100 protein-coding genes and 3 pseudogenes are annotated in these 113,262 nt (G+C 64.6%); 53 read left to right on the plus strand and 50 right to left on the minus strand.

Annotation, left to right across the window (positions count from 1 at the left end; genetic code table 11):
* From ACIQCM_RS09825 to ACIQCM_RS09835, 3 genes and pseudogenes are all read left to right on the plus strand, one after another.
* A pseudogene (locus ACIQCM_RS09825) lies at positions 1 to 526 on the plus strand (hypothetical protein); the annotation flags it as partial.
* A 253-nt stretch (positions 527 to 779) separates the two neighbouring features.
* A complete protein-coding gene (locus tag ACIQCM_RS09830) occupies positions 780 to 1,970 on the plus strand; it encodes a serine/threonine-protein kinase (protein WP_400605733.1) in 1,191 nt (396 codons plus the stop codon).
* Positions 1,967 to 2,419: an FIMAH domain-containing protein gene (locus tag ACIQCM_RS09835; protein ID WP_400605731.1), complete on the plus strand. Its 453-nt coding sequence runs from the start codon at positions 1,967 to 1,969 to the stop codon at positions 2,417 to 2,419. Before ACIQCM_RS09830 ends, ACIQCM_RS09835 begins: the two co-directional genes overlap by 4 nt.
* Here ACIQCM_RS09835 and ACIQCM_RS09840 read toward each other — a convergent pair.
* Complete coding sequence (locus ACIQCM_RS09840; protein WP_400605729.1) at positions 2,416 to 3,405, minus strand: LysR family transcriptional regulator; 990 nt, start codon at positions 3,403 to 3,405, stop codon at positions 2,416 to 2,418. The two genes, ACIQCM_RS09835 and ACIQCM_RS09840, sit on opposite strands and share 4 nt — an antisense overlap.
* A gap of 83 nt (positions 3,406 to 3,488) precedes the next feature.
* On the opposite strand from ACIQCM_RS09840, the gene ACIQCM_RS09845 reads away from it, so the two are divergent.
* A complete protein-coding gene (locus ACIQCM_RS09845) occupies positions 3,489 to 4,436 on the plus strand; it encodes an EamA family transporter (RefSeq protein WP_400605727.1) in 948 nt (315 codons plus the stop codon).
* 75 nt (positions 4,437 to 4,511) lie between these two features.
* Here the strand turns inward: ACIQCM_RS09845 and ACIQCM_RS09850 are convergent, their stop codons facing one another.
* A complete protein-coding gene (locus ACIQCM_RS09850; protein ID WP_400605725.1) occupies positions 4,512 to 6,731 on the minus strand; it encodes an NADP-dependent isocitrate dehydrogenase in 2,220 nt (739 codons plus the stop codon).
* Between the two features lie 240 nt (positions 6,732 to 6,971).
* Here ACIQCM_RS09850 and ACIQCM_RS09855 point away from each other — a divergent pair, with 240 nt between their 5' ends.
* Complete coding sequence (locus ACIQCM_RS09855) at positions 6,972 to 7,940, plus strand: trypsin-like serine peptidase (protein WP_400605723.1); 969 nt, start codon at positions 6,972 to 6,974, stop codon at positions 7,938 to 7,940.
* 268 nt (positions 7,941 to 8,208) lie between these two features.
* On the opposite strand, the gene purH is transcribed toward ACIQCM_RS09855, so the two are convergent.
* Positions 8,209 to 9,894, minus strand: coding sequence for a bifunctional phosphoribosylaminoimidazolecarboxamide formyltransferase/IMP cyclohydrolase (gene purH, locus ACIQCM_RS09860; RefSeq protein WP_400605722.1), 1,686 nt, complete (start codon positions 9,892 to 9,894; stop codon positions 8,209 to 8,211).
* Between the two features lie 141 nt (positions 9,895 to 10,035).
* Between purH and ACIQCM_RS09865 the strand changes: the two genes are divergently transcribed.
* The gene (locus tag ACIQCM_RS09865) at positions 10,036 to 11,388 is read left to right on the plus strand and encodes an MFS transporter (RefSeq protein ID WP_400605719.1); all 1,353 of its coding nucleotides are present in this window, start codon (positions 10,036 to 10,038) and stop codon (positions 11,386 to 11,388) included.
* 46 nt (positions 11,389 to 11,434) lie between these two features.
* Here ACIQCM_RS09865 and purN read toward each other — a convergent pair whose 3' ends face one another.
* Positions 11,435 to 12,004: a phosphoribosylglycinamide formyltransferase gene (gene purN / locus ACIQCM_RS09870; RefSeq protein ID WP_400605716.1), complete on the minus strand. Its 570-nt coding sequence runs from the start codon at positions 12,002 to 12,004 to the stop codon at positions 11,435 to 11,437.
* A gap of 39 nt (positions 12,005 to 12,043) precedes the next feature.
* On the opposite strand from purN, the gene ACIQCM_RS09875 reads away from it, so the two are divergent.
* Entirely contained in the window at positions 12,044 to 12,475 is a 432-nt protein-coding gene (locus tag ACIQCM_RS09875) for a hypothetical protein (protein WP_400605714.1), read from the plus strand.
* 9 nt (positions 12,476 to 12,484) lie between these two features.
* Here the strand turns inward: ACIQCM_RS09875 and ACIQCM_RS09880 are convergent, their stop codons facing one another.
* Together ACIQCM_RS09880 and ACIQCM_RS09885 are read right to left on the minus strand one after the other, a co-directional pair.
* Positions 12,485 to 13,795 carry a DUF6350 family protein gene (locus tag ACIQCM_RS09880; protein WP_400606395.1) on the minus strand — a complete coding sequence of 437 codons (1,311 nt, stop codon included), beginning with the start codon at positions 13,793 to 13,795 and terminating at the stop codon, positions 12,485 to 12,487.
* A 507-nt stretch (positions 13,796 to 14,302) separates the two neighbouring features.
* A complete protein-coding gene (locus ACIQCM_RS09885) occupies positions 14,303 to 15,118 on the minus strand; it encodes a DUF2382 domain-containing protein (protein WP_400605712.1) in 816 nt (271 codons plus the stop codon).
* 280 nt (positions 15,119 to 15,398) lie between these two features.
* Between ACIQCM_RS09885 and ACIQCM_RS09890 the strand changes: the two genes are divergently transcribed.
* Both ACIQCM_RS09890 and ACIQCM_RS09895 read left to right on the plus strand, forming a co-directional pair.
* On the plus strand, positions 15,399 to 16,598 hold the full coding sequence (locus ACIQCM_RS09890) for a glycosyltransferase family 4 protein (protein ID WP_400605710.1): 1,200 nt from the start codon (positions 15,399 to 15,401) through the stop codon (positions 16,596 to 16,598).
* Positions 16,599 to 16,609: 11 nt separating this feature from the next.
* Positions 16,610 to 18,043, plus strand: a complete 1,434-nt coding sequence (locus tag ACIQCM_RS09895; RefSeq protein ID WP_400606392.1) for a UDP-glucose dehydrogenase family protein — start codon at positions 16,610 to 16,612, stop codon at positions 18,041 to 18,043.
* A gap of 22 nt (positions 18,044 to 18,065) precedes the next feature.
* Here ACIQCM_RS09895 and ACIQCM_RS09900 read toward each other — a convergent pair whose 3' ends face one another.
* Positions 18,066 to 18,980: an HAD hydrolase family protein gene (locus ACIQCM_RS09900; protein WP_400605707.1), complete on the minus strand. Its 915-nt coding sequence runs from the start codon at positions 18,978 to 18,980 to the stop codon at positions 18,066 to 18,068.
* 271 nt (positions 18,981 to 19,251) lie between these two features.
* Between ACIQCM_RS09900 and ACIQCM_RS09905 the strand changes: the two genes are divergently transcribed.
* The 4 genes from ACIQCM_RS09905 (at position 19,252) to ACIQCM_RS09920 (ending at position 25,703) form a co-directional block, all read left to right on the plus strand.
* On the plus strand, positions 19,252 to 19,521 hold the full coding sequence (locus ACIQCM_RS09905; protein ID WP_400605705.1) for a GlsB/YeaQ/YmgE family stress response membrane protein: 270 nt from the start codon (positions 19,252 to 19,254) through the stop codon (positions 19,519 to 19,521).
* 88 nt (positions 19,522 to 19,609) lie between these two features.
* Positions 19,610 to 21,763 carry a putative bifunctional diguanylate cyclase/phosphodiesterase gene (locus tag ACIQCM_RS09910; RefSeq protein WP_400605703.1) on the plus strand — a complete coding sequence of 718 codons (2,154 nt, stop codon included), beginning with the start codon at positions 19,610 to 19,612 and terminating at the stop codon, positions 21,761 to 21,763.
* Between the two features lie 2 nt (positions 21,764 to 21,765).
* Positions 21,766 to 24,798, plus strand: a complete 3,033-nt coding sequence (locus ACIQCM_RS09915; RefSeq protein WP_400605700.1) for a response regulator — start codon at positions 21,766 to 21,768, stop codon at positions 24,796 to 24,798.
* On the plus strand, positions 24,795 to 25,703 hold the full coding sequence (locus tag ACIQCM_RS09920; protein WP_400605697.1) for a diguanylate cyclase: 909 nt from the start codon (positions 24,795 to 24,797) through the stop codon (positions 25,701 to 25,703). The genes ACIQCM_RS09915 and ACIQCM_RS09920 overlap by 4 nt, the downstream gene beginning before the upstream one ends.
* A gap of 18 nt (positions 25,704 to 25,721) precedes the next feature.
* Here the strand turns inward: ACIQCM_RS09920 and ACIQCM_RS09925 are convergent, their stop codons facing one another.
* From ACIQCM_RS09925 to ACIQCM_RS09940, 4 genes are all read right to left on the minus strand, one after another.
* Positions 25,722 to 26,135, minus strand: coding sequence for a hypothetical protein (locus ACIQCM_RS09925; protein WP_400605695.1), 414 nt, complete (start codon positions 26,133 to 26,135; stop codon positions 25,722 to 25,724).
* 196 nt (positions 26,136 to 26,331) lie between these two features.
* Entirely contained in the window at positions 26,332 to 27,150 is an 819-nt protein-coding gene (locus tag ACIQCM_RS09930) for an SDR family NAD(P)-dependent oxidoreductase (protein WP_400605692.1), read from the minus strand.
* 123 nt (positions 27,151 to 27,273) lie between these two features.
* Positions 27,274 to 28,677 (minus strand): GntP family permease, encoded by a 1,404-nt coding sequence (locus ACIQCM_RS09935; protein ID WP_400605690.1) that lies wholly within the window; start codon positions 28,675 to 28,677, stop codon positions 27,274 to 27,276.
* 53 nt (positions 28,678 to 28,730) lie between these two features.
* The gene (locus ACIQCM_RS09940; protein WP_400605688.1) at positions 28,731 to 29,258 is read right to left on the minus strand and encodes a gluconokinase; all 528 of its coding nucleotides are present in this window, start codon (positions 29,256 to 29,258) and stop codon (positions 28,731 to 28,733) included.
* A 187-nt stretch (positions 29,259 to 29,445) separates the two neighbouring features.
* On the opposite strand from ACIQCM_RS09940, the gene ACIQCM_RS09945 reads away from it, so the two are divergent.
* Together ACIQCM_RS09945 and ACIQCM_RS09950 are read left to right on the plus strand one after the other, a co-directional pair.
* Positions 29,446 to 30,180, plus strand: a complete 735-nt coding sequence (locus ACIQCM_RS09945) for a FadR/GntR family transcriptional regulator (protein ID WP_400605685.1) — start codon at positions 29,446 to 29,448, stop codon at positions 30,178 to 30,180.
* 178 nt (positions 30,181 to 30,358) lie between these two features.
* Positions 30,359 to 31,753, plus strand: a complete 1,395-nt coding sequence (locus ACIQCM_RS09950; protein ID WP_400605684.1) for a rhodanese-like domain-containing protein — start codon at positions 30,359 to 30,361, stop codon at positions 31,751 to 31,753.
* Between the two features lie 106 nt (positions 31,754 to 31,859).
* On the opposite strand, the gene ACIQCM_RS09955 is transcribed toward ACIQCM_RS09950, so the two are convergent.
* Entirely contained in the window at positions 31,860 to 32,063 is a 204-nt protein-coding gene (locus ACIQCM_RS09955; protein ID WP_015936345.1) for a cold-shock protein, read from the minus strand.
* 270 nt (positions 32,064 to 32,333) lie between these two features.
* Here ACIQCM_RS09955 and ACIQCM_RS09960 point away from each other — a divergent pair, with 270 nt between their 5' ends.
* Positions 32,334 to 32,723 carry a TfoX/Sxy family protein gene (locus tag ACIQCM_RS09960; protein ID WP_400605680.1) on the plus strand — a complete coding sequence of 130 codons (390 nt, stop codon included), beginning with the start codon at positions 32,334 to 32,336 and terminating at the stop codon, positions 32,721 to 32,723.
* Positions 32,724 to 32,853: 130 nt separating this feature from the next.
* Here the strand turns inward: ACIQCM_RS09960 and ACIQCM_RS09965 are convergent, their stop codons facing one another.
* Positions 32,854 to 33,537, minus strand: a complete 684-nt coding sequence (locus tag ACIQCM_RS09965; RefSeq protein WP_400605679.1) for a hypothetical protein — start codon at positions 33,535 to 33,537, stop codon at positions 32,854 to 32,856.
* 186 nt (positions 33,538 to 33,723) lie between these two features.
* Here ACIQCM_RS09965 and ACIQCM_RS09970 point away from each other — a divergent pair, with 186 nt between their 5' ends.
* Positions 33,724 to 34,173 (plus strand): DUF4383 domain-containing protein, encoded by a 450-nt coding sequence (locus ACIQCM_RS09970; protein WP_400605676.1) that lies wholly within the window; start codon positions 33,724 to 33,726, stop codon positions 34,171 to 34,173.
* A 90-nt stretch (positions 34,174 to 34,263) separates the two neighbouring features.
* On the opposite strand, the gene ACIQCM_RS09975 is transcribed toward ACIQCM_RS09970, so the two are convergent.
* Positions 34,264 to 35,859: a bifunctional metallophosphatase/5'-nucleotidase gene (locus ACIQCM_RS09975; RefSeq protein ID WP_400605674.1), complete on the minus strand. Its 1,596-nt coding sequence runs from the start codon at positions 35,857 to 35,859 to the stop codon at positions 34,264 to 34,266.
* Between the two features lie 173 nt (positions 35,860 to 36,032).
* On the opposite strand from ACIQCM_RS09975, the gene ACIQCM_RS09980 reads away from it, so the two are divergent.
* The gene (locus ACIQCM_RS09980; protein WP_400605672.1) at positions 36,033 to 37,622 is read left to right on the plus strand and encodes an alkaline phosphatase D family protein; all 1,590 of its coding nucleotides are present in this window, start codon (positions 36,033 to 36,035) and stop codon (positions 37,620 to 37,622) included.
* Positions 37,623 to 37,679: 57 nt separating this feature from the next.
* Here ACIQCM_RS09980 and ACIQCM_RS09985 read toward each other — a convergent pair whose 3' ends face one another.
* Positions 37,680 to 38,042, minus strand: a complete 363-nt coding sequence (locus tag ACIQCM_RS09985) for a cupin domain-containing protein (RefSeq protein ID WP_400605670.1) — start codon at positions 38,040 to 38,042, stop codon at positions 37,680 to 37,682.
* Between the two features lie 197 nt (positions 38,043 to 38,239).
* On the opposite strand from ACIQCM_RS09985, the gene ACIQCM_RS09990 reads away from it, so the two are divergent.
* The gene (locus ACIQCM_RS09990; RefSeq protein ID WP_400605668.1) at positions 38,240 to 39,043 is read left to right on the plus strand and encodes an alpha/beta fold hydrolase; all 804 of its coding nucleotides are present in this window, start codon (positions 38,240 to 38,242) and stop codon (positions 39,041 to 39,043) included.
* On the opposite strand, the gene ACIQCM_RS09995 is transcribed toward ACIQCM_RS09990, so the two are convergent.
* Positions 38,992 to 40,254 (minus strand): S8 family serine peptidase, encoded by a 1,263-nt coding sequence (locus ACIQCM_RS09995; RefSeq protein WP_400605666.1) that lies wholly within the window; start codon positions 40,252 to 40,254, stop codon positions 38,992 to 38,994. The two genes, ACIQCM_RS09990 and ACIQCM_RS09995, sit on opposite strands and share 52 nt — an antisense overlap.
* A 332-nt stretch (positions 40,255 to 40,586) precedes the next feature.
* On the opposite strand from ACIQCM_RS09995, the gene ACIQCM_RS10000 reads away from it, so the two are divergent.
* The 5 genes from ACIQCM_RS10000 to ACIQCM_RS10020 all read left to right on the plus strand — a co-directional run bounded on the left by ACIQCM_RS10000 (position 40,587) and on the right by ACIQCM_RS10020 (position 44,675).
* Positions 40,587 to 42,128 carry an alanine/glycine:cation symporter family protein gene (locus ACIQCM_RS10000; protein ID WP_400605663.1) on the plus strand — a complete coding sequence of 514 codons (1,542 nt, stop codon included), beginning with the start codon at positions 40,587 to 40,589 and terminating at the stop codon, positions 42,126 to 42,128.
* Positions 42,129 to 42,284: 156 nt separating this feature from the next.
* The gene (locus ACIQCM_RS10005; RefSeq protein ID WP_400605661.1) at positions 42,285 to 42,644 is read left to right on the plus strand and encodes a lipopolysaccharide assembly LapA domain-containing protein; all 360 of its coding nucleotides are present in this window, start codon (positions 42,285 to 42,287) and stop codon (positions 42,642 to 42,644) included.
* Between the two features lie 62 nt (positions 42,645 to 42,706).
* The gene (locus ACIQCM_RS10010) at positions 42,707 to 43,027 is read left to right on the plus strand and encodes a zf-TFIIB domain-containing protein (RefSeq protein ID WP_400605658.1); all 321 of its coding nucleotides are present in this window, start codon (positions 42,707 to 42,709) and stop codon (positions 43,025 to 43,027) included.
* Positions 43,028 to 43,182: 155 nt separating this feature from the next.
* Positions 43,183 to 44,205 carry a DUF808 domain-containing protein gene (locus ACIQCM_RS10015; protein ID WP_400605656.1) on the plus strand — a complete coding sequence of 341 codons (1,023 nt, stop codon included), beginning with the start codon at positions 43,183 to 43,185 and terminating at the stop codon, positions 44,203 to 44,205.
* Between the two features lie 152 nt (positions 44,206 to 44,357).
* Complete coding sequence (locus tag ACIQCM_RS10020) at positions 44,358 to 44,675, plus strand: putative quinol monooxygenase (RefSeq protein ID WP_400605654.1); 318 nt, start codon at positions 44,358 to 44,360, stop codon at positions 44,673 to 44,675.
* Positions 44,676 to 44,778: 103 nt separating this feature from the next.
* On the opposite strand, the gene ACIQCM_RS10025 is transcribed toward ACIQCM_RS10020, so the two are convergent.
* The 5 genes from ACIQCM_RS10025 to ACIQCM_RS10045 all read right to left on the minus strand — a co-directional run bounded on the left by ACIQCM_RS10025 (position 44,779) and on the right by ACIQCM_RS10045 (position 50,718).
* A complete protein-coding gene (locus ACIQCM_RS10025) occupies positions 44,779 to 46,251 on the minus strand; it encodes a mannitol dehydrogenase family protein (protein WP_400605652.1) in 1,473 nt (490 codons plus the stop codon).
* 17 nt (positions 46,252 to 46,268) lie between these two features.
* Complete coding sequence (locus ACIQCM_RS10030) at positions 46,269 to 47,342, minus strand: NAD(P)-dependent alcohol dehydrogenase (protein ID WP_400605649.1); 1,074 nt, start codon at positions 47,340 to 47,342, stop codon at positions 46,269 to 46,271.
* Positions 47,343 to 47,374: 32 nt separating this feature from the next.
* The gene (locus ACIQCM_RS10035; protein ID WP_400605646.1) at positions 47,375 to 48,322 is read right to left on the minus strand and encodes a carbohydrate ABC transporter permease; all 948 of its coding nucleotides are present in this window, start codon (positions 48,320 to 48,322) and stop codon (positions 47,375 to 47,377) included.
* Complete coding sequence (locus ACIQCM_RS10040) at positions 48,319 to 49,287, minus strand: carbohydrate ABC transporter permease (RefSeq protein WP_400605644.1); 969 nt, start codon at positions 49,285 to 49,287, stop codon at positions 48,319 to 48,321. Before ACIQCM_RS10040 ends, ACIQCM_RS10035 begins: the two co-directional genes overlap by 4 nt.
* An 81-nt stretch (positions 49,288 to 49,368) precedes the next feature.
* The gene (locus ACIQCM_RS10045; protein WP_400605642.1) at positions 49,369 to 50,718 is read right to left on the minus strand and encodes an ABC transporter substrate-binding protein; all 1,350 of its coding nucleotides are present in this window, start codon (positions 50,716 to 50,718) and stop codon (positions 49,369 to 49,371) included.
* A gap of 219 nt (positions 50,719 to 50,937) precedes the next feature.
* Between ACIQCM_RS10045 and ACIQCM_RS10050 the strand changes: the two genes are divergently transcribed.
* Both ACIQCM_RS10050 and xylB read left to right on the plus strand, forming a co-directional pair.
* The gene (locus ACIQCM_RS10050) at positions 50,938 to 51,882 is read left to right on the plus strand and encodes a sugar-binding transcriptional regulator (RefSeq protein WP_400605640.1); all 945 of its coding nucleotides are present in this window, start codon (positions 50,938 to 50,940) and stop codon (positions 51,880 to 51,882) included.
* A 3-nt stretch (positions 51,883 to 51,885) separates the two neighbouring features.
* Positions 51,886 to 53,286: a xylulokinase gene (gene xylB / locus ACIQCM_RS10055; RefSeq protein WP_400605639.1), complete on the plus strand. Its 1,401-nt coding sequence runs from the start codon at positions 51,886 to 51,888 to the stop codon at positions 53,284 to 53,286.
* A gap of 18 nt (positions 53,287 to 53,304) precedes the next feature.
* Here xylB and ACIQCM_RS10060 read toward each other — a convergent pair whose 3' ends face one another.
* Positions 53,305 to 54,324 carry a LacI family DNA-binding transcriptional regulator gene (locus ACIQCM_RS10060; protein WP_400605637.1) on the minus strand — a complete coding sequence of 340 codons (1,020 nt, stop codon included), beginning with the start codon at positions 54,322 to 54,324 and terminating at the stop codon, positions 53,305 to 53,307.
* Between the two features lie 167 nt (positions 54,325 to 54,491).
* Between ACIQCM_RS10060 and ACIQCM_RS10065 the strand changes: the two genes are divergently transcribed.
* Positions 54,492 to 55,427, plus strand: coding sequence for a dihydrodipicolinate synthase family protein (locus ACIQCM_RS10065; RefSeq protein WP_400605634.1), 936 nt, complete (start codon positions 54,492 to 54,494; stop codon positions 55,425 to 55,427).
* Between the two features lie 128 nt (positions 55,428 to 55,555).
* Complete coding sequence (locus ACIQCM_RS10070; protein ID WP_400605632.1) at positions 55,556 to 56,854, plus strand: Nramp family divalent metal transporter; 1,299 nt, start codon at positions 55,556 to 55,558, stop codon at positions 56,852 to 56,854.
* Between the two features lie 153 nt (positions 56,855 to 57,007).
* On the opposite strand, the gene ACIQCM_RS10075 is transcribed toward ACIQCM_RS10070, so the two are convergent.
* The 12 genes from ACIQCM_RS10075 to ACIQCM_RS10130 all read right to left on the minus strand — a co-directional run bounded on the left by ACIQCM_RS10075 (position 57,008) and on the right by ACIQCM_RS10130 (position 67,215).
* Complete coding sequence (locus ACIQCM_RS10075) at positions 57,008 to 57,574, minus strand: dihydrofolate reductase family protein (protein WP_400605629.1); 567 nt, start codon at positions 57,572 to 57,574, stop codon at positions 57,008 to 57,010.
* Positions 57,575 to 57,646: 72 nt separating this feature from the next.
* Entirely contained in the window at positions 57,647 to 58,150 is a 504-nt protein-coding gene (locus tag ACIQCM_RS10080; protein WP_400605626.1) for an SRPBCC family protein, read from the minus strand.
* A 20-nt stretch (positions 58,151 to 58,170) separates the two neighbouring features.
* Complete coding sequence (locus ACIQCM_RS10085; protein WP_400605623.1) at positions 58,171 to 58,905, minus strand: hypothetical protein; 735 nt, start codon at positions 58,903 to 58,905, stop codon at positions 58,171 to 58,173.
* A 123-nt stretch (positions 58,906 to 59,028) separates the two neighbouring features.
* Positions 59,029 to 59,259 (minus strand): hypothetical protein, encoded by a 231-nt coding sequence (locus ACIQCM_RS10090; protein ID WP_400605622.1) that lies wholly within the window; start codon positions 59,257 to 59,259, stop codon positions 59,029 to 59,031.
* 89 nt (positions 59,260 to 59,348) lie between these two features.
* The gene (locus tag ACIQCM_RS10095; protein ID WP_400605620.1) at positions 59,349 to 59,687 is read right to left on the minus strand and encodes a putative quinol monooxygenase; all 339 of its coding nucleotides are present in this window, start codon (positions 59,685 to 59,687) and stop codon (positions 59,349 to 59,351) included.
* Between the two features lie 66 nt (positions 59,688 to 59,753).
* A complete protein-coding gene (locus tag ACIQCM_RS10100) occupies positions 59,754 to 60,926 on the minus strand; it encodes a Gfo/Idh/MocA family protein (RefSeq protein ID WP_400605618.1) in 1,173 nt (390 codons plus the stop codon).
* A gap of 64 nt (positions 60,927 to 60,990) precedes the next feature.
* Positions 60,991 to 61,812 (minus strand): sugar phosphate isomerase/epimerase family protein, encoded by an 822-nt coding sequence (locus ACIQCM_RS10105; protein ID WP_400605616.1) that lies wholly within the window; start codon positions 61,810 to 61,812, stop codon positions 60,991 to 60,993.
* A complete protein-coding gene (locus tag ACIQCM_RS10110; RefSeq protein ID WP_377215185.1) occupies positions 61,809 to 62,963 on the minus strand; it encodes a Gfo/Idh/MocA family protein in 1,155 nt (384 codons plus the stop codon). Before ACIQCM_RS10110 ends, ACIQCM_RS10105 begins: the two co-directional genes overlap by 4 nt.
* 5 nt (positions 62,964 to 62,968) lie before the next feature.
* Positions 62,969 to 63,952: an ABC transporter permease gene (locus tag ACIQCM_RS10115; protein WP_377215184.1), complete on the minus strand. Its 984-nt coding sequence runs from the start codon at positions 63,950 to 63,952 to the stop codon at positions 62,969 to 62,971.
* Positions 63,953 to 63,955: 3 nt separating this feature from the next.
* The gene (locus ACIQCM_RS10120; RefSeq protein ID WP_400605614.1) at positions 63,956 to 65,464 is read right to left on the minus strand and encodes a sugar ABC transporter ATP-binding protein; all 1,509 of its coding nucleotides are present in this window, start codon (positions 65,462 to 65,464) and stop codon (positions 63,956 to 63,958) included.
* A gap of 55 nt (positions 65,465 to 65,519) precedes the next feature.
* Positions 65,520 to 66,680 carry a substrate-binding domain-containing protein gene (locus ACIQCM_RS10125; protein ID WP_377215182.1) on the minus strand — a complete coding sequence of 387 codons (1,161 nt, stop codon included), beginning with the start codon at positions 66,678 to 66,680 and terminating at the stop codon, positions 65,520 to 65,522.
* 52 nt (positions 66,681 to 66,732) lie between these two features.
* Positions 66,733 to 67,215 carry a hypothetical protein gene (locus ACIQCM_RS10130; RefSeq protein WP_400605612.1) on the minus strand — a complete coding sequence of 161 codons (483 nt, stop codon included), beginning with the start codon at positions 67,213 to 67,215 and terminating at the stop codon, positions 66,733 to 66,735.
* Between the two features lie 215 nt (positions 67,216 to 67,430).
* Between ACIQCM_RS10130 and ACIQCM_RS10135 the strand changes: the two genes are divergently transcribed.
* Positions 67,431 to 68,501: a LacI family DNA-binding transcriptional regulator gene (locus ACIQCM_RS10135; RefSeq protein WP_400605610.1), complete on the plus strand. Its 1,071-nt coding sequence runs from the start codon at positions 67,431 to 67,433 to the stop codon at positions 68,499 to 68,501.
* Between the two features lie 80 nt (positions 68,502 to 68,581).
* On the opposite strand, the gene ACIQCM_RS10140 is transcribed toward ACIQCM_RS10135, so the two are convergent.
* Entirely contained in the window at positions 68,582 to 69,445 is an 864-nt protein-coding gene (locus ACIQCM_RS10140; RefSeq protein ID WP_400605608.1) for a class I SAM-dependent methyltransferase, read from the minus strand.
* Between the two features lies 1 nt (position 69,446).
* Positions 69,447 to 70,481 carry an AAA family ATPase gene (locus ACIQCM_RS10145; protein ID WP_400605605.1) on the minus strand — a complete coding sequence of 345 codons (1,035 nt, stop codon included), beginning with the start codon at positions 70,479 to 70,481 and terminating at the stop codon, positions 69,447 to 69,449.
* A gap of 155 nt (positions 70,482 to 70,636) precedes the next feature.
* Between ACIQCM_RS10145 and ACIQCM_RS10150 the strand changes: the two genes are divergently transcribed.
* Complete coding sequence (locus tag ACIQCM_RS10150; RefSeq protein ID WP_400605602.1) at positions 70,637 to 71,404, plus strand: haloacid dehalogenase type II; 768 nt, start codon at positions 70,637 to 70,639, stop codon at positions 71,402 to 71,404.
* 237 nt (positions 71,405 to 71,641) lie between these two features.
* The gene (locus ACIQCM_RS10155) at positions 71,642 to 72,664 is read left to right on the plus strand and encodes a LacI family DNA-binding transcriptional regulator (RefSeq protein WP_400605599.1); all 1,023 of its coding nucleotides are present in this window, start codon (positions 71,642 to 71,644) and stop codon (positions 72,662 to 72,664) included.
* Here ACIQCM_RS10155 and ACIQCM_RS10160 read toward each other — a convergent pair.
* The 11 genes from ACIQCM_RS10160 to ACIQCM_RS10210 form a co-directional block, all read right to left on the minus strand.
* Entirely contained in the window at positions 72,661 to 73,692 is a 1,032-nt protein-coding gene (locus tag ACIQCM_RS10160; protein ID WP_400605597.1) for an aldo/keto reductase, read from the minus strand. The two genes, ACIQCM_RS10155 and ACIQCM_RS10160, sit on opposite strands and share 4 nt — an antisense overlap.
* Before the next feature lie 39 nt (positions 73,693 to 73,731).
* The gene (locus ACIQCM_RS10165; RefSeq protein ID WP_400605596.1) at positions 73,732 to 74,733 is read right to left on the minus strand and encodes an NAD-dependent epimerase/dehydratase family protein; all 1,002 of its coding nucleotides are present in this window, start codon (positions 74,731 to 74,733) and stop codon (positions 73,732 to 73,734) included.
* A 34-nt stretch (positions 74,734 to 74,767) separates the two neighbouring features.
* A complete protein-coding gene (locus ACIQCM_RS10170; RefSeq protein ID WP_400605594.1) occupies positions 74,768 to 75,646 on the minus strand; it encodes a carbohydrate ABC transporter permease in 879 nt (292 codons plus the stop codon).
* 13 nt (positions 75,647 to 75,659) lie between these two features.
* Positions 75,660 to 76,430, minus strand: coding sequence for a carbohydrate ABC transporter permease (locus ACIQCM_RS10175; RefSeq protein WP_400605592.1), 771 nt, complete (start codon positions 76,428 to 76,430; stop codon positions 75,660 to 75,662).
* A gap of 177 nt (positions 76,431 to 76,607) precedes the next feature.
* Positions 76,608 to 77,867: an ABC transporter substrate-binding protein gene (locus ACIQCM_RS10180; protein WP_400605590.1), complete on the minus strand. Its 1,260-nt coding sequence runs from the start codon at positions 77,865 to 77,867 to the stop codon at positions 76,608 to 76,610.
* A gap of 470 nt (positions 77,868 to 78,337) precedes the next feature.
* Complete coding sequence (locus tag ACIQCM_RS10185; RefSeq protein ID WP_400605588.1) at positions 78,338 to 78,667, minus strand: hypothetical protein; 330 nt, start codon at positions 78,665 to 78,667, stop codon at positions 78,338 to 78,340.
* Between the two features lie 33 nt (positions 78,668 to 78,700).
* The gene (locus ACIQCM_RS10190) at positions 78,701 to 79,381 is read right to left on the minus strand and encodes a hypothetical protein (RefSeq protein ID WP_400605585.1); all 681 of its coding nucleotides are present in this window, start codon (positions 79,379 to 79,381) and stop codon (positions 78,701 to 78,703) included.
* A gap of 178 nt (positions 79,382 to 79,559) precedes the next feature.
* Positions 79,560 to 80,180: a flavin reductase family protein gene (locus tag ACIQCM_RS10195; RefSeq protein ID WP_400605583.1), complete on the minus strand. Its 621-nt coding sequence runs from the start codon at positions 80,178 to 80,180 to the stop codon at positions 79,560 to 79,562.
* A gap of 6 nt (positions 80,181 to 80,186) precedes the next feature.
* Positions 80,187 to 81,104: a hydroxymethylglutaryl-CoA lyase gene (locus tag ACIQCM_RS10200; RefSeq protein ID WP_400605580.1), complete on the minus strand. Its 918-nt coding sequence runs from the start codon at positions 81,102 to 81,104 to the stop codon at positions 80,187 to 80,189.
* A complete protein-coding gene (locus ACIQCM_RS10205) occupies positions 81,104 to 82,357 on the minus strand; it encodes a CaiB/BaiF CoA transferase family protein (protein WP_400605578.1) in 1,254 nt (417 codons plus the stop codon). The genes ACIQCM_RS10200 and ACIQCM_RS10205 overlap by 1 nt, the downstream gene beginning before the upstream one ends.
* A gap of 110 nt (positions 82,358 to 82,467) precedes the next feature.
* Complete coding sequence (locus ACIQCM_RS10210) at positions 82,468 to 83,259, minus strand: IclR family transcriptional regulator (RefSeq protein ID WP_400605576.1); 792 nt, start codon at positions 83,257 to 83,259, stop codon at positions 82,468 to 82,470.
* A 133-nt stretch (positions 83,260 to 83,392) separates the two neighbouring features.
* Here ACIQCM_RS10210 and ACIQCM_RS10215 point away from each other — a divergent pair, with 133 nt between their 5' ends.
* The 5 genes from ACIQCM_RS10215 to ACIQCM_RS10235 all read left to right on the plus strand — a co-directional run bounded on the left by ACIQCM_RS10215 (position 83,393) and on the right by ACIQCM_RS10235 (position 89,494).
* Positions 83,393 to 84,238 (plus strand): ABC transporter ATP-binding protein, encoded by an 846-nt coding sequence (locus ACIQCM_RS10215; RefSeq protein WP_400605573.1) that lies wholly within the window; start codon positions 83,393 to 83,395, stop codon positions 84,236 to 84,238.
* On the plus strand, positions 84,235 to 85,101 hold the full coding sequence (locus tag ACIQCM_RS10220) for an ABC transporter permease (protein WP_400605571.1): 867 nt from the start codon (positions 84,235 to 84,237) through the stop codon (positions 85,099 to 85,101). The genes ACIQCM_RS10215 and ACIQCM_RS10220 overlap by 4 nt, the downstream gene beginning before the upstream one ends.
* Positions 85,102 to 85,136: 35 nt before the next feature.
* Positions 85,137 to 86,213 (plus strand): ABC transporter substrate-binding protein, encoded by a 1,077-nt coding sequence (locus ACIQCM_RS10225; protein WP_400605569.1) that lies wholly within the window; start codon positions 85,137 to 85,139, stop codon positions 86,211 to 86,213.
* Between the two features lie 72 nt (positions 86,214 to 86,285).
* Positions 86,286 to 88,283, plus strand: coding sequence for an aconitate hydratase (locus ACIQCM_RS10230; RefSeq protein ID WP_400605566.1), 1,998 nt, complete (start codon positions 86,286 to 86,288; stop codon positions 88,281 to 88,283).
* A 20-nt stretch (positions 88,284 to 88,303) separates the two neighbouring features.
* Complete coding sequence (locus tag ACIQCM_RS10235) at positions 88,304 to 89,494, plus strand: MFS transporter (RefSeq protein WP_400605564.1); 1,191 nt, start codon at positions 88,304 to 88,306, stop codon at positions 89,492 to 89,494.
* On the opposite strand, the gene ACIQCM_RS10240 is transcribed toward ACIQCM_RS10235, so the two are convergent.
* A complete protein-coding gene (locus ACIQCM_RS10240; RefSeq protein ID WP_400605562.1) occupies positions 89,491 to 90,120 on the minus strand; it encodes a class I SAM-dependent methyltransferase in 630 nt (209 codons plus the stop codon). The two genes, ACIQCM_RS10235 and ACIQCM_RS10240, sit on opposite strands and share 4 nt — an antisense overlap.
* A 123-nt stretch (positions 90,121 to 90,243) precedes the next feature.
* Here ACIQCM_RS10240 and ACIQCM_RS10245 point away from each other — a divergent pair.
* Positions 90,244 to 91,110 (plus strand): annotated as a pseudogene (locus ACIQCM_RS10245) (ribokinase).
* Positions 91,107 to 91,244 (plus strand): hypothetical protein, encoded by a 138-nt coding sequence (locus ACIQCM_RS10250; protein ID WP_400605559.1) that lies wholly within the window; start codon positions 91,107 to 91,109, stop codon positions 91,242 to 91,244. Before ACIQCM_RS10245 ends, ACIQCM_RS10250 begins: the two are co-directional and overlap by 4 nt.
* A gap of 388 nt (positions 91,245 to 91,632) precedes the next feature.
* Here the strand turns inward: ACIQCM_RS10250 and ACIQCM_RS10255 are convergent.
* Positions 91,633 to 92,297 (minus strand): annotated as a pseudogene (locus ACIQCM_RS10255) (NAD(P)/FAD-dependent oxidoreductase); the annotation flags it as partial.
* A 357-nt stretch (positions 92,298 to 92,654) separates the two neighbouring features.
* On the opposite strand from ACIQCM_RS10255, the gene ACIQCM_RS10260 reads away from it, so the two are divergent.
* From ACIQCM_RS10260 to ACIQCM_RS10290, 7 genes are all read left to right on the plus strand, one after another.
* Positions 92,655 to 92,903, plus strand: coding sequence for a hypothetical protein (locus ACIQCM_RS10260; RefSeq protein WP_400605557.1), 249 nt, complete (start codon positions 92,655 to 92,657; stop codon positions 92,901 to 92,903).
* A gap of 526 nt (positions 92,904 to 93,429) precedes the next feature.
* Positions 93,430 to 94,896 carry a DNA cytosine methyltransferase gene (locus tag ACIQCM_RS10265; RefSeq protein WP_400605554.1) on the plus strand — a complete coding sequence of 489 codons (1,467 nt, stop codon included), beginning with the start codon at positions 93,430 to 93,432 and terminating at the stop codon, positions 94,894 to 94,896.
* Between the two features lie 28 nt (positions 94,897 to 94,924).
* Positions 94,925 to 96,415, plus strand: coding sequence for an ATP-binding protein (locus ACIQCM_RS10270; RefSeq protein ID WP_400605552.1), 1,491 nt, complete (start codon positions 94,925 to 94,927; stop codon positions 96,413 to 96,415).
* Positions 96,412 to 99,291 (plus strand): Z1 domain-containing protein, encoded by a 2,880-nt coding sequence (locus ACIQCM_RS10275; protein ID WP_400605549.1) that lies wholly within the window; start codon positions 96,412 to 96,414, stop codon positions 99,289 to 99,291. Before ACIQCM_RS10270 ends, ACIQCM_RS10275 begins: the two co-directional genes overlap by 4 nt.
* On the plus strand, positions 99,284 to 100,312 hold the full coding sequence (locus ACIQCM_RS10280) for a PD-(D/E)XK motif protein (RefSeq protein ID WP_400605546.1): 1,029 nt from the start codon (positions 99,284 to 99,286) through the stop codon (positions 100,310 to 100,312). The genes ACIQCM_RS10275 and ACIQCM_RS10280 overlap by 8 nt, the downstream gene beginning before the upstream one ends.
* Positions 100,309 to 102,366 (plus strand): AIPR family protein, encoded by a 2,058-nt coding sequence (locus tag ACIQCM_RS10285; RefSeq protein ID WP_400605544.1) that lies wholly within the window; start codon positions 100,309 to 100,311, stop codon positions 102,364 to 102,366. Before ACIQCM_RS10280 ends, ACIQCM_RS10285 begins: the two co-directional genes overlap by 4 nt.
* Positions 102,367 to 102,510: 144 nt before the next feature.
* Positions 102,511 to 104,067, plus strand: coding sequence for an SIR2 family NAD-dependent protein deacylase (locus ACIQCM_RS10290; protein WP_400605542.1), 1,557 nt, complete (start codon positions 102,511 to 102,513; stop codon positions 104,065 to 104,067).
* A gap of 226 nt (positions 104,068 to 104,293) precedes the next feature.
* Here the strand turns inward: ACIQCM_RS10290 and ACIQCM_RS10295 are convergent, their stop codons facing one another.
* Positions 104,294 to 104,965, minus strand: a complete 672-nt coding sequence (locus ACIQCM_RS10295) for an NUDIX domain-containing protein (protein WP_400605540.1) — start codon at positions 104,963 to 104,965, stop codon at positions 104,294 to 104,296.
* Positions 104,966 to 105,058: 93 nt separating this feature from the next.
* Between ACIQCM_RS10295 and ACIQCM_RS10300 the strand changes: the two genes are divergently transcribed.
* The 8 genes from ACIQCM_RS10300 (at position 105,059) to ACIQCM_RS10335 (ending at position 113,245) form a co-directional block, all read left to right on the plus strand.
* Positions 105,059 to 105,718, plus strand: coding sequence for an ARPP-1 family domain-containing protein (locus ACIQCM_RS10300; RefSeq protein ID WP_400605537.1), 660 nt, complete (start codon positions 105,059 to 105,061; stop codon positions 105,716 to 105,718).
* Between the two features lie 59 nt (positions 105,719 to 105,777).
* On the plus strand, positions 105,778 to 106,020 hold the full coding sequence (locus ACIQCM_RS10305) for a hypothetical protein (protein ID WP_400605535.1): 243 nt from the start codon (positions 105,778 to 105,780) through the stop codon (positions 106,018 to 106,020).
* Positions 106,017 to 107,516 (plus strand): ADP-ribosylglycohydrolase family protein, encoded by a 1,500-nt coding sequence (locus ACIQCM_RS10310; RefSeq protein ID WP_400605533.1) that lies wholly within the window; start codon positions 106,017 to 106,019, stop codon positions 107,514 to 107,516. The genes ACIQCM_RS10305 and ACIQCM_RS10310 overlap by 4 nt, the downstream gene beginning before the upstream one ends.
* A 224-nt stretch (positions 107,517 to 107,740) precedes the next feature.
* On the plus strand, positions 107,741 to 108,994 hold the full coding sequence (locus ACIQCM_RS10315; RefSeq protein WP_400605531.1) for a TY-Chap domain-containing protein: 1,254 nt from the start codon (positions 107,741 to 107,743) through the stop codon (positions 108,992 to 108,994).
* 138 nt (positions 108,995 to 109,132) lie between these two features.
* Positions 109,133 to 109,816 carry a DUF6308 family protein gene (locus tag ACIQCM_RS10320; RefSeq protein ID WP_400605528.1) on the plus strand — a complete coding sequence of 228 codons (684 nt, stop codon included), beginning with the start codon at positions 109,133 to 109,135 and terminating at the stop codon, positions 109,814 to 109,816.
* Between the two features lie 15 nt (positions 109,817 to 109,831).
* Complete coding sequence (locus ACIQCM_RS10325) at positions 109,832 to 110,686, plus strand: hypothetical protein (RefSeq protein ID WP_400605527.1); 855 nt, start codon at positions 109,832 to 109,834, stop codon at positions 110,684 to 110,686.
* Positions 110,683 to 112,353, plus strand: a complete 1,671-nt coding sequence (locus tag ACIQCM_RS10330; protein WP_400605525.1) for an NERD domain-containing protein — start codon at positions 110,683 to 110,685, stop codon at positions 112,351 to 112,353. Before ACIQCM_RS10325 ends, ACIQCM_RS10330 begins: the two co-directional genes overlap by 4 nt.
* A gap of 325 nt (positions 112,354 to 112,678) precedes the next feature.
* Positions 112,679 to 113,245, plus strand: a complete 567-nt coding sequence (locus ACIQCM_RS10335; RefSeq protein WP_400605524.1) for a DUF5067 domain-containing protein — start codon at positions 112,679 to 112,681, stop codon at positions 113,243 to 113,245.
* Positions 113,246 to 113,262: the final 17 nt, after the last annotated feature.

The following is a 113,262-nucleotide window of genomic DNA, read 5'->3' on the forward strand; positions in this document are numbered from 1 at the left end:
CACCGACGCGGCACTGACCGCCGACGCAACCCTGGCAGCAACGCTCAACACCGCCACCACCGGGGCAGACAGCACCACCGCTGACAGCAACCTCGCCACCGCCGCCGCGGCCGACCTCACCCTCGGCCTCACCCTGGGCACGGGCACCGAAGGCACCACCGGTGGTGACACCAGCGGTACCGGCACCAACGGCACTGACGCGAGTGGCAGCACCGGCTCAGGCGACGATGGCCTCCTCGGCGTGCAGGGTTCAGGGGGCGCCGGAACTGACGGCAGCGGTTCGGCGGCCGGGGCTCTTGTCGGCGCCACCGCATCCAACGGGGCCGGCGGCATGATGGGCGCCGCGGCCGCGGGTTCCACATCTGTGGGTGGCGCGATTGCCGTGGCTCCAGTTGCTGCCGGCACCAGCAGCGCACAGGGTTCCGCCGGCCTGGCGGCAACCGGCGCGGACGCCTCGCTGGCTCCGCTTGCCCTGCTCCTCGTGTTCGCAGGACTCCTGATGCTCCGCAGGCGGAACGCGGTTTAGGACCGCAACCGGCACCGCATCAGACACCCGGACAGGAAGGAGGACCAGACCACCAGAGGCACCTGTAAAGCAAAACATGTCATCAGCACACATGTTCTTGTAGCCGGTGGTCCGGCGGCGAACACGCTTCATTGTTGCCGCCGGACCGTCGGCGCGCCCCGGTCCGCCCAGAGAGAGTCCGCAACCAGTTCTCCCCCATGGCCCGTATAATTTTAGGTACGACAGTGCCGCAGCGCACCGGGAGGAACGGGACATGGTGGCGGAATCGCCGAGCTCCATCAAGAATGAAGTGGTTGGCGGACGCTACCGATTGGGGGACGTCATAGGCCGCGGCGGGATGTCATCCGTCTACTGCGCGCACGACGAAAACCTCCATCGGGACGTGGCCCTGAAGCTCTTCGCACCCCAGGCGCCGGACGCCGAGGAACTCAAACGGCAGGAAGCGGAAATCCAGCTTCTGGCCACCCTCAACCACCCCGGACTCGTCACCCTTTTCGATGCCGGAATCGACACCCGCGTCCCGGATGAGCCACGTCCCTTCCTCACCATGGAACTCGTGGAAGGGCAGGACCTTCGCAGCCGCATCCGGCACAGCCGGGTTCCGCTGGAAGAGCTGGCCGTGATCGGTGCAGGCATCGCCGACGCCCTCGCCTACGTCCACGGCCTGGGAATCATCCACCGCGACATCAAACCCGGCAACATCCTGCTGGTCCAGATCCGCCCCGGCGAACCGCTCCGTCCCAAGCTCACGGACTTCGGCATCGCCAGGATCGTGGACGCCACCCGACTGACGGCCACAGGCACAATGGTGGGCACCGCCGCCTACCTCAGCCCCGAGCAGGCCATGGGACAGCCGCTCTCCCCTGCTACGGACATCTATTCGTTCGGCCTGGTTCTGCTCGAATGCATCAAGGGCTCCGTCGAATATCCAGGCGGCGCCGTGGAATCCGCGGTAGCCCGGCTGCACCGCGCCCCGGAAATTCCGGAGGACGTCCCGGCTGAGTGGGCGGACCTGATCCGCTCAATGACCGCATTGGATCCTCTGGACCGTCCCGCCGCGGAGGACATCGAAACCGTCCTGCGGCAGGCGCTCGTCTCCCCCGCGTCCACGCCCGGGGAACTCGTGGCGGAAACCACCCGCGTTCTCCCGGCCATGCCGCTCCGGCCGCCCACCATCACCGCCGAGGAGTCGGTGGACGACCTCCAACAGGCCGCGGCCGCCGGCCCGCTGACTCCCGGGAAGCGCCGCCGGCGCGCGGCGTCGTCCCGCGCCAGGGGCTTCTGGATCGCGGTGACACTCGCAGCCGTGGTGGCCCTGGCGGCGGTGGCTGCACTGATGATGAGCCTGTCCACCCAGAGCACTCCCGACGTCGTGCCCTACCCCACGGTGACCGGGACGCTGGGCGCCCATCTTGAGGAACTGCAGGAAAGTGTCAAGCCGTGACGCGCGCGTGGATTGGCGTGGTGCTCGCCGTTACCCTGCTGACCGGGTGTGCGCAGGCCGAAACCGGGCTGGAGCGGGACACCGCCCGGCAGCTTCAGGCCAGGGTACTGGAGATCACGCAGGCGTCGTCCCAGAACAAGCCCGAGGCTGCCCTGAAGGCCCTGGATGGACTGGAAGCAGAGCTCAGGGAAGCAAAGGACAGCGGCAGCATCACTGAAGAGCGGCACCGCAGCATCACCACCATCGCGACGGCGGTCCGGGCAGACCTGGAGCGTGCCATCGCCGCCGCGAAGACCACGCCCAGGCCTTCCGCGACCCCCAGCGCGCAGCCCAGCGCCCCGGCAACGCCGGACACCGCAGAGTCGTCCGGACCAGCTTCCGCGGAAACCGACAGGAACGACGGGAAAAAGCCCGGGACGCCGGACCAAAGAGGCAAGGACAAGGACTAGGAGGCGGACGACGCCGGTGCGCCTCCTCGCGCCGGCGCCTCCTCTGCTTTGTCCCCTGCTGCGTTCCTCGCCCGTTCCCGGACCAGCCTCAGTACCGCTGCGGCCGCCGGCCAGGCACCGCCGCCCCGGCGCGTGCGGGCATAAGCCCGCATCCGCAGGTCAGGGCTGATCAGCGGCAACAGGGCCACTCCTTCGCGTGGTGCCCGGTCGGCGGGCAGCAGGCCCACCCCCATGCCGGCGATGATCAGGTCCTCCACCAGTTCCAGGCTGTCCGCCTGGTGCCGCACCCGGATTTCGAACCCCGCCATCGAGGACACCAGCCGCAACACTTCCTCGTCGGCGCTGTTACGGGAATTGCCGATCCAGTCTGCGTCACGGAGGCTGCGGAACAGGTCCGGTGCGGGCAGCGGCCGCTCCCCGGGCGCGGACCGCACGAGGGTTCCCTGAGCGGCTGCCGCGCCCGCCGGCACGCCCAGGCTCCACGGTGTGCTCCACAGGCGCGTGGATTCGAAGTCCGCGGCGCTGCCGTCAGGCGCCAGGTTGTAGTCATAGGTCAGGGCCAGATCCACCGCATCCGCAGCCAACAGTCCAAGCGCCTCTGCCGGTTCGTGTTCCCGGACATCGATGCGTACCTCCGGGTGGATCCGTGCCAAGTCTCCGACGATAGGCATCAGCACCTTCCGGACCGCGGTAGCGAAGCCCGCCACCCGAACGGTCCCGGCAGGTTCGGTGCGCGGATCGAGCTCTGCTGTTGCTGCCTCCACCGAAGCAAGGATGTCCACGGCGCGTTCGGCCAGGCGGCGCCCTGCGGGGGTGAGCCGGACGCCGCGGCCAGCAGGTTCCAGAAGCGGTGTTCCCACTTCACGGGCCAGGGCAGACAGTTGCTGTGAGACCGTGGAGGTGGTGGTGGCGAGGATGTCAGCGACGTTCCGCATGGAGCCGTGCCGCGCAAAAGCCACGAGCACTTCCAGCCGGCGGGTTTCCATCCACCTATTGTCCACGAATCCTGAACGGTTTGCCAATATTTATCACGTGGACGTGAAGGGTTCGGGGCGGTTCTACTTGATCCATGGGAATTTCAACACTGACGGCCGGGGGCCGCCTTACAGGAGCCGGGGCGGGAACTGCAATGGCCGGCGCAGCGATGGTCTTTGTCCAACTGGGCCTTGCGGCCTCGGTAGGCCTGGCGGACCGGTTGGGCCCGGACGGCGTGGCCTGGCTCCGGCTGTCCTGGGCTGCGTTGATCCTGATTGCCGTGGCGCGGCCGTGGCGCACCGGGCTGAGCGGCAGCGGCCTCATCACCTGTGTCCTGTTGGGCCTGGTCACTGCAGGAATGACGCTGCTGTTCATGGCGGCGGCAGTCCGGATTCCGCTGGGCACAGCCAGTGCCCTCGAGTTCCTGGGCCCGCTGGCCGTGGCGGTGATCAGGGGCCGGGCGGCCGGGAGGTGGTGGGCGCTGGTCGCCGCCGTCGGGGTGGCTGCCCTGACCGAGCCGTGGCACGGCGGCGCGGACGTACCCGGGATCCTCTTCGCGCTGGGGGCAGGTGCCTGCTGGGCGGCCTACATCCTCCTGACCCAGCGCGCCGGTGACGAGGCAAGCGGCCTCCAGGCCCTGGCCATCTCCATGCCGGTCGCGGCCCTGGCCACTACGGTGGTGGCGGGTCCCGCCGTTGTGGGACTTCTTGACTGGGGCATCCTGCTGGCCGGTGCAGGACTGGCACTGCTGATGCCCGTCATCCCTTTCAGCCTGGAGCTCTTGGCCCTGCGGCGGCTGAAGGCGGCTGCGTTCGGCACGCTGATGAGCGTGGAGCCGGCCATCGCGGCCGTCATCGGCCTAGCCGTCCTGGGGCAAGTGCCGGGGCCCACGGTCCTGGCCGGGATCGCTTTGGTGGTGGCCGCCGGCGTGGGTGTGACGCTGCAGGGTGCCCGTGAGCCGGTCGCCCCCAAGCCAGGCGCCGGGTCACCGGCAAACGGGTCACCGGCAGACGACGCCGGCACCCGCCTGTTGAGCCAATAACGCCAGAGGCGGTGCACCGGGTTGTCCGGTGCACCGCCTCTGGTACGCGCCGCATCAGCCGCGGCGGAACGGGAATTAACCCAGGGTTGCCAGAACCTTGTTCAGGGTGGCGGACGGACGCATCACGGCGGACGTCCTGGTGTTGTCCGGGTGGTAGTACCCACCGATGTCCACCGGCGAGCCCTGGACTTCAGCCAGCTCGCCCACAATGGTTTCCTCCTGGGAGGACAAAGCGTCGGCAACCGCGCCGAAGGAGGCGGCCAGGCCGGCGTCGTCCGTCTGCTTGGCCAGTTCTTCCGCCCAGTAGCGGGCCAGGAAGTAGTGGCTGCCGCGGTTGTCCAGCTCGCCGGCGCGGCGGCTCGGGGACTTATTCTCCAGCAGGAAGGTGCCGGTGGCGCGGTCCAGGGTGTCGGCCAGGATCTGGGCGCGCTTGTTGTCCGTGGTGGTGGCCAGGTGCTCGAAGCTGACGGCAAGGGCAAGGAACTCGCCGAGGCTGTCCCAGCGCAGGTGGTTTTCCTTGAGCAGCTGCTGGACGTGCTTCGGGGCGGAGCCGCCGGCACCGGTCTCGAAGAGTCCGCCGCCGTTCATCAGCGGAACGATGGACAGCATCTTGGCGCTGGTACCCAGTTCCAGGATGGGGAACAGGTCCGTGAGGTAGTCGCGGAGCACGTTGCCGGAGACGGAGATGGTGTCCTGGCCCTTGCGGATGCGCTCCAGGGTAAAGGCAATGGCCTTGACCGGGGACATGATGCGGATGTCCAGGCCCTCGGTGTCATGGTCCTTAAGGTACTCGTTGACCTTGGCGATGAGGTTGGCGTCGTGGGCACGCTCCTCGTCCAGCCAGAACACGGCGGGCGTCTGGGAGGCGCGGGCGCGGGTGACAGCCAGCTTGACCCAGTCGCGGATGGGCAGGTCCTTGGTCTGGCAGGCGCGCCAGATATCGCCCTCGGAGACCTGGTGTTCGATCAGCACGTTGCCAGCGCCGTCAACAATCTGGACGGTACCGGCTTCCTGGATTTCGAAGGTCTTGTCGTGGCTGCCGTATTCCTCGGCGGCCTGCGCCATGAGGCCGACGTTAGGAACAGTACCCATGGTGGTGGGGTCGTAGGCACCGTTGGCACGGCAGTCATCGATGACCACCTGGTAGATCCCGGCGTAAGAGCTGTCCGGCAGGACAGCCAGGGTGTCGGCTTCCTTGCCGTCCGGGCCCCACATGTGGCCGGAGCTGCGGATCATGGCCGGCATGGAGGCGTCCACGATGACGTCGGACGGGACGTTAAGGGTGGTGATGCCCTTGTCCGAGTCCACCATGGCCAGCGCCGGGCCGTCTTCGAGACCCTTCTTGATGAGGTTCTGCACGCCTTCGCGGACGTCCTCGGGCAGGTCCTCGAGGCTGCTGAGGATGGCGGCCAGGCCGTTGTTCGGGCTGATGCCGGCGGCGGAAAGCTGCTTGCCGTAGGTCTCGAACAGCTCGGCAAAGTACGCCTTGACCACGTGGCCGAAGATGATCGGGTCGGAAACCTTCATCATGGTGGCCTTCAGGTGGGCGGAAAACAGTACGCCCTCTTCCTTGGCACGGGCCACCTGGGCCTTGAGGAACTCGTCCAAGGCGGCTGCGCGCATCACGGTACCGTCGATGACCTCACCGGCCTGGACCGGGAACGCCTTCTTCAGGACCTTGACCGAGCCGTCTTCGCGGACCAGCTGGATGCTGATGGTGCCCTCGGAGTCCATGACCACGGATTTCTCGTTGGAGCGGAAGTCGTCACGGCCCATGGTGGCCACGTTGGTCTTGGAGTCGGCGGTCCAGGCGCCCATGGAGTGCGGGTTCTGGCGCGCGTAGTTCTTGACGGACAGCGGCGCGCGGCGGTCAGAGTTACCCTCGCGCAGGACCGGGTTCACTGCGGAGCCCTTGATCTTGTCGTAGCGGGAGCGGACGGCGGTTTCCTCGTCCGAGGAGGGGTTGTCCGGGTAATCCGGCAGTGCGTAGCCCTGGGACTGGAGTTCCGCGATGGCGGCCTTCAGCTGCGGGATGGAGGCGCTGATGTTGGGCAGTTTGATGATGTTGGCTTCCGGCGTCTTCGCCAGCTCGCCCAGTTCAGCAAGGGCGTCACCGATCTGCTGCTCCGGGGTCAGGTAGTCACCAAAAACGGCGATGATGCGGCCGGCGAGCGATATGTCGCGGGTCTCCACCTCCACACCTGCGGTCGAAGCAAAAGCCTCGATGATGGGCAGGAACGAATAGGTAGCCAGCATCGGCGCTTCGTCGGTGTGGGTGTAGATAATCTTGGACATGCGCGGGCGTCTCCCTGTGGGTCGGCTAGGTTGTGAAATATAGGTCTGTTTCACCATCTCTAACTTACCCGAGTACATCCGTTTGAACCCCACCGGCGGGCCTCGATTACCCCGCCCCGTGACAGCATTACAGCCATACACGATAGGTCACTACTATTTACAAAGTTGTAATATCGCGGTAGGTTCGCTACGTCAATTCCGGCCCCACAGGGCAGCATTCACCGTTCAGACAGGACAAACATGACACGCACCAGGTCTCTGGCTTCCGGCCTCCTGAGCCTCTCGGCGGCTGCCGTTCTGGCTCTCACCGGAGTCGGCGGAGCCACCGCCGCGCCGGCGGCATCCGAGGATCAGCAAACCCCGTCCGTCGCCCGCGCCGCCGTCTCCACCTCCGGCGTGACCGACTACTGGACCCCGGAGAAGATGCGCAACGCCATCCCGGGCGATGTCCTCGCCAAGCGGGCCATGGAGCGGGGCAAGGCCAGCGGCACGGCTGCTGCAATCCAGGGCAAAGCCACCAAGGTTCCCGCCACCAAGGGCAAGCCCACCCTCGCAGGAAACGAGAACCCCGTCCGGCATATCGGCAAGGTGTTCTTCACCATGGGCGGTTACAACTATGTGTGTTCGGGCAACTCCGTGGCCTCCACCAACAAGAGCACCGTGTCCACCGCCGGCCACTGCGTCAACGAGGGCCCCGGCGCCTTCGCCACCAACTTCGTGTTTGTCCCTGCCTATGAGAACGGTGCAGCCCCATACGGCAAGTGGGCCGCCAGCCAGCTTTTCGCCCCCACCGACTGGAGCTCCAAGGGAGACATGACCTACGACACCGGCTTTGCCGTGGTCACCACCAACGCCAGCGGCCAGCGCCTTGGCGATGTTGTGGGCGGCTCCGGTGTTGCCTTCAACCAGGCCCGCGGCCTCACCTACAAGGCTTTCGGCTATCCGGCAGCTTCCCCCTTCAACGGCGAGACCCTCAAGAGCTGCACCGGTGCCGCCTCCAACGATCCCTACAACCCGCAGTTCAACAGCCAGGGCATCTCCTGCGACATGACCGGCGGGTCCTCCGGCGGCCCCTGGTTCATCGGCACCAGCTCCAGCGGTGTTCAGAACTCCGTGAACAGCTACGGCTACAACCGTATGGCTGTCATGTACGGCCCGTACTGGGGCGATGTCATCCAGTCCACGTACAACAGTGCAGCAACCTCCTGATCCACGGCCGTCCGGGCCGGAGCACCCCGGCCCGGACACCGTCAGCAGTTCACCGGTGAACCCGGCACCCGAGGAAAGCCTCGAGTACTGGACACCGGAACGCATGGCGGAGGCCAAACCACGCGAAGTGGTCCTGCCGGAACCGGAAACTTCGGAGCCTGCCGACCCGGACTCCCGGTAGCAGCACCCACGGCGCCCGTTCCCTCTCCAAGGGGACGGGCGCCGTCGTACGTTCAGAGCCGAAGCGAGGTTACGGTGCCGGTGGGGCCTAGTGGAAGAAGTGGCGGGCGCCGGTGAAGTACATGGTGACGCCGGCGGCGTTGGCCGCAGCAATGACTTCCTCATCCCGCACCGAACCGCCGGGCTGCACCACGGCACGGACGCCGGCGTCGACCAGGATCTGCAGGCCGTCAGCAAACGGGAAGAACGCGTCTGAGGCCGCCACTGCGCCGCGGGCGCGCTGCGGTGCGCCTGCACCGCTGGCGTTGGAGGCACCGCCGGCGCCTTCGACGTCGGACTCCACGGTGACGCCCAGCGTGTTGGCCCGCTCCACGGCCAGGCGGCAGGAGTCCAGGCGGTTGACCTGGCCCATGCCGATGCCGACGGCGGCGCCGTCCTGGGCGAGGAGGATCGCGTTGGACTTTGCGGCACGGCAGGCGGTCCAGGCGAAGGCGAGGTCTGCGAGCGTCTTCCCGTCCGCGGCTTCACCGGCGGCCAGGGTCCAATTGGCGGGGTTGTCGCCGTCGGCGTCCACCTTGTCGCTGACCTGGACCAGCATGCCGCCGGAGACCTGACGGAACTCCGTGGGGTACCGGCCGTAACCTTCGGGCAGGGCGAGCAGGCGGATGTTCTTCTTCTTGGAGAGGATCTCCACGGCCTCCGGCTCGAAGCCCGGGGCGATGACAACCTCGGTGAAGATGTCCTTGACCGTGTTGGCCATGCCCGCGGTCACCTTGCGGTTCGCGGCGATGACGCCGCCGAATGCGGAGACGGGGTCGCAGGCGTGGGCCTTGGCGTGGGCATCGGCGATGGGGTCGGCGGCGTCCGCCGACCCTACGGCCACACCGCACGGGTTGGCGTGCTTGATGATGGCAACGGCGGGTTCGCTGAAGTCGTAGGCGGCGCGCAGTGCAGCGTCCGCGTCCACGAAGTTGTTGTAGCTCATGGCCTTGCCGTGCAGCTGGTCGGCCTGGGCGATGCCCACCGGCGCGGCCTTGTCCACGTACAGGGCGGCCTGCTGGTGCGGGTTCTCACCGTAGCGCAGCACCTCGGAGCGTTCCAGCGACAGGCCGGCGTAGGCGGGCCAGTCGATGGTGCCGTCGCCGTCCTCGTCCAGGAACTGGCTGGCGGTCCACGTGGCAACGGCGTTGTCGTAGGACGCCGTGTGGGCGAAGGCTTTGGCTGCCAGGCGCCGGCGGGTCTTCAGGTCGAAACCGCCTTCAGCGGCCGCGGTGACCACCTGGCCGTAGAAGGACGGGTCCACCACAATGGCGACGGCGGCATGGTTCTTCGCGGCCGACCGCACCATGGCGGGACCTCCGATGTCGATCTGCTCCACGACGTCATCCTGGCCGGCGCCGGACTTGACCGTCTCCACGAACGGGTAGAGGTTCACCACCACCAGGTCGAAGGCTTCGATCTCCATGCTGGCCAGGGTGTCCATGTGGGCAGGCACGCGGCGGTCGGCGAGGATGCCGCCGTGAACGCGCGGGTGCAGGGTCTTGACGCGGCCGTCAAGCATCTCCGGGGAACCAGTGACTTCTTCCACCTCCTGGACCGGGATCCCGGCGGCGGCGATCTTCTTGGCGGTGGACCCGGTGGAGACGAGCTTCACGCCGGCAGCGTGCAGGCCCTGGGCGAGCTCCTCCAGACCGGTCTTGTCGTAAACCGAGATCAGCGCCCGGCGGATGGGAACACGGTCGATGGATACGCGCTCATGCTGCGTGAAGCTCACAAATGTCTCCGTCTTATCTCGCGGACCGGTGCCGCGGTTGGTGGGGATAGGGCCAGCTTATCGCGAAGCGGCCGTTGCCCCGCGTGTCCGCAGGACTGTGAACAGCTGCGGCCCGGGCTAGAGTTTTCACAGGAGGCTGCAATGAACATTTACACCACGGTGCCCAGCGGCGAACAGGTGGTCCAGGAACTGCCCTGGCGGTGGAAGGTCCAGGGGCGGATCTTCCTGATCGGCGGACTTGGCTTCATGTTCGACGCCTGGGATGTAACGCTGAACGGCATCCTCATTCCGTTGCTTTCCAAGCACTGGGCGCTGACACCCGGTGAAGCCGCGTGGGTGGGCACCTCCAACCTGATCGGGATGGCCCTGGGTGCGTTCATCTGGGGAACCATCGCGGATACCATCGGGCGCAAGAAGGCTTTCACCGCGACCCTGCTGATCTTTTCCCTCTTCACGGTTCTGGGCGCCTTCTCCCCCGACTTCATCTGGTTCTGCGTGTTCCGCTTCATGGCTGGATTCGGGCTGGGCGGCTGCATCCCGGTGGACTATGCGCTGGTGGGCGAGTTCACGCCCCGGAAGCAGCGCGGCAGGGTCCTCACCGCGATGGACGGCTGGTGGCCGGTGGGCGCGGCGATGGCAGGGTTTGTCTCGGCCGGCCTGATGGCTTGGTTCGCCGACTGGCGGTTCACCATGCTGGTGATGGTCCTGCCGGCCCTCCTGGTGTTCTGGGTCCGGCGCAGTGTCCCGGAGTCCCCGCTGTTCCTCATCCGCAAAGGCCGGCGGGAGGAGGCGGCCCGGGTTATCGACGGCCTGGTTGCCGCCACCGGCGCAGGGGCCCGGGCCTACAGCCTGCCGGATGCGCAGTCCGTTCCCCGGCTGTCCGCCGGAAGTGCGTGGCAGCAGCTGCGGCTGGTGTGGCAGTTCAACTGGAAGATCACCGCGGCTGCCTGGTCCCTGTTCTTCAGCATCCTGCTGGTCTACTACCTGGCCCTGACCTGGATGCCTCGCATCCTCATTGGGGCCGGGTTCGCCGAGTACAAGGCCTTTGTCACCACGGCCTCCATGGCCGCCGTCGGACTCCTGGGCGTGGTGGCCGCCGCCCTGCTGGTGGAGCGCGTGGGCCGCAAGTGGATCCTGGCCATCACCGGCCCGCTGTCCGCGCTCACCCTGGTGATTGTCGCCGTCGTGGTTGATATCCCCACCGCGGCCGTGTTCTGGCTGCTGGCGTTCGGGTTCGTGGTGCAGGTGGCCATCCCCGTCCTCTACGCCTATGTTTCCGAGCTTTACCCCACCGAGCTGCGCGGCACCGGTTTTGGCTGGGCGTCCACGTTCTCGCGGCTGGGAGCCGGTTTTGGGCCGCTGGTCTTTGCGAACTACTTCTGGCCGGAGCTGGGCCTGGCCACGTCCTTCGCGCTGGCCGGGGCGCTGGTGCTGCTGGCCGTCATCTGGATGGCGTTTTTCTCGCCGGAGACCAAGCAGCGGCGGCTGGAGTAGGACCCGTTGTCGGCGCGCAGGCACCGAATCCGTGCGCCGAAAAAGCTCAGGCCCGGGCGGCGGCCAGCTCTGCCAGGGCTGCAACCAGCAGCCGGCGCTCCACCACCTTGATCCGCTCATGCAGGGTTTCTTCGGTGTCGCCGTCCTCAATTGCCACCGCTTCCTGGGCGATGATGGGGCCGGTATCCACGCCGGCATCCGCCCAGTGCACGGTGCAGCCGGTGACCTTGACACCGTAGGCCATCGCATCCCGCACACCGTGTGCGCCCGGGAATGCCGGCAGCAGCGCGGGGTGGGTGTTCAGGTACTTGCCGTCGAAGGCGCCGATGAATTCGGGGCTGACGATCCGCATGAACCCTGAGGAAACCACCACGTCCGGCGCGTAGGACCCTACGGCTTCGGTCAGCGCAGCATTCCAGTCGGCACGGTCCGCGTAGGCCTTGAAGTCCACCACGAACGTGGGGATGCCGGCGGCCGCGGACCGTTCAACGCCGTACGTTCCCGGCCGGTCGGCGCCTACGGCGGCGATCTCCACGTCCAGTTCCCCGGCCTTGACTGCGTCGATGACCGCCTGGAGGTTGGACCCGGTACCGGAAACGAGGACTACGATGCGCATTGGTCTAGCTTATGGGCACGCTCGCGTACGCTGGAAAACATGAACACCCCGCCGGACCCGGGCGCACAGCAGCGCAGCAAACCTCCGCTCAGCGATGCTGCAAAGGCCTCCCTGGCTAGGACCCACACCCTGTTCCGGGTCTTTGTCCTGACCGTGCTGGGCGCGTTCTTCGTGTACCAGCTGGACGTCAGCCATCTGTGGCTTACCGCCCTCCTGACAGCAGCGGGTCTGGTTCTGGGCGTGGTGCTCCTGATCCGTTGGGCACGGCTGAAGGAGTCCCGGCTGGTGCTGGCGGGGACCATCTCCGGGATGGTGGTGTCGGTGCTCATGGTGCTGATCATCTTGGTCAGTGCGGTGTTTTTCGAGCCGGTGCGCGCGTACCAGGACTGCTCCCGCCAAGCGCTTACGGAGCAGGCACTGTCGACGTGCCGGGTGGACCTGGAACGCTCGCTTCCTGCCCGGCTGCGGTAGCCGCTGCCCTCAGGACACCTGGGCGGGTTCGGCCCTAGCAGCCTGCTCGCGTTCCAGCCAGGGCCCGGCCGCGTAGCCAATCACGACGCCGACGCCCACTTCCGCGGCCAGCCAGGCTGCCATCCAGAATGGGTCGGGCCCAATGTCGGTAAGGCGGCCGATGCCGGCCGAACCGTGTGCAACCCAGGCCAGTGCCATGGCCAAAACACCGGCCACCAGTCCGGCCAGGACGGCAAGGACCAGGGTTGAAACCGAGGCAGTGAACCAGCGGGCGCGGACCTTGATGGACAGCCACTCGTCAAAGTGGTTCTCGCCCTCGCGCAGGAACCACCAGCCGCCGAGGACCCCGGCGAGGACCGGAATGATGAGGACCGCGAACGCATAATCGAGCGGTCCCGACGGAATAGCAGCCAGGACGGGAATGGAAGGCAGCGGACCCACCGCTGTTGCCAGCGGACCCACCTGGGAGCCAACCCCCATGGCAAAGCCTGCCCCGGACGACCAGGCGAGGGTCAGGATCACCAGGTTGGGAAGGAACCCCAGTTGCGCGATGGTGAGGACGGCACCTCCGATGATCCCGGCGTCGAGCGCTTCATAGACAGACACCACGAGGTTCCAGTGGACGAAGAGGTCCATGGCTAGCAGGAAGGCGGCAAGCGCCACGGCCGCGACGGCGGCAACGAACCCGGCCTTGACCACCGAGGCGATGTAGGAGCCTGCCCAGCGCGAATGCTGGCTGGTGCGGGAGATCCAGTCCACTGCGTCCACGCCGATGAGCCTGCTCCACGAGCCGGCTTCACGGCGGGCGCCGATGATCATGCCCAGCGCGAACGGGATGAGCGGAACCAGGAGTGCGTGCAAGGGATTGATGCCCACATCGGCGGTGCGGCAGACGAAACCGGTGGCCGTTCCGAATGCGGCGTAGACCGCCCAGGATCCCAGGAGTGCCTGCCACAACTGGTCCGAATAGGAGGCCCGTGCCAGCCGGCGGCCGGCCCGCCAGGCAAGCAGGAACGGGACGAGGGTCAGCCCGAGCGGAATGAGGGTGAGGACGCCCGAGTCGATGCTGGCGGCAGCTTCGGAGCCGCCGCCGGAGAGCTCCAGCGGGACGCCGTGGACCAGCAGCCAGGACTGGCCGGCCAGCCTCGCCAGGGTGGCGAAGTCGCCATGCTGGAATCCGGCGGCGGCCCACACTGCGACGATGGGGGCGATGACCGCGAGCGCGGAAATGATGGCGGCCTGCGCCGTTTCGAGGGCGCCCTGCAGCCACAACGGCATGGGAAGGCCACGGTCTCCGGTCTGATCAGCACGCAGTTTCATCGTGCTCAATGGTGCCACGGCAAGCCCTCCGCGCCGGTGACCGACAGGCTTCGCGGCCCGCCGTTCCCGGGCCCGCGGAGGCACCATTCGCGAGCTTTTTCCCCGTGCTGGCCGTAAAATTGCAGGTAACCGTAACCAGTGTCACATCCGCCGGCGTGTTCTGATGGTGCCCTGCACTTGCCGGCGTGGTGACTGCGTTGCTACCGGCCGCGGCGGAGTGCGGCCGGCCAGGGCCCGGACCCAAACACCGGGAAACAGGAGCCGCGAATGAGAGAAGAACAGTAAGTTCTGAAGATGTTCGTACTACTGGCTGGTGCAGCCAAGCCGCTGCGGCTTCGGCTGCACCAGCGTTGCTGGCTTCCCCCGTCTTCCTGTGCCCGTCCGGTGCAAGGGAAGGGGGCGACGCCGGGAGCCCCCCAGGAAACTCCCGGCGTCAGCTGCTGCCGCACGCGCCAAAGGTGCTGCCGCGCGTTTGCGGCAGCACCTTTGCGTTAGACGTCTGTTGGCTTAGAGCCGGCGGTCGTCTTCAAGGCCGTCGGCCTCGATCCGCTCCTTGCGGATGTCATCACTGATCGTGACGTCGTCCTGGACCACGTCCTTTTCCAGGCGGACCCGCTCCACCGGAACTGTTTCCTTCTCCACGACGGGCCGCTCCTCATGGAGGGTCACTTCATGCTCCTCCTCGCTGAGGTCCGGGCCGGAGAGCGCCGCGCCCCGGTTGGCATCCGTGATGGGCTCGCGCTCCAGGCGGACTTCCTCACGCTGCACGGGAACGGTTGTGGTGACGTTCTCCGTGGTGACGTACTTGCGCAGGCGGGCCCGGCCGGTGGTCTGCCGTTCAGTGCCGACGTGCAGCTGTTCTTCCGAACGCGTCATGGCGTCGTCGGTGTTGGGGCCCGACGTGTCGTGTCCGTCCGTGCGGCCAAGACCGGCCGTGGGGGTACCGGCGTTCAAATCCGCATCGCCCTGGAGGTCCACATCGTTGCGGGTATCCGCGTAGCTGCGGACTTCCCGGTTGTAGTGCGTGTACAGCCGGTCCTCTTCCTCCGGGGTGAGGTGGCCGTCCACTTCCACGCGGGGAGCGTCCTTGACGTGCTCCTTGGTGTACGGAACGACAAGGTCATCGCCCTCGGTGCGGGCGCCCTCCACTGGAACGAAGGACTGCGAAGTGCCGAACAGCCCCGTCTTGGCCGTGACCCACGTGGGCTCGCCGGTGTCATCATCCGCGTACAGCTGGCCGATGCCGCCAATCTTCTCGCCGTCGGACCCAATGACATGGCCGTTGCGGGTGAGCAGGTCTTCAATGTTTTCCCTGTTGAGCATGACGTCTCCTTTGGATGTGTCGTTGCGTTGGGGGTGCCGGCAGTCGAGCTGCCGGCGTCGGGATCTTCCCTGGCGGCCGCCTCTGCCCCGGCTGCTTGAGGCTTCGCGCTGGCTGCCCCTCTACAGTAAGCATGCTTAGTACAAAAAGCAAAGCCTACTTAGTAAATTGCCTCCAAACCTCCGCCAATGGCCCGGGGTCCGGGCTGCTGTTTACCCAACCTTTCCCTCCCCGCAATCCCTTTTCCTCCGCAACGTCAAGGCCGCGGGCCACGGTGGTGGGGTGAGGATCGCAATTGTCGCTGAATCATTCCTGCCCCTGATGAACGGGGTCACGCACTCCATTCTGCGGGTCCTGGAGCACCTCCAGGAACGCGGCGACGACGTACTGGTCATTGCGCCGGCGGGCCAGGACTGCGCGCCGGAGAGAGTCAATGGGGCGAGCGTCCACCGCCTGCCGGCAGTGCCGCTGGCAGGCTACACGAACGTCCGGGTGGCGATGGGCGGTGTGTACCGGGTCAAGCGAATCCTTGCCGACTACGCGCCGGACGTGGTCCACCTGGCCTCCCCGTTCATCCTGGGCTGGCGGGCCGCGCAGGCGGCGCACCAGCTGGGAATCCCCACTGTAGCCATCTACCAGACCGAGGTCCCCAGCTACGCGGCGAGGTACGGGGTCCCGTTCCTGGAGAACTGGGCCTGGAATCGGGTGGAGAACATCCATCTGCTGGCCACCCGCACCCTCGCGCCGTCCACCTTCGCACTGAACCAGTTGCGCGGCCGCGGCATTCCGCGGGTGCACATGTGGCGGCGCGGCGTGGATACGGCAAGGTTCATGCCGGCCAAGCGCGACGACGTATGGCGGGCCGGGGTGGCTCCGGGCGGTGAGCGGATCATCGGCTACGTGGGCCGGCTGGCGGTGGAAAAACAGGTGGAGGACCTGGCAGCGCTGGCGGCCGTGCCGGACACTCGCCTGGTGATTGTGGGAGACGGCCCGCAGCGTGCCGCGCTGGAGGAATCCCTCCCGGATGCAGTCTTCACCGGCTTCCTGGGCGGTGAGCAGCTGGCCCGGGCCCTGGCCTCCTTCGACCTGTTCGTCCATCCGGGCGAATTCGAAACGTTTTGCCAGACCATCCAGGAGGCCATGGCCTCCGGTGTCCCGGTGGTGGCTACCGGCCGCGGCGGGCCGCTGGACCTGGTTGAGAACTCCCGGACCGGGTGGCTCTATGAACCCGGCGACCTTTCCGCGATGCGAGCGCATGTGGTGGATCTGATGGGCGACGACGCCAAACGCCGGGCCTTCGCGTCCGCAGCCCATGCCTCGGTCCAGGACCGGACGTGGCCTGCGTTGAGCGCCGAACTGGTCCGCCACTACACGGCCGCCATCTCGGAAGGCGCTCCTGCGGCCGGCCGCGTCAGCAGGCCGCAGCTTCCGGGCAGCCGGGCCGAAGCATTCCCGGGCAGCCGGGCAGGAGCACCACAGTGAAAGGCATCCCCATGAAGACCAATGCGCTCGATATTTCGGTGATCGGCTGCGGCTACCTCGGCGCCGTCCACGCCGCGACCCTGGCCTCCATGGGCCACAACGTGGTGGGCATCGACGTCGATGCAGCCAAGGTCGAACAGCTGGCCCGCGGGAATGCGCCGTTCCATGAACCCGGCCTGGATGAACTGCTGCAGGATGGCCGCGCCACGGGCCGCCTCAGATTCTCCACGGACCCGGCAGACGCCCGTGACGCCCAGGTACATTTCCTGTGCGTGGGGACGCCCCAGGACAAGACCTCCGATGCCGCCGACCTCAGCTTCCTCCTTTCCGCCACCGAAGCCCTGCTTCCGCATCTGTCCCAAGGCGCCGCCGTCGTGGGGAAATCCACCGTCCCTGTCGGCACGGTGGAAAGGCTCCGCGGTGTCCTGTCAGCCCGTCCTGACGTGCAGGTGGGGTGGAATCCTGAGTTCCTGCGGCAGGGAACGGCCGTGAAGGACTCCCTGGTGCCGGACCGCCTGGTGTACGGCGTTCCGGGCGGCCGGACCGGGGCCTTCAGCCCCGCCACCGGCACTGCACGGGGAGTCACAGCGGCGCTGGACGCCGTGTACGAGCCCCTGCTCCGGGCCGGAATCCCCCGGCTGGTGTGCAACTTCGCCACGGCCGAACTCATCAAGTCCGCAGCCAACGCCTACCTGGCCACCAAGGTCAGCTTCATCAATGCCGTCTCTGAACTCTGCGACGCAGCCGGAGCAGATGTGGCGGAGTTGAGCGAGGCCATGGGGCTGGACCCAAGGATCGGCAACCGGTATCTGCACGCCGGGCTGGGCTTCGGCGGCGGCTGCCTGCCCAAGGACATCCGCAGCTTCCGCCAGCAGGCCGGTGACCTGGGCGTCTCCGCCGTGGAGGACTGGATGCGCCTGGTGGACTCGGTGAACCTTGACCAGCGGCAGCGGACTGTCGACCTGGCAGCGCAGATGTGCGGCGGAAGCGTCTCCGGCCGGACCATCGCGGTGTTGGGCGCCTCGTTCAAGCCGGACACGGACGACATCCGCGATTCGCCGGCGCTGGACGTGGCCGACCGGCTCGCCGCGGCCGGCGCGCATGTAACCGTCACGGACCCGAAGGCCGTGAACAATGCGTGGCAGCGCTACCCGCGCCTGCGCTTCGAGAAGGGAACCGCCCGCGCCCTCGAGGATGCCGAACTGGTGCTGCTCCTGACCGAGTGGGGCGAGTACCGCAGGCTCTCCCCCGCTGATGCCGGGACATTGGTGCGGCGGCGCAGGGTCCTGGACGCCCGTAATGTCCTGGACGCCGCCGCCTGGCGGAATGCCGGCTGGACGGTTCGAGGGCTCGGGACCTCTCCCGCGGCAGCGCATCAGGAGAGCGAAGTACCCGGAACCAAGGGCGCACCGACGGCACGGCAGGCACCGGCCAGCCTCTCGTAGGCCCGGGAAGCACCCGAGGCGGCTATGTGGCTAACGTCGTGGTGTCCCGCTCCAGCAGGCCCAGCTCGGCAAAGGCGAGCGCCACGCCGTTGCCCGCCGGCCCAGCAGTGACGCCGTCCGCGACCGCCAGTACAGCCGGGTGGCCGCCTTCGACGGCAATGCCGGTCCCGGCGTACTGGAGCATTTCGATGTCGTTGGCGCTGTCGCCAATGGCCACGATGTCCGCGCGGTCCAACCCCAGGCGCGCTTCGATCACCCGGATGCCCACAGCTTTGTGCGTGCCGGCCATGAAGATTTCGCCGGCCCCGTCCCCCAGCGCGGACAGCGAACTGGGGATCAGGCCTACGCCCTTGCCCAGTGCATCCGTCAGTTCCCGCAGCGGCAGGGGCGCATCGAAGCAGGAGATTTTGGCGTAGGAGGCTTGGCGGAGGTCTCCGCCGTACTGCACAGGGGCCAGGATGTCCTCCAGCGGATCCGGCCGGCCGGCGTGGTGAGCGGTCACGTTTCCGGCAGCCGGAGCACCGCCTTCGGCCCTGGCCCGGGCGGCGAAGATGGGGCCCAGGACACGCCGGAGCCGCTGGTCCACGCCCTCCCTGCCGTACAGCGCCTCGGGCGCTTCGAGGATGTAGGCGACGTCGTGCCGGTCCAAAAGATCCACAATGCGGGCCGCAAGGTCCTGCTCGAACCGGGTGTCCTTCAGGACCTCCCCGCCGAGTTCCACCCGCGCGCCGGCACCGGTGATGGTGCCATCGAACCCTGCCGCAAGGATGTGGTCCGGAACCATGGACAGCGGCCGGCCGGTGCAGACGAAGACCAGGTGGCCAAGCCTTCGGGCGCTCCGCACGGCTTCCACATGGGCTTCAGGGGCCAGGCCGTGGTCCGCGTAGGTGCCGTCGATGTCGAGGAAAATGGCCCGGGCCGTCGGGGTGCTGGTCATGCCGTTCCTTAGGTTGGGGCGCCCAGGCGGGCCCGTCACCCGCGCCAGGCGAAAACCCAATCCTATCGACACAACCCCGGACCAGGCCGTATCCGCTCCGCCGGGCCTCCCGTCGAGCAGGCACAAGGAAATCCGGCAGCTGACACGCTTCACCCCGAAAATGACAGTCATCCCGTGATATTCGAAGTCTTGAAGTGAAGTAAGCACGCTGATTGAATGATGGAACCGGAAATGGGGGCACGGCACAACTTACTGATAAAGGAGTGACAACATGGGTATTCTCGGATTTCTCATTTTGGGCCTGATTGCCGGAGCCATTGCAAAGGCCATCCTCCCGGGCCGCCAGGGCGGGGGCTGGATCGTCACCATGGTCCTCGGCGTCGTCGGCGCTATCCTGGGCGGCTGGATCGGCTCGCTGATTTTCGGCGGCGGGCTGGCCGAGTTCTTCGACATCCGCACATGGCTGCTTGCTATCCTCGGTTCCATTGTCGTGCTTCTCGTGTACGGCGCCATTACCAACCGGAGCCACCGCAGGGTATAGCGACTCTTCCAGCAAAACGCCGTCCTCCTTCACAAAGGACGGCGTTTTTGTGTCCGGAAGACTTTATGATGGCCGAGGGGGTGGTCTGATGAACGGCCCGATAGAGGGGAAAGTCCTTACCGCGCAGGCGCTGGAAGCCGTGCTGGACATCAGCCCTGACGCGCTCCTGGTCGTCGCGGCTGACGGCACCGTCGCCGCCGCCAACGCCGCCGCCGGCCGGCTCTTCGGCATCCCGGAGGACAACCTGGCGGGCCTGGACCACCGCTCGCTGCTCGCGGGTGACTTCCGGGAAGACATCCGTAAGCTCTTCCGCCGCCTCCTGGCACGTCCGGACCTGCACCCGGCACCGGTGCAGACGTACTGCCTGCACCGAACAGGCACAGAGTTCCCGGCCGAACTGACAGCTTCCTTCCTGCCGGGCGCCGGCCGGCAACGGTCCGATACGGGGCAGCTGCTCCTTTCCGTCCGGAGCACGGCCCACCATAGCTCCGCCGCCCCCCGGCGCGAGGCCATGGCCCTCCTGGCCGCAACCCTGGAATCCACAGCGGACGGAATCCTGGTGGTGGACTCCGACTGGAACATCGCCGGATACAACGAAAAGTTCCTTGCCATGTGGGGCATACCCGAAGGGCTCCTTGAGGGCCCCCGGGACATCACCGAAAGCCCGCAGACGGAGGTCATGCAACTGGTTCTGGATCAGCTGCAGGACCCGCTTCAGTTCATGGCCAGGCTTGGCGACCTGGAATCCAACCCCGCTGCGGAAAGCCACGACGTCCTGGAATTCAAGGACGGCCGGACCATCGAACGGTATTCGCGGCCGCACCGTTCAGGTGACGAGATTTTGGGACGGGTCTGGAGTTTCCAGGACATCACCCCGCGCCGCCAGGCGCAGGAACGGGCTAACCGGGCCATGGCGGACCTCGCGGCACAGACCGAGAAACTCCGTGGCATGGCGTTCCGCGATCCCCTCACCGGCCTGGCGAACCGGGCCGTGTTCAACGATGCCCTCGCGGAGGCTTTGAGATCCCCCCGGCTTAAATCCGTGGACGTACTCCTCCTGGACCTGGACGACTTCAAGGAGGTCAACGACATCCTGGGCCACCAGGCGGGAGACGACATGCTCATCGAAGTGGCCCGCCGGCTCCGGGGCTGTGCGCCTACCGCTGACGTGGTGGCGCGGCTGGGCGGCGACGAATTCGTGGTTCTGCTGACGGCCTGCCCCAACGCGGACGAGATCGCCACATGCATGGTCCGTTGCCTGCGTGTCCCGCTGACCGTGGGCGGGACCGTTCTGCGTCCCAGCCTCAGCCTGGGGCTGGCATCCATGACCTCCGAGGACCAGCAGGCTCCGGAGCTGCTCCGCCGGGCGGACATCGCCATGTACGCGGCCAAGGCGGCGGGCAAGAACCGCTTCCTGAGGTTCCAGCCGGACATGATGACCGAACTGGTCCAGCGCACGGCCATGGAATCCGGCCTCCTCCGGGCAACCGAGCACGGCGAAATCTCCGTGGACTTCCAGCCGATCGTGTCCTGCCAGCGGGGCCAGGTGGTCACGTTCGAGGCGCTGGCACGGTGGGACCGCGACGGCGGCCGGGTTCCGCCGTCGGTCTTCATTCCGCTCGCTGAGCGCACCGGGCTGATCAGTGGAATCGGCACGGAGGTGACGGGCCGGGCCATGCTGCGCGTTTCCGGGTGGCTTGCCGGCGATCCGTCCCGGTCCCTCGCCGTCAACGTCTCAGGCGTGCAGCTGCAGGAGCACGACTTCGCCGAGCAGGTGCTCCGCCTGGCCGAGGCCAGCGGGGTTGCGCCCTACCAGCTGGTCATTGAAGTCACCGAGAGCGTATTTTTCGACGCCGACTGCAGCCTGGTCAAGCAGCTCAGCACCCTGCGGGAGGCGGGAGCGCGCGTCGCCCTGGACGATTTCGGGACCGGCTATTCCTCGCTCGGGCGGCTCCAGGAGCTGCCCGTGGACACGGTCAAGATCGACAAGTCCTTTGTGTCGATGATCCGCACTGGGCGCGAGCGGCTGCCCATCCTCAGTTCCATGATCAACATGGCGCACAGCCTGGGCCTGACCGTCACGGCCGAAGGGATCGAAACCATTGAGCAGGCCAACTACCTGGCGGCTCTGGAATGTGATTCGATGCAGGGCTACCTTTTTTCAAGACCCGAGCCGGGCCACCGCCTGCACGTTGCCCTGAGCCAAGCCGATGAGGTCCTCCGGGCCCTGAAGGAGCAGTAAGGATGGGTACGTTGGAGTCCGGAAAATACCAGGGAGGAGGATCCTGGCCCGCCGGCCGCGGCAGGGGCGGAATCCTGGTGCCGGCTGCCCTGACTGTTACGGCGCTGGCCGCGCTCGGAGTTTTCTTCGCAGCAAACAACGGGACTGCCCCGGCCATGGTCACGGGTGACTTCCTCATCCTTGCGGCATCATTGTTGGCCGGCGCAAGTTGTGCGAGGGCTGCCAGGCGGGGCGGCCCCAACGCCAGGGCATGGGCCCTTATGGCGGTGGCCGTTTTCTGGTGGGCAGCCGGCATGGCCGTATACGCCTACTACGGCCTCGCCTACAACCACGTCTACCCCTTCCCGTCAATCGCCGACGTTGGCTTCATCGGGTATTCGCTGCCTGCCGCCGCCGCACTTTTCGCGTTCAAGCGCCGGCCCGGAAACCCGGTGGCCCTGTTCCGGGCGGTGATGGATGCCGCCGTGATCGCGGGCTCAGTGCTGGTGGTCAGCTGGTACACCGCCCTCGGCCCTGCATACAGCGCAGAGGGTGATCCGCTGACGCGGTTCACCGGCATGGCCTACCCCGTGGTGGACCTGGTGATCACGTCGCTGGTCCTGGTCCTGGGAATGCGCCGCAGGGCGGGTGAGCGGCTGCCCTGGCTGTTTTTCGGCGGCGGGTTGGTGGCGCTTTCAGTCACGGACAGCATCTACACCCGTCTCACGTTCGACGGCGTCACGGGCACCACGGGCTCGCCCCTCGCTTTGGGCTGGATCGTTGCGTTCCTCCTGATCGCGCTGGCGCCCATGGCGCCTTATGTTGAGAACGCGCATTCGGGCCGACGGGGCTACACGCTGGCCCTGGAACTGCTGCCTTACACGCCGCTCCTGGTGGCCATACTCCTGTTTGCCGCACCCCACCTCCACGAGCTGGAGCCATTCCTGCTGGTGGTTTGCGCGGCCGTACTGGTGGCCGTGTTCGTCCGCCAGGTGCTGATCATCTTCGAAAACATCACCCTGACCACCGGACTGGAGGAGGAAGTCGCGGCGCGGACCACGGAACTCGAGGCCGCCCGGAAGGACGCCCTCGAATCAAGCCGCCTGAAATCGGAATTCCTGGCCACCATGAGCCATGAGATCCGCACCCCCATGAACGGCGTGGTGGGCCTGACCTCCCTCCTCCTGGAAACCCGGCTGGACCAGACCCAGAAGCAGTACGCGCAGGGTGTCAAGGGCGCCGGCGAAGCGCTGCTGGCCCTCATCAACGACATCCTGGACTTTTCCAAGCTGGAGGCGGGAAAGGTTGACCTCGACATCCGTCCCTTCGACCCGCGGGCACTCGTTGAGGAGGTGGCCGGCCTGCTGGCCGAACAGGCGCAGGCAAAGCGCCTGGAACTTATCGCCTACTGCGAGCCGGACGTCCCGGCCCGGCTGCTGGGGGATGCCGGAAGGATCCGGCAGGTCCTCCTGAACCTTGCGTCCAACGCCGTGAAGTTCACGGCGTCCGGAGAGGTTTCCCTCCGGGTGCGGTGCGAAACTACCGATGCCGCCGCCGGAACCAGCGCCGCCGTCTGTTTCGAAGTCCGCGATACCGGGATCGGCATCGAACCCGCCCAGCAAGCCCGGCTTTTCGAGCCTTTTTCCCAGGCGGACGCGTCCACCACGCGCCGCTACGGGGGCACGGGCCTGGGCCTTGCCATCTGCCGCCGGCTAACCCAGGCGATGGACGGTGAGATCGCCGTTGACAGCGCGCCGGACCAGGGCAGCACCTTCCGGTTCCGGCTGCCGTTGCCCGTGGCCCCCGTGTCCACCGACCCGATCCCCGCGGCAGGTTTCCTCAACGGCCTTCGGGTACTGGTGGTGGATGACAATGCCACGAACCGGCTGGTACTCGAATTGCAGCTGCGGGGCTGGGGGCTGGTGCCCGCCACCGTGCCGGATGCCGGATCGGCCCTTGCACGGGCAACGGAGGCGAGGGAGGCCGGCACCCCATTCGACCTTGCCGTGCTGGACTTCTGCATGCCGGACACGGACGGGCTGGAACTGGCCCGCGGGATAAAGGCAGACCCCGGGTTGGCAGGCATCGAGCTGATAATGCTCACCTCCACGATGCAGGTGGACGCCGGTGAAATTGCCGCCGCGGGCGTCCGTGAATGGCTGATGAAGCCGGTCCGCAGCTCAGAGTTCTATAACCGGCTGGTCCGTCTGATGTCCACGCGCGGCCCGGAGGTTCCCGCACCTGAAGCACCCACCGCGACGCAACAGGCCGCAGCGGGCACGCACCGCGGGCGCATCCTGGTGGTGGAGGATAACGAGGTTAACCAGTTGGTGGCGAGTGCCATGGCCGGCAGGCTGGGCTACATGGTGGATGTAGTGCCGGACGGCGCCCGGGCCGTCGCCGCCACCAAGTCCGCCAACTACGCTGCAGTACTCATGGACTGCCACATGCCGGTCCTGGACGGATTTGAGGCCACCCGGATAATCCGGGACCGCGGCGGCAGCGGCGCCGTGCTGCCCATCATCGCCATGACGGCCGGAGCACTGGACGGGGACAGGGAGCGATGCCTGGCCGCCGGCATGGACGACTACGTTGCCAAGCCGGTCGACGCGGCAACCCTGGAGACGGTGCTGTCCCGCTGGATCCCCGAACCGCAGCCGCAGCCGCTGGCGGTCACCGGCGGCGGGCAAACCGGCGTCGGAATCCCTCCCGCACTCGACCGGGACCGGCTTGCGATGCTGCGCAGCCTGGGCGGCAGGGACGGCCAGGATCTGTTCGCAGCCGCCGCGGCGGCTTTCCAGGACAGCGTTCCGGCCCGCCTGGCGGCGCTCCGGTCTGCCGTGCACGACGGCGGCGGGCCGGCCCTGGTGCAGGCCGCCCATGCCTTGAAGGGTTCGGCTGGCAACATCGGTGCAGGCGCTCTTGCGGCGCTCTGTTCGGAGCTCGAAGGGATGGGCCGCAGCGGCAACCACGCAACCGCCGCGGCGCTCCTGCCCCGGCTGGAGGCCGAGCTGCAGCGGGTGAACGACGCCCTGGAGAAGGAGGCGGGTCAGTGAAAGTGCTGGTGGCAGACGACGATCCCGGGTCGCTGCTGGTGGCGCGCGCCGCCGTCGAACGGGCCGGACATGAATGCGTGGCAGCCGCTGACGGTGACGAGGCCTGGACGCTCTTCCTGGCCCACCGGCCGGATGCGGTGGTGACGGACCGGATGATGCCCGGCATGGACGGGCTGGCCCTCTGCCGGGCCATCCGGGCCAGCGAAACCGACCTGTACACGTACATCGTGCTGCTTACCTCCCAGGATTCGCAGCAGGACATGCTGGCCGGGCTCGAGGCGGGCGCGGACGACTACGTCCCCAAGCCGCTGGACCCGTTCGTGCTGCGCGCCCGGCTTCTGGTGGCATTGCGGGTGACCACCCTGCACGCCGATCTGGCCCACTACCGCAAAGTGCTCTCCCGGCAGGCCCGGACCGATCCGCTGACCGGGCTGAACAACCGCCTGAAGCTGTCTGAAGACCTGGAGCAGCTCCACGCCCGCAGCGCCCGGTACGGCGAGGAGTACAGCATAGCCATGTGCGACGTGGACAACTTCAAGAGCTACAACGATATCTACGGCCACCAGGCCGGCGACCTTGCCCTCCGGAGTGTGGCGGCGGCGCTTCTGGGCCAGGTGCGCAAAAGCGACGGCGTCTACCGGTTTGGGGGCGAGGAGTTCCTGCTGGTGCTGCCGCGCCAGGGCATCGCTGATGCGAGGGTGTTGCTGGAGCGGGCTCTGGAGGCTGTGCGGAAGCTCCGGATAGAGCATCACGGCGACCCCTCCGGCGGGCTGCGCGTCAGTGCCGGGATCTCGATGTTCGGCGCCGGGCACGCCGTGGACGCGGACACGCTCTTGGGCGAAGCGGACGCTGCGCTTTATGCGGCTAAGGCGGCAGGCAGGAACCGCGTGGAAGCGGCCTGGTAGCGCGCTGGCGCAGGCGGGTCAGGCGGCTTTCCTGGTGGCGGTCTTTTTGCTGCCGGTCTTTTTGCTGCCACTCTTTTTGGCCGGCCCGGAGGCCGGCGGGTTTTGGACGCGGGGCCCGGGACGCGGCTCCTCCGTGGCCGGAGTTTCTGCCGGGGCCTCCGCGGCGGGCGCTGCGGCGACATCTTCGGCCTGCCCTGCCTGGAACGGTACGGCGTCCCGGTTGCGGTGCCAGCGCCGGACCAGGTCCATGACGGCCAGCGCCCCGGCGAGCGGGGTCAGCGCAGCCGACGCGTAAACGAACAGGAGCCACGTGAGGGTGGTCAACGGCGGCTGGTTGTTGTGCAGCAGGGACAGCCCGCCGAGTAAGCCGACGGTCCAGTAAATGAGCACCGAGGCCAGTACCGCGGCAGCAGGAAAATACTGGTTCGTCACGATTTTTTTTAGGGTTTCCACGCACTTCCTCCTGCCTGGCCGGGGGACGGCTGAAGCCGTTCAAGACAAGTATGGGGCTGCCGTTTGACGAAACGCTGCAAGACGGCGTGGCGAGTGACGAACATAACGTGACGTCCCGTCGTCGGGCGTTTTATATAAGCCGTCCCACTCTGGAGACGTGTCCCGGGGGTGGTGGCTACGCGGCGGTCAGCTCTTCGCTCTTTTCCCACAGGCCCTGCGCCAGGCCGGCGTCGTACGCCTGGGGGTTGGCCTTGGCGATGGCGCGTTTGGCATAGTAGGCGCCCGAAACCCAGTCGGTGCCCGGGGTGCCGTTGATCAGCCAGAGCATGGTGTCCGCACCCTGGTCCGGGGTCAGCATGAAGCGGTTCAGGAGGGTCTTGTACGCGTGCCGGAACCAGCTGCTGGACTCCGCTGCGAAATTGGTGCGCACCACGCCCGGGTGGAACGCCGCCGTCGTAATTCCCTGGGCGTGGAAGCGCCGGTGCAGCTCCGACGTGAACAGGATGTTGGCCAGTTTTGCGGTCCCGTAGGCGCGGTTGGTGGAGTAGCTGTGCTCGGAGTTGAGGTCGAACAGGTCCAGTTTCCCGAACCCGTTGGCCATGCTCGCTGTGTTGATGACCTTGGCGTCGCTGGCAATAAGCGTGTCCATCAGCAGCGTGGTCAGCAGGAACGGGGCAAGGTGGTTGATCTGGAAGGTGGATTCATTGCCGTCCACGGTGAGCGCATGGGTGCCCATGATGCCGCCGGCGTTGTTGGCCAGGACGTCGATGCGCGGGTAGTCGGACTTCAGCCGGGCGGCAAGGTCGCGCACCTGGGCGAGCTCGGCGAAGTCGGCCACGAAGTAGTCGGAGTCCAGTTCCTTGGCGAGCGCGCGCGTCTTCTCCGCGGAACGGCCGACGACGACCACCCGCTCCCCTGCCCTGGCCAGCGTCCCCGCTGCTGCCGCGCCGATGCCGTCACTGGCGCCGGTGATCACAATGGTGCGTTGGGGCAAGGGGTGTCCTTTGGTTGGTGGTTTACGGCGCCGGTTTCCGGCACACAGAGGAAACAACGACGGCGGGGCGGCAGGTGTTCCCGTCCGCCGCCCAGGCTCTCCGAACCGAGCAGCGCGGGAGCGTCAGCCGGCCAGCCCGGCCAGCAGGAAGATCACCGCTGCGATGGCGAAGCCCATTACGCCGATGAGGGTCTCCATGATGGTCCAGGTCTTCAGCGTGGTCTTGACGTCCATGCCGAAGAAGCGGCCCACCAGCCAGAAGCCGGAGTCGTTGACGTGGGAGACCACCACGGAGCCGGCGGCAACTGCCAGGACCATGGCGGCCACCTGCATGCCGTTCAGCCCGGCCGCTGCCACGGCAGGGGCGATGAGGCCGGCGGTGGTGGTGAGGGCAACCGTTGCCGACCCCTGGGCGATGCGGAGGATGGAGGAGATCAGGAAGCCTGCCAGGATCAGCGGTATGCCCAGGTTGCCCAGGACGTCGGCGAGTGCCTGGCCGATGCCGGAGGTGCGCAGCACGCCGCCGAACATTCCGCCGGCGCCGGTGATCAGGATGACGGAGCAGACCGGGCCGAGCGAGGACTCGAGCAGCTTCTCCAGGGCATCGGCGTCCTTGCCGCGCTTGGCGCCGAGAACGAACAGGGCAACCAGGACAGCGATCAGGAGGGCAACCGGGGTTTCACCGAGGGTACGCAGCACCTGGTACCACTGCTCGTCCTTGACTCCTTCGGGCAGGACGCCGGAAGCAGCCAGGGTGTTCAGGCCGGTGTTCATGAAGATCAGGACCAGCGGCAGGAGCAGCAGGCCCACGATGGTGCGGAAGCGCGGCGGGTGGGATTCGGCTTCGGCGGAGGCGTGGCCCAGGATTTCCGGCACGGGCAGGACCAGCTTCTTGCCGGTGTACAGGCCGTAGAGATAGGCCGTGACGTACCAGGTGGGGATGGCAACGATGAGGCCCGCGATGGTGACCAGGCCGATGTTGGCGTCAAAGAATGCGGAGGCGGAGACGGGTCCCGGGTGCGGCGGCAGGAAGATGTGCATCACGGAGAACGCGCCGGCGGCGGGCAGGCCGTAGCGGAGCACTCCCCCGCCCAGGCGGAGGGCGACGGCGAAGACGACCGGCAGCATGACCACCAGGCCGGCGTCGAAGAAGATGGGGAAGCCGAAGATCAGCGAGGCGACGCCCAGCGCGAACGGTGCGCGCTTCTCGCCAAAGACTCCGATGAGGTAGTCGGCCAGGACCTTGGCGCCGCCGCTGGTTTCCACGATGCGGCCGAGCATGGCACCCAGGCCCACCAGGAGCGCCACGGTGCCGAGCGTGGTGCCGAAGCCGTTGATCAGCACCGGCACCACCTGGTTGGCCGGGATGCCGGTGGCGAAAGCCGTGGCGAGGCTGATCAGGATCAGGGCGATCAGGGCATGCACGCGCAGCTTGATGATCAGGAACAGCAGGGCGACGATCGCAGCTGCGGCGATGAGCAGCAGGGGGCCTGCTCCCAGCGTTTGGGTCCATCCTTCGATGGTCATGGTTCTCCTTTGAAACAGATTTTGTAGTGGGTGCCAGGTCAGGCGCGCGGCGCCTACCGGGCGGGAAGGTCCAGCGCCTCCACGACGGCAGCGGCCAACTCCTCCGGGGAGCGTGCAATATCGAGGCGAAGGCTGCCGGCGCGGAGTTCTTCTTCGGTCAGTGGCTCAAGGGTGGCGAGCTGGCTGGGAAGCAGCGCCGGCGGCATGAAGTGGCCTTCGCGGTCCTGCATGCGCCGGCTGATGAGGTCAGCGCCGCCCTGCAGGTGGAGGAACACGACGCGCCCTTCCGCCTCGGAGAGCAGCTGCCGGTAACTTTTCTTCAGCGCCGAACAGGTGAGGACGGTGCTGGCGCCGGCGCGGCCCTGGGCGGTCATCCAGTCACGGATTTCGGCCAGCCAGGGCCAGCGGTCGGCATCCTCGAGCGGAATGCCACGGCGCATCTTGTCGATGTTCCGCGGCGGGTGGAACTCGTCCGCTTCCGCACAGGTCCAGCCGAGCCGCTGCGAGAGCGCTGCCGCCAGGGTCGTTTTGCCGGACCCGGCCACGCCCATCACCACGAGGTGCGTGGGTTGCTGCTGCATGTCATACCTCCGGAGAAGACGTCGTTGGCTTTCGAAGAAGCTCGGTGCTGGCCCGCGCTGCAGCGGACTACGCCATAAGGTATCACCTTTTGATCGGATAGATACTATCTTTTCGTGTCATAAGTCATACCTTTCAGATTTTCGCTATCCTGAGAGGGCGCTGCGGCGCGGAAGAGAGAGCGGGAAGATGTCGACGGCGACGGAACAGGATGCGGATAACGCGCACGACGGCGGGTCCTCACCTGCGATGCATGAGCGTGTTCTCGAGGCGGTGGGGATTGCGATCGCGTCCGCCGAACTGCCGCCGGGCAGCCGGCTGACCCTGGAGGGGTTGCAGCAGGAGTACGGGATCTCCCGCACTGTTGCCCGGGACACCATGAAGGTCCTGGAGTCCATGAACCTGGTCTACTCGCGCCGCCGGGTAGGAATCGTGGTGCAGGAGCGGCCGCTCTGGAACGTATTCGACCCCAAGCTGGTGCGCTGGCGGCTGGCGTCGAACCGCCGCGAGATGCAGTACAGCAGCCTGACCGAGCTGCGCATCGCCGTCGAACCCATTGCCGCGGCGGGCGCGGCCCGGCGGGCGACGTCCACCGAACGCCACCAGCTGCTGGCACTGGCCGCGGACCTGCGCCGGCTGGGCGAGGCCGGGGACCTCGAGGGGTTCCTGGCAGCCGATATCGCTTTCCACCAGCTGCTGCTGCGCAGCTGCGGCAACGAAATGTTCCAGGCGCTTGAGGGCATGGTCGCCGAAGTCCTGACCAGCCGGACGCAGCAGGGGCTCATGCCGTTCAAACCCCGGAGCGAGGCGCTGCAGGCACACGAGGACGTAGCCGCCGCCGTGGCGGCCGGCGACACCGTGGTGGCTGAACAGGCGATGCATCACATCCTCAACGAGGTGCGCGAGGCAATGGGGCTGCACTAACTTCCCCGCACCGCACGCCTCGACGCGCTCGGCGGCGGAGTTCCAAGCCGGCGACAGGAAGAGCTTCCCAGGTCGTCGGGGTCCAAGTCACCGGCACACTCTTTTCTTACCGACACACGCTCTTTCCTTTATACCCCTAGGGGTATAAACTGATGGCTAGCCGAGCTCAGGAGTTGCCATGCTTATCGAACGCATCTACGACGAAGACCTCGCCCAGGCCAGCTACTTGATCGGCTGCCAGGCCAAGGGCACTGCCGTTGTTGTCGACGGCCGCCGCGACATCGCGGTCTACCAGGAGCTTGCCGCGAAGAACGGCATGGAGATCGTGGCCGTCACCGAGACCCACATCCACGCCGACTACCTCTCCGGCACCCGCGAACTCGCTGCAGCGACGGGCGCGAAGATCTACGTCTCCGGCGAGGGCGGTCCCGACTGGCAGTACGAATTCGACGGCGAACGCCTCTACGACGGCGACACGATCACCATCGGCAACATCAGCATCAAAGCCGTCCACACCCCCGGCCACACTCCCGAGCACCTGTCCTTCCTGGTCACTGACGGCGCGTTCAGCGACCAGCCCGGCTACCTGCTCTCCGGTGACTTCGTGTTCTCCGGTGACCTGGGACGACCGGACCTCCTGGACGAGGCAGCCGGCGGCGTCGACACCCGGTTCGAGGGCGCCAAACAGCTGTTCGCCAGCCTGCGGGACAAGTTCCTCACCCTGCCGGACTACGTCCAGGTCCACCCCGCCCACGGGGCCGGCAGCGCCTGCGGCAAGGCACTTGGTGCCATCCCCTCCTCCACCGTGGGCTACGAGCGGCTTTACGCCTGGTGGGGCCCCTACCTGGCGGCCAACGACGAGCAGGGCTTCATCGACGAGCTCCTCGACGGCCAGCCGGACGCCCACGCCTACTTCGGCAGGATGAAGCGCCAAAACAGGCTGGGCCCGGCAGTCATGGGTGAGCGGGCGCCCCTGCCCGAACTGGACGCGGCCGCCGTCGTGAACGGCCTGGAACAGGACACGGTCACCTTTGTGGACACCCGCCCCAACCGCAAAGTACACCAAGGCACGGTGCCCCGGTCCCTGAACATCCCTGCCGGCAGGATGGCGAGCTACGGCGCCTGGGTTGTGGATCCGGAGAAGGACAGGAACCCGCTGGTGCTGTTGGCGCCGGACCAGGAGGCGGCGCAGCAGATGCGGGACCACCTGGTCCGCGTGGGCATCGACAACGTGGCCGGCTACGTCACCGGCCTCGAGGGCCTGCCGATGAGCACGCCGCGGCTGGTCCAGCCCGAGGAACTGGACGGCTTCGACGCCGCGCTGCTGCTGGATGTCCGGAACCGGTCCGAGCACGCCGCCGGGCATATCCCCGGCTCTGCCCAGCTAGGCGCCGGCCGCATCATGTGGCACCTGGACCAGCTGCCCGCGGACGGCCCCATCGTGACGTACTGCCAGAGCGGGGCGCGCAATTCAGTAGCGGCCAGCGCCCTGCGCCGGGCCGGGTACGACGTGGCCGAGCTGGACGGCAGCTACGCCGCCTGGAGCGCCTCCCGGCTCAGCCCGCGGCAGTAGTAGCGCCGGGCCTGGCCCAAGAAGGCGCAAAAAAACAGGACCCGCCGTTCAAAACGGCGGGTCCTGCTCTTAAGTGGAAACCTAACGGTCCCGGAACTCTAGGGAATTAGAGAGCCTGGATGTTGGTGGCCTGGGGACCCTTGGGGCCCTGCTCGGTGTCGAAGGAAACCTTCTGGTTCTCTTCGAGGGAGCGGAAGCCGGAGGAGTTGATCGCGGAGTAGTGCGCGAAAACGTCCTGCGAGGAGTCGTCCGGGGAGATGAAGCCGAAGCCCTTTTCAGCGTTAAACCATTTGACGGTACCAGTAGCCATTATTTTTGTCCTTCGTGAAGGTGGAGGGAAAGTCCCGACTTTCGGGCCCTCCGGTGTGGGGTGTTCAAAACCGCTACTTCAGAAGAACGCGGACTTTCGACCGCGCGTACTGCCTGAACTACCAACTGCATAAACACAACAACAGGTTCGAGACTACAGGAGTTTCCTGCTGTGCCCTAAACGGCGGCCACCGCGGGCCTCGACCGTCCCCGGGATTGGGCATATCCTGCATCCGGATCCGAAGAAACCCAGTCACCGGGAGATGACGCCATGGACATGCCGAAAGCCTCCGATGCCGACAAGGACCATTTCCGTGCGGTGGTCCCGGACCGGCCGGATGTGATGGTCAAGCCGATGTTCGGGAACCTGGGGGCGTTCGTGAACGGCAACATGTTTGCGGGACTGTTCGGGTCCACCATCGGAGTGAAGCTGTCCGACGAGGACCGCGGGGTGCTCGAATCCACCGAACGGACGGTCCCCTTCGGCCCGGCGGAACGCCCCATGGGCGGGTACACCGGGCTGCCGGAGGTGTGGAACGAAGAGGGCGACGGCGACGACGCCCGGGTGCGCGCATGGGTGGAGAAGGCGCTAGGCTACGTGTCCACCCTGCCGCCGAAGGCGCCCAAGGCCGGCCCCCGGAAAACCCCGCCGCAGAAGTAGTAGACCCGCCTCCTCCGCGAGATGGCATTTCACCGCAGTGTTTGGGCCGCCAACTGCCGCGAAGTGCCATCTCGCGGTGAAGGTGGCAACGGCGCAGAAGTATGGGCGGCCATCGACGCTTCCGGACCGGTCAGCCCGGGAATCCGAAGCAGGGGAAGAATCCCTCCACCCCGGGGCGCGCGACTTCGATGCACCGTGACTTCACCTGCTCCAGCACAGCGTTGGGATCCCTGCCCGCGGCCGTCATGCCGTCAACCGTGACCGATACGTCGGCCGTGGCGGCGCGGCGCAGGTTGTTGTCCGTTGCGTTGACGGTGCCTTCATCCGGGTAGTTGCTGTGGGTATGGACGGTATCGTGCTCCAGCGGACCGGAGGCGGTCCAGGTTGCCGAGAGGCTGATGGTCACGGGATTGCCCTCGCCATCCATGCCGGCCATGTCGGTGCTGATGGAGGCCACGCCCAGCCGCGGGTCAACCACCAGCGGCGCCATATTTTGGCCTTCGGCCTGGAACAGGACCGTACCGCCGCCGCCCGCAGCCGCAGTGACCACACCCGCCGGGGCGGCGCAGATGTCCGTGACGCGCACGAACACGGCGCTCAGTCCCTGCTTGTTCACGGGGCCCGGCTGGCTGGCATACATCGCCACGCTGGAGGAGACGAACACTTCGGTTTGCTCGCAGCCTGCAGTGCTGGCCACGGTTGCGGAGCCATGCGTCGACGAGATGGTGTGGTAAATGTTCGGGGCCGCTCCGGCCGGGGCCGCGGCCAAGGCCATCGAGGCTGCAGTGCAGAGAAGAACGGGCAAGCGCTTCATAACGACTCCTTTGTATGAGGTGAAGCTACTCCCGGCCGCAACCGACCGGCAGGGCCGAACGGCCCAAAAGTTTTTCCAAGCCACCCATCCGGACTGCGGCAGCGCCCGAATAGCTTGCATAACCCAATGGTTTGGCAGCAAGCATTCTGCTGATCCATGAATCCATATCGCATTCAGGAGAACATCATGGCTACACACACCAGCACCGGCACCGCAGTCCGCACCAACGTCCAGAAAGCGTCCATGGCCGTAGGCGCCGTGTTCCTGCTGGTGGGCGTCCTGGGCTTCGTCCCGGGCATCACCGGCAACTTCGAGCAGCTGCACTTCGCAGGGGCGCACTCCGAGGCCATGCTGCTGGGCCTCTTCCAGGTGTCCGTGCTCCACAACGCGGTCCACCTGCTGTTCGGCGTTGCCGGCCTCGCCCTGGCCAAGACCGCCGGCGGCGCCCGTTCGTTCCTGCTCTACGGCGGCGTGATCTACCTGGTCCTGTTCGTCTACGGCCTGGTGGTTCCCCAGGATTCGGTCGGCAACTTCGTCCCGCTGAACCTGTTCGACAACATCCTGCACCTGCTCCTGGGCATCGGCATGGTCGCCCTGGCGCTGGTCCTCACCAAGGGCCACAAGGCACACGCCTAACCACAACTAACCACGCAAGGCACGACGCCGGGACCCATCAAATATGGCGGGTCCCGGCGTCGTTTTCGTGGCTGGGCGGGTTGGGGCCGGCTACTGCACGGCCAGGCGCCCTTCGACCTGCGGATCAACCGGTGAGTGGTGCTCCAGGTAGTGCACCACGGTGTCCACCAGGTTGATGCCGGTGTCCACTGTGCCGGTGCCCTGGGTGAAGGTGGTGAACTGGTCGCCGCCGGTGGCCATGAAGTTGTTCGTGGCCACGCGGTAGGTGGCGGCAGGGTCCAGCGGGGTTCCGTCCGGGAGGGTGACGGAGGTGACCCGGGCGCCGAAGGGGGCGCCGGCGTCGTACGCCCATTTCAGTCCGGAGACCTGGACGGTGCCGTACTGGCTGAAGGCGCCTTCCTCCAGTACCTTGCGCACCTGGGCTCCGGTGAGGTCCATGGTGACCAGCGTGTTGTTGAACGGCAGGACGGCGTAGACCTCTTCGAGCGTGATGGGCCCTGCGTCGATGTCCGCGCGCAGGCCGCCGGCGTTGGTGAACGCGAAGTCCACCCCGTCAATGTAGGAGCGCATGCTGTCCGTGACGAAGTTGCCCATCTCGGACTCGACGCCGCGGGTGGATCCCCGCGTGATGGACGTGGCAGCCTCCCCCACGGCCTTGCCGAGTTCCGCACCGAGCTGAGCCTGGTAGCCATCCACGATCGCCTGAACTGCCGGGTCCGGGGCGATGGCGTCCGTCCAGGTGGCATCCAGCTCGATGCCTGTGCCCACTACGTCCTTCGTGGCGCGGTCCACGGTAAGAGTGACGTCCGCGTAGCCCCGGGTGTTGCCGTAGGGCTGGACCACGGGGATTCCGTTGATGACGGTGTTGTATTCGAGCGGAATGTGTCCGCCAAGGACCAGGTCCACCTCGCCGGAAAGCTGTCCCACCAGGTCCGCGAGCGCGCCGGTGGTGGCCGTTTCCAGGCCCTGGTGGGCGCTGACCACGATGGTCTCCACGTGGCGTTCGCGGAGTTCCGCCACGGCGTCGTTGACCGCCGCGGCCGTCTGGTCCAGGTCCAGGAAGCTCAGGCCCTCGGTGGCGGCGGGGAGGGTGACGTTCTTGGTGTCAGGGTTTGCGACGCCGATGACGCCCACCTTGACCCCGTCCAGTTCCTCGATGACGTAGGGGGTGACGCCGGCTGGGGCGGCTCCTGTGGCGTCGTCGACGATGTTGGCGGCGATGAACGGGAAGTCGGCCTGCTCCACTCGTTCGGCGAAGGCGTCCTGGCCCCAGTCGAACTCGTGGTTGCCCACGGCGGCCGCATCCACGCCGATCGCGTTGAAGACGTCCACGGTGGAGGCGCCCTCGAAGTAGGAGGAGATGGCCGGGCCCTGCATGAAGTCGCCGGAGTCCAGGATCAGGGTGCGCGGGTTCTCCGCTTCCTCCGCCTTGAGATAGGCAGCGAGCGCGGGCGCTCCCCCGGCCAGGCGGCCCGAGCGCTTGAGCGGGGTGAGCTGGCCGTGGGTTTCATTCAGGCCGAGGATCTGGATGTCCACGGTGCGCTGGGACTGGGGTTCGGCCTGCGCCGGCGGCGTGCGGTCAGCGGCGTTGGCCGTGCCGGGGACGACGGCGGCCAGCAGCACCGCGGTCAGCGCGGCTGCGGTGCCCCTGCGGAGGGCAGGGGCCGGGTGGGTTCGAGGGGTCATGAGGGCATCTCCTGGTGCGTAGCAGTGGGATGCCGCGAACCTAACAGAACCGGTATAACCGCTGGTGAACGGCAGGTTGCAGGCTTGGTACCGGGCGTCGGCGCACGGGACGTTCACGCATGGTTCACTTAGGCAACAGCCGCTGGCCAACCTGCCTGTTTAGGTTCAGATCCATGGACAACATCTCACGCAGATCCCTCATTTCCGCCGGCCTCGGAGCCGGGCTGGTCGCCGCCCTGCCGGGTGCCGCCGTCGCCGTTTCCACCGCGGACGACGCCGGCCTCCGCGCCGATCCGTTCATGCTCGGCATCGCCTCGGGCGAGCCGTGGCCGGACGGCTTCGTGATCTGGACGCGCCTGGCGCTGGACCCGCTGGCGGAGGACGGACTGGGCGGCATGCCGTCGCGGCAGGTCCCGGTGGCCTGGGAGGTGGCCGAGGATGCGGCCATGCGCACCGTGGTGGCCCGGGGCGTCGAGCAGGCGCGGATTGAAGCCGCCCACTCCGTCCACGTCGAACTCCGCGGGCTGAAGCCCGGCCGCGAGTACTTCTACCGGTTCCGCAGCGGCCGGCACATCAGCGCCGTCGGCCGTACCCTGACCGCGCCGGCGCTGCACGAAACACCCGCCGCGCTGGCCATGGCGTTCGCCAGCTGCTCGCAGTACGAGCACGGCTACTTCACCGCCTACTCCCGCCTGGCGCAGGACCACCCGGACCTGGTGCTCCACCTGGGCGACTACCTTTACGAGTACAAGAAGGACAAATACGTGATCGGCGGCGGCAACCCCCGCGACCACGAAGGACCCGAGACGGTCACGCTCGAGGGCTACCGGCAGCGGCATGCCCAATACAAGTCCGACGCCGACCTGCAGGCCGCGCACGCCGTTGCACCGTGGCTGGTGGTGTGGGATGACCACGAGGTGGACAACAACTGGGCGGATGAGATCCCGGAGAACCGTGACGCCACGCAGATGAATGACACCACCGAGCGTTTCCGGCAGCGCCGCGCCGCCGCGTTCCAGGCGTACTACGAGAACATGCCGCTGCGCAGGTCATCGGTTCCGGCCGGGTTCGACATGAAGATCTACCGGACCATCCAGTGGGGCCAGCTGGCCAACTTCCACATGATGGACACCCGGCAGTACCGTGACGACCAGCTCGCCGGCGACGGCTGGAAGAAGAACGTCGCGGAGCGCCTCGCCGAGGACCGCAGCATCACCGGTGCCGAGCAGGAAAAGTGGCTGCTGGACGCCTTCCGGAACTCCACGCAGCGCTGGGACATCCTGGGCCAGCAGGTGTTCTTCGCCGAACGCGACCGCAATGCCGCCCCGGAGATCGACGACGTGTCCATGGACGGCTGGGACGGCTATGCGGCCTCGCGCCGCCGCATCACCCAGGGCTGGGTGGACGCGAACGTGCGCAACGCCGTCGTCCTCACCGGCGACGTGCACCGCAACTGGGCCAGCGACCTCAAGGTGGACTACAAGGACCCGGCCTCCCCCGTGGTCGGCTCGGAGCTGGTCTGCACCTCCATCACCTCCACCGGCAACGGCACGGGCTCCACGACGGACCCCATGATGGCCTGGAACCCGCACCTGAAGTTCTTCAACGACAACCGCGGCTACGTGAACACCCGCATCACGCGCGAGTCGCTGACGGCGGACTTCCGCACCCTGGACTACGTCACGACGCCGGGCGCCCCCGTGTCCACCAAAGCCTCCTTCACGATCCGGGACGGCGTTCCGGGGCTGCAGGCGAGCGCATAGATGAACGACCGGCGGGACGCACCGGAAACGTGCGTCCCTCCGTCGTGCGTGTCCGGGTCAGCGCTTGGCGTAGTCTGCTGAACCCTGCCAGTCGATCATCACGCATGGCTCTTCGCCCACTACCCATGCGTCATGGCCCGGTGCGATGGTGGCGAAATCGCCCGGCCCGTATTCCATCTCCTGGCCGTCGTCCATCACCACGTTCATGCGCCCCGAGACGAAGTAGCCGGTGTGGCTGGCCTGGCAGCTGTCGGTCTTGGCGATCGGCTTGACGTGGTCGGACCAGCGCCAGCCGGGCTGGAACGTAGCGCGGCCAACAGCACCCCCGTCCAGGTTGACGAGTTCCAGCTGCCCCTTGCCGGCTTCGAAGGGGCGGGTCTCCTCCGGTGAATTTAGACTCTTACGCACTAAACCTGGCATTTTCTGCTCCTCCGAACGGGTGCTGCATTTTGCTGTGGACAGGACTACCGGTGAAGCCCCGATATCCACAGCGGAGGAGATATGGAACCCCGCCAGTGAGCACATTCTCCGCCTGCACCGCGGCAGCGGCAAGGGCCCCGGAAAAGCACTGTGGAAACCCCGTAGCCGGGCAACTGAAGGGGGCGTAGCATCCAACCATGGAACCCCTCCGGGTACTCCTCCTGCCTGGCAGCGTCCTCCCTGCCGGCCCCGCCTACGGAGCGCTGATCGAGGCGCTGGGACCGGACGTGCACGCCGCCGCCAAGGACCTGGAACTGTACGCGGACGCCGCTCCCCCGCCCGGCTGGACCCTGGACACCGAGGCCGACGGCGTCCTCCGCGAAGCCGGCCGGCTCGGCTGGGACACCTTCCACCTTGTGGGCTATTCCGGCGGCGGTGCCGCGGCCCTGGCGCTCACCGCCAAGCATCCGGAGCGGCTACGGAGCCTCACACTCCTCGAAGCAGCGTGGGCCGGGAACTGGGACTGGAGCCCCGCCCACGCAGCGCTCTGGGAAGAGTACGCAAAGCTGGAGTCCCTGCCGCCGGAGCAGTTCATGCCTGCCTTCATGCGGCTGGGGGTGAAGTCCGACGTCGTCCTGCCGCCTCCGCCGCCGGGTCCCCCGCCACCGTGGATGGCCAAGCGGCCGGCGGGCATCAGCGCGTTCCTGGCGGACTTCAAGCGCTACGACCTGGACCGCACCCGCCTGGCTGCGTTCAACAAACCGGTGCTGTTCGTCCTGGGCGGGCAGAGCAACCCGGATGACTACGGGGAGGTGGCGGACCGGCTGGCCACCGTGTTTCCGGATTTCACGCTGGAGGTATTCGAGGAGCGGCACCACTTCGACCCGCCGCACCGCATCGAGCCTGAACGGCTGGCCGGACTGCTTCGGCAGCACTGGGAGCGCGCGGGTCAGGGTGCCCGCACGGCGTCGTACGCGTTGACCCGGCCGTACTTCCAGTAACTGCCGGTTCCGGCAACGGTTCCGTCGGCCGTGGATTCGACGATGGCCCGGACACCGGCATTGGAAGCATTCGGGTGCGAGCTCAGCGCCAGCGCGGCCACGCCGGCAACCACCGGGGAGGCCATCGACGTGCCGCTGGCGATGTCATACCCCTCGGAACGGCCGTTTGACTGCAAAGCGAACGGGTGGTTGGGGAACGTCGAGTAGATGCTGACCCCCGGCGCTGCGACGTCCACCCATTTGGCACCGTAGCTCGAGAAGGAAGCCTTCGCGTCGTTGTTGTCCGTGGCCGCCACCGCAATGACGTCCGGGTAGGCGCCGGGGTAGATCTTGGCCTGGCTGCCGCCGTTGCCCGCGGCCGCCACGATGACCACGCCCGCCTTCCAGGCGTTCCGGACGGCCTCCTCCAAGGTGCGGGACGAGACCCGCTGGCCGAGGCTCATGTTGATGATGCGGGCGTTCCCTTCACCCTGTTTGGCGCTGGCGGCCCAGGCAATGCCTCTGACGATGTTCGACGTGGACCCTGATCCCGAATCGTTGAGCACCTTCACGTCAACGATGTCGCACTCCGGACACACCCCCGCCACGCCGGTGGAGTTGTGGGCCGCGGCCACGATCCCGGCCACGTGCGTGCCGTGTCCGTAGTTATCCTCGCCTGTTGCGGTGCCGCTGAAGTTCGCGCGTGCAACCACCTGGGTGCTGATGTCCGGGTTGTCCGATGCCACACCAGTATCGAGAATGGCGACCCTGATGCCCCTCCCCGTGGTCAGACCCCATGCTTCAACAGCGTCGACGTCGGCGTCGGGGGTGCCTGCGGGGACAGTGAATGTCTCCAACGTGTTCTGGAACGATCGCCCGTCATTGCGGAGGGCGTATTGACGCTCGAAGTACGTATCGTCCGTGACTGCGGTGACCACTGCGTCTGGTTCGGCGTACTCCACCGCGCGGTTCCGGCTCAACGCGTCAATCAGCCGCAACTCCCGGCCGGCCGGCACCTTGATGACCTGGGCCCCGGTAGTCCCCACAAAGGCGCCCTGACGCAGACCGTGCTGGCGCAGCACGCCGTCGGCCAACGCCTGGTCCCGGAACTTAACCAGGATCTGCCCTGCGACGTGGGACGGGTCGGGGGCCGCATTTCCGGGAGCCGCCAGCGTGGTGGCGCCAAGGCCAACGAAGGCTGCAGTGAGGCCGGCGATCAGGAGCTTTTTCATAGCGCTTATAGTGCGCCCCGGACGGGCCCGCTGGATAGGGGTAATTCCCGCAGTGTCGCAAAAGGCGCGGCGATTGGGAGACACAGGCCGCGGGGTCCCGCGCCGCCCAAACCTCCGGCGGCTCCCTCAGTTGGGTAACAGGCGCGCGAAAGTGCCACCCGAGCGGGCGGCAGGCCTGCGCGATATTCGGTCAATTGGACGCGCGGCCGAATCGCGTGAGAAACTTCACAGGTTTGTGTGGCGCCCACCACGGGTTTACCTGCCCGTCCGTACGCCCCGCCAAACCGCATCCGTTTCGCATCACCCACGCTCTTCATGGAGGGAACCCACTCATGAGCGATGTCTTATCCGCTGTCAATGGCGTTATCTGGAGCGACTGGCTCGTTTACCTGTGCCTGGCCACCGGCGTCTACTTCTCCGTCCGCTCCCGCTTCCTGCAGGTGCGCCACATGAAGGGAATGGTCCAGCAGCTGCTGAACGGCGAGAAGTCCGCCGACGGCGTCTCCTCGTTCCAGGCCCTCGCCATGTCCCTGTCCGGCCGCGTCGGCACCGGCAACGTCGCCGGTGTCGCCACTGCCATCGCCTTCGGCGGCCCGGGCGCACTTTTCTGGATGTGGGCTGTCGCCTTCCTCGGCGCCTCCACGTCCTTCATCGAGTGCACCCTCGGCCAGATCTACAAGGCCCGTGACCCGCAGACCGGTGAATACCGCGGCGGCCCGGCCTACTACTTCTCCCGCGCCTTCGCCCACACCAAGGCCGCCGGCTTCTTCAAGGTGTACGGCTACGTCTTCGCTGCCGTGACCGTCCTGGCGTGCGGTGTCCTCATGCCGGGCGTCCAGGCCAACTCCATGGCCACCGCCATCGAGGGTGCCTGGACCGTGCCGGCGTGGCTGGTCGCCATCGGTGCCGCCGTCGTCCTGGCCCTGGTGATCGTGGGCGGCGTCAAGCGCATCGCCAACGTCGCCTCGTTCGTCGTTCCGTTCATGGCCCTCGGCTACATCGTCCTGGCCCTCGTGGTCGTCTTCGTCAACGCCTCCGAGCTCCCCGCAATGTTCGCACTGGTGTTCCGCAGCGCCTTCGGCATGGACGCGGCGCTCGGCGCCATCATCGGCATGGCCGTGATGTGGGGCGTCAAGCGCGGCGTCTACTCCAACGAGGCCGGCCAGGGCACGGGCCCGCACGCCGCCGCCGCCGCCGAGGTTTCCCACCCGGCCAAGCAGGGCCTCGTCCAGGCGTTCGCCGTCTACATCGACACCCTGTTCGTCTGCTCCGCCACCGGCTTCCTGGTGCTCTCCACCGGCGCTTACCGTGTGTTCTCCGGCGGCAGCGAGGACGGCGAGGTGCTGGCTGAGGGCGGCCTGCTCTCCGCCACGGCCACGGTTGGTCCGCAGTACGTCCAGACCGGTTTCGACTCTGTCTTCCCGGGCTTCGGTGCCGCGTTCATCGCCGTCACGCTGATCTTCTTCTGCCTGACCACGATTATCGCGTACTACTACATGGCCGAGACCAACCTGCGCTTCCTCCTGGGCAAGTCCTCGAACACCATGATCCCCGGAATGCGTGCCAGCCTGGGCCGGGTGACCACCGTGGTCCTGCAGGTTCTGGTCATCGTCGCTGTTGCCTACGGCTGCGTGAACACCGCTGCCGACGCCTGGACCATGGGCGACATCGGCGTGGGCCTCATGGCATGGCTGAACATCGTCGGCATCCTGGTCCTGCAGAAACCGGCGTTCAAGGCCCTCAAGGACTACGAGCGGCAGCAGAAGCTGGGGCTGGACCCGGTCTTCGACCCGCGGCCCCTGGGCATCACGGGCGCCACGTTCTGGGAGTCCTACAAGGCCGCCGAGCGCGAAAAGGAAGACGCACGCGTCTAGGCTGCTCAGAACTTAATGAAGTACGACGGCGGGGTGCCGGCTTTTCTGCCGGCACCCCGCCGTCGTCGTTCCCCGCCGCAGCGTGCGGTTCCGCCGCTACCGCCGCGGGCGTATCCTGAAAATCCAGCTGGTGGCGATCAAAGGAAAGTGATCAGGATGGCGTCCGAACCTGCCACACCCGGAGGCCTGCCGCCGCACCAGCCGCCGGGCGGATCGCCGGACACAGCGCCTCCGGCATCCTTTGATGGCAGGCCCAAACCGACCCGGTCCGGAGTGGTCTGGGTGGCGGTGGTGGTTGCGCTTCTCCTGCTGGTGCTGCTGATCATTTTCATCCTGCAGAACCAGGAGCCCGCCAGGGTGATGTTCCTGGGCTTGGAGGGTACGCTTCCGCTGGGGATGGCTATGTTCATCGCCAGCGTCGCAGGCGGAATAGTGGTAGCCATTGCCGGCGCCGCGCGCATCATCCAGCTCCGTTCCAACGCCCGCAGGGTGCGGATGCTCCGCAGGGAGGGCTGACGGCGAAGGCGTTCCGCCAAAGGGCGCGCGGAACTTTCGGGCCCGCCGAACGTTGTGCGGGTATGAAATGTCCTTTGGATTCAGTGGAACTTGTCATGACCGAACGCAGCGGCGTTGAAATCGACTATTGCCCGCAATGCCGGGGTGTGTGGCTTGACCGGGGGGAGCTGGACAAGATCCTGGACCGTGCCGCTGCCGCCACGGCACCCGCGCCGGCCCGTCCCGCGGCCCCCACTCCCCCGCCCCTCTACACCAGCCACGACCCGCGGCGGGACGAGCGCAGCTACGACAGCCGCCGCAATGACAAACCAGGCTATGACCGCGACCACGACCGGCGGCACAAGAAGAAGGAAGGCTGGCTGGGCGACCTGTTCGACTTCTAGGCGGATTCCAGAGCCGTGTCTGTTCCGGGCCGCCCCGTCCGGAACGGACGCCCCCGCGGCTGCCCTGTCCCATATACTCTCAGCATGCCGATCACGCTCCTGAACCGTGCCCTGGACGCCCAGCCGTCCGCCGTCGAACAGCCCGGAAGTGGCCTGTGAGCGGCGGCCTGGTCGCCCTCCTGGACGACGTCGCAGCCCTTGCCCGCATTGCCGCCGCCTCGGTGGACGACATTGCAGCCGGGGCCGCGAAAGCGGGCACCAAAGCCGCCGGCGTGGTGATTGATGACGCCGCCGTCACCCCGCAGTACGTATCCGGCAAGGACCCGTCCCGCGAACTGCCGATGATCCGGAAGATCTTCTGGGGCTCGCTCCGGAACAAGCTGCTGGTCATCCTGCCGGCGCTGCTGCTTATCAGCGCCTTCGCCGCGTGGGCCATCCCGTTCATCCTCATGCTCGGCGGCACCTACCTCTGCTACGAGGGCGCCGAGAAAGTCTGGCACAAGATCCGCAGGGACCACGCGGATGAGCAGGCACCGGCGGTTGAGCGTGGCCCGGAGGCCGAGGACAAGGTGGTGAAGGGAGCCATCACCACCGACTTCATCCTGTCCTGCGAAATCATGGTCATCTCGATGAACGAGGTGGCCCGCGAATCGCTGCTGGCGCGGGCGCTGATCCTGGTGGTGGTGGCCCTCGCCATTACGGTGCTGGTGTACGGTGCCGTGGCACTGATCGTGAAGATGGACGACATCGGCCTGCACCTGGCCGCCAAAGAGTCCGCCAGCTCACAGCGCATCGGCGGGCTGCTGGTCAGGGGGATGCCGAAAGTGCTGGCCGCGATCACCTTCATTGGCACTATCGCCATGCTGTGGGTGGGCGGCCACATCATGCTGCAGGGCACCCATGACCTCGGCTGGCACCTCCTCTACGACCTGGTCCACACGCTGGAAGAGCCGGTGGCGCACGTCGCCGTGGTGGGCGGCGCGCTGGCCTGGCTCGTGAACACGGCACTCTCCGCCGTCCTCGGGCTCGCCTGGGGCCTGCTGGTCCTCACCGTGGTCCACCCGCTGCTGCACGCGCTCCCCTTCGGCAAGGACAAGGGCAGCCACCAGGAGGGCGATGTCCGTGCCGAAATTGCCGGGTACCGTCCACAGAAGCACGACGGCGGAACGGCGCCTTAGCGGGCCCGCCGCCTCCGCGAGATGGCACTTAATAGCAATGTTGGGCCGCCGCATTGCCGTTAAGTGCCATCTCGCGGGGGCGGATGTTGGCTGCCGACCCGGGCACGGGGTAATTACGCAGTACAGATGACGCAGCGAAGAAAGGACGACCGTTGATTTTCATTACCGCCAAGTTCCCGGTCAAGCCGGAGCACGCCGATGCGTGGCCGGAGATCTCACGCGGGTTCACCGAAGGGACCAACGCCGAAGAGGGCTGCCTGTTCTTTGAGTGGTCCCGTTCCGTGGAGGATCCCAACACTTACGTCCTGATCGAAGCCTTCCGCGATGACGAGGCCGGCGGCGCGCACGTGAACTCGGAGCACTTCAAGAAGGCCACCGCCGAGCTGCCGGCATACCTGGCCCGGACCCCGGACATCATCAACGTGAAGGTGGACGGCTGGTCGAAGCTCGGGGAACTTGCCGTCGAGTAAGGCATAAAAGGGCACAGCGCCGGGGTTAGCCCTGCTGACGCGGCGGTCCCCGGGCCGGAGTTCCCGGGCCTAAGCTTTCACACCGTCCCGGGAACCCCTTCGTTCAGGACCGGAGTTTCCTGACGGTTTCCGTGGCGCCCTGGTGGTGCAGGCTGCCAAGCGCATCCAGGTACGCGCTGACGAACCGTTCGTCGTCGATGAGGTCACCAAAGACTTCGCGGTTTGAGAGGAAGGCTAGCGGTTCCCGCCGCTGGCGTGCGGCTGCCGCCGTGAGGGTGTCCCTCAGCCGGTCAACGACGTCGATCGGATTGCCCTGTTCGTCCAGGCCTTCGGCGTAGCGGGCCCAGCTGGCCACGATCGCCGCGGAGCGGTGGATCTCGCCGCCGCGTTCGAGGTTGATCCGGACGACAGGCAGCAGCCATTTGGGGATCCGGTCCGAGCTTTCGGCGCAGAGCCGGGCCAAGGTGTCACGGACGTGTTCGTTGGAGAAGCGTGCGATAAGGGTGTGCTTGTAGTCCGCCAAGTCGATGCCGGGCACCGGGTGCAGGGTCGGGGTGGCCTCATTGTCCATGTAGTCCAGCAGGAACTGCGCGAACAGCGGATCCTGGGCAACTTCGTGGGCGTAACGGTAGCCGGCGAGGTAGCCGAAATAGCACATGCCCTGGTGGCTGGCGTTCAGCAGGCGGAGCTTCATCAACTCATAGGGTTCCACGTCCTCCACCAGCTGTACCCCGGCTTTCTCGAAGGCCGGCCGGCCCAGGCTGAAGCGGTCTTCCAGGACCCACTGCTCGAACGGCTCGCAAACCACCGGCCAGGCGTCCTGCACCCCGAATTCCCGGGCGATCGCTTCCCGGTCGGCGTCGGTGGTGACGGGGGTGATCCGGTCCACCATGCTGTTGGGGAAGGGCACGTTCTCCGACACCCACTTCCCCAGGTCCGCATCCTTGAGGACGGCGAAAGCGGTGAACATTTTCCTGGCGACATCTCCGTTGCCCTGAATGTTGTCGCAGGACATCACGGTGAAGGGTGCCAGCCCGCGGGCACGCCGGCGGGCCAGGGCCTCGGTGACCAGCCCGAAGGTGGTCCGGGGTGCTGCCCCGGGGGCCAGGTCGTGGAGCACGTCGGGGTTCCCGGCGTCGAACTCTCCGGTGACGTGGTGGAAGTTGTACCCGCCCTCGGTGACGGTCAGCGATACGATCCGGACGGCGTCGGATGCCATCTTCTCGATGACGGCCTCTGGGTCATCGGGCGCAAAGAGGTACTCGATGATGGATCCGATGACCCGGCCTTCCCGCGTCCCGTCCGGGTTCTTCACCACCATGGTGTACAGGCAGTCCTGGCTGTCCATGACTTCCTTCATCCGGGCATCGCCGGGCAGGACGCCCACACCGCAGATGGCCCAATCGTAGGCCTGTCCGGCGTTCATCAGCCGGTCCAGGTACATGGCCTGGTGCGCGCGGTGGAAGCCGCCGACACCGAAATGCACGATGCCCGCCGTCAGGGCAGAACGGTCGTAATCCGGCCTGGCCAGGTCCGCCGGGAGGTCCTTCAGTGTTGCAGCGGTGAGCGGTTGCATGGGTTGTCCTTTCGGGTTCAGCGGCCGGGGTAGACGACGGCTTTGAGCTGGCCGGGGGTTTTGCCGGCTTTGAGCGCCGCTTCGGCTTGGGTGAGGGGGTATTTGCCGGTGACGAGGATGTCGAGGTCGACTTTCCGGTCGGCGATGAGTTGGATGGCCAGGGGCCAGGTGTTGGTGTAGCGGAAGACGCCGGAGAGCCAGATTTCGCGGTTTTGGATGTAGGAGACGGGGAGTTCGACGTCGTCGGCGCCGAGCCCCACCAGGATGACGCGCCCGGCCGGTGCCACGGCCTTGATGCCGGCGCGGACTGCCTGTGGTGCGCCGGAGGCGTCGATGAACGCGTCGACGTCGAGCCCTTCCACGGTGTCGGTCCTGGCGTTGAGGGCGTGGGTGGCGCCGTGTTCAAGGGCGAAAGCCAGGCGGTCTTCGGCGATGTCGCTGATGTAGATTTCGGTGGCGCCGTAGGCGCGGGCGGCCTGGGCGGCGATGATGCCGATCGGTCCGGCACCCGCGATCAGGACCCGGCTGCCCGGACGGATCTCCGCCCTCTCGCAGGCCCAGAGACCGACCGAGAGCGGTTCGATCAGGGCTGCGGCTTCGTCGCTGACGCTGTCGGGGATGTCGTAGGCGAAGTCGGACTGGATGGTGACGTATTCGGCGAAGGCGCCGTCGATCGGCGGGGTGGCGTAGAACCCGATGTCCGGGCAGAGGTTGTAGCGTCCGGCCTTGCACTGCTTGCAGGTGCGGCAGGGGCGCTGGGGTTCGACGGCGACGCGGCGGCCGATGCGGGCGGGATCCACGTTGGTTCCGACGGCGGTGATCCGGCCGGAGAGTTCGTGGCCGAGGATCAGGGGGTGGTCCACGACGTAGGGGCCGATCCGGCCGTGTTCGTAGTAGTGCACGTCGCTGCCGCAGACCCCGACGGCGGCGACCTGGACCAGGACCTGGTCGGCGTCCGGCTGCGGAAGGGGCAGGGTTTCCATGGCCATGTCGCCCTGGCGTTTGAGGATGTTGGCGCGCATGGTCGCGGGCTGTTCCGTGGACGCGGTGGAGTCGTTCCCGGCGGTCGCTTGGGTGGTGGGGGTGGTCATTGGTGGTGTGTCCTTCCGGAGGTTCCGCAGGTTTATTTGACGGCGCCGAGGGACAGGCCCTGGACGAGTTTGTCCTGGGCGGCGAATCCGGCGAAGAGCACGGGCAGGGAGATGACGACGGCGGCGGCGCAGACCTTGGCGAGGAAGAGGCCTTGGCTGGAGACGAAGCCGGTGAGGAAGACCGGTGCGGTTCCGGCCATGACACCGGTGAGGACGCGGGCGAGGAGCAGTTCGTTCCAGCTGAAGATGAAGCAGATCAGGGCGGTCGCTGCGATGCCGGGCATCGCGACAGGGGCGACAACGGCGCGGAGGGTCAGGAGGAGGCCGGCGCCGTCGATTTGGGACGCTTCGAGCATTTCGACGGGGACTTCGGCGAGGAAGGAGCGCATCATCCAGACTGCGATGGGCAGGTTCATGGACGTGTACATGAGGATCAGGAACCAGATGTTGTCCAGCCCGCCGATGGTCTTGGCGAACAGGAACAGCGGCAGGACAGCCGCCACGATCGGCAGCATCTTGGTGGAAAGGAAGAAGAACATCACGTCCGTCCACTTCTTCACCGGCCTGATCGAGAGGGCGTAGGCGGCCGGGATGGCCAGGATCAGCACCAGCACCGTGGACAGGACCGATGCGGTGGCCGAATTAATCAGCGGCGGCCAGGGGCTGACCCCCGAGCTGGCCCCGAAGAACTCGGCATAGGCATCAAGCGTCAGCGGTGCGCCGACGGACGGCGGGTTGGTGGCGGCATCCGTTTCAGTGTGGAAGGAGGTCAGGATCATCCACAGCACCGGGGCGGCGAACAGCAGGGCCAGCAGCCACGCGGCGATGCCGGCGGCGGTGTTGTTCCGGGTCGGGTCCATCCGGGACTTGCCCCGGCCCGACATCCTGAACCACTCGAAGCCGCGGCGTCGGGATCCGGTGTTCAAAGCGGTAGGGCCGGGAGGTGTACTGCGGGGTGCGGCAGGAGTCGTTGTGCTCATCGTGCTGCCTCCTTCTTGAAGAGCGAGAAAACGGTGCGCAGGGCGAAGGTCGCCACGATGATCGTGCCGATCACCACCACCACGCCGGTTGCTGAGGCCAGGCCGTACTCGTTGGCGAAGTAGAACGTCTGGTAGATCGAGTAGGGCAGGTTCGCGGTTCCCAGCCCGCCGGAGGTCAGGGTGAACACGGCGTCGAAGTTCTGCACGATATAGATCGCGCCGAGCAGGCCGCCAAGTTCCAGGTACTGGCGCAGGTGCGGCAGCGTCAGGTGGGTAAAGATCTCCCACGGGCTCGCCCCGTCCATCTGGGCCGCTTCCACGGTGTCCATGGGCCGGGACTGCAGCCCGGCGAGCAGGATCAGCATCATGAACGGGGTCCACTGCCACACCAGGGACAGGATCACCGCCATCAGCGGCGCCTGGGAGAGCAGATCCGGCTGCGGCGGGGAATCAGAGCCGAACAGGGACCAGATCCAGGTCAGGGTCCCGTTGATCAGCCCATAGGTCGGGTTCAGCAGGGCGTGCTTCCACACCAGCGCGGCAGCCACGGGAACCACCAGGAACGGTGCGATCAGCAGGGTGCGGGCCAGGCCGCGGCCGATGAACTTCTTATCCAGCAGCAATGCCAGACCGAGGCCGATGAGCAGGGACGCGAGCACCACGGACACCGTCAGGAGGATCGTGGTGAAGATCGCCTGGCGCAGGTCCGCGTTGGTGAGGACCTCCACGTAGTTGCTGAAACCCGCGAATCCCGTCTGGTCCGGGCGCAGGCTGTTCCAGTTCAGGAACGAAATGATCAACGTCGCGGCGAAAGGCAACTGGGTGACGATGATCAGGAAAACCAGGGCCGGCAGCAGCGGCGCGCGCCGCGCCCACGCCGTCGCGCGTTCACGCGCCCTGGCATCCTTCGGAAGTTTAGGGGCGCCGTGCCCTGGGCGGGCTGCGCGCGCTGGTGCGATAGTCATCATCTGTCTCCTGCGGTCCTGCGGCCCACCCCGCCCCGGATCAAAAAGAAGGGGCGGGCCGCAAAACCGATCGGTGGGTGGTTACTTCTTGTACTTGTCGCCGATTTTCTGGGCCGCTTCCTGACCCTTGGCCAGCGCGTCCTCAACGGTGCCCTGCCCGGCAATGGCCGAACTCACGCCCTGCGACACCGTGGTGCCAAGATCCGCGAACTCCGGAATACCCACGAACTGGATACCAACCACGGGACGTTCCTGCAGACCCGGGTTCTTCGGATCCGCGTTCTCAATCGCCGAACGCTCCGCTTCGAAGAACGGTGCGGCCTTCTGGAACTCAGCGTTCTCATACGTGGAAATCCGCTTCCCCGACGGAACCTTGGCCCAGCCAAGCTTCTCCGCAACCAGCTCCTCATACTCCTTCGAACTGGCCCACGCAATGAACTTCCCCGCAGCGTCCTGCTTCTTCGAGGCAGCCTGCACGCCCCAGGACCAGGTCCACAGCCAGCCCGAAGAATCCGTCTTCTTCACCGGCGCCTGGGCGTAACCGATCTTGCCCTTCACCGGCGAACCCTCAGCTTCAAGGGCACCGGCGGCGGAGGTAGCGTCGTACCACATCGCCACCTTGGACTGGGACATGTTGTTCAGGCACTCCGTGAACCCGGCCTGGGCAGCACCGGCCTCACCATGCTTCTTCACCAGATCCACATAAAACTGCGTGGCTTCCTTGAACTCCGGGGCATTGACCTGGGCATTCCAGTCCTTATCGAACCAGGTACCCCCGAACGTGTTCACCACCGTCGTCAACGGAGCGAAGACCTGGCCCCAGCCCGGCTGGCCGCGCAGGCAGATGCCCTTCATACCCGGAGCGGCACCATCAGCCTTCGCCGCCAGCTCCGCCACCTGGTCCCACGTGGGCTTCTCCGGCATCGTCAGGCCCTTGGCCTCCAAGACGTCCTTCCGGTACATCAGGAAAGACGACTCCCCATAGAAAGGTTCGCCATACAGCTTGCCGTCCTTGCCCGTCAGCGACGCGGTGTAGGCAGGCAGGATGTCGTCCTGATTAAACTCGGGGTCTTCCGCCACGGCATCAAGCGGGGCCAGCCAACCGTTCTCCGAATAGAACGGAATCTCGTAATTCGACAGCGAAGCCACATCGTACTGGCCCGCCTGGCTCGAGAACTCCTGACTGATCTTCGCCCGCACATCGTTCTCCGGCAGGATCGTGTAATTAACCTTGATCCCCGTCTCCTTCGTGAAGTTATCCGCAGTGAGCTTCTGCAGATCCTCCATCTGAGGATTGTTCACCATCAGGACATTAATGCTCTTCTGATCACCGTCAGCCGTACCGCCGCCGGCACCGGCACAAGCCGATGCGGAGAGGGCGATGCACAAGGCACCGGCAGCGAACGAGGCAGCGCGCATAGTGGGGCGCATAAGAACTCCTTTGTGCTTAAAGGTCTGGGAACCAGTCCGGACCGCTGTTCCCGGGCCTGCGGACTGGATGATCACTCGGGCCGAAGCGTACGACGGTCTCTCAACCGCCCTGCACTTTTGAGCAGACCCGATCCGCTCATCTGTCATGTGACTCTAGTCATATACACTCGATTGAGCAAGAGCAGATTTCTCAATTGATCGTCCAAAGGAGGTGAATCGGTGTCCGGGTCTTCGCATGACGAGCTTCTGGCACAGGTCAGCAGGGATTACTACCTGGAAAACCGGCCAAAGGTGGAGATTGCTGCCAGCCATGCAATTTCACGGTTCCAGGTAGCGCGGCTGCTCGCTGAGGCGCGTGAAAAGGGCATCGTGGAAATCAAGGTGCACTTCCCCTCCGCCTTCTCCGACTCGGACGTGCGGCGGCTCGAGTCATGGCTGGGTATCCGGCAGGTTGTGGTCGCAGACTCCAGCGGTGACGAAAACCAGGCCCGCAGGATTCTGGCCAAAGCTGCAGCTGCCGAAATTACCCGTCAAGCACCGGCCGGCGGAACGCTGGGCATTTCATGGTCCCGCACCCTGGATGTCGCCTCGCAGCTGGTCCGCGACCTTCCCCGTTGCGACATCGTACAGCTGGCGGGCGCCCTGCCGGCGGCGGCAGAAAGCAACCCGCTGGAGCTTATTCAGCGCCTTGGACATTTGAGCGACGGGATGACGTGGCCCCTGTGGGCGCCCCTCGTGGTTGAAGATCCCATCACTGCATCCGGACTTCGCCGGCAGCAGGAAATCGCCGGCGCCCTCACCAAAGCCGATTCATTGGACCTTGCGGTAGTGGCCATCGGCGCCTGGAAGGCCGGCAGCTCCACCGTCTGGGAGCGGGCCGACGAGTCAATCCGGCAACGGGCCTTGGAGGCCGGCGCCGTGGCGGAGTGCTCGGGCAGGCTGCTGGATGCGTCTGGCACTGCGGTCAAGTCGGGACTGGACGAGCACATCATCGCCGTCACCATCAAGCAGCTGCAGCGCACCCCCAACGTCATTGCCGTGGCACAGGGCAAGGCCCGGGCGGACGCAGTACGGGCCGTGGCCAGGGCCGGATTCATCACTACGCTGATCATGGATATCCCGCTGGCCAAGGCCCTTTACGAGCTAATGAATGAGGAGAAATAAGCTATGAGCGTTGTCGTCGGCGTGGACTCCTCCACGCAGTCCTGCAAGGTCCTCACCGTCGATGCGGCCAGTGGCGAGGTCATCACCGCGGGTGCCGCCGCCCATCCGGACCTCACCGCAGTGGATCCGCGGATCTGGACTGGGGCACTGAAGGACGCGTGGCGGAAGGCCGGCGCGGACAGCTTGGGGAGCTCAGTTGCCGGTGCCGGCATCGCGGCGCAGCAGCACGGCATGGTGGCCCTGGACAGTTCCAGGACACCCGTCCACGATGCGCTGCTGTGGAACGATACCGGCAGTGCGCCCGACGCGGCGCGGCTCCGGGATGAGTTGGGCTCCGAGGCCTGGGTTGACGCTGTAAACCTGGTGCCGGTGGCTTCCTTCACCATCTCCAAGCTGGCATGGCTCGCACGGAACAGGCCTGAAGCCGCCGCCCGCGTGGACCAGGTAGTCCTGCCGCACGACTGGCTGAACGGCGCCCTCGGCGGGGACTTTAGTACCGACCGGAGCGATGCCTCGGGCACGGGATACTTCTCCCCGGTGACGAACAGCTACCGGACGGACCTGCTGGAACGCTTTTTTGGGCGCGTACCCAACCTTCCGCGCGTCGTGGCCTCCCATGAGCAGGCGGGGACCGTCCGCGGCGGCTGGGGCATCGATGGCGCCGTCCTGGCAGCTGGCGCCGGCGACAATGCGGCAGCAGCACTGGGCCTTGGCCTGCGTCCCGGCGAGGTTGTCGTCTCGATCGGCACGTCCGGAACCGTTTTCACTAGCACCGAATCAGCAACCCGGGACCAAACCGGCAGCATCGCAGGATTCGCCGACGCCGCCGGCGGTCACCTTCCCCTCCTGGCCATGCTCAATTCGGCCCGCGTCATGGCCGCCACAGCAGCCATGCTCGACGTCGACCTCGCCCGGCTCGACGACCTGGCCCAACGCGCCGACAGGGACGCCGGCGGCCTGACCTTCATCCCCTATCTCGACGGCGAGCGCAGCCCTGACCTCCCCAATTCGAACGGCAGCCTCGCGGGCCTGACCAGGGCAAACATGACTCCGGAAAACCTTGCCCGCGCTTCCGTCCTCGGCGTCCTGAACTCGCTGGCCGACGCCGTCGACGTCCTGAAGCGCTCCGGCGGCGCCCCGGACAAGGTGCTCCTCATCGGCGGCGGCTCGAAGTCCCAGGCGCTGCGCCAGGCCGCCGCAAGCATCTTCAACCTGCCGGTCGAAGTACCCGCAACCCGGGAGTATGTGGCACTCGGCGCAGCCAGGCAGGCCGCATGGGCAGCCTCCGGGGAACTCCCTGACTGGAGCCGGAAGATAGACGCCGCCTACGAGCCCGACGGGGACTGGGGCCTGGCCGTTCGGGAACGTTACGCGGAAGCCCGCAAGGCCTTCTACGGGGTATAGCCCTGGTGGGCTGCCGGCCTACCTGTCCCCGACCTTACGCGGCGGCCCGCTGGATTCACGCGGAATGAGTGTGGGGATCGACTTCCTGATCCGGGGTTCCTGGGTTGGGTCCATGATGAGGTCGATGGCCGTCCTGGCGATCTGGTCCAGGGGAACGTGGACCGACGTCAGCGGGGTGGGAAGCCTGGCGGACAACGGCGTGTCGTTGTAGCCCACCAGTGCAAGGTCGGGGCCGATCCTCAGCTCATGGCGGTGGGCGGCCGCCATGATGCCCATGGCGGTGTTGTCGTTGGCGGCAAACACCGCAGTAGGCCGTTTTTCCGCGGCCAGAAGCACTTCTCCTGCAGCGAAACCGTTTTCAATGCCGTAGCCGGCCGCCACGAGCCAGGACTCGGACGGGGTGATCCCCGCTTCGTCCATGGCCTTGCGGGCCCCCGCCAGGCGGGCTATGCCCGTGGACGTGAAGGAGGGGCCCGTGACGACCGCAATGTCGCGGTGCCCCAGGTCGATGAGGTGGCGCACGGCGAGGTAGCCGCCCACTTCGTCGTCACCCAGCGCGGACGGGCTGACGCCGTCAGTGCGCAGCACCAGGGCGTGCGGGACGCGGCGTTCGCGCAGGAAGAGCGGAAGGCCGTCGTCGAGCCTGGCCGTGGCCAGGATCAGCCCGTCTACGTTGCGGTCCAGCAGCGTCTCGGCGGCACGCCGTTCGTCGTCCGGATCATCACCGCTGGTGGCCACCATGGCGAAGTAGCCGCGCGAGGACGCCGCCCGTTCCAGCTCCTCGAACATCAGCGCCATGACGGTGTCGCTCAGCCGCGGGACGAGGACGCCGAGCGTGCGGGTCTCCCCCCGCCGCAGGCTCGAGGCGAACGAGTTCCGCCGGTAGCCCAGTTCCTCGGCAACCTTCCGTACATGCGCGGCAGCGGCTGAGCGGGACGTCGTGCGCTCATCCAGCGCGCGGCTGGCCGTGGAGATGCTGACGCCGCTCGCGGCGGCGACGTCCTTGAGCGTGACGATGGTGCCGGGGGCCGGTTCCATGGGCCGTTCTCCTCTTCAGCAGGGGTGTAACAGACACTCTATTCCCCTTTTTGCAAACGTTCTCTTGACAGTGAGCTGTGACACGTGCGAACCTGAAAACGTTCCCGCAAACGTTTTCACAAAGAAGCGGGACGGCCGACCATCAAAGAAGACATGAGGTAGTTCCAATGACCATCGATCTCCGTGGGCTGGTCCCCGCACCCGTCACCCCGTTCAACCGCGACGGCAGCGTCGACGTCGACGCGATCCACCGCCTGGGCGGCTGGCTGGCCAGCGTCGAGGGCGTCAAGGGCCTGGTGGTCCTGGGCCACGCCGGCGAAGGAACGTTCCTGACCCAGGACGAGCAGGCCCTGGTGATCCGCGAGTTCAAGAACGCCGTGAATGGCGAGCTTCCCATCATCGCCGGCATCACCGGCGAGGGAAACACCGTCGCAGCCCTCGAGGCCAAGCGCGCCGTCGAGGCAGGCGCCTCGGCAGGCCTGGTTTACCCGTCCCACGGCTGGCTCCGCTTCGGCTACCAGAAGGGCGCCCCGCAGACCCGCTACAAGGAAATCTACGAAACCTCCGGCCTGCCGCTGATCCTGTTCCAGTACCCGGACGCCACCAAGGCCACCTACGACCTGGAGACCCAGCTCGAGATTGCCGGCCAGGAGGGCGTGTTCGCCACCAAGAACGGTGTCCGGAACATGAAGCGCTGGGATACCGAGATCCCGGTCCTGCGCGCCACCTTCCCCGACCTGCAGATCCTCACCTGCCACGACGAATACCTGCTGCACACCATGTTCGACGTCGACGGCGCCCTGGTCGGCTATGGCGGACTGGCACCGGAGCCCCTGGTGGAGCTCATCGCCGCCGGCAAGGCCGGTGACTACAAGGCAGCGCGTGCCATCCATGACCGCCTCCTGCCGGTGACCAAGAACGTGTACCACCGCGGTTCCCACATGGAAGGCACCGTCGCCCTCAAAGAAGGCCTGGTGGCCCGCGGCATCCTCGAGCACGCCACCGTCCGCCCGCCGCTGCTTCCCCTGGCGGAGGGTGCGGACCAGGAGATCGCACTGGCCCTGAAGTCCGCCAACCTGGGCAGCGTCACCGCCCGCGTCTGATCCACCCCTTCACGGATCCTTCCGGGCGGCGGGTCCCGCTACCCGCCGCCCGGCCCCAAAGCTTCACACTCTCCATTCCGGTCAATGACGACCACCCAGCAACGCCGCTGAATAAGGAGGACTCGCCAATGCGCGAGCAGAATAGGACCATCACACACCCCGGCACCAGGGACGAGCAGATGGCAACGCAGCACGGAACCCCTAACCAGGGGACCACCAAGAAACAACGCACGTTCCTGGGCTACCTTGCCCTCATGGGCCCGGCCTTCGTGGTCGGGGCATGGCAGTTCGGTCCCGGCAACCTCACCACCGCCGTGCAGGCCGGCAGCCGGTTTGACTACTCCCTCGTGTGGGTCATCGCCGTCTCCACCGTCCTGATGATCTTCTTCACGGACATGAGCGTCCGGCTCGGGATCGTCACCCCCGTCTCCCTGATCAGCTCGATCAAGGAGCACCTGGGCAAATGGGTCGGGGTGCTGGCAGGCTTCGGCGTCTTCGGCATCACCCTGATGTTCTCCGTCGGCAACGCCGTGGGATCGGGCCTGGGCCTGTCCCTGGTCTTCGGAGGATCCCCGGTGCTGTGGACGGTCGTCTGCACGGCCGCCGTCGGCTTCGTCCTGGCCTTCCGCAACGTCTACGGGGTCGTCGAAAAGGTCCTCCTGGGCATCGTGGTCCTCATGGGCCTGGCCTTCATCGCCAGTACCATCGTGGCCCAGCCCGACTGGTACCGGTCCATGGCCGGAATGGTTCCCCAACTGCCGGCCGGCAGCGAAATCCTCATCGTGGCACTGGTGGGCACCAACTTCTCCATCAACGCCGCCTTCTACACCTCCTACGGTGTGAAGGAACACCGCCGCACCCGTGCCGACTACCGGGACATCACCCTCGTGGACACCATTCCCGGCATCGTGGCCCCCGGCATCATGACCGCCCTGGTGATCCTGGTCGCCGCTGCAGTACTCGGAAAGACCGGCGCCGAGGCCGGCACCATCAACGCCCTTGCCTCCGTCTTCACGCCGCTGGCAGGGCCGGTGGGCTCGATGGTGTTCGCCCTGGGCCTGTCCGGGGCAGCGTTCTCCTCCATGATCGCCAACGCCACCGCCGGAGGCACCATGCTCTCCGACGCGCTGGGCCGCGGCCCGAAAGCAGGGTCCCCCACCGCCCGCATCTGCACCGGACTGATCCTGGCCTTCGGCCTGATCATCACCCTGTCGTTCCAGTCCTCGCCGGTCGGGCTCATCGTCATCGCCCAGTCCCTGACCGTGCTCATCGCCCCACTGCTCGGAATTCTGATCGTGACCATGGCCAACAAGACCGCCGTCATGGGCGACCTCCGCAACAAGTGGTGGCACAACGTCTTCGCGGTCGTAGGCCTCATCGCCATCATCAGCTCCTCCATCAGGCTCATCACCATCCTTATCGGATAAGGGGACTGACGGCCCCGTCAACAGGCAGTGCCCCCGCCGGGCCGGCGGGGGCACTGCCGTGCGTGCGCTGTGGCGGCCGTCGCGAAAGGCGGGAACGTACGACGGCGGAACCTCCCGCCGTCGTACGCCCGCCCTGGGGCCGTGACGGGCCTGTCAGTCCCCGCCGCGCCGGTACTGGAGCAGGACCACCCCGTTGCCGAAGGCGCGGGTGCCGGCCAGCTCGAGGTCCGCGGTGAAGTCCGGCGACCGGAACAGCCGCTGCCCCTCCCCCACCACCACAGGGTGGATGTAGAGCCGGTATTCGTCCACCAGGCCCAGCCGCAGGAACGCCTGCGACAGGTTTGCCCCGCCGAGCACCAGGTCGCCGCCGGGCTGCACCTTCAGCTCCGCAATCTGTTCAGGCACGACGGCGGGAATCACCGTGGTGTTCCAGCCCGCCGAGGTGAGGGTGCGGGAGAAGACGTACTTGGGCTTGTCCCGCCAGATGCCGGCGAACTCGGCCATGACGGGCGGGGCGTCCGGGGCCTGGTCGGCGGTTGGCCAGAAGTCCGCCATCAGTTCGTGGGTGACCCGGCCGCTGAGGAACGCGCCCATTGCCCGCAGTTCGTCATTGAAGTGCTGGTGCAGTTCCTCGTCCACGCGGTGCCAGCTGATGTCCCGGCCCGGCCGCTCGAAGAAGCCGTCCACGGACAGCGACATCATCAGGATGATTTTCCGCATGGGGTGCTCCTTGAGCGATGCGAGCGGGCCGGCGTGGCCGGTTCATGGGGTTCGGCGGTCACGGTGTCTTTGTTACACGCGGCTGTTTACCAACCGGGTGGATTTGGATTCTGCAATCCGCTTGATGGCGGCCAGTGTTACGGGAATGCCGTCGAGTGCCTGCTGGGTACGGTCGGCGATCTGGGCCTGGGCCCCGTCGCCGAACTTTTCCTCGAACATGGCTATCCCGTCCGGCAGGAATTCCCATGACTCGGTGAGCGTCGTCCCGGCATCCGCAGGGGTCATGGTGAAGCCCCAGCGGACAAACTTGCCTCCTACGACCCAGGCGAACTCGCGGCCGCGGTCGGCTGCCACCACCTGCGACCGGGTCTCCCACGTACGCTCCGGCAGTTCATTGCGCCCGGTGAACCAGGCCCCGGGCTGGCCGGCGGTGTCCTCGTCATCCCACCAGCACGATGTACAGACAGGGCTCCAATCGCCGGTGCGGGTGATGTCCGAGACCAGGTCGTAGAGGGTTTCGGCTGATGCCTGGACCGTAATGGACTCCCGGTATTGGCGGATGCCGGTCTGGTTCATGGGTCCGTCCTTCCTGTCGTTCACTTTTTCTGCCTGCGGCTGCCGCCGTGCCAGTCCTCCTGCTGGCCGACCGTATCCGCGGCCACTCCGAAGGCAGGAAGCTGCGGCTGCTCGCGCAGGCTGCGCTTGAGTTCCGCGAAACCGGGGAAGCGTGCCAGCCCCACGACGTGGTCCCACAGTTCGGCGGCCGACTCCTCGTCCGGCAGGCGGCTGATCACGGGCCCGAAGAAGGCCACGCCCGCGGGGGGCTCAAAGTGGATGATGGGAGTGCCCACGTCCTTGCCTGTCAGGGCCAGCGCCTCATCCGTTTCCTGCCGGATTTCAAGGTCCCAGGATTCGTCGTCGAGAGCGTCCGCCAGCGCCAGGGGCAAGCGGGCCTCGGCGAGGATCGGCTCGACAAATTCCCGCGTCCCGCGCCGCTCACGTACCTCGCCCCCGGTGCGCTGGTCTGTGTCCGGCGCAGTTTCGAAGATGTGTGTTCCGAATGCTTCGTAGAGGCGGGCGATCGACTCGCGGCCGTGCTCGGCGCGCGCCCTGGCCGCCACCCGCAGCAGCCGGAGCCCGGCGGTGTGTCCGGCCTCGTACTCAGGCGGGAAATGGGCGTCATAGTCAACGTCGGCGTTGATCTGGCGCAGGGCAATGAACCGCCAGTCCACGGTGTAGTCCCGCCGGGCCTGCACCAGCCGAACCCATTTGCTGGTCATCCACGCGAAAGGGCAAACCGGATCGAAGTAGAAGTTGATATCGGCATTCATCCGTCCACCCTTACACCGGTTAGTGACGCACGTCTAATTCATGCGACGCCGTGCGCTATGGGATCGGCGTTCTGGACGCATTCGTTGTGCCCGTTAGCAATCGCTGCAGCGGGCAGCGGCTCCTCAGACGGGGTTCTCATCATTCGCCATCGCTTCGACCCAATCAATGGCTTCGTCCGGGAAATAGTGGCCCGGTTCTTCGCCCAGGCCGGCCCACCACGGATCGGTGCTGGCCGGTCCCCCGGCGCGGGCGATTTCAGCCACCACGCCTTCCGGTACCACGCCGCCGTTGTTATCAATCAGCCATTCCCGCGTGGATGGCTGCAGTCTTATCCACCATTGCCCGATGCCCATACGCGAAGTCTTCCACGAAGGGCCTTGGAGTTGGAGGCCAGTCCGTGTTCCCTACAGGATTCGGGATCAGTTCAGTTCCCACGAAGCGTTCAAAGAGCCTGACCGTAACAGGCAAGAGGCGTGATGGGAGTGACGGTGAACGGCATGGCCAGCAGTGGCTGCACCCTCGTCACGAAGTCCTTCACATGGTCTTCTTCGTTGTGGGCCTCAAGGTCCTCGTGCCGGGCCCAGCCTTCAAAGAGGACGAACGTACCTGGCCTCTGATCGTCAGCGAAGACCGTGTATTCGAGGCATCCGGCGTCTTTTCTGCTGGCTGACTGCAGCCCGGCGAGCGCTTCACGAAGCGCCGCTTCCTGCCCTGGTTTTGCGGTAAACACCGGCATGAGCCAGACGTGCGCTTCTTCTTGGCTTGCTGTTGTATCTGGCAATTTGTGCGTCCTCCGCTGTTCCTGTGCCGGGCCGGGAGGGGCGGCACGGCCGCCCCTCCCGTTGGGTCATGCGTTGATCTGTGGGACCTCGACCCATGTTTCCTTGGCGGCGGATTCGACGATTGCGTCGTCGATCAGTGCCACCTGGTAGCCGTCGGCAAAACTGGGGCTGACGCTGCCGCCTTCTGCGATGGCCTTGAAGAAGTCGTAAGCCTCGATGATCTTCGTTTCGCCGTATCCGATGCCCAGGGCGGGGATGGGCCAGAGGCCTTCTCCGTAGGGGTGTGCCGGGCCGGTATACACGGTGCGGAAGCCACGGCGGTCGGCCTGGTCTGAAGCGAAGGCGACCTGCAGTTCGTCGCGGCGCTCGTAGTTGAACACGATGCTTCCTTCGGTTCCGTGGATTTCGAAGGTGATGTAGTTGTTCCTGCCGTGGGCGTTGCGCGTCGCTTCCACCGAACCGACGGCTCCGTTGGCGAACCGGATCATGGTCATCACTTCGTCGTCCACGTCAACCTGGCCTCGGGGGCCTTCTCCGCCGCGGACGGTGCCGAGTGCGTCGGCGCCGCCGGCCTGCAGCGGGCGCTCGGGGATCCAGGTGGACAGGACGGCGTTGACGGCGCTGAACTCACCGACGAGGTAGCGCGCCATGTCAATGACGTGGGTTGCGATGTCGCCGAGGGCGCCGGAACCTGCGATGGATTTCTGGAAGCGCCAGGAGAGCGGCGAGTTGGGGTCCGCGCTCCAGTCCTGCAGGTAGGTCCCGCGGAAGCTGAGGATGCGACCAATGGCGCCTTCCTCGATGTACTTCTTTGCCAGCGCAACGGCAGGGGTGCGCCGGTAGTTGAAGGCCACCATGTGGACGATGTTCTTGTCCTTGACCGCGTCATACATGGCCTTGGACTCTTCGCCGGTACGCGCCAGGGGCTTTTCGCAGATAATGTGTTTTCCCGCCTCAGCCGCGGCAATGGCAATCTCGGCGTGGAGGTGATTGGGCGTAGCAATATCGACGACGTGAATGTCGGGGTCCTCGATGATGCTGCGCCAATCCGACGTGGACTTTTCGAAGCCGAAGCGGCGGGCCGCTTCCGAAGCGAGGTCTTCGCTGGCTTCTGCAATCACTTTGCGGACCGGCATAGCCGGTGCAGGCCAGAAGAACATAGGCATGGCGGCGTAAGCCAACGAGTGGGCCTTGCCCATGAAGCCGCCTCCGATGAGGCCGACGTTGAGGTTCTGCATGTGAGTCTTTTCCTTCCGGAAGGCAGGGCTGATGCCGGCTTTGGCGATGCCCTGCGGTTGAAAATTAGTTGGAGAGGAGCTTTTCCAGGTATTTCTTGCTGATGGCGGCCGCTTCCCGGGGGTCGCCGTCGTAGTTGTCGAGTTCGACCATGAGCCAGCTGTCATACCCGCTTTCCCGGATTGCGGCGATGATGTCCGGGAAGTCCAGCTCGCCCTGTCCCAGGGGCAGGAAATTGAAGGGGTCCCGCTGGAAGTCTTTAAGGTGCACGTGCCGGATACGGTCTGGGTATTTCCGGATAATCGCGGCCGGGTCGGCCCCACCGGCAGCAAGGTGGGCGGTGTCGGGGCAGAAGCCGATCCGGGTGAGCGGCATCAGCTTGTCCAGTTCGTCCGGGCTCTCCACGATGGTGCTCAAGTGCGGGTGGTAGCTGGCTGACAGCCCGAAGCTTTCTGCGATGTCCGTGACTTTGTCCAGCGCCTGGCCGAGCCGGCGGTAGTCTTCCTCGGTGGTGCCGGCCGCGCGGCGTGCTCCGCCTCCTACTACTAGCCGTTCGGCTCCGAAGCCGGCAGCCAACTCGGCGGCGCGGTGGATCCGGTGGAGCTCGTCGGGAAGTATGTCGGAATAGATGAAGTTCGCCCCGGTATAGACGCTGGTTAGTTCGATTCCGGCAGTAGCCAGGATCTCCTTGAGTTCTTCGGGCTTCTCTGCGTACTCCGCGAGGTTGCCGTCGAACATTTCAACACCCTGGTAGCCGACTGAGGCGATGTCCTGGACGGCGTCCCGCATCGACCCGTGGGTCAGGTAGAAAAGGTCCTTCACGCTGGTCACGCCTTGCGGGTGGCCGACGACGCCGCCCCAGGTGATGGAACAGTAACCGAGTTTCATTGCTTCTGCCTTTCAGCTGCTGAGGAAGACTTGAGTGATCCGATGAGGTTGTCTGTCTGGGGAACGTCGACCCACGTCTGCTGCGCGGCTGAGCGTACGACTGCATCGGTGAGGAGTGCTGCCCGCAGTCCATCCCGGAAGGTGGGCAGACCGTCGGGTTCTTGACCCTGGACAGCCGCATATACGTCTGCGACGAAGGCATTGAAGCTGTCCTGGTAGCCCTGCGGGTGACCCGGAGGAAGCGTGGCGTACCGTCTCCCGCCGGGGGTTGTGAGGGTTTGAGGGCCTACCGGGATGTGGGCGGTTGAGTCGGTGCGGCCCATGTGCAGGGTGTCCGGCCGTTCCTGGTTGAAACTGAAGGACGCTTCGGTGCCGTCGAAAGAGAACCAGAGGCGGTTCTTCCTTCCGGGACTGACCTGGCTGACTACCAGGGATCCTGTGGCGCCCTGGTCCGTCTCGAACAGGAGCGTCGCCCCGTCCTCGGTAGCCACAGAGGACATACTCCCTCCTGTTTCCCGCTGATCGTAGGCACGGCTGGTGCTCGCTACGAGCCGGATAATCTTGTGCCCGGTGGTGAATTCCATGAGGTCGCACCAGTGGACGCCGATGTCACCGAAAGCCCTGGACGCACCGCCGATCGATGAATCGACCCGCCAGTTGGTGGCTTCTGCGCCCACGAGCCAGTCCTGCAGGTACGAGCCGTGCAGGAGCCAAAGACTGCCCGCCTCGCCGCGGGCGATCCGGTCCCGCGCTTCGCGCACGGCCGGATAAAACCGGTACACGAACGGAACGCCAGTAACCACGCCGGCCTGGTCCGCGAGCTCTTTCAGCTCCCGGGCGTCATCAACGCTGGTGGCCAGTGGCTTTTCGCAGACGACTGCCTTTCCTGCAGCAATGGCCTTGCGGGCGAGGTCGGCGTGGGTCGCATTCGGTGTGCAAATGTGGACCACGTCCACGTCGTCCCGGGCTATCAATGCCTCGGGCGTAGCGGCCGCGAAACGGGCGCCGAGTCCGGCTACGGCGGACTCGGCTGCTGCCAAGGTCCGGCCGGCGACTGCGGTGACTTCACCGCCTGTTGCGCGAACTGCATGGGCGTGGACAGAGCCCATGAATCCTGTTCCGATGATTCCGGCCCGTAGTTGGAAAGTCACGGGTGCTACTTCTTCCTGGCCAGCGCGACAGCCAGGATGATGATGGCACCGCGCACCACCTGCTGCTGGCTGCTGTCGAGCCCTGCGAGGATCAGTCCGTTGTTGATCAGTCCAATCAGCAGCGCCCCGAAGAGAGTGCCGATGATGGACCCGAACCCGCCAAAGAGGCTGGTTCCACCCAGGATGACGGCAGCGATGGCGGAGAGTTCGTCTCCGGATCCCCACTGAAACCGCCCCGACTGGAGACGTCCGGCGTAGAGCATGCCGGCGACGCTTGCCGCCACGGCCGAGATAAGGAGCACCTGGAATTTGATGCGCTTGGTGTTGATGCCGGTAAACTCTGCGGCGTTGCGGTTGCCTCCAGTAGCCAGGACCTGACGGCCGAACTTGGTGCGGTTCAGCACGACGGCGCCAATGGCGACGAAGATGGCGCTCCACACCACCAGACCCGGAATCGGACCGAAATTGCCGGATCCAAACAGCATGTTGAACGTGTCGTTAAGGATGGGCTGAGGCGCCGAGGCCGTGATCCACTGGGCCACGCCGACGGCGATGCCCAGCATGCCGAGCGTCACCAGGAAGGAAGGGATGCCAAGGAGGCTGACCAGGGCACCGTTGACCGACCCGACGACGAGCCCGACAGCGAGGCCGGCCAGGATGCCGGGGATCAGGCCCCACTGGGAGAGTGCCATCGCGGTGCAGACACTGGAGAGACCGGCCACGGATCCGACGCTCAAGTCGATCTCTGCACACGCGATCACATAGGTCATGCCGACGGCGATGACGGTGATCGTGGCGGTCTGCCGGAAGATGTTCAGCAGATTGTTTGGCGACATGAAGCCCTGGTCGCGCAGCAAAACTGCGAAGAAAAGGAAGACCACGACGAAGCCGATGTAGATGACATAGCGACGCCAGTCGAGTTCTTTCAGGACGGTACCGAAATTGCGGGCCGCGTTGTCCCGCGGCGCTACGGAGTTTGCCTTGCTCACTGTTCAGACTCCTTGGACTGCGAGTTGGAGATATTCCTCGTCAGCGATTTCGCTGCGGGGAATGTCACGGATGATGGAACCGTCCTTGAGGACGAGGACGCGGTCGCTGACCGCAAGTAGTTCTGGATACTCGGAGGAGATGACGATGACGGCTTTTCCGGTACTGGCCAGTTCACGGATCATGTCCAGGATTTCGCTTTTGGTGCCGATGTCGACGCCGGCCGTGGGCTCGTCCAGGATCAGAATGTCCGGGTCGGTACCCAGCCACTTGGCGATGACCACCTTCTGCTGGTTTCCGCCCGAAAGGAGCCGCACCGGACGGTGGGGATGGGCGACTTTCACTGCGAACCTCTTAATCAAGGACGAAGACAGCTCCTTCGCCTTGGCCCCGTCCAGGAAGGGTCCCCGCTGGATCTGGCTGAGGAGGGGAAGCAGCAGGTTGTCGTGGACGGAGTGCTCCAGGACAAGCCCTTGGGCCCTGCGGTCCTCCGGGATGAGGGCGAGGCCGGCATTGATGGCCTGCTGCGGTGAGGTCAGGGTTACCTTCTTTCCCCGCAGGAGGACTTCGCCGCTTTCCGCCTTGTCAATTCCGAAGAGTGCACGCGCGAGTTCGGTTCGTCCGCTTCCCATCAGCCCTGCCAGGCCAAGGATTTCGCCGGGCCGGAGTGTAAAGGAAACGTCCCGGACGCGCGGCCCCGCATTGAGTCCGCGGACTTCCAGCAGCGGCGCCCCTTCGTGTGCCACGTGGTCCCGGGCACGATAGGAAAGCTGGCCCTCGATCTTCTTGCCCACGATGCCTTCCACGATCTGTTCGGGAGTGACGTCCGTCAGTGGCGCGGTGAGGAGGTGGCGGCCGTCGCGGAGGATAGTGATCCGGTCCGCAAGCCTGTACACCTCATCCATGCGGTGGGAGATATAGATGATTGAAATGCCGCGCTGCTTGAGCCGGTCAATCAGTTCGAAGAGGGCTTCGGATTCATGCCGGGCAAGGCTGGCTGTGGGTTCGTCCATGATCAGCACCTGGGCGTTCTGTGCGAGCGCCTTGGCGATCTCGGTCAGCTGCCAGTAGGCAGTGCCGAGCCGCGAGACCTCGGCGCGCGGGTCGACGTCGACCTCCATCTCAGTGAAGACTTCCCTGGCCCGGCGCACCGCGGCACGGTCGTCGATCATTCCCCCCACGCCGAGCGGTTCGGCGGCAAGGAAGATGTTTTTGGCTACGGTCAGGCTCGGTACCAGGCTGAATTCCTGGAAGACCATTCCGATTCCGGCGGCCTTCGCGTCCTGGATGGAGTTTATGGCTGTCGGTTTGCCTCCAACAAGGATCTCCCCGGCATCTGCCTGGTAAACGCCCTGGAGGATTTTCATCAGCGTGGACTTCCCTGCGCCGTTGCCGCCTGCGAGCGCGTGGACTTCGCCCTTGCGGACGTCGAAGCTCACGTCCTTCAGTACGGTAACGCCGTTGAAGCCCTTGGAGATCGATCGCATTTCGACGACATTGTCTGCGGTGTTCATCGTTGCCCTTTCGGCGCGGTGCGGAGGAAGGAACCCCCGCACCGCCGGTTCTTGGCTACTGCTTGTAGGAGTCCCGGATGTCCTTCGGAGCATCCTCGTGGTAGACCTGCTTCCAGGCTTCCAGAACGTTGGAGTGGTCAACCGGGAGGGCGCTCAGTGCCACGTAGGCCGGAGCTTCCTTGCCGATGAGCGCCCCTGCGGCCAGCCGCGCTTCCGTGACACCCTGGTCGAACGGGACCTGCGCTCCAAGGCCAACAATGAGTTCGTCTTTGGCCAGGGCAATCGCGACGTTCTTGCCCAGGTCCTCGGTGGCGATTTTCAGGTCCTGCCGGCCCGCGGCCCTCGCGGCTGCCATGACCCCTTCTGCGGGGACATCCCAGACAGCCCAGATGCCGGACAGGTCGGGGTACTTGCTCAACATGGCGTTGGCAGCAGCCTGTGCGTCTCCAGCGAAGTCGGGACCGGCGATCCCCTTTTCTTCGACGATCTGGATCTCCGGATATTCCTTCGTAATCGTTTCCTTGAACCCGTCGTAACGCTGCTTGGTTACGAAGAAGTCGGCCTGGTGGAAGACCACCCCGATCTTCCCCTTGCCCCCGAGTGCTTTAGCCATCTGGTGGGCAGAGACGACGCCGTTGCCGTAGTTGTCGGCGGAAACAACAGAAACGTAGTCCTTACCGGCGGTCAGTCCCTGGGGGATGTTGTCCATGAAGACGAGCTTTGTCCCGGCAGCTGCAGCCTTCTTATAGGCCGATGCCGTGGCGACGGGATCGGTGGGGATGGAGACGATGATGTCAGGGTCCTGGGTCATGACCGTCTCGATGTCCGAGACCTGCTTGTCCGGCTTGAAGTTCGCATCCGTTGTGGCGATGACCTTGATGCCGAGTTTTTCGAATTCACTCTTGAGCCCGTTGACCTGGGCCGTGGCCCAGTCGTTGCCGCCGTAGTGCATCACGATGGCGGCTTTGGCGTTGAGTCCCTTGACCTTCTCGATCTCTTCGGGCGTCAAATCTGCGACGGAGGCGGGCGAGGGGGTCTCGCCGTTGGGGCCCTTGCTCAGGACCTGTCCCTTGATCTTATCGAGGGCCTGCTGGGCCTTCTCTGACACGCCGGCGTCGGGAGCATTCGAGGTGTCTGCTGCCGGGCTGCTGCAGGAAGCGATGGATAGGGACAAGGCTGCGGCGAGGGCCACAATGGGAAGCCTGCGGATCATCATTGTTCTCCAGTGCTTTGAGTGGTGGATGGATGGGGTGGATGTTGAATGTGGGTCAGGCGAGGGCAATAGCCAGGGCTGGAGGAACCGGCGACAGGACAAGCCCGCCGGAGGCCGACGCTGCGCGGATGGCAGCGGCCTTGTCTGAAGCTCTCAGGAGCGCCTCTGCGTGCACTCTGTCGACGAACAAACCGAGGGAACATGGCCCGTGGTGGGCTTGAACCCACTTCACCGCCTCGTTAGCCGCCTTCCCCATGTCAGCGCCCGGTTCCGCGGCGGGGCCGGAGATGGTGGACACCGAGGCGGGTTTACCCGAGTTGTCGACGAAGAGGACCAGGCTTGCCCAAAGCAGGTTTTCATCGAAGATTCCGATGACCGCCGAGGAACCGGCAGGGACAAAGGTGCGGACAGCGGCTGCGAGATCGTTCGGCGGCGCGTCTTCCAGGATCAGTTCCAAATTTGCCCACTGGGACTCATCGACGTTTTGAAGCCCAGTGTTGGGATCGAGCGCGAGGGCGTCGGCGATCGTGTCAGCCATCCCGCTCCTTTCCTCCGTTGGTGGTTGGGGTCACTTCCGTAAGCGTTTATGGAATACCGTGAACGTTTACGGACACCATCGTAAACGTTTACGGAGAGAGGTGTCAACCATCACATTGCAATTCCTTTCCGGCGCGCGGGCCGGTGGCCCGGCGTAAGATCGAAAGGCATGGAACCCGAGGGTTTGTGCCATTGAGGTGCTAGACAGGAGAGAGTGTGGCAGGCACGACTGTTCCCCGCGAGGCGAACGAGAGGTTACCGGACGCCCCGTTGCGGCGGCGCAAGCCTACTATCAACGATGTCGCGAGCGCGGCCGGCGTGTCGTTCGGCACGGTTTCGCGGGTGCTCAATGACGCGCCGGATGTGAGCGCCGCGACACGGGAACGTGTCTTGCAGGTCATCAAAGACATCGGCTACCGGCGCAACCGGGCGGCCACTGCATTGGTTACCAGCCGATCGACGTCCATCGGCATACTTTCCGACGGTTCGCCGCGGTTTGGTCCTGTGGGTACGCTGATGGCTCTCGAAAACGTTGCCCGGAAGAAGGGCTATGCCACAACCGTCATCAGTGTCGAGAAGCCCTATGATGCGTCCGTCCAGGACGCCCTCGACACCCTGGACGATACCGGAGTGGGGGGAATCATCGTCATTGCCCCGGTGGTGGACATGGCAGCCGCCGTATGGAACGCCACGTGCCGCGTCCCTGTGGAGATGATTGCCGCCGGGGCATCCTCAACCCCCAACGTCTTCACGTACTCGGAAAACCAGGAACTGGGAGCGAGGCTGGCCACCCAGCACCTCATAGATCTGGGCCATAGGGACATCGCCCATATTGCAGGATCCATGGAATGGTTCGATGGCCGGGTGCGCAAACGCGGCTGGGAAGCGGCGCTGAGGGAGGCCGGACTCACGCCGGGGCTTTGCCTCGAGGGCGACTGGAGCCCCAGGTGGGCCTATGAGACGGGCATCCGGCTGGTGCGCGAGGGAAGAGTTCCCCAGGCCATCTTCGCAGCCAGTGACCACACTGCCCTCGGACTGATCCGGGCTTTCACCGAAAACGGCATCCGCGTTCCGGAGGACGTCAGCATCGTGGGATTCGACGACGTTGAAGGATCTGATTATTTCCTTCCTCCCCTGACCACCGTGCGCCAGGACTTCACCGCGCTGGCGCTGATGAGCACCGAGGTGCTTCTGGGTGCCATGGAGGGGCGGGACGTTGACCGCACGCCGATCCCGCCCACCCTTGTGGTGCGCGACAGTGCCCGCCAAGCCACCTCCCAAACGTAGAAACGGCAGGGAAGTGAGCGAGCGTTCGCGGAAAACCTGCATTAAGTGAGAGAGCGTCGGAGGGGACGACGGCGGGACTACTAGCCGGGATCGCCTGCCGTGCCGTTCTCCCCGGCCTTCGTCAGCGTGAAGATTCCGTAGCGCATTGCGCCGGTGCGGTAGGCAAGGATCATGCGGGGAATGCTCAGGACAGCACCGCGGTTGCGTGCGCCCAGGGCGACGCCGCGCATTTCGCGATCGATGAGCAGGACCTTCGGGAGCCTGCCGGCGCAGATCCACCAGGTGCGGGCCACGCGGCGGCTGACGTCCTCATAGCTGGCGACCGTAAAGCCCGCCGCCGTTGCCATCGCCTCATACTCCTCGCGCGTGCCCATCGACGGCAGGCGCCCTTCGCGGCAGATCGGCTCCAGCAGGTGGCGGACCTTCCAGCCCCTGGCATCGGTCCCGACGAGCCACGCGCAGACGACCAGGCGGCCGCCCGGGGCCAGCACGCGGTGCGCTTCGGCGAAGAACCTGGGCTTATCCACCATGTGCTCGCTCGACTCGATCGCCCATGCGGCGTCAACCGCGGCATCAGCCAAGCCGTTGGTAAGCCAGTCGCGGACCTGGATGTCCACGCCCGGTACCGGATGCGCAGCGGCGTACTGGGCCTGCTCGGCGGACAGCGTGAAACCGGTGACGCGGACCCCGCGCGTCACCGCGACCTGCCTGGCGGTGGCGCCGTAGCCGCAGCCAATGTCCACGCATGTTTGGCCGGGCGCGAGACGCAGCCGGTCGCCAACCGCGTCCACCAGCGCCTCGACCGCTTCACGAGGTGTCTCCCGGCCCGTCAACCAGAACCCGTGATGGACATGGTCACCCCACACCCGGCGGTACACGGGATCGAGGTCGTCGTAGTGGTCCGCCACTGCCACGGCGTCCTGGGAGATATCGGGCACGATCATGTCACACCAGCCAGCGCCACCAGCGTGGCTGCTCAGGTTCCGGCACCGGTTCGGGCTCCGGTTCCTCGCCCAGGGCCAGCGCGGCCTGGATGATGTCGTCCGCCGTAAGCGTCATGACGGCGTCACGGTCCAGCGCGTCGAGGCTTTGTTCCTCGTCGAGCGACAGCCGCAGCGCCTGCCGGTTGAGGGCCTGTTCGAACAGCGTGCGGGCGAACCGTGCGTTGCCCGAATCCTCGCCCGCGTGGAGGCCGGTGAAGATCTGGCGCAGCACCTGGTCCGCCTCGGGCTCCAGCATGTACTCGTGCTGGGCCAGCATCCGGTGGAAGATCTCCTGGAGCGCGTCGACGGAATAGTCCGGAAACGTAATCTCGCGGGCGAACCGCGAGCGCAATCCCGGGTTGGAAAGCAGGAAAGCCTCCATCAGCCGCGGATAGCCGGCCACGATCACCACAAGCCGGTGGCGGTGGTCCTCCATCCGCTTGAGCAGGACCTCGATCGCCTCGGGCCCGAAATCCATCCGGCCGTCCTCGGGGGCCAGCGCGTAGGCCTCGTCGATGAACAGGACGCCGTCCAGCGCGCGCCGGATCACCCGGTCGGTCTTGATGGCGGTCTGCCCGACGTACTGCCCCACCAGGCCCGAACGGTCCACCTCCACCAGGTGGCCCTTCTGCAGCAGGCCGACAGCGCGGTACATCTCGGCCAGAAGCCGAGCCACGGTGGTCTTGCCCGTGCCCGGGTTTCCGAGAAACACCAAATGTTGCGACGTGGCCACCTCCGGCAGGCCGTGCGCTTTCCGGCGGGCCTGGACCTGGAGCAGCGCCACGAGGGCGCGGACCTGTTCCTTTACGGTCTCCAGCCCGACCAGCGCGTCCAGTTCCGCCTGCACCTCGGCCAGCGGCCGTGTCGGCCCGGGCCTCGCACCCATGAGGTCACCGACAAGGTCGTCAACGCGGTCCGACCCGGGCAGCTTGAGCTGATCGGCCAGGTGGCCGATGGTTTCGCGCAGGTCGTCGAGCGGGTTGCGGCCGTGAGCCATGCCTCCACTGTAAACCTCTAAGCCCAGGTCCTGGATCCAAGGAGCTACACGGAAAGAAGCTGATAGAAATCGCGGCCGGGCGCAGCCGGGTGGCTGAAATCAGTGCCCATGCTGCCAGACTATCGGTCAGGGCAATCCACAGAAGGAGACAGGACATGGGGTTCCACCCGTACCGTTCACCATCCGCCGGGCGCGAGGTGCGCGCCGTCCTTTTCGACACCTTTGGGACCGTGGTGGACTGGCGCTCCGGTGTCGCACGGGAGGCGGCGGCCTTTGCCGCGGAGCGGGGGCAACATCTCGACGCCGAGGCCTTCGCGGACGACTGGCGCGCCCTGTACCAGCCGGCCATGGACGCCATCCGCAGCGGCGCCCGTGAGTTTGCCACGTTGGATACGTTGCACCGGGAAAACCTGGACCAGGTGCTCCGCCAGCACGGCTTCGACCCGGAGCGGCTCGATGCGGGAACTCTGCAGGAACTCAGCAGGTCCTGGCACCGGCTCCCGCCGTGGCCGGACAGCGTGGAAGGCCTGGCCGCCATCCGCCGCTGCTACATTGTGGGACCCCTGTCCAACGGCAACACCTCCCTGCTGCTGGACATGGCCCGGAACGCCGGCCTGCCGTGGGACGTGATCATCGGCTCGGACATGACCCGCACCTACAAACCGCTGCCGCAGGCCTATCTTCGGACCGCGGAGTTCCTGGACCTAGACCCCGGCGAAGTGATGCTCGCGGCGGCCCACAACGACGACCTGCAGGCCGCCCGGACAGCGGGACTGGCCACGGCCTTCATCGCCCGCCCCACCGAATACGGCCCTGCCCAGACGGCGGACCTTGCCCCGGAGGCCGACTGGGACCTCTCGGCCGCTAGCATTCCGGAACTGGCCGGCCTCCTCGGGACCCTCGCAGATCCAACAAACGCGTAACATCGGTTGGCTGGACCCGCCACGGTCCTGACCCAAGACCAGAACATTGGGCCTCCACAGCACGTCGTATGCTGCTTTGGCACCGTGTCGGGGGCGGCCGGAATGAATTGCGCGGGATGATGGGATAAGCCCAATGCGATGCCTCTCTGGCAGGGATGAATCAGGCTTTATGGGTTGTAAGGGAAGCGGTAACGCCGGCATTGGCGGACCTCCGCGGAAGAGGAGCGAAGGACAGTCGTGGGCATAACGGTCAAGGATGTTGCAAGGGTTGCTGGCGTCTCCACAGCCACTGTGTCACGGGCGTTGCGCGGCATGGAATCAGTGGACCAGGACACCCGCCGTCATGTCCTCGAAGTAGCCGCGCGGCTACAGTATGTCGGATCTCCCGCGGCAGCGGCTCTTTCCACCGGCAAGGCCGGCAGTATCGGGATCATAACGCCGTACGTCGACCGCTGGTCTTTTGGCCGCATGCTTGCGGGCATTGAGCGCGAGCTGCGGGCTGCGAATTTTGATCTCCTTTTGTACTGCACCGGCGACCCTAGTGATCCGCACCCCGTGCCGCCGCACCAGCGACTTGCCCGGCGCGCTGACGGCTTTCTTATTCTCTCCGTTGCGGCCGAGAGCCCCGATCTGGAAGAGCTCTTCAAACTCAGGATGCCGATAACCATGATCGGAGCCAGCGCGCCGTGGACGTCGAGCGTCCGGATAGACGACCGGGCAGGCGCTGTGAAAGCGACCACCCATCTTATCGAGCGTGGCCACGACCGGATCGGCGTGATTTACGGTCGCGAAAAGGACAACCCCATGGTCCTGGAGCACCAAAGGTACCTCGGGTACTCCGAGGCAATGGACCGGGCGGGTCTTTTGATCGACAACGGCATTGAGGCCGGCGGTGATTTCACCGTACAGGGCGGCGCCCGGGCAATGGGAGAAATATTGGACGCCGACAAACCGCCCACTGCTGTCTTTGCGTTTTCCGACGAGATGGCTTTCGGCGCCCTCCAGGCCATGAAGGGCCGCGGAATCCAGCCGGGGAAGGAGGTAGCCATTATTGGTTTCGACGGCCATGACCTCGCTGAGGTGATGGATTTGAGCACGGTCAGCCAGCCCCTGGAACTCATCGGCTCAACAGCGGCGAAGAATCTACTCGCCGATCTGGAGGATCCCTCGCGTGAACGCACCGCCAAAGTACTACCGACGGAGCTGATCCCGCGCGGTTCAACCGGCGCGGGATCAGCTCAGGGTTCGTCCGGGTCTTAACCGCCGGGCAGCACCCTCGAACGCTGCTCGTTGCCCGCCGGCCCGTAGGGCCAGTCGCCGCACTGCGGAGCGCTGGCCCGATCCAGGATGGCCATCTCCTCCGGTGTGAGTGTCAGGGCTGCCGCCCCCAGGTTGTCCTTGAGCTGAACCTGCGTCCGGGCGCCGACGAGAACCGTCGACACGCCGGGCTTCTGCGCCACCCAAGCCAACGCAACCTGAGCCATGGAGGCTCCCCTGTCGTCGGCAATCTTGTGTACGACGTCGAGTACTTCCCAGGTCTGGTTGCTGGCGGCACGCTTGGCATAGGCCTCTATTCCCCGGGAAGGGTCCTCACCCAGGCGAGTGGCTCCGGTGGGGTCGACGTCGCGGCGGTACTTCCCCGTGAGCCAGCCGCCGCCCAAGGGCGACCATGCCATCAGGCCCATGCCATTTTCGAGGCAGGCGGGGAGGATTTCCCACTCGATTTCGCGGACCAGGAGACTGTAGCTGGGTTGCATGGTGACAGGAAGCGCGAACCCGTTGCGGCGGCACACCTCGGCCGCTTTCTGGACCTGCCAGCCGAGAAAGTTCGAGAGGCCGCAATAGGAGATCTTTCCCTGCCTGATCGCGTCGTCGAGGAATCCGAGCGTCTCCTCCAACGGGGTCAGCGGATCGAAGGAGTGCGCCATGTAGATGTCGATGTGGTCGGTGCCCAACCGGCGCAGGGAATTGTCCAATGCCCTGCGCAGGTGGCGGCGCGAAGTACCCTCAGCCCCGGTGGCCCGCTCCACGGGGAAGCGTCCCTTGGTCAGAAGGACGACGGGGGCCGTGATGCTCTCGGGCCGGGCCTTGAGCCACCGGCCCACGATGCTCTCTGCCGCACCGCCCCCATACACGTCGGCGCAGTCGAGCATGGTCCCGCCCTGTTCGACAAAATTATCCAACTGCGCGAAGGCATCCGTTTCATCCGTTTCGCTGCCAAAGGTCATGGTTCCAAGCGCATACCTGGAAACGGTCAGGCCGCTGCGGCCAAGGGTGTTGTACAGCACGGTACTTCCTTTAGGTGAGGGTCGTTGGAAAGAGGAGAATCAGAGAGGGCGGGGCCTGTAGGCATCCGCGAGCCTGTCCATGAGCACGTTCATCCGTTCGTCCACTTGTCTCCGGGCAGGGTCTTCATCGTGCCAGGCGATCATTTCGCGGGCACCCTGGCTGAAGGGGATTGTGGCCGAAAAGCCGGGGACGAGGGAGCGTATCTTGCTGTTGTCGAAGATCATCGTGTTCGACTTATCCCCCAGCAGCGCAGCTCCCCATTCATTATCGGCGGCGGCGATGGCATCTGAGGCAACATGGAGGAGTACGGGCTCCAACACGCCTGCGGCCGCGGCTACCTGGCTGTAAATCTGGTTCCAGGAAGGAGACTCCTGACCAGTGATGTGCACCGCTTCGCCAACTGCGGAGGCGTTTCCGAGCAGGCCGGTGAAGCCGGATGCGAAGTCCTTGCTGTGCGTGATGGTCCAAAGCGATGTTCCGTCACCTGGCACGATCACCGGCTTGCCCTGACGCATCCGCTCCACCACCGTCCAGCCGCCGTCGAACGGGATCATGGTTTCGTCATAGGTGTGCGATGGGCGCACTATGGTGACCGGAAAAGCGTCGGCCCGGTAAGCGTCCATGAGCTGTTCCTCACAGGCGATCTTGTTGCGCGAGTATTCCCAGAAAGGGTTCCGCAACGGCGTCGACTCCAAGACAGGCAGGCGCGTGGGCGGCGTCTGGTAGGCCGAGGCCGAGCTGATGAAGATGTACTGTCCTGTGCGGCCGCGGAAAATTTCGATATCCTGCTTCACCTGGTCGGGCGTGAAGTTCACCCAGTTGACGACGACGTCGAAGGTCAGGCCGCCTATGGCCTCCTGGACCGAGAGCGGATCGCGGGAGTCGCCCCTGAGCCGGGTGGCGGCCTCGGGTATCTCGCGCAAACCGTTCGTGCCTCGGTTCAGGACATAGACATTCATACCCGCTTCGACCGCGCGGCGGGTGCAGTGCGCGCTGATGATGCCGCTGCCGCCGATGAAGAGTACTTTCAGGGCTGTCACGCTGTTCTCCTCTGGTTATTTATGGCGTCCGTCGTCATTTGACTCCTCCGGCAGTCAGGCCGCTGATGATCTTGCGTTGGAAGAGCAGCACGAGAATGACCAGCGGCACCGTGACCACGACGCCGGCGGCCATCTGCGTTCCGAACGGCTGGTCGAACTGTGAGTCTCCCGTGAACTGGGCCACAGCGACGGTCACGGGCTGGGCGGCCGGAGTCTGGGACATGGAATTGGCGATCATGAATTCGTTCCAGGCGGAAATAAACACCAGGATGGCTGTGGTGAAGACCCCGGGCATGGCCAGGGGAAGGATGACTTTGCGGAACGCCTGCCAAGGCGTGCAGCCGTCGATGCGGGCCGCCGCTTCCAGTTCCCAGGGCATGGCGACGAAGAAGCTCGTGAGGATCCAGATGCCCAGCGGAAGGGTGAAGCTGATGTCCGGGACGATCATGGCCTGGTACGTGTCAATCCATCCCCAATCGGCAAAGATCTGGAACAGCGGTGTCAGGATCGCCACCCCGGGGAACATGGAGGCTCCCAGGAAGAACGCCAGTGTCAGCGTTTTACCCCTGAACTCCAGCCTGGCGAGGGCATACGAGGCAAGCACCCCGATCACGATGGAAACTCCGGTAACGGTCGAGGCGATGATGAAGCTGTTCTGCAGGGCCAGGATGAAGTTGTTGCTGCTGCCGAACACCGCCGCATAGTTGACGCCGGAAGGGTTCAGCGGCCACAGCCGGTTATCGAAGATTTCGGCGGTGGGTTTCAGGGATGAGACTGTCATCCAGTAGAACGGCGCGATGCAGAAGGCCACGATGAAGAGGATGCCGGCATAGAAACGAGTGCGCCGGATGCGGTCGTGGACGCTTCTCCGGATCTTCGGAGCTGCGCCAGCGGTACTAGTCAGAGTTGCCATGGGTCCTCTATTTCTATTCTTTGGAGGCGACGACTTTGGCCCCGAGCAGGCGTACGAAGAGGAACGCTGTGACGAAGATCAGGAGGAACGTCAGGGTGGACAGCGCCCCGCCATATCCGGGCTCGAGGTTACCGATGCTGGATCTGACCACGAGGATGGACAGGGTGGTGGTGTCATTGGCACCGTTGGTCAGGATCACCGGCAGGTCGTACATCCGGAGCGCATCGAGCATCCGGAAAAGCACGGCCACCAGCAGTGCCGGCTTGACTAGTGGAAGCGTGATGTTGAAGAAGCGTTTCACTGCACCGGCGCCGTCCACTTTGGCCGCTTCGTACACCTCTGACGGGATGACCTGAAGCCCGGCAAGGATCAGCAAGGCGACGAACGGTGCCGTTTTCCATGTATCAGCGATGACGATCGCGAGCTTCGAGGGCCATTCACTGGCGCCCCAAATAATCGCGGTGCCGAAGAGATGGTTGATGATGCCCCGCGGGTCAAAGGCCCAGCGCCACAGCACAGCGGCCACGGCTGTAGGAACAGCCCACGGAATCAGGACGCTGGCCCGCATCAGTCCCCGGCCGCGGAAGGCTTCGTTCATGATCAGTGCCATGGCAAACCCGATGACCGTTTCCAACACCACCGTCACGGCAGTGAAGAAGTAAGTGGTGTTGAAAGCGGCCCAGAACTCTGCCGCGCCGGAGCCCCATAACGCCTTCGTGTAATTGTCCAGGCCCACAAACTGTATTTCTTCCGGCAGTCCGTCGCTGAACAGGGACCTCCCCATTGCCTGAAGTACCGGATATCCGATCACCAGGGCCAGGACGGCCAATGAGGGGACGATCAGCCAAAAGGCGAGCCGACCTTCAGAGGACCCTTTGCGTGTTGCGGGGACCTTCCCCGGACCAGCATCAACGCTGGTCCGGGGAGCCCGCCTTTCGGATAGTCTTTGCGTCACATCGTCCTACTTGATGGCTTCTGTCAGTTCCTGCTGCATGGCCTGCAAAGCTTCATCGACGGAGACGTCGCCCTGCAGTGCCTTGTAGGCGTTCTTCTGGATCGCCAGGCTCACCGCGTTGTACTTCGCCGTCTTCGGCCGCGGATTGGCTCCCACAAGGGATTCCTTCAAAGTGGGCAGGTAGGGCGAAGCCTTGACCAGTTCGGGGTCGTCGTAGAGGGCAGCTACGACGGACGCCTGGTTCATGTCTTTGACCACGGAGCGCTGCGTCTCATCGGACTGCATGAATTCGATCCAGTCCTTGGCCGTTTCCTTGTGCTTGGAGAAGGCCGAGACTGCCAGGTCAATGCCGCCGAGGCTCGCGACCCCGGGGCCGTCCTTGCCGGGAAGCGTGGCCATACCGAACTTGCCCTTGATTGCGGAACCGTCAGCGCTGGCGGAAGAGTATACGTAGGGCCAGTTGTTAAGGAACATCAACCGCCCCTCCACAAATGCACGCCTGCTTTCCTCTTCCTTGTAGGTCAGGGCTTCTTTGCTGATGTTGCCGTCCTTGACCATGTCGACCAGGAACTTCAGCCCCTCCTTGGCCTCAGGTGTGTTGACGGTTGCAGATTTTCCGTCCTCGCTGAGCACTGCACCGCCTGCGGAATTCAGCGCCTCCACGGTGTTGACCGTCAGGCCTTCGTACTGTGAGAACTGGCCGGCATAGCAATCCATTTTGTGTTGCTTCGCAATTTCACAGGCGGCCCTTAGCTCTTGCCAGGTAACGGGCGCTTTAGGGACCAAATCTGAACGGTAGTAGAGCAGCCCTGCGTTGGTCATGAACGGGGCGCCGTAAAGTTTGCCGTTGTACATGGCCGTGTCCACTGCGCTGGGCAGCAGCCGGTCCCCGCCGAAACGTTCCTTATCCAGCTTTTCGATCCAGCCGCGGGACGCAAACTCGGACGTCCAGACCACATCAGACCAGAGCACATCATATTTATCGCTCTTGGCTTGGAAATTTTGAACGAATGATGTTCGCTGGTCGTCCGGAGACGCCGAGAGCTGCAGCATGGTGACTTTTTCGTCGGGATGCTTGTCGTTCCATATATCGATCCGGTTCTGCATCTCCTGGGTGAAATCTTTACCCGAGGCGAACGTAATGGGTCCGCGTCCACCATCCGCCTTTGCATCCGAACTTGACCCCGCGTTTCCACATCCCGTCAGGGATATCGCTGCCGCCCCAACAGCCGCGATGCAGGTGAACCACATTCTTTTCTGCTTCATGAAAACCCCTTCAACCCGTGGAACCCCGGTGGCCCACTCCTTAAGCTCGCTGCCTGCCACACCGGAGCCAACGCGCTGCACCTCAAGCTACAAGCGGCCAAGATCGACTGTCAAGTAATCGGTTACATTTTTAATCAGAGAATGGAAAAAAGACCCTATTTCCAAGCAATATGATGAAAAGTAATCGATTACATCACTGACGCTCCCGAGCCAACGAGGCGGCACGCTGTTGCTAGCCATCCTGGCCCGAGCCATCGGCCGGGGGGCTGGCCTCTCCCCCTAGCGGAGGTGAACGCGGTGCCGTGCTCGAGGACATGAACCACCGTCCCGAGCATGCCAAGGCATCGATCACGGAAGCAGCTGGAAGGTGGGTGGCAGCGGTGGTCGATCTCCAGGGAGTCGAACAGCGCGCAGGACGGAGACCGGTGTCCAGGACGCCCCCGTTGCATCCGGTGCACGGGAGGCCAGTTTCAGGCGGGGGTCCCACGTACCGGCTTCACCGGGCGGCGCTTCCTGCGGATCAAGTAGCGCGCCACGAGGGCCGCGATGAGACCGGCGAGGGTCACCAGCTGCACCTCGTCGAAAGACAGGCCGTCGATGTTCGGCTGCAGCTCCGTCTCCGTTGCCCAGCCGAAAAACACCTCGCTGACCAGAATCGCGGCGCAGAAGTAGGCCACCGCCGAAAGCAGCCACACCCACTTGGGCAGGCCTTTGCCCACGATCAGACGGGCAATAAGGCCGAATGCCAGCGACATGGCCCCAAGCAGCGCCACGCCGCCGAATCCCAGGTCCCACTGCATGGACGTCTCCTTTCCCTCTGAACCAACCAGCCACTATTTGAGGCTGAGCACCTCGTCGATGGGCCGCCCGTTGACGAACACCTGCGCGCTGGTGACCCCCGACGCCGCCATGGCGGTGTACTCCAGCTGCGCCTTGGCACGCGGGACATCGCACACCCCGCCCAGCGTGAACTGGCCGGTCAGCCAGATGGTAATGGTGCTGCCGCTCAGCTCGCCGCCGACGTACGCGAGGTTCGACTGATACAGGGCATTCACCAGCCCGGACAGGCCAACGTCACGGCTCTTGTTCGCCAGCAGTGTCCTGATGCTGGGGCCCACCTGGTCCATGAAGCGGACCGGCGCCGTGGTGGTGGCCACCGCACTGTCGCCGCAGCCGATGGCAGGCCCGGCCACGCCGTTGTCCCCCACCGCGACGTAGTAGACCGTCAGCGGGGCCACCTGCTCCGGCAGGCCTGTTGGCGCGGGCCCGGCAGTCGGGGGCGGGCTTGCCGGGGCGGACGACGGCGGTACGGACGTCGGGACAGTCGCGGTCGGTGTGGCGGCAGGTGAGGTGGGGGACGCCGTCGTCGTTGACGTCGGGGAGGCGCTGGCCGTCGTCGTCGGGGCGGCGGAGGAGGCGGTCGGGGAAGGGGCCGGAGGCCCGAAGCATCCCGTGAGCATCATTAGGCCCGAGAGCCCCAGAACGCTGAATACCGGGATTTTGGGCCTGGCCATGATGCCCCCTTCGAGAGCGGGCCCGCGGGTGCCGGCCCTGTTCTCAAGCTACGCCCGGGGGTTTATCCGGAACAGGGACCTAAGTCCGTGCGGAAGCGTTCTCGGAAATCCTGCACTAAGTGAGAGAGCGTCGGAAGAAAACCTGCATCAAGTGAGAGAGCGTCGGTGGTGGGCGGGCCTAGAGTGCCGGGCGGAAGTGGCCGGGCCAGTCCTTCAGCCTGATCCGGCTCAGGTCCCGGATGTCGCCCAGGATTCCCCACTCGTCCAGCCCCAGCCGGGCCAGCGGTTCCAGCAGGTCGATCCGCGGGTGGCTGCCGTCCAGCACCGAATCACTCACGGCTGCGTGGGTCACTTCGCCGAACACCAGGGTGGAGTCCCCCATCGGCAGCACCGAGTGGAGCCGGCATTCGAGCACCGCGGGTGATTCCTTCACCCTCGGCGCGCGCACGGTGACGCTGGGCTCGCGGGCCACCCCGGCGGCGTCGAACTCGCTGACCTCCGGCGGGAAATTCGTGCCGGTCGCGTTGATCTCCTCGAGGAGGCTGGCCGGAGCGAGGTTGACGACAAACTCTCCGGACGCCGTGATGTTGCGGAGCGAATCCTTCTCCCCCACCGACGTGAACTGCACGATGGGCGGGCTTGTGGACGCGACGGTGAAGAACGAGTGCGGCGCAAGGTTGTCAATGCCGTCCGGCGAAACACTCGACACCCAGGCAATCGGCCGCGGCACCACCACCGCGGTCAGCAGCCGGTAGAAATCACGGGCGGACGCGGCCGAGGGGCTGAAGTCGGTGCGCATGCCGCCCTACGCCTCCGCGGGAAACGCCCCGGCCCCTGACAGCCCGGAACGCGGAGCCGTGCCCACCTTGCCGCAGATCCAGCGCCCCAGCTCCGTCGCCTTCTGCACATCGATGCCGGTGTGGAATCCAGCCCGCCCGAGCATCCACGCGAGGTCCTCCGTGGAGCTGTTTCCCGCCGCGCCGGGAGCGAACGGGCATCCGCCGAGGCCACCGACGCTGCTGTCGAAGACATCGACGCCCGCCGCCATCGCCGCATAGGTGTTGGCCAGCGCCGTGTGGCGGGTCTCGTGCAGGTGCGCCCTCAACTGCAGGTCAGTTTCCCCGCGCAGCCTGGCGAACGCCTCGCCCACCTGCCACGGCACCGCGCAACCGATCGTGTCCGCCAGCGCCACCTCCGCGAGGTCCGCGCGCGCCATGGCATTGCGTACGACGTCGAGGGTCTGCTCCGCGGGGACGTCACCCTGGTAGGGACATCCGAAAGCGACGGCGGCCGTGACGCTAAGCGGTATGGAGGCGGCCGCGGCAACCGCCGACACTTCCTCCAGGGCGGCGAGCGCGGCGGCAACGGTGGTGTTCTGGTTGGCGGCGGCGAAGGCGTCAGTCACCGGGAGCACATAGTTCATCTCGTCCACCCCGGCGTCGACAGCGCGGTGGGCACCCCGGGTGTTCAGGACCAGGCCGATATAGCTGGCGGCGCCGGTGCGTGGGACGGCCGCCATGACGGCGTCGGCGTCGGCCATCTGGGGAACTGCCTTGGGGTTCACAAAGCTGACGGCTTCGATCCTCTTGGCGCCCAGCCCGATCAGCTCTTGGATGAGCCGGACCTTGTCTTCGGTGCTGACGGGGGTCTTTTCGTTCTGCAGGCCGTCGCGCGGGCTGACGTCCACGATCGAGACGGGCCGGGTTTCATGGGCAAACGCCATCAGATTGCTCCTTCGCTGCGCGCACTCTGCAGGTCTTCTTCGGTGAGGTTCAGCAGGCCCTGGTACACCTCGGCGTTGTGGGAGCCGTGCACCAGGGGTCCGTTCCAGCCGATCCGGCCCGCGGAGCGGGTGAGCTTGGGGACGATTCCCGGCTGGACCACGGTGCCGAGTTCGTCGTCGGGCACTTCCACGAGCATGTCCCGGGCCTTGAGCTGCGGGTCCTCGAAGATGTCTTCAACGGTGCTGACCGTGCTGTTCGGAACACCGTGCTGATCAAGCAGGCTGACCAGCTCGCCGGCGGTGTAGTTCACGGCCCAGTCAGCGATGACGCCTTCCAGCTCCTCCTGGTTGTGGCCCCGCTGCGCATGGTCGCGGTATTTCGGGTCCTCCGCCAGGCCGGGCATACCCATCGCCGCGGCCAGGCGCACGAAGACCGAGTCCTGGTTGGCCGCGATGACCACCCACTTGCCGTCGCTGGAGCGGAAGATGTTCGACGGCGCGATCCCCTTCAGTCCCGAACCGCTGGGTCCCGGAACAATACCGGTGGCGGCATAGTCCGGGACGGCGCTTTCCAGCAGTGAAAAGCAGGCTTCGACGAGCGAGACATCGACCACCTGGCCTGTTCCGCCGCGGGCGTCCCGCCAGTACAGGGCCAGCAGGATCCCCTGCAGGGCGTACAGCGAGCCGAGGCTGTCCCCCAGGGAAATGCCGGTGCGGGGCGGCGGCTGGTCAGGGTAGCCGTTGAGGTGCCGCAGTCCACTGCGTGCCTCGGCGACGGAGGCATACCCGGGCTTCGACGCTTCGGGGCCGGTCTGTCCGTAGCCGGAGACGCGGGCGATGATGAGGCCGGGGTTGATCTTCCACAGCTCTTCAGGGCCGAGTCCAAGCTTTTCCATGGTGCCAGGGCGGAAGTTCTCCAGGATGACGTCGGTTTCCTTGCAGAGCTCCAGGAAAAGCTCCCGGCCGCGCGGGGCCTTCAGGTCCATGGTGACGCACTTCTTGCCACGGGACTGGACCGACCACCACAGGGGATGGTCCTTGATCCGCGCCCGGCCCCATTCACGCATGGGGTCGGGACGGTTGGGAGATTCGACCTTGATGACCTCAGCACCGAAGTCCGCCATCTGCCGTCCCGCGAACGGTCCTGCAATCAGTGATCCCAGTTCGAGGACGCGGACACCGGAGAGCGGACCGGCGCCATTGCCGGGAGCTTCAGCAGCCGCTGCCGCCGTGCCGGTTTCGAAAACCTTCATCAAATCTCAACTCCTGATTCCTGATGCGGACCGCACTCACGCCCGGAGGTCCGTCGGCGCGTCGTACAGAAACCAGTATGCACTGCGCTCCTCATATTGTGAACAAAAAATCACGATATGGGCATGACCTCCGGCGGAAGGCTTCCCCCGATGAGCCGGGTTCCTTCAGCTGCGGCGGCGATGACCGGTTCCACCCAGGAGGCGCACACGTCATAGGGCATCCTCATGGTGGGGCCCATGACGGTGAGTGCGCCGTAGAGCTCGGCCTGCGGCCCGAAGATCGGCACCGACAGGCCGCTGGCCCCGGTAACCCGCTCCCCGGTGGTGATGGCAAAACCGTCCGCACGGGTCTTGGCGACGGCGGCATCGAGGCTTGCCGCGTCGGTGATGGTCCGGTCAGTCATGGACTGGAGGCCCGAGCCGTAGACCCGCTCCGCAAGGTCGTTATTCCAGGCGAGCAAAACACGGCCCGCGGAGCCGGCGTGGAGCGGCATGATGTCGCCAACCTCCACCGCCCGCCGAAGCACGCGCCGGGTCTCGGCCACGGCGATACACACCCTGCTGCCCTGCGACTCGCGGAAGATACACACCGTCTCACCCAGTTCGTCCCGCAGCCGGCGGATCACGGGCGTCAGCAGTTCCAGGAAGTCGAGGCCCTGTCGGGCGGGGGCGGCCCAGTGGGCCATGCGGATTCCGATCCGGAACTGGTCACCCCGGCGGTCGAGCATTCCCTCGTGCAGCATGTTGGTGACCAGGCGCTGCACGGTGGAGTGCGGCAGTCCGGTCTCCGCACGGATTTCGGCGAGGCTCATTTCCGGCCGCACCAACGAGAAGGCATCCAGGATGGCGGTGATCTTCTTCAGCACCAGCAGCGGGGCGGCTGCGTTTTCGGTTGCGCTCATAGCTCGGATCCAGGTCCCTCTCAGTGGCTCTTCGGCGGTTTTTGTAACCCCTTGTAGTGTGACAGACGTTACTGTTAGCCTTGTGCCCACTATATGGCCAACAACCCACAATGTGGTTAGCGGGAGAACAGCAATGACGCAGCCCTTTCAGCCTAGGTCTTCGAAGTACGCGGTCGAGCTCAACGGATGCACCAAGGAGTTCGCAACGCCCGGCGGCGGGTCGTACTTCGCTGTCCGGGACATCGACCTCAAGGTGGAGCCCGGACGCTTTGTCTCCATCGTTGGACCGACGGGGTCCGGCAAGTCCACCATCCTCAACATGGCGGCCGGCCTCCTGAACCCTTCCTCCGGCACGGTCCACAGCTTCGGGGAGCCCGTCCACGGCGTGAACCGCCGGGCCTCCTACATGTTCCAGCAGGACGCCCTGCTGCCGTGGAAGTCGGTCATCGACAATGTCAGCCTGGGCCTCACCATGGCGGGGGTATCCAAGGCCGAGGCCTATGACGAGTCACGCCGCTGGCTTGAACGGGTGGGATTGAAGAACTTCGCCGACCGGTACCCCCACCAGCTTTCCGGCGGCATGCGCAAGCGGACCGCAGTTGCCCAGGCCTGGATCGTCAACCCGGACATCCTGCTGATGGACGAACCCTTCTCCGCACTCGACGTACAGACCCGCCAGATCATGGAGAACGAACTCCTCCAGCTCTGGCAGGAATCCGACAAAGCCGTCGTGTTTATCACCCACGACCTGGACGAAGCCATTGCCCTGTCCGACGAGGTGGTCATCCTCGGAGCGGGGCCGGGCAGCACAGTCGTCGGAAGCTACGAGATCGACATCCCCCGCCCCCGGGACCTCCTTGAAATCCGTGACGATCCCAAGTTCGTCGAACTCCACAGGGAAATCTGGGGCCGCCTCAAGGTTGAGGTATCCAAGACGTACGAATCCGCACGTGAAGAAGAAGAGAGCGACGCAGCATGACCGTGGCACCAGCTCCGAAGAACATACAGCGTTTTCCCCTCCGGAAGGAGCAGAGTCCTGCGGCGGCCCGGCGTCCCAAGCGCAAGCGGCCTGAAGCATCCAACTTTTCCATCCGGATGGGGCAGCTCGGCCTGGCTGTCGCTGTCCTGGGCGCGTGGGAACTGCTGGGACGCGCCGGCATCATCGACCCGTTCTTCTTCCCCCTCCCCTCCGACATCCTGGCGACGGTGTGGGTCTGGATCTCCACGGGCTTCGTCTTTCCGCACCTGTGGATCACCCTGCAGGAAGCGGTCCTCGCCTTCATCACGGGTGCCACGGCCGGCCTGGTCCTCGGCTTCCTGCTGGCCCGCGTGCGCCTCCTCGAGCGGCTCTTCGACCCGTTCCTGCAGATGTTCAACGCACTCCCCCGCGTTGTCCTGGCCCCGATCTTCCTGCTCTGGTTCGGCCTGGGTATCTGGTCCAAGGTTGCCTTCGGCTTCACGCTGGTGTTCTTCATCGTTTTCTTCAACACCCTGGAAGGCGTCAAGAGCGTGGACCGGGTCCTGGTGGACAACGCCAAGATGCTGGGAGCCAGTGAAAAGCAGCTCCTCCGCCACGTCTTCATTCCCAGCGCCCTGACCTGGATCTTCTCCAGCCTCCATATCAGCGTCGGCTTCGCCATTACCGGCGCGGTGGTCGGTGAATACCTTGGCGCCTCGGCAGGTGTCGGCTACGCCATCGCACAGGCCCAGGGTGTGTTCGATACCGAGGGCGTGTTCGCCGGCATGTTCATCCTGATGGTCGTGGTCCTCATCATCGACCTCGGGGTCAACCGGGTGGAACGTCATCTCCTGCGCTGGCGTCCGCCGCAGCAGGCTTCCTAACCAGTCCAAAGCCCATCCGTCCGAAAGGGATTCCCATGTTCAGCTCCGCAAACCGGCAACGACGCCGCGTTTTCCCCGCCAAGCCACTCGCCGTCATCGCCGGCCTGGCCCTTGCACTGTCCGCCTGCGGCGCCCCGCAGTCAGCACCTCCAGGCCAGGGAGGCACCGCCGGCGGAGGCGACGGCGACAAGGTGATTATCGGCGTCGGCGGCCAGACTCTGCTGACCTACCTGCCCACTACGCTGGCCCAGGAACTCGGTTACTACGAGGAGGAGGGCCTGAACGTCGAGCTCCAGGACCTGCAGGGCGGCTCGAAGGCGCTGACGGCGATGGTCGGCGGCAGCACCCACGTCACCAGCGGCTACTATGAGCACGCCATCCAGATGCAGGCCAAGAAGCAGTCCATCAAGGCGTTCGTGAACATGAACCTGTCCTCCGGCCTTGCGCTGGTGGTCGCGGAGAAGAACAAGGACTCCATCAAGTCCGTCGCCGACCTCAAGGGCAAGAACGTGGGCGTCACCTCGCCGGGGTCCTCCACCGACATGTTCGTGAAGTACCTGCTTTCCAAGAACGGCATGAAGCTCGACGCCGCGGCCGTATCGGCGATCGGTGCCGGGTCCTCGGCGGTTGCCGCCGTCGAGCAGGGCCAGGTGGACGCCGCCGTCATGCTCGAGCCGGACGTCACCGTCCTGGCCAAGCGGCTCGGAACCGAGCCGACGATCATCCAGGACGTCCGCACGCCGGAGGGCCTGAAGGAGGTCTTCGGCACCGATGCGTGGCCGTCGTCGAGCCTGTACGCCACGACCGCCTGGCTGGACAAGAACCCGGAGTCGGCCAAGAAGCTGGCCTCAGCCATCAAGAAGACCCTGCAGTTCATCGCGGACCACTCCGGCGAGGAGATCGCCGCGGAAATGCCGGAGAAGTTCGCCGGCGGGGACAAGGACCAGTACGCCAAGGTCATCGAGGAGATGAAGGCGGCCCTGAGCAAGGACGGCGCCTTCACCGAGGAGGGCGTCAAGGCCGTCCTTGAGACGCAGCGGGTAGCCAACCCGGAGGTCGGCGAAACCGAGATCAAGCTCGAGGAAACCTACACCAACGAGTTCGTCAAGTAACACCGCTTCCCTGCGGCCCGCCGGTCCACGGCGGGCCGCAGTTGTCTGTACGCACAGCGCTAAGGAATCCCCGTGGCCCAGAACCTGACCCAGAAGCTCCTCGCCAGCCACCTCGCGTCCGGCGAGCTGACTCCCGGCAGCGACATCACCATCGCCGTGGACCAAATCCTCATCGAGGACGCCACCGGCACCATGACCGCCATGCAGTTCGAGATGCTTGGCGTGGAGTCCATCGCGGTGCCGCTGGCGGTCATGTATGTGGACCACAACGTCCTGCAGATCGATGACAAGAACATGCAGGACCACCACTACCTCCGCACCTTCTCCGCCCGTTACGGGCTGCGCTACTCCCCCGCCGGGCACGGCATCTCGCATTACATCCACCTGGAACACTTCTCCCGGCCGGGCCAGGTCCTGGTGGGTGCTGACTCCCACACCTCCACGGCGGGCGCCCTCGGCATGTTCGCCGTCGGCGCCGGCGGGCTGGAAGTAGCCGTGGCCATGGCAGGCTACGGGTTCGACTTCGTGTGCCCCGCCGTCGTGGGCGTGGAACTGACGGGCACGCTCGGCGCCAATGCCGAAGCCAAGGACGCGGTGCTGGAGCTGCTGCGCCGCCACGGCGTGCGCGGCGGCCGAGGAAAGGTGTTCGAGTTCTACGGCGAAGGGGTGGCGTCCCTGTCCGTCTCGGCGCGGGCAACCATCTGCAACATGATCATCGAAACAGGTGCCGCCACCGCCGTCTTCCCCTCCGATGAGCAGACCCTCGCCTGGCTTCAGGCCCAGCGCCGGGAGGACCAGTTCGTTGCCCTGGCAGCGGACGCAGGGGCAACGTACGACGACGATGAGCGGCTTGATCTCTCGGGTCTCGTTCCGCTCGTGGCGCTGCCGCATTCGCCGGGCAACGTCTGTCCCGTCTCCGAACTGCCGCGCACCGAGGTGGTCCAGGTCTGCGTCGGCTCCTCGGTGAACAGCTCCTATGAGGACCTCGCCACGGTGGCGGCGATCCTCAAGGGGCACACCGTCCATCCGTCCGTCCAGCTCACCGTGACGCCGGGGTCACGTCAGATCCTGCAGACAATCATCGCGTCCGGGGTCTATGAGGACCTGATGCAGGCCGGGGCACGGATGCTCGAGCCGGTGTGCGGCCCGTGCGTGGGCATCGGGCAGGCGCCCACGGAGGGTGCGCCGTCGTTGCGCACGTTCAACCGGAACTTCCCGGGCCGGAGCGGTACCGCGGAGGACAGCGTGTACCTGTGTTCGCCGTCGACCGCTGCTGCCAGCGCGCTGGAAGGCGCGATCGTCGACGCGTCCACCGTCAGCCGCGGCGAGCTCCGCCCCGCCACGCCGCCGCGCCCGGAGGTCCACGACCTGCATATCGCCGGCGTCCTGCCGCTGGACACCCGGCGCGACATCGAGATCGAGCGCGGCAGCAACCTGGTCCCGCCGCCACAGCCGGAACCGCTCCAGGCGGACCTCGACGCCCGGGTGCTCATCGTCGTCGGCGATGACATCTCAACCGGCGACATGGCGCCCGACGGCGCGATCGCCATGTCGGTGTGGTCCAACATCGCCGTGTGCGCGCGCTTCATGTTCCGCCGCCTGGACCCGGAATTCCACGACCGGGCGCTGGAATGGGGCGGCGGGATCATTGTGGGCGGGGAAAACTACGGGCAGGGTTCGTCGCGAGAGCATGCCGCTTTGATCCCGCTGTACCTGGGGGTCAGGGTGGTCGCTGCCCGCAGCTATGCGCGGATCCACCGGCGCAACCTGATCGCCGCCGGGATCGTGCCGCTGAGCCTTCCCTCCGACGCGCACAGCTCAACCGGGCAGCGCTGGGTGATCGACGGGCTGGCTGACGCCCTGGCCTCTGGCGCGGACTCCGTCACCGCCCGCGTTGACGGGGACGCGGAGCTGGTGCTGGGGCTCGATTTCTCGCCGGCCGAACGTGCTGTCCTCCTGGCCGGAGGCCTGCTGGCCCAGGTGCGCGCCGGCGGGCGCTCCCTGCTGGCGGGCGACGCCGTGGTACAGGACGACGCGGCAGGCATCGCGCCGGTCCGGTCCGCACAGTGAGGCGGGCCGCCGTCGAGCCTGTGCGAAATCCAGCACGCCGGCCGGGACAACGGGCCACGGCCATCGCGGCGCTGACGACGGTGGTGGCGGTGCTGCCGGTCTTCCTGGTCGGCGGGCTGGCTGTCCAGCTCGAGCAGGACCTGGGCATGACGGCGTCGGCACTCGGCGTCGCCGTGGCCACCTTCTGGGCCGTGTCGGCGCTGCTCTCCGCCCCGGCCGGGTATGTGGCCAGCGGACTGGGGCTCCGCCGCGGGATTCCGCTCGCCGTCGGGCTGGGCTTTATTGCATTGGCCGGCATCGCGTTCGTCACCCCGCACTGGGCGTGGCTGATCGTCTGGCTCAGTTTCGCAGGTGCCCCCAACGCCCTGAGCCATCCGCTGTCCAACGGCCTGATCGTCGACCAGGTGGCGGTGCGTAACCGCGCCTTCTCGTTTGGCCTCAAGCAGGCGGCCATTCCGACGGCGACGCTCACCGCCGGTCTGTCAGTCCCGGTGTTCGCGCTCACCGTGGGGTGGAACTGGACCTTTGCGCTGGCGGCTCTGCTGGCGGCGTCGCTGATCCCGGTGGTCCTCCGCACCCTCCCGCGCCGTGCTCCCGTCCCGCGGCGCTCCGGCAAAGCTGGCAGGGAGCCGCTCCCCCGGCGGCTGAAGCCGTTCCTGTTTGCTACCGCGGCGGCCAGTGCCCTGGGGGCGGGGCAGGCCAACGTGGTGGGTGCTTTCACTGTGACGATGGCTGTGCAGGCGGGTTTCGATGCCGCCGGCGCGGGCCTGTTGCTGGGTGCTGCCAGCGTGGCCGGGATTCTGGCCCGCCCGCTGGTGGGTATCGCTGCGGACCGTGGGATCGGCGGCTCTATGGCCACGGTGGCCCTGATGATGGGGGCCGGGAGCCTGGGGCTGCTCGGCATGGCGTCCGGTTTCCCGGTCGCCTATGCGGCCGGGGCCGTGGTCGCGTTCGGCCTGGGCTGGGGCTGGAACGGCCTGGCTCACTACGTGGTCGCACGCACGGCGCATCCGTTCACCGCCCAGGCCACGGGGATCACCCAGAGCGGCACCTACATCGGCGGGACGCTGGGGCCCTTGCTGTTCGGGATCGTGTTCTCCCAGTTCAGTCCGGCCGTGGGTTGGACGCTTGCAGCGGTGGTCGCAGCAGCCGGGGCGGGGGCCTCGCTGGTCGCGTTCCGTTTGGAGAAGGGTTTGCGGGGCGGTTCTTAGTCGCCGCGTGTCGCGGTGCCGAGGATGTGGAAGGAGACCGGCGTGCGAGCCTCGGGAAACAGGTACCGCTCCAGGCTCTCGATGGTAAACCCGGCATCTTCGATGGCCGCAGCGGTATCGCGGCCGGTGTGGCATCCTCCTGCCACGCTGGGCCAGAGGGTGGCATCGAGCACCCGTTGAACCCGCGCGAGGCCGGGTGTGTCCGCCCGGACATGTTCGAGGAAACGCAATTGTCCGCCAGGTTTGAGCACCCGGCGGATTTCCTGCAGGGCCGCCGCCTGGTCGGCCACGGAGCACAGGACCAACGACACCACCACCGCGTCGGCGCTGGCGTCCGCGAAGGGAAGGCTCTCCGCGAGGCCATCGACCACCTCTACCGGTACCGGAGCCTGCTTGGCCGCTTCGCCGGCGAGGCGCCGCAGGCGCGGTTCCGGCTCCACGGCCAGGACACGGGCGACGGTAGGCGGGTAGTGCGGAAAGTTAAGCCCGTCGCCGGCGCCTACCTCGACCACCTCGCCGGAGAGGCCGGTGAGCAACGCGCGGCGGCGCTGGTCCATGCCGCCGCGCTCCATCGCCTTACCCATCGCGGGGTAGAGCCGCGCGAACACCGGATGATGGACTGCCATGCTGGCCACTGTACCGGGCTTCGGGGAGTACGACGGCGGTGCCTCCTTCTACGTGCAGCCCGGCTGCGGCGGTGCTTGGGTGCTGTATCACCGCTTCCGGCCCTCCCCTGAGAGAGTTTTCCCATGAACACAACACGTCCTGCCGTCACCGTGGTCGGCAGCATCAACTTGGACCTGATCGCCACCGCCGAGCGGCTCCCGACGGCGGGCGAAACCACCGGCGGCGCCGTGCTGTCCGAGCAGCCTGGCGGCAAGGGCGCCAACCAGGCCGCGGCGGCCGCCCGGCTGGACGGGTCTGCCCGGATGGTGGGCGCTTTGGGACAGGACGCCGCTGGCAAGCGGATGCTCGATGCCCTGGCGGCTGCCGGCGTGGAGACAGCCGACGTTGCTGTCATGCCGGAGCCGACCGGGACCGCGCTGATCCTGGTGGACCGCGACGGCGAGAACCAGATCATGGTATGCCCCGGGCGCCAACTCGCACCTCTCGCTGGACGCGGTGGAGTTCGGGCCGGAGGAGACGGTGCTGTGCCAGCTGGAGGTGGGCCTGGACGTGGTGCTGGAGGCGGCCCGGAAGACCCCCGGGTTCTTTGTGCTGAACGCGGCGCCGGCCATGGACCTGCCGGCGGAGCTGCTGGAGCGGTGCAACCTGGTGATCGTCAACGAGAGTGAGTATGCCCTGATCCCGGCGCTGGCTGAGGCGAAGCTGATGGCGGTGACATACGGCAAGGACGGCTCGGCGATGTTCGAGCATGGCCGGAGGGTGGCCGAGGCGCCGCCCACTGCCGTTGAGGTAGTGAACACGGTGGGCGCGGGGACGCGTTCTGCGCGGCCCTGATCCTGGCGCTGCGGAGCGGGCTGGCCTACACGCGGGCACTCGCTGTGGCGAATGCCGTGGGAGCCGACGCCGTGGGCGATCCTTCGTCACAGCCGGATTTGGCACACCTGGGCCACTACGTGGAGCTGACTGCTCCAACTACCGACGCGCCGTGACCGTTCCGCTGCCAGCGTCCGTCACGCCGCGGCGTGCTTTGCCGGTGGACTTTCCCGAGCTGCGCCGGATCACCCGCGACGTGTATCTGCAGGCTGGGCACTTCGCGGCCGATCATCCGTACATGAGCGTGTGATGGAGGACGTGGAGCACCGCGCTGAGCATTCAGAGATGCGTGGCGGAGGCGGTTGGGAGGTGGTGGCTGCGGTGACGCTGACATTCGCCGGCCAGCAGCCCAGACATCCCGCCTCAGCGGTGAGGAAAGCAGCCGTTTATCTCCCACCCGGTCCCTGTGCCGGCCAGGCCGCAGGCGAACATCCTCGCACCGGCTGCGCCGGCCCGGTAGGCCTTTGGTTACGGAAGTGCGAGAGCATCGGGAAAAAGCCACGTTAACTGCGAGAGCGTCCGAGAAGAAGCGACGTTAAGGGATAGAGCGTCGGAGGGACGACGGCGGCCTGCCGGTGGTTGGGTCCGTCGAGTTCCGACGAGCCCAACCATCGGGTTTCGACGGGCTCAACCGCCGGTTAGCGGGTGTGGTGGCTGGGCTGCAGTTCGTACACCGGCGTCTCCAGCCCCTCCATCCGGGCCTTCAGCTGCAGGGCCAGGTAGGAGGAGTAATGCCGGCTCTGGTGCAGGTTGCCGCCGTGGATCCAGAGGTTGGGGACGTTGGTTGGTTTCCACATATTGCGCAGCTCCCCCTCCCACGGCCAGGGTCTTTTGGCGTGTCCGAGCCGTAGCCCCAGCACTTGCCTACCCGGTCCGCGATCTCGGGTGAGACCAGGTCCGCCAGCCAGCCGTTCATGGAGCCGTACCCGGTGGCGTAGACAATCAGGTCGGCCTCCAGCTCGGTGCCGTCATCCATCACCACGGCGTTGCCGGTGATCTTGGCGACCTGCCCGTTCTTCAGCTTCACCCTGCCGTCGATGATGAGCTGGGAGGCGCCGACGTCGATGTAGTAGCCGGAGCCGCGCCGCAGGTATTTCAGGAACAGGCCGGACCCGTCCACGCCGAAGTCCAGCTCGAACCCGGCGGCCTCCAGCTGCGGGTAGAACTCCGCGTCCCGCTTCGCCATCTCCTGGTACACGGGCACCTGCGCCTCGGGCAGGATGCGCATGGGCAGCGACGCGAACAGCAGGTCGGCCTTCTCGGTGGTCACCCCGGCAGCCAGCGCCTTCTCCGAGTACAGGTCCATATTGTGAAGGACATGGATGGGAAACAAGAAATAAGTCCTGCAGGGTCGCAGGCTAACGAAGTTAGTCTTTCGGATTATTCCAGCGAAGAACTTCTGGCGGAGTTGGCTCGGCGGCTCCACACTGCATCAGTGGAGCTAGAACTTCTCCGTGGCCTGCCGCGTACTGACAGCCGAAGTCTCGGTCAAAGTCCGGTGCGGGACCTTCCCGAGACCGCAGAAGGGCTATTGGCAATCATTAGCGCCGACTCCCGGACACAGGGGGCTAGCAGCGCTTGGGACAGCCAGGACCCGTACACATCCGTAAAACTTCGTAGGAAGAAAGCCATAGTTAAGCTTGCACGGGTATGGACTCGCATGGCACTGGATCCATCGAAGCTCCGCAATGGCGAGATCAACCGCCGTCGCTTGGAACGCGAGACTGGTATTGCCAGAAATACAATGCGCCCATACCTCGACGCTGGCTTGGCGTTGCACAAGGCTGGACGCCTCTATCTCGACAGCGACCCGTCGGAGCTCGATATCCGCATCGTTGACAAATCAATGGACGAGGGTGAGCGCGGTCGCATGCGCGAAAGTAAGTCGAAGGTAAAAAGTGATTTTTAGGTGCGACTCAGAATTCGCTAGAGCTTGGAGGAGGAACCAGCAATCGAGAAGTTTTTCCTGATAGTCGACGATAAAGAAGTTGCATTCATCCGGTCAGTGCTCGATAGCGCAGGTTAAGCGGAAGTAATGGCGCTGCTCGCCAATGAAGTCCAAGACCGTCAGCACCGCTTTGCCGTAGCCGAGTCCCAGCTGCTGAAGACAGAGAGTCCACTCTCAGTGATGCAGCGACTCCAAGACATGTGAGTTGCGGGTGTCGGTGACTTTCGGCACAGATCTAAACCAAGCTGAACCTGCGGCAGTGAAGACTGACATGTGCAGGCCGTGAACCCGCCTGTCCGAGCCGTCAAGACGCGACGCGAAACCGAGTTACAGCATCCTGCTTCGCTCGGCCAGATATGCTCTAGGGATGCCGCCTGTGTGTTGCTAAGCCAGATGTCAGCGGTGGGTAGTAGTTTGAATAAACGCGGCTGACAGCCGCCGATGATTCTCACGTCTTGGGCGTGTAAAGAGCAGTAAAGAGGCAAGCGTGGGAGCTATCCCCATTATTGATATTTTTGCCGGGCCAGGAGGCCTGGGCGAGGGATTTGCGTCGGTCGCGGCTGAGGGGCAGCCTGTTTTCGAGTCGGTCGCTGCCATTGAAATGGAACGGTCGGCTCACTCAACTCTGACGTTGCGAAGTGCCTTTCGGGACCTGCGGGACCGAGGCCAGGTCCCCCGCGCCTACTACCGGTTCCTCCGTGCAGAGATTGGTGAGCGTGAGCTCCGCCAAGACGGGAAGATGGCTGCCGCTTTCGAGCGAGCCTCACGCCACGTCCACCAACTTGAACTCGGTCCTGATACACGAGAAGTGTCGGACCTTCACATAAAGGTTGGGCTGGACGGAGCGACGAACTGGGTTCTTATTGGCGGGCCACCCTGCCAGGCTTATTCCTTGGTTGGCCGTTCTCGAAGAGCCAATGACCTGACCTTTGAAGATGACAAAAAGCACTTCCTGTACCAGGAATACCTTCACATAATCAGGAAGTTCTCTCCGGCCGTTTTCGTCATGGAGAACGTTAAGGGGCTGCTCTCATCGACGCACGGCGGACAACCCATGTTTGCACGGATTCGAGAGGATCTTAAGAACGAGGGTGGCGATGCGGAGTACGTCATCTACTCACTTACTGTTCCTGATGAACCAGAAGAGCTATCACCTCGAGATTTCGTCATAAGGTCAGAAGAATACGGCGTGCCGCAACAGCGCCACCGTGTAATCCTCCTAGGCGTCCGCTCTGACATAGGCAAGAAGCCTATGATCCTTCAAAAGCGCAAGCAACAAGCAACCGTCAGGGAGGCTATAGGGGATCTCCCCGCTATACGGTCTCGCATTTCGCGCGGCCGTGACGACGTTCATCTTTGGGCAGGCATACGTAGTTTGGCACAGCGCATGGTCAAGGAGTCTGTGGCCGGCTTTGAAGAGCCGCTCCGACCAGTCCCGCCTCTTGGCCAAGAATTTGTTCGAGGGCATAAGAACACCCAACTCGACACTGATCTCCAGCGCTGGCTGGCCGATCCGGCCATTGGCGGATTTGCCAACCATGTGTCCCGAGGTCACATGGAAGCAGATCTATACAGGTACTTCTTCGCCGCAGCCTTCGGGGCCGTTAACCTCCGGTCCCCCCTCCTGTCAGAGTTCGCAGTTGACCTCCTCCCCAACCACAATGCTGCCAGGTTGGAATCCAAAGCGTTCGCCGATCGCTTTAAAGTTCAGGTTTGGGATAGACCATCTTCAACTGTGGTCTCTCACATAGCCAAAGATGGTCACTATTACATTCACCCAGATCCTTCCCAAATGCGGAGTCTGACGGTGCGCGAAGCTGCAAGGCTTCAGACATTTCCCGATAACTACGCGTTTTTAGGCAACAGAACGCAGCAATATACGCAGATCGGGAACGCGGTGCCGCCCTACCTCGCGTACCAGATCGGCCACATTGTGCGGGAACTACTGAACTAGCTACACGGGTTAGACCATGGGGGTCAAGGTGAACATCGATGACGATGGCTGGGATCTTGTTGAGCCCAGTGCAAGTCCTATATTTGAGTCGCTTCGCGCATTCGGCTACACGCCGGAAACCGCGATCGCTGACTTGGTGGACAACAGCATTGCGGCAAAATCAAAGAATATATACATCTCATTCCAGTGGAATGACGGCGATTGCTATGTCGTCATCAAAGATGACGGCCACGGCATGGGAGCAGACCAACTTCTCGACGCGATGCGCCTCGGAAGCAAGAGCCCTCTGGAAGAACGTTCGGCAGGGGATCTCGGCCGCTTCGGACTAGGACTAAAGACTGCTTCCATATCCCAGGCACGGGAACTTACCGTGGTGAGCTCGAATGGATCTGGCACTGCTGTCCGGAGGTGGGACTTAGACGAAGTTCGAGCAACCGGCCAGTGGCGGCTACGAACCACGCTGCCGGAACAAGTCATCAATGATATTTCGTTCGCCGGAGCAGGAACAGCGGTCATTTGGACAAAGTGTGATCGTCTGGTCGGTCTTGATGATCCTGACGGGCGTGCCACTAAAACGCAGTTTCTAGCTGTGGCTGATCGCGTCGAGCGCCATCTAGCCCTGACCTTCCACCGCTTCTTGTCAGGGAGGCGGGCCCTGAAGATTCACCTAAACGGACATCCAATCACGCCATGGGACCCCTTCATGGCATCGCATCTTGGGACTTGGTCTGGTGGGGAGGAACACCTGCCGTTAGACGGCAGCGTTGTAAAGGTCACGTCCTACGTACTGCCGCATAAGAGCAAGTTGTCCGACGACGAGCACCGCCAAGCAGCGGGAGTTGCAGGGTGGAATGCTAATCAGGGCTTCTATGTCTTCCGCAATGACAGGCTTCTCGTGGCCGGAAGCTGGCTGGGCGTGGGTGGCATGAAGGAAGAGCATGCAAAGCTTGCTCGGATCGCGCTCGACTTTCCCGTTGAATTGGACCATCACTGGCAAGTGGACGTCAGAAAGTCTCATGTACGTCCCCCGGCCCCTCTAGTGACTGACCTTCGCCGCATTGCACGTGATACCAAGTCCAAAGCCCAGTCCGTTTATAGGTTTAGAGGGCAGTTTAGCGCCCGCAACGCTGCCCAAGACTTTGTCTTTGCATGGCGAGAATACAAGGACCGGGACGGAAAGATCACCTACAAAATTAACCGTGACAACCCTGTCGTTACGCAACTGTTGGAAGCGGCGCCAGGCGCCCAAGACGAGATACGGCGCCTACTTCGCTTCGTCGAGGAAACCCTGCCGCTTACGCAGATCGCCGTCCATGTTGCCGACGGCATCGAGTCTTCACATCGCCCCTTCGAGGGAAATGCTAATGAAGTGTTGGCGGATCTGGATTTTCTGTGCCGGCGCATGACAGATCGAGGTCGCGATATGGCCGCGGCAATAGGTGAGCTATCAAGCGTTGAGCCGTTTTCGCTTTACCCTGAAATCGTGGCTGCATATAAAGAGAAGGTCGGAGTCGAATGAGAACTCTTGAACGTGTTTTGAAGCTCGCTCGGGTCGACCTAGAGGACTTCCAGAAGGACAAGGCGCTCCTCACAAGAGAAGACATCGAGTCTGCTGTCACTGATGCCCACGACTTCTCCGTTCAAAGGGGCTTGGAGCCCGCGACAGAGGAGGACCTGACAGAGATCGTCCGTCAGCTCGAAAAGGAGTTCAACACTTATGTAGAACCCGGCGAGGGTCTCTACGATCCGACAGATCACAAACCTTGGCTCGCAACAAGAAGGTCAAACATCGAGTGGCGCTTCTGGGACAGGTACCGGCGGCTGATGATCGAGGATGAGGGCAGACCCGGCCACGTTTTTGATAAATCCGTAGGAGTGGTTACAGACAAGATACTGGATTCCCTTGAGGATCCCACAAGAGACGGAAAGTGGGAGCGCCGGGGACTGGTTGCCGGCCAGGTGCAATCGGGCAAAACTTCTAACTACATTGGCCTCATCAACAAAGCCATTGATTCTGGGTACAAGCTCGTAATTGTCTTGGCCGGTGCGCACGATAGTCTCCGAAGCCAAACGCAACAACGTGTCAATGAGGGCGTCTTGGGATTCAACACCGTCGACGCATTTAGCAGTACGGGCCAATCCCCGAAAACCGGCGTCGGCCTTAAATCGGGACCCTTTCTCCGAATCAACTGCTCGACCACTGTTGAGTCAAACGGAGACTTCAGTCTCAGCACCGCTAAGAGGGCACTGCAGTCCTTGGGCGGCGACCCGGTAATCCTGGTGGTCAAAAAAAATGCATCAATACTTTCCAACGTCTACAGGTGGGCCACGGAACTTACGCACACGGTTGATCCTGAGACGCATAAAAAAATCGTCCAGAAGCTTCCGCTCCTGGTGCTCGACGACGAAGCAGACTACGCATCCGTCGACACTAGCCAGAAGAAGCTCACAGACGACGAGACTGACCCATCGAGAATCAATGGTCTGATTCGTAAAATTTTGGATACGTTCGAACAAAGCGCTTACGTCGCCTATACGGCGACTCCGTTTGCCAACATTTTCATCGATCCGAAGGCCAAGCATAGCTCTGTAGGTAATGACCTATTTCCTGAGCACTTCATTATCAGGCTTCCGGAGCCCTCCAATTACTCCGGCCCTATCCGCTTCTTTGGACTGAACGAGGACACGGACGTGGGGTTAGAAAGTGTCACCCCGATTCCGACCCTGCGGACAGTGGACGATCACGAAGGTTGGCTCCGTGACGGGCATAAGAAGACGGAGGTGCCAGAAGACGAACTGCCTGACTCGATGAAGACGGCCATCCAGTCCTTCATTCTTTCGGCCGCTCTCAAACAGCTTCGACCCATCAAGAACAAGCATTCTTCGATGCTTGTTCACGTCACGCGGTTCAAAGACGTTCAAGAAGGTGTACGTCTTCAGGTCGAGGACTACGTTGAAGAATTACGCGTCTCCGTCCGTCATGAAGGTGTCCAGGAGTCGGGATCCGCGCTTTCTGAGTTGAAAAAGCTCTACGAGTCGGACTTCCTTACTACGACCTCGACTATGCTGCGGCAAGAGGAATCTCGTTCCGAATGTATGGAGATCTCTCCCTGGTACGAAGTCGCCGTTACCATCTCTTCAGTGCTGGATGAAGTTGAAGTGCAAGTGGTAAACGGATCCGTCAAAGATTCTCTGATGTATTCTTCTCGCCCTGAGGGGCTCACCGTTATTGCTGTGGGAGGGGACAAACTCTCCCGCGGCCTTACTCTTGAGGGTCTCACTACCTCCTACTACTTACGGGCGTCAAGGATGTACGACACCCTGATGCAAATGGGCCGATGGTTTGGATATCGGCCCGGGTACCTAGATTTGTGCCGAATATTCACCACCTCTCAGCTGGTAACTTGGTATGAGCGGATTACTAATGCAACCGCTAAGTTGTACCGTGAATTCGATATCATGGCCCAGTTGAACAAAACTCCTAAGCAATTCGGTCTTCGCGTCCAGCAACATCCGGACGGTCTAATGGTTACTGCCCGCAATAAGTCCCGAAATGCACAAAGCCTACGCGTATCCTTCGCTGGAACGCAGTGTGAGACCCTGCTTTTTGACACCTCAGCGGCTTCCCGCAAAGCCAACTGGGACGCGCTTGATTCTCTACTGACTGCCTGCCTCGTGAATCCTGAGGTCTTGGAAAGGTCGCAGGTTGCTTCAGTAGAGGCCAACGTCGTCATCAATTTCCTAAACTCCTATGTGGCTCACAGAGATACCGGCAGAGGCTTGCCTAAACCATTGGTGGATTACATCCGGCAGTGCACACATCTAGACGTCCCGGAACTCGAGAATTGGATCGTGATGATCGGATCGAGGCAGGGGACTGGTAATGATTTCCTAACGACCTCTAGTGGGAAGAAACTACGGTCATTCGACCGAGCCCCTTCGCCTGAACTTGAAAACCAAGTGATTGAGTCGGAGAACGGTGTCCGCCAACCGAGGGTGACAATAAAGAGACTCGTAAGTTCGGGGGATGAACTTCTGCCACTCCAGAAGGGATCTGAGGAGTGGGAACGTGCTCTCGGGTGGGCGCAAGAACGCTTCGATGCTGGGGACGCTAAGGCTCGGACTAGGCCAACTCGCCCATCGGCGGCTGCAGAACGGATGGTGCGTGACAAGAACACTGGTTTCTTGATGGTTTATCCCTTGAATCCTGAGAAGCTGCTCCATAAAGATCTGCTTCAAGAAGTAGCAACCCAAGATGAAGCACCCATTCCTCTCGTGGGCTTCGCTGTGTCATTCCCACAGAGTGATAACGACTTGGCTGTCGAATACCAAGTGAATTCGGTCTACTGGGATGCGATGTTCGACGATGAGGATGAAGGTGCACAGGATGAATAGCAGGCTTGAGCCTTGGCATTCTGACGATGTCGATCTCGACGCAGCGTGGAAGTCGCTGGAGTCTAGTCACTCAAGCACTGGGGAGATACGAAGGCGGCTTTCTTCGCCACCAGGCCAAGATCACTTCGCCCTGATCAGTTTTACGTCCGGACGAAGAAGGGGCCTCCTCTTCAAAGCCCCCGGCGAGCTCAAGGAGATTCAGCCCGGTCTCCCCTCCGTAGCCGGACTCGACATTCGTTTGATTGACGTGGGTGGGGGCAACCTTGAGCTGCGCATCCTTGAAGCGGCTTCAGAAGTTACCTCCGTGTTCAAAGCCTTGGCCCGGGATGTCACTGGGTCAGTGCATGGTTTGAATGCGCAAGAACTAATAAGGTCGGTTGTCCGCCGACTAGCCCTGTGGCAAGGATTCTTCAGCGTTGCCCACCAAGGCCTCAGCACCAAGGCGCAGGCTGGATTAGTAGCAGAACTACTGACCTTGCGCGACTATTTCATTCCATACGCTGGCGCGGAGAGGGCAGCCATTAGCTGGTTCGGCCCCGAGCGGGCACTTCAGGATTTTTGCGATGGAAAGCTTGCAGTTGAGGTCAAGTCCACGTCCTCTACTGGATCGCGGCATGTGACGATCACGAATGAGCGGCAACTCGACCCAGTGCAGACGGAGACCTTGCTCATGGTTGCCTACAGTCTCGACGTGAGGGGAGACGGTATCGGATTCAGGCTGCCGAACTTGGTCGCCGAGGTGCGGGACGCTATGAACGGTGATGAACAGGCCAAATTGACGTTGGAAGCCAGGCTCATCAGGAGCGGCTTTATCGATGAGCATTCTGCTCGCTATACCAGCACCTTCGAAGTGCGCAAAAAGCAGTGGTTAGAAGTGCGTGATGATTTTCCTAGGATCGTTGAGGCAGACCTTCCAACGGGCGTGAGCCACGTCAGTTACAAGGTCGACTTAGAGTCTTGTGGTCCATGGGTTCTCTTGGCCGAGGACGTTTTGGGAGTGTTCAGGAGGACCTACGCATGACCACCATCGAACAGTTCCATGCTGAGCTCACTCAAGAAGTCCGGTCAACAGCGGAGAATGAAGAGTCGCCCCAGAGTTTGGCACAAGCCTTCACCGAGTACGCCGCGAACCTGCTCCTGGAAGCAGGCGAGGCCAATGATCCGAGGATCGCCGTGCTCTCCAAACCGGGATTAATCTGCTCCGGTATGGACTGGGACGAGGAGAGAAACCGCCTAACTGTCTTTGGGACTCTGTTCCGTTCGACAGACGGCATCGCCAGCCTGACCAAAGCCGACCTTGAACCCTTGTTGACTGGGATGAGCGGATTTACCTCGCACTCATCCATGAACTTAGATCAGTACGTTGACGAGTCATCGGACCTTCACGACATCGTTTCCGAGATAAAGACTCTCTGGCCGGCGGTGGAAAGTATTCGCCTGCTGGTTCTAAGTAACCTTCGCCTCCGAACAGAAATCCCAACTCTCGGCGATATTCGCGACCGCCCCGTGTCCGTTGAGGTGTGGGATTTGGAGCGCATTCACAAGATTGATAGCTCTGGGGAAGCACAAGAGCCAGTGTATATAAACTTTCCCGATTACGGGATCGATGGTATCCAAGCTCTTGGGCCATTTGGTGACCCCGATGATTACGAGTCCTATCTCGCGGTCATCCCTGGAGATGTCTTAGCCCGCATCTATGGTTTATACGGCCCCAGGCTTCTGGAGCTCAATGTCCGTTCCTTCCTACAGACGCGGGGCAAGATCAATCAAGGGATACAGTCAACCATCGCAGAAGAGCCCTATAGGTTTCTCGCTTACAACAACGGTCTGTCGCTGACGGCCGCTGGTGTTGAGACAACCTCTGACAGCGAACGAACCTTGGTGACGAATCTGCATGATGTGCAGATTGTCAACGGTGGGCAGACGACGGCTTCGCTCTACCATGCGCTTTCCAAGAGCAAGCGGGATCTCTCTGAAGTCCAAGTTCAACTGAAGCTGACTGTCGTCGCAGATGAAGTCCGCCATGAATTGGCTCGGTCTATCTCGCAGTTTTCCAACGCACAAAATCCCGTTCGCATGGCCGACTTCACTGCAAATGACAAGTTCCATGTGGCCATGGAACAGATTTCACGTTCCAAGTGGGCTCCAGGCAAGAATGGCTCCCACCAAATGACGCGATGGTTCTTCGAGCGTGCCCGCGGCCAGTACGCCGACGCCGTCGCCCGGGAGCGGACACCCGCGGCACAGAGGCGTTTCAAGAGCGAACATCCAATTTCGCAGAAAATTCTGAAAACCGACGTTGCCAAGTACGAACACATGTGGCTGCAAAAGCCGCATCTTGTCAGTTTGGGTGCCGAGAAGAATTTCCGGGAGTTCCTCCAATCACGGACTGAGAACAGCGACCGAACGCTCCCTGACGAAGCCTACTTTGAGCGCTTGGTCGCCAAAGCTATCCTCTGGAAAGAAACTGAACGTATAGTCACGAAGCTCGCTCTGGGCGGCTACCGGTCTGCGACGGTCGCCTACACCTTGGCATTCCTGTCGCGAGGATCCAAGCAGCGTCTCGATCTCAACAAGATCTGGCAAGAACAGCAGCTTCCTGAGCGACTTTCAGACGTAATTAGGGATTTGGCGCCTCGAGTACATGAGGTAATTGTGCAAAGCGCTGGTTCTAGGAACGTAATGGAATGGGCAAAGAAAAAGGAGTGCTGGGACGCAGTGTGCGGCATTCCATGGCTGGCCCCTGACGACATTATCACAAAGTCGTCGACGCCCTACCTCGGACCGAACAACATGGCAGATACACCGGAAGCCGCCGCCGCCAAATCCGATGAAGAAACTGAAGCGCTAAAGCGAGTCATTATGGCTTCTTCGCACACTTGGAAGGCTATTTCTTCTTGGGCGAAGGAAACCAGCAACTTGCAGCCCTTTCAGCGATCACTTGCTTACTCTTTGGGCAACCTTCTCGAAAAAGGACGTGCACCTTCTGTGAAGCAGGCTGTTCAGGGGGTCAAGATTCTGGATGAAGTCGAGCGCCTGGGGTTCGACCTGAAGGGCGACCATAGACGCCCGTGACAAACACTGATTCACCGGGAGCTTGTTGTTTTGCTTGCATGTTCTGCAAGCCGTCTCAATCCTAGGAGAGAACGTGGTAACCATAACGAACGCTTATGCCGTGAGCGAGCAAACGCCGTGACACGGCCGCATGTCTTTGTGGCCATGGCGGACATCCTGAAGCTGCAATGCGATGCTTGGCTACTCCCAACCGATTCACGAATAAATATCCGCTCATATTGGGCAGATGCACACCCTAACCTTCAACAACTCGCTGAGGCTTCTTGTGATGAACGGTTTCGCTCCGGACAATCCCATGCTGCTGCCGTCCTTTCATGGGATCAAGGGACGCCCGTCCCCATCCTGACTGCTGTGCCGGATGATGGTCACTGGTCGCGTGAAGTCGTTGCCGAGCGACTCGATGCGTTTGTTAATGTCGCTTTGCGTGCCCTTGGCGGGCCATCAAGCGGTCGTCCCTACAGACTGCTGGCCCTTCCGTTTTTTGGCACCCACGGAGGCGGTGCCGGAAGCCACCTCGGCGCAGCTCTGCGTGCCATCCTAAACTCAATTTCCGTACTGTCCCTTCGGCATGAAGTGGATATCATTCTCGTACTTCAAGACCGGGCAGCCTTTTCGTTGGCCCAGAAGCTCAGACGGGAAGTAATCAACAATTCTCCCTGGACTTCTCTCGGCCCCCTTCGGCACGAAAAAGCCAAGGCTCTTGGTCAGCAGGCGCGAATCGGGCAGCTCGTACCGTTCCTCGGGGCCGGCGTCAGCGTTAGCGCCGGCGCACCCACGTGGCAGGAACTGTTGGACCGCCTTAGAGAGGGGATTCAACTCCAAGATGTACAAATCTCTGCCTTCGAGTCGCTCGCTCCCCTGGACCAAGCAGGCGTGCTGGAGCAGTTCTACATCGAACAGCATGGTTCGCGGGAGGCATTCGGCAAGGCGATTGCCTCCGCCGTCGATCTTTCCCGTTACGGTTTGGCACCGGCGCTCCTGGCGACTATCCCTTCCGCCGGAGCCATCACTCTCAACTACGATCGGCTTTTCGAGATGGCCTGCTTCGATGCCCAGCAGGCACGGACTGTTATCCCCGAGAGCGTGCCCGCCGTCGGCAATAAGTGGCTCCTCAAGCTGCACGGATCCGTCAAACAGCCAGAAAGCATAGTGCTGACAAGAGACGACTACCTCGGATACAGCAGCAATCGAGCAGCGCTGTCCGCCCTTGTGAAAGCACACCTGCTCACGCATCATTTGCTTTTCGTTGGATTTGGACTGGCGGATGATCATTTCTACGAGATAGTCCACGACGTGCGCCGCGCAATGCCAGCCAAGACCACTGACGGCAATCAGATGGGCACTGTGCTTTCCCTCTTCGACGAACCACTTCAACGGGTTGTGTGGTCGGGAAATCTGGACATACTTCCAATGGCCGGTGCTGCTCCGGGCAAAAACTCCAAGCATGAGGACGCGGCTCTGGCGATGGCTGCAGCAGGCCGAGAACTCGAAATCTTTCTCGACATGATGGCTGCCTACGCCACCGACAACCACTCATATCTGCTGGCGCCTGCCTACAATGGCGGCCTCAGCGATGAGGAGGCAGAGCTTCGCCAGCAATTGCTTAATTTAGCAAATCGGAAGCGGACAACTCAAACAGCCGAGGTGTGGCAAGTAATTGATCGTGCGCTTCGCGACCTAGGTCTACCCGCTCAACACTAGCTTTGCTCGTCATGGCCGTAATGCCCCGTCCGGCATTGGGAAAGCCCACTCTCTTCGGTCTTTCGCGACAGACTCTCAGAGGTCATTCTGCCACCTACGCTTTTCTACGCTGCACAAATTCCTGCACTACATCTAGCGGTTCTACACGGCACGCACATCGTCGACGCAATGCTCGATCCTGCTGGGCTACGGTGCAGGTGCGCGACTCACCGAACCAAGACGCAACCTACTGCGCTCTCCGCACCCACAACCTCGACGGCCTCCCCCGCGTCCCGTCGGACATCTGCCCCGTCCCGGCCAGCTTCGGCTCCATGAACCGCCGGAACGTGTCGCGCATCAGCGGCGCGCCAGCCACCACCTCGTGCAGCTCCCGCAGATCCTTCAGCGTGAACGGCTCATCCAGCAGCGCCCCAGGATCCGGCGCCTCGGCATAGGCAGCCCGTAGCCACTCCCCGGCCTTCGCCACGATGTCAGCGTGCCCGTACGGCAGCCCGGCGATGATTTCCGGCTCCCCGTCCACGGAAGCCAGCCGGACGCCGTCGGACTTCAACGCCTCCTCCAAGGCCGCCAAGGGGACCACGTCCACATGGGCCACCGACAGGACCCAGCCGCGGTCATCGCGGCCCGGCTCGTCGAACACCTGCAGCTGCCGCGGCACCCGCCCGGAGATCCCCGCCTTCTCCTGCAGGCACCGCAGCACCGCATCCGCCAGGGTCTCACGCTCCCGCAGGAACGTTCCCGGCAGTGCCCACTTTCCGTGCTGGTGGTCCTCGGCGCGGCGCACCAGCAGCACGCACACACTCCCCTCGTAAACAGTCAGCACCGCGGTATCCACCGCCACCGACGGGCGCGGATAGTCGAGCAGGGACGTGCCTGGGCCGTTCTGGGAATCCTTCACATCTCCATTTATTGCAGTATTGCGCTAAAGAAGCAACACGTGCATACTGAAGTTCATTAGCGCAGAAATGCGATAAATCTCCTGGAGGTCCTAATGAAAGTCCCACAGCTTCACGTCGGCGCCGGCACCAGCCTCGGGCCGCTCAGCATCTTCCCCGTCTGGACCTCCGACCCGGGAAGCCTCGGCATCAGCACCGGCACCCACGCCAGTGTCGCCGTCACCGAACTGGCCAGCGACGCCCAGGTGTCCCGCCTCACCGTCACCAACAACGGCCCCAACCCGGCACTGCTGCTGGAAGGCGAACTGCTCGAAGGCGGGCAGCAGCACCGGACCTGCGCCCGCGACGCGGTCCTTGGACCGGGTGAGACACGCGATATCGACACCTTCTGCGTCGAGGCCGGCCGCTGGGAAGAAGGCCAGCGCAGCCACCGGCGCCAGGCGCGCCGTGCCCCGCTCAACGTCCGGGCCGAGCTGACCGGCGCCGGCAGCGGGCGCGGAAGCAACCGGCAGGGCCGCATCTGGGAACGGGTCAACCGCTTCGACAACGCCCGGGGCGCCTCCGCTACCAGCTCGCTGCTACAACACTTGGACTGGTTCAAGGACGACAAGGAGGACCGGAACCGCTTTGACCCCGCGGATGCCCCGCAACCTCTCGAGGGCCAGCGCGGCGTGGTGATCGGGCTCGGGCCCAGCCGCTGCTCCTGGAAGTCTTCGGCACCAGCACGCTGCTCCGCCGCCACTATCGGCAGCTGATCGAAGCGGCACTGCTGGATCTGGAACTCCTGCCGCCCCAGGCGCTGGCGTCGGGTCCGATGCCCGGCCAGCGGGCCCGTGACTTTGCCGCCCACGTGCAGGCCGTGGACTTCGGAGTGTTCGACGACGGCGCGGCAGCTTTGGAGGTCCGGAACCACGGCTCCCTCCGCAGCCGCAACGTCTCCCGCAGTGCAGGACGGATAACCGCCGCCGGAATCGCCGTCGCGCTCCCCCAGCGCCGCCCGCAACTGGCGCACCTCACCGGCTGGAACACTCAACATCCCCTGATGGAGATGGCATGAAACTGAACCCCCTGCAGAATGACCGTGCGGCCGGCGTCCTGGTCGCCTTGGCTGCCGGCGACGCCGTCGGTGCCGGCTACGAGTTCGGCGCCCCGCTGCCGGACGGCACTGCAGTCAGCATGAAAGGCGGCGGCCCCTTCGGGTTCGCGCCGGCCGAGTGGACGGACGACACCTCCATGGCCATCCCCATCGCCGAGGCGCTGCTGGAGCAGGCGTCCGACGGCGGGGCTTCCTCCCCCGCGGCGCTCACCGTGATCGTCCGGTCTTGGACTGCATGGGCGGCGGAAGCAAAGGATGTGGGCGCGCAGACCAGCAGCGTCATTGCGGCCGCGCGCCGGCTTGCTTCCGCGGCTGGCAGTGAGGTGACTGCTGCAGACTTCACCGCCGCCGCAGCCGACTTCCACGCCCGCACCGGCAGGAGTGCCGGGAACGGTTCCCTGATGCGGACGGCGCCACTGGCCTTGGCCTACCTCCGCCGGGATCCGGCCGAACTTATGGCTGCTGCCGGGACGCTCAGCGCCCTGACCCACGCGGATCCGGATGCACAGGAGGCCTGCGGGCTGTGGTGCGTTTCGGTCCGTCACGCCGTTCTCACCGGGCAGCTCGATGTCCGGGCCGGCCTGCCGCTGCTTTCTCCGGAACGGGCGGCGTTGTGGCTGGAGCGCATCGAGGCGGCGGAGCGGTCACGTCCCCGCGACTTCGTCCGCAATGGGTGGGTGGTGGAGGCGTTCCAGGGCGCATGGAGCGCGATCCACTATGCCGGCCGGACGGCGTCAGGCCCTGCCCACCTCCGGGCTTCCCTGGAGGAAGCGGTGCGTGGCGGCCGCGACACCGACACGGTCGCGGCCATCGCCGGCGGGCTGCTCGGCGCAGCGTACGGCTACACCGCTGTGCCCTTCGAATGGCGGCAGCGCCTGCACGGCTGGCCGGGTCTGCGTGCCCGCGATTTGATGATGCTGGGCATGGAGCTGGGCCGCGGCGGGGGCAGGTGGACCGCCTCCTGGCCGCGGGCTGAACGCCACGACTACAGCATGTGGGGACGCACCGATGCGCTGGTCCGGCACCCGCACGACGACGGCGTGTGGCTGGGCGGCGTCGGTTCGCTTCAGCGTGTGTGTGAGCTTGGGATTGATGCCGTGGTGTCGCTGTGCCGGGTGGGAACGTTGGACGTGCCCGGCATTGCACCGGAAGACCACGCTTCGTTCTGGGTCATCGACTCCGCTTTTGATGGTGACAATGCACACGCCGCATTTACGCTGCGGGAGGCGTCGGCCGCCGTCGAACGCTACCGCGCGGAGGGCAAGAAGGTACTGCTCCACTGTGTCCGGGCCGAGTCCCGGACACCGACAGTGGCTTCGCTTTATGGGGCGCGCGTTGCCGGAATTTCTGCTCTGGAAGCCTTGGCGGACCTGCAGCGCGTCCTGCCCGGGGCGCGGCCGAATCCGCTTTTCATGCAAGTGTTGAGGGGCCACAAACCGCAAGCCGTCAGGTCATAAGGACGACCGCACGGAGCAGTTGCCAAACAATGTCGGCGGGTGCTGATAAGAATGACTTGGCATCAGAAGAGCCGCTTTGGCGCTCAGAATGGGAAGAGTTGCACTTGGGGGAACAGGAGTCGACGTCGCACGGACGTCAGCTGGATCGGCACCGGATTGCTAGTCGGGCAGTTAAGGCCTACTAGGCCGGTGACCCGCTGCAGCGCATTGCTGCGGATGCCGGTATGAGAGATTACGACATGCTACGTCTCCTCAGTACCCGGGTGGCTGATCAGAGCGAGCAGCAGCGGTCCGAAGCTCTTCGCAGGCGGTGCTCTGAGACTGCCGCGGTTCTGCGTGAAAATTCCCACCGGATTCTCCAGCTTTTAGACGCTGGAATTGAAAGCTCTGACATTCCAAAAATTCTGGTCGCTCTCGGCGCCACGTTCGACGTCGACATCGCAGTGGAGCTACTGAAGAGCCCTGTAATGCTCAAGGACCCCGGCCGACCATCACCATTTTTTGTTACCGACATGATGTGGTTGCGCTACGTAACCGGGTGTCACCGGGAGATTGAAGCTGACCATCAGTTGGCTTTAGGAAAGATCCCCATGCCAAACATTCAAGAATTTCGAATGATCTTGACTGAACAACTTTCCCGCAGGCAGATCGCTCAAGTAATTGCAGTCATTGAAACAATAGCTGAGGCGATTAGTAATGGCGACGATGAAGGCATCTCCTACTCTGAATACGAGAAAGCTCGGAAAGCAATTGTCCTCGAAGCAGGTCGTGAGCGGCACCAGCTACTTCCGCCACCGGCCGAATTGATCCGTGACCGAACGACGGGAAGATCTTGGCACGTGGCTCTTGAATCGGTGGGCATGAAATTTCCTGCTGTGCGGGGCGGATTTTCCGCGGCCGACTTTGCAGATGCCTCACATTCCTACCGCGCCACAGAGGGTCTGTTCGGATCCCCGAAAGATGTCGCCAGTTACGACAGCTGGATGATTGCCGAAGTGGCCATGAATCGGGATCGCCCCTCCGCGGTGGCCATCGGACGGCACTTTGGAGCCTGGGAGTCTGTGATCGGCGCCTACGTTCCGCTGGAAGAAGATGAGCTCCGCGGGATCGTCAATCATTTGAGAGCCGATGCTGCTGCAGACTACGCGTGGGCACGAGCTGCAGAACTCATCAGTGAAGTGCTCCGAACGATGCCGTGGAACTCGTTCCTCAGCATTCAATACGGGGACGGTGCGCTTGGAGGTCCTCAGCCATATGCCCAGATCACCCCGGGGCCCGACGGTGCATGGTGTGAGATCGTCTCCGAGGACTTCCTGGCACCTGACGACTGGCCGATTCATCCCGAGTTCCTTTTGGAACACCGCTGGTCAGAGCCGGATTCGGACACCCCCAACTGGTACAGGGAAGGAGTGTTCTTGGAAGACGCTGGGCACCTCGTCTTGGAGGGCCTGAGAAGTGGCCGGTCCTGTCATGGCTGACAGGCTCCAATGGCACACCGGGAGTTTCCCTTCCGGAACCAACCCGGACGGTGGTGTCACAGCGGCAGACGTCTTGGGCGGCACTGTGCAGACCCTCCGCAATGCCAGCTGAAACCCTTTCAAGTAGTTAGGACCAAAATGACACTTCCCGACATTCTCAGCGAAGGCAATGAGGAACAGGCGGCGCGGCTCCTAGCCGCCTACTATCGGCGCTTACCAGACGGCCTTCCGGCTTACACAGGCAGCTACTTCAACTCGTGGGCCGGAGGCGGCGACTCGAGCGACAATGCGGACACTATTACGGCGGACGACCTCATCGCTGTGTCCTTCCTGTCGGTGGATATTCCCGGCGAAGCTGCTATCGGATTACTTGATACCCACAAAGGCAAAATTTCACGCTTGCTGAAGGCAATTCCTACGGACCGTGATATGGCGGACGTATCGGTTGGGGAATTTCAAAGTATGTTCGGTGAGGACAGTGCTGCAACGGAACTCTGGCATGTCCTTCGCGGTCGGGATACGGGCCGATGGGGAGTGGGCGAAACTCGAGCTAGCAAAATTATGGCCAGAAAGCGCCCGCGTCTGATTCCAATTTACGATTCCGTCGTGGGACCGCTCATGGGTCTCCACGGAAACTCGAAAGGCCAGTGGGCCACTTGGCACGCCGCCTTCATTGAGGATCCTGGTCTCACTGAGCGCCTGCGGACGATCTACAACCTGTCCGGCGTCAAGGATTTCCTTTCCGACGTTCGAGTCCTGGACATTGTTCTATGGATGCACGGGAAACAGCCCCCAGTGTCTGTAGCAAGCATCCAAACGTAAAGCCCGGAAAGAGTCATGCCCGTATACCTCGAAGAACTTGCCCTGAGCGTTGCTCGTTGTAGTGAACTTGTGCGTGCAGCTAAGGACGCGGAACAGGGCCGTCCTCACCCCTGCCGGAAGATCGTGCACTCGCAGGACGGGTTTGCTGGCCCTTTTCAAGTGCCTGAAGCATGGGCTGGCAACCTAGCCTCGGCCGGCATCGTCTTCCTGTCCTCGAACCCGGCCATCAGTGCCGGTAACCCAACTGCCAAATGGCGCGCAAAACGCGTAGCGGAGAAGTATCCCACCGTGGACTGGCAAGATCGCGACATCGCAGACTTCATGATCAACCGCTTCGACCCGGAACACGGATGGGTCCTGAACCACCGGCATCGAAAGGTAGAAACAGCGGACGGCCCCGCATGGGGTACTCCCGAGCCATATTGGGGTTGGGTGGAGAAGCAGACTCAGGCACTCCTCGGGTCAGGAGCCCCTTGGTATGAGCAGTCCGTCATGACGGAGGTGGTACATTGCAAATCAAATGGGGAAGAAGGCGTTGCTGAGGCAGCCCAACTCTGCGCCACCAAACATATGGACCGCGTTCTCGCCGCATCACCCGCTGGCCTGGTGGTTGTCGTCGGCAGCAAAGCTGCCCAGACATTGAAACTTGCCTATCCTGAAGTCTTCCAGCAACGACCTATGTTCGGGAAGAACACCGAGTACGGCATGGCACACCAAGAGCAGAACCTCTTCCAGATGGTGCTCGGCGGTAGGAAGAGGCTTATTTGTTTTCTGAAGCATCCAAGCGCACACGGTCCCAAGCCTTCGCTTGCGCAGAGTTACCCCGATGACCTCGACCGGCTGAGACTGGCTGCGGGAGGAACAGCATGAAATGCATTCCGGAAGAACCGGAGTTCGGCGAGGGACAGCTGGCGGAAAAGGCCGTATGGACTGTTCTTAGGAACAGCCTCCCGGACGACGTTGTCCTGGCCCACTCCGTCCACGTCCGTGACGGCCGGAACGAGTACGAGATCGATCTGCTGGTCCTTTGGCCTAACGTGGGCATGGCGGCCATCGAGGTCAAGGGCGGCCAAGTCAGCGTCAATGACGGGCAGTGGTACCAGTCGGATCGCTCGGGACGGCACAAAATCAAGAGCCCCGTGGCGCAGTCCCAGAGCTCCCTCCATGCGCTCAAGGACTGGCTCAGGATTCAACTCGGCTCTCCGGTAACAAGCCGCTGCGTCTACATGGTCAGCCTGCCCTACACCGACGTGCCGAGGGACTGGGCCATGGCCGGCTGCCCCCGGTCGCTCATCCTCGACCAAACGGACAGCAGATCGCCCGCCGAGCTCGTGCGCCAGGCCATCGAAAACGAAGGCGGCGGTGCCGCCCCACTGGCCCCGGCCTTCCTCGAGCGCATCGTCCGCAAGCTGGGCGGAAACCTAGACACCGCCGTCGTGCCCTCCACCACGTCCCAGGAGGATGAAGCAGCGCAGGACCACCTCACGGAGCGCCAGTCCGTGCTGCTGCAGGCCACCCGCTCACTCCCCCGCATCCGCTTCACCGGCGGCGCGGGCAGCGGAAAGACGTGGCTCGCCGTCGAGAAGGCCAAGCTGCTCAGCAAGCAGGGCAAGCGCGTGGGCCTGTTTTGCTACAACAAGGGCCTTGGGCAGTACCTTCAGGACCGGGTGGCGACGTGGCGGCAAGCGAAGCCGGTGTTTACGGGCGAATTCCACGAATACGTGCGCGCCCTGGGCGTCCCCGACGGCGAGGGGCAGAAGTACTTCGACGTCGAGATGCCACGCCTCTTGAAGGAGCTCGCGGCGGGGCTGGACCCGCAGCAGCGCCTGGACGCCGTCGTGGTCGATGAAGCCCAGGACTTCGCGCCGCTCTGGTGGGACGCGCTGCTCGCCTGCACCACCGATCCCGCCGCTGGTGAGGTGTACGCGTTCATGGATGACCGGCAGGACGTCTACCAGCGCTGGGGAGGCGCGACGGCGGACCTCACCCACGGGCCGATGGCCACCTTGGTGCCCATCCACATCGACGACAACCTCCGCAACACCCTCAAGATCGCCGAGACGTTCAGACCCTTCGCCGGCGAATACTTCAAGCCGCGCGGCAGCACCGGCCTGCCGGTCCGGTTCGTAGACTGCCCTACCGAGGATGCGCTCGGCCTCGCTGAAGACTGCTTGAATGCGCTGATCGACGAGGGCTGGGCGAACAACCAGATCGCGCTCCTCACCACCAAGGACCGCCACCCCGTCCACCTGGACTATTTTGAGCGGGGCGCCACGGAGGAGTACTGGCGGGACTTCCACGCCAACGACGGTGAGTTCTACGGCCACGTGCTTGGCTTCAAGGGTCTGGAACGTTCTGTGGTTGTCCTTTGCGTCAATGGATTTAAGGACATGAGCCGGGCCCGGGAACAGCTCTACGTTGGGTTGTCCCGGGCGCGGAGCCTGCTGGTTGTTGTGGGTGATTCCGGGCTGCTGGAGGAGGCGGGAGGGCGGGAACTGAAGCTGGCACTCTCGCGTGCGCAGGTATGGAAGCCCTAGCTCGGGCTTGGCTGAAGTGCCTTCCAGCTCTAGCTGCCGTACTTGAAGTTGAGCATCGCTTGAGCCAGGACAGTAGGGACATTGACGTCCGCTGGCTGCCCCAAATGGCGGGTTCAACCCCCGATTGGGTGCCGAACGGCAGGTCAGCTGATGTGCACCGCGTAATAAAGGAAACAATTCCATCGAACTGCCGACTTGGCAGATTCTAAGGCTAGCAACGCCGCACTTGCCGAGAAATACTCGGCATAAAGCGGCCTGGGCAACAGTACAATGTCGAGGTAAACACTTTGCTTGCTCAGCAAGCTGGGGGACAAGGAAGCCCATTATGAAAAAGTCATTGATGATTCTCGCGTGCGCATCAGCCGTGTTGCTGCTCAACGGATGCGGAGGAACCGCAACTGAAAGTGGTGCCACAAACTCCAGCAGTTCGCCAGACGCCACGTCCTCGAGCATCAGCTCGACTCCGGCGAACCAGAACAACGATGCTTCCTTCAAAGAAGGCGTCCTAACGACTCCGGAAATAAAGATCGTCGTCAAGGATCATAAGCTTATTCCGGTTGGCGGGAAGGGCAATGAGTACGGTAAAAAGCCTGTCATTGCTTTCTGGTACGAAACTACCAATTTGACGGGTGAAGACGTCAGTCCAATGAACTTCTTATACGTCATTACGGCGTATCAGGACAACAACCCGAACGCGGAGAATAAGTTGGATGTCGGTTCGCTTCCCGACGAAAAGTTCTTGAGCACGCAGACGGAGAAGATCAAGAAGGGCGGAACGGTCCTGAACGCGATCGCCTATGAATTGGACGATGAAACCACACCCGTGGATCTAGTCGCGTCAGATGATTTTGGCATGACTGAAATCGGTAAGACGACATACAAGCTGAAGTAGGAACATTTCCGCACCTG

Source organism: Pseudarthrobacter sp. NPDC092439, assembly GCF_044754945.1.
Taxonomy (GTDB): Bacteria; Actinomycetota; Actinomycetes; order Actinomycetales; family Micrococcaceae; genus Arthrobacter.

What these genes read in the sequence shown, in the direction of transcription:
- ACIQCM_RS10130 (WP_400605612.1), bottom strand. Translation starts at nt 67,215, where the DNA reads ATGGCTGACACGATCGCCGACGCCCTCGCGCTCGATCCCAACACTGGG.
- ACIQCM_RS10075 (WP_400605629.1), bottom strand. Translation starts at nt 57,574, where the DNA reads ATGCGGAAAATCATCCTGATGATGTCGCTGTCCGTGGACGGCTTCTTC.
- ACIQCM_RS09915 (WP_400605700.1), top strand. Translation starts at nt 21,766, where the DNA reads ATGGGTACGTTGGAGTCCGGAAAATACCAGGGAGGAGGATCCTGGCCC.
- ACIQCM_RS09985 (WP_400605670.1), bottom strand. Translation starts at nt 38,042, where the DNA reads ATGCCAGGTTTAGTGCGTAAGAGTCTAAATTCACCGGAGGAGACCCGC.
- ACIQCM_RS10320 (WP_400605528.1), top strand. Translation starts at nt 109,133, where the DNA reads ATGACACTTCCCGACATTCTCAGCGAAGGCAATGAGGAACAGGCGGCG.
- ACIQCM_RS09865 (WP_400605719.1), top strand. Translation starts at nt 10,036, where the DNA reads ATGAACATTTACACCACGGTGCCCAGCGGCGAACAGGTGGTCCAGGAA.
- ACIQCM_RS10180 (WP_400605590.1), bottom strand. Translation starts at nt 77,867, where the DNA reads ATGAAGCAGAAAAGAATGTGGTTCACCTGCATCGCGGCTGTTGGGGCG.
- ACIQCM_RS10260 (WP_400605557.1), top strand. Translation starts at nt 92,655, where the DNA reads ATGGCACTGGATCCATCGAAGCTCCGCAATGGCGAGATCAACCGCCGT.
- ACIQCM_RS10305 (WP_400605535.1), top strand. Translation starts at nt 105,778, where the DNA reads ATGCCCGGCCAGCGGGCCCGTGACTTTGCCGCCCACGTGCAGGCCGTG.
- ACIQCM_RS10045 (WP_400605642.1), bottom strand. Translation starts at nt 50,718, where the DNA reads ATGCGCCCCACTATGCGCGCTGCCTCGTTCGCTGCCGGTGCCTTGTGC.
- ACIQCM_RS10240 (WP_400605562.1), bottom strand. Translation starts at nt 90,120, where the DNA reads ATGGCAGTCCATCATCCGGTGTTCGCGCGGCTCTACCCCGCGATGGGT.
- ACIQCM_RS10205 (WP_400605578.1), bottom strand. Translation starts at nt 82,357, where the DNA reads ATGAAGGTTTTCGAAACCGGCACGGCGGCAGCGGCTGCTGAAGCTCCC.
- ACIQCM_RS09975 (WP_400605674.1), bottom strand. Translation starts at nt 35,859, where the DNA reads ATGACCCCTCGAACCCACCCGGCCCCTGCCCTCCGCAGGGGCACCGCA.
- ACIQCM_RS10175 (WP_400605592.1), bottom strand. Translation starts at nt 76,430, where the DNA reads ATGGGGAGGTCCCTGTTCAGCGACGGACTGCCGGAAGAAATACAGTTT.
- xylB (WP_400605639.1), top strand. Translation starts at nt 51,886, where the DNA reads ATGAGCGTTGTCGTCGGCGTGGACTCCTCCACGCAGTCCTGCAAGGTC.
- ACIQCM_RS09970 (WP_400605676.1), top strand. Translation starts at nt 33,724, where the DNA reads ATGGCTACACACACCAGCACCGGCACCGCAGTCCGCACCAACGTCCAG.
- ACIQCM_RS09830 (WP_400605733.1), top strand. Translation starts at nt 780, where the DNA reads ATGGTGGCGGAATCGCCGAGCTCCATCAAGAATGAAGTGGTTGGCGGA.
- ACIQCM_RS10200 (WP_400605580.1), bottom strand. Translation starts at nt 81,104, where the DNA reads ATGGCGTTTGCCCATGAAACCCGGCCCGTCTCGATCGTGGACGTCAGC.
- ACIQCM_RS09945 (WP_400605685.1), top strand. Translation starts at nt 29,446, where the DNA reads ATGTCGACGGCGACGGAACAGGATGCGGATAACGCGCACGACGGCGGG.
- ACIQCM_RS10005 (WP_400605661.1), top strand. Translation starts at nt 42,285, where the DNA reads ATGGCGTCCGAACCTGCCACACCCGGAGGCCTGCCGCCGCACCAGCCG.
- ACIQCM_RS10330 (WP_400605525.1), top strand. Translation starts at nt 110,683, where the DNA reads ATGAAATGCATTCCGGAAGAACCGGAGTTCGGCGAGGGACAGCTGGCG.
- ACIQCM_RS10215 (WP_400605573.1), top strand. Translation starts at nt 83,393, where the DNA reads ATGACGCAGCCCTTTCAGCCTAGGTCTTCGAAGTACGCGGTCGAGCTC.
- ACIQCM_RS10120 (WP_400605614.1), bottom strand. Translation starts at nt 65,464, where the DNA reads ATGAACACCGCAGACAATGTCGTCGAAATGCGATCGATCTCCAAGGGC.
- ACIQCM_RS10085 (WP_400605623.1), bottom strand. Translation starts at nt 58,905, where the DNA reads ATGAATGCCGATATCAACTTCTACTTCGATCCGGTTTGCCCTTTCGCG.
- ACIQCM_RS10000 (WP_400605663.1), top strand. Translation starts at nt 40,587, where the DNA reads ATGAGCGATGTCTTATCCGCTGTCAATGGCGTTATCTGGAGCGACTGG.
- ACIQCM_RS09845 (WP_400605727.1), top strand. Translation starts at nt 3,489, where the DNA reads ATGGGAATTTCAACACTGACGGCCGGGGGCCGCCTTACAGGAGCCGGG.
- ACIQCM_RS10070 (WP_400605632.1), top strand. Translation starts at nt 55,556, where the DNA reads ATGCGCGAGCAGAATAGGACCATCACACACCCCGGCACCAGGGACGAG.
- ACIQCM_RS10010 (WP_400605658.1), top strand. Translation starts at nt 42,707, where the DNA reads ATGAAATGTCCTTTGGATTCAGTGGAACTTGTCATGACCGAACGCAGC.
- ACIQCM_RS10025 (WP_400605652.1), bottom strand. Translation starts at nt 46,251, where the DNA reads ATGCAACCGCTCACCGCTGCAACACTGAAGGACCTCCCGGCGGACCTG.
- ACIQCM_RS09980 (WP_400605672.1), top strand. Translation starts at nt 36,033, where the DNA reads ATGGACAACATCTCACGCAGATCCCTCATTTCCGCCGGCCTCGGAGCC.
- ACIQCM_RS10090 (WP_400605622.1), bottom strand. Translation starts at nt 59,259, where the DNA reads ATGGGCATCGGGCAATGGTGGATAAGACTGCAGCCATCCACGCGGGAA.
- ACIQCM_RS10275 (WP_400605549.1), top strand. Translation starts at nt 96,412, where the DNA reads ATGAGAACTCTTGAACGTGTTTTGAAGCTCGCTCGGGTCGACCTAGAG.
- ACIQCM_RS09960 (WP_400605680.1), top strand. Translation starts at nt 32,334, where the DNA reads ATGGACATGCCGAAAGCCTCCGATGCCGACAAGGACCATTTCCGTGCG.
- ACIQCM_RS10145 (WP_400605605.1), bottom strand. Translation starts at nt 70,481, where the DNA reads ATGGCTCACGGCCGCAACCCGCTCGACGACCTGCGCGAAACCATCGGC.
- ACIQCM_RS10325 (WP_400605527.1), top strand. Translation starts at nt 109,832, where the DNA reads ATGCCCGTATACCTCGAAGAACTTGCCCTGAGCGTTGCTCGTTGTAGT.
- ACIQCM_RS09885 (WP_400605712.1), bottom strand. Translation starts at nt 15,118, where the DNA reads ATGCTCAACAGGGAAAACATTGAAGACCTGCTCACCCGCAACGGCCAT.
- ACIQCM_RS10210 (WP_400605576.1), bottom strand. Translation starts at nt 83,259, where the DNA reads ATGAGCGCAACCGAAAACGCAGCCGCCCCGCTGCTGGTGCTGAAGAAG.
- ACIQCM_RS09935 (WP_400605690.1), bottom strand. Translation starts at nt 28,677, where the DNA reads ATGACCATCGAAGGATGGACCCAAACGCTGGGAGCAGGCCCCCTGCTG.
- ACIQCM_RS10335 (WP_400605524.1), top strand. Translation starts at nt 112,679, where the DNA reads ATGAAAAAGTCATTGATGATTCTCGCGTGCGCATCAGCCGTGTTGCTG.
- ACIQCM_RS10225 (WP_400605569.1), top strand. Translation starts at nt 85,137, where the DNA reads ATGTTCAGCTCCGCAAACCGGCAACGACGCCGCGTTTTCCCCGCCAAG.
- ACIQCM_RS10080 (WP_400605626.1), bottom strand. Translation starts at nt 58,150, where the DNA reads ATGAACCAGACCGGCATCCGCCAATACCGGGAGTCCATTACGGTCCAG.
- ACIQCM_RS10035 (WP_400605646.1), bottom strand. Translation starts at nt 48,322, where the DNA reads ATGAGCACAACGACTCCTGCCGCACCCCGCAGTACACCTCCCGGCCCT.
- ACIQCM_RS10060 (WP_400605637.1), bottom strand. Translation starts at nt 54,324, where the DNA reads ATGGAACCGGCCCCCGGCACCATCGTCACGCTCAAGGACGTCGCCGCC.
- ACIQCM_RS10065 (WP_400605634.1), top strand. Translation starts at nt 54,492, where the DNA reads ATGACCATCGATCTCCGTGGGCTGGTCCCCGCACCCGTCACCCCGTTC.
- ACIQCM_RS09965 (WP_400605679.1), bottom strand. Translation starts at nt 33,537, where the DNA reads ATGAAGCGCTTGCCCGTTCTTCTCTGCACTGCAGCCTCGATGGCCTTG.
- ACIQCM_RS09895 (WP_400606392.1), top strand. Translation starts at nt 16,610, where the DNA reads ATGAAGACCAATGCGCTCGATATTTCGGTGATCGGCTGCGGCTACCTC.
- ACIQCM_RS10170 (WP_400605594.1), bottom strand. Translation starts at nt 75,646, where the DNA reads ATGGCAACTCTGACTAGTACCGCTGGCGCAGCTCCGAAGATCCGGAGA.
- ACIQCM_RS10190 (WP_400605585.1), bottom strand. Translation starts at nt 79,381, where the DNA reads ATGGCCAGGCCCAAAATCCCGGTATTCAGCGTTCTGGGGCTCTCGGGC.
- ACIQCM_RS09955 (WP_015936345.1), bottom strand. Translation starts at nt 32,063, where the DNA reads ATGGCTACTGGTACCGTCAAATGGTTTAACGCTGAAAAGGGCTTCGGC.
- ACIQCM_RS10290 (WP_400605542.1), top strand. Translation starts at nt 102,511, where the DNA reads ATGGCGGACATCCTGAAGCTGCAATGCGATGCTTGGCTACTCCCAACC.
- ACIQCM_RS10220 (WP_400605571.1), top strand. Translation starts at nt 84,235, where the DNA reads ATGACCGTGGCACCAGCTCCGAAGAACATACAGCGTTTTCCCCTCCGG.
- ACIQCM_RS10310 (WP_400605533.1), top strand. Translation starts at nt 106,017, where the DNA reads ATGAAACTGAACCCCCTGCAGAATGACCGTGCGGCCGGCGTCCTGGTC.
- purN (WP_400605716.1), bottom strand. Translation starts at nt 12,004, where the DNA reads ATGCGCATCGTAGTCCTCGTTTCCGGTACCGGGTCCAACCTCCAGGCG.
- ACIQCM_RS09855 (WP_400605723.1), top strand. Translation starts at nt 6,972, where the DNA reads ATGACACGCACCAGGTCTCTGGCTTCCGGCCTCCTGAGCCTCTCGGCG.
- ACIQCM_RS10280 (WP_400605546.1), top strand. Translation starts at nt 99,284, where the DNA reads ATGAATAGCAGGCTTGAGCCTTGGCATTCTGACGATGTCGATCTCGAC.
- ACIQCM_RS10105 (WP_400605616.1), bottom strand. Translation starts at nt 61,812, where the DNA reads ATGAAACTCGGTTACTGTTCCATCACCTGGGGCGGCGTCGTCGGCCAC.
- ACIQCM_RS10195 (WP_400605583.1), bottom strand. Translation starts at nt 80,180, where the DNA reads ATGCGCACCGACTTCAGCCCCTCGGCCGCGTCCGCCCGTGATTTCTAC.
- ACIQCM_RS10150 (WP_400605602.1), top strand. Translation starts at nt 70,637, where the DNA reads ATGGGGTTCCACCCGTACCGTTCACCATCCGCCGGGCGCGAGGTGCGC.
- ACIQCM_RS10030 (WP_400605649.1), bottom strand. Translation starts at nt 47,342, where the DNA reads ATGACCACCCCCACCACCCAAGCGACCGCCGGGAACGACTCCACCGCG.
- ACIQCM_RS10140 (WP_400605608.1), bottom strand. Translation starts at nt 69,445, where the DNA reads ATGATCGTGCCCGATATCTCCCAGGACGCCGTGGCAGTGGCGGACCAC.
- ACIQCM_RS10315 (WP_400605531.1), top strand. Translation starts at nt 107,741, where the DNA reads ATGAGAGATTACGACATGCTACGTCTCCTCAGTACCCGGGTGGCTGAT.
- ACIQCM_RS10125 (WP_377215182.1), bottom strand. Translation starts at nt 66,680, where the DNA reads ATGATGATCCGCAGGCTTCCCATTGTGGCCCTCGCCGCAGCCTTGTCC.
- ACIQCM_RS09905 (WP_400605705.1), top strand. Translation starts at nt 19,252, where the DNA reads ATGGGTATTCTCGGATTTCTCATTTTGGGCCTGATTGCCGGAGCCATT.
- ACIQCM_RS09875 (WP_400605714.1), top strand. Translation starts at nt 12,044, where the DNA reads ATGAACACCCCGCCGGACCCGGGCGCACAGCAGCGCAGCAAACCTCCG.
- ACIQCM_RS09880 (WP_400606395.1), bottom strand. Translation starts at nt 13,795, where the DNA reads ATGAAACTGCGTGCTGATCAGACCGGAGACCGTGGCCTTCCCATGCCG.
- ACIQCM_RS10285 (WP_400605544.1), top strand. Translation starts at nt 100,309, where the DNA reads ATGACCACCATCGAACAGTTCCATGCTGAGCTCACTCAAGAAGTCCGG.
- ACIQCM_RS09990 (WP_400605668.1), top strand. Translation starts at nt 38,240, where the DNA reads ATGGAACCCCTCCGGGTACTCCTCCTGCCTGGCAGCGTCCTCCCTGCC.
- ACIQCM_RS09995 (WP_400605666.1), bottom strand. Translation starts at nt 40,254, where the DNA reads ATGAAAAAGCTCCTGATCGCCGGCCTCACTGCAGCCTTCGTTGGCCTT.
- ACIQCM_RS09900 (WP_400605707.1), bottom strand. Translation starts at nt 18,980, where the DNA reads ATGACCAGCACCCCGACGGCCCGGGCCATTTTCCTCGACATCGACGGC.
- ACIQCM_RS09840 (WP_400605729.1), bottom strand. Translation starts at nt 3,405, where the DNA reads ATGGAAACCCGCCGGCTGGAAGTGCTCGTGGCTTTTGCGCGGCACGGC.
- ACIQCM_RS09950 (WP_400605684.1), top strand. Translation starts at nt 30,359, where the DNA reads ATGCTTATCGAACGCATCTACGACGAAGACCTCGCCCAGGCCAGCTAC.
- ACIQCM_RS09940 (WP_400605688.1), bottom strand. Translation starts at nt 29,258, where the DNA reads ATGCAGCAGCAACCCACGCACCTCGTGGTGATGGGCGTGGCCGGGTCC.
- ACIQCM_RS10300 (WP_400605537.1), top strand. Translation starts at nt 105,059, where the DNA reads ATGAAAGTCCCACAGCTTCACGTCGGCGCCGGCACCAGCCTCGGGCCG.
- ACIQCM_RS10100 (WP_400605618.1), bottom strand. Translation starts at nt 60,926, where the DNA reads ATGCAGAACCTCAACGTCGGCCTCATCGGAGGCGGCTTCATGGGCAAG.
- ACIQCM_RS10185 (WP_400605588.1), bottom strand. Translation starts at nt 78,667, where the DNA reads ATGCAGTGGGACCTGGGATTCGGCGGCGTGGCGCTGCTTGGGGCCATG.
- ACIQCM_RS09850 (WP_400605725.1), bottom strand. Translation starts at nt 6,731, where the DNA reads ATGTCCAAGATTATCTACACCCACACCGACGAAGCGCCGATGCTGGCT.
- ACIQCM_RS10040 (WP_400605644.1), bottom strand. Translation starts at nt 49,287, where the DNA reads ATGACTATCGCACCAGCGCGCGCAGCCCGCCCAGGGCACGGCGCCCCT.
- ACIQCM_RS09910 (WP_400605703.1), top strand. Translation starts at nt 19,610, where the DNA reads ATGAACGGCCCGATAGAGGGGAAAGTCCTTACCGCGCAGGCGCTGGAA.